This is a genomic window from Pseudomonas sp. MF06569, from assembly GCF_059862735.1.
In genome coordinates, this window is record NZ_JCBCUZ010000004.1 from 1 (window position 1) to 115,343 (window position 115,343).

A 115,343-nucleotide genomic window follows, 5' to 3' on the forward strand; every position below is an offset into this window, starting at 1 on the left:
GTGTGGGAGCGGGCTTGCTCGCGATGGCATCACCGCGATTACCCTGACACTCCGGGTCGCCTGCATCGCGAGCAAGCCCGCTCCCACAGGGTGTAGTGGAACCCCGTGGGAGCGGTTGCTGTCAGCGTCGTTGTTGCAGTAGCAAGTTGTTGAATCCGCCGCCCGCCAATTGCTTTTGGGCCACGGTCAATTGATCGCGGTTGCTGAACGGACCGACCAGCACCCGGTACCAGGTTTCGTCTTTTACCGTACCGGCCTCAACCGTAGCGGTCTGGCCCAGCAGGATGATTTGCGCCCGTACCTTTTCAGCATCGGCCTGTTTGCGGAACGAGCCCGCTTGCAGGAAGAACTTGGTGACCGGCGCCGCTTTTACGACAGGCGGCGCAGGAGGCGGTGTAATACCGCTCAGGGCTGCCTGGGCGCGGGCGGTGTCGATTTTTGCAGCTTCAGCCGGCGTGACCGGTGCCAGCGGCGCGGTTTGCGGCGTTGGCAGGGTCTTCTCGGGTACGGCTTCTGGCGGCACGATCACTTCAGACTCGGGCAGCAGGGTGTAGAAGTCGTACTTGGGTTTGGCCGGCTGGGTCGGGTTAGGCGCAGTCTTGTTGGCTTCCGCCGCTTTCGTGGCTTTGACCTGCTCTTGCTTGACCCGTTTGACGTCGTCGCCCTGGCCGGGCTCAAGCTTCATCAAAAACACGATAAATGCGCCAACGGTCAGGCCGATGGCCATCCATAGCCAGCCCGGAATCGGCTTTTTAGCCGGTGCCTGGTACCGACTGGCGCCGCGCTTGGGTGCAGGTTTTTTCTTGGCGGCCAACTTACATGCGCTCCAGAGTTTCCAGACCCAGCAGTTCCAGGCCTTGCTTTAGGGTACGGCCCGCCAGAGCAGCCAGGCGCAAGCGGCTTTGTTTTTGCGCTTCGTTTTCTGCGCTCAGGATCGGGCAGTTCTCGTAGAAGCTGGAGAAAAGCCCGGCTACTTCGTACAGGTAGGTGCAGAGGGTGTGCGGGGTGCCTTTTTCAGCAACGTTGTTCAACACTTCACCGAACTGTGCCAGCTTGGCTGCCAGTTCATGCTCTTGCGCAGCTTCAAGCACGATCTGACCCTGAACCTCTTCGAAGCCCTTGCCCAGCTTACGGAATACGCCCGCGACACGGGTGTAGGCATACAGCAGGTAAGGTGCGGTATTGCCTTCAAAGTTCAACATCAGGTCGAAGTTGAAGCTGTAGTCACTGGTGCGGTGCTTGGACAGGTCCGCGTATTTCACGGCGCCAATCCCGACAACTTTGGCGATGGCGCGCAGTTCGTCTTCCGCCAGCTCCGGGTTTTTCTCTTTGACCAGCGTGTAGGCGCGCTCTTTGGCTTCGTTGAGCAGGTCGATCAGTTTGACCGTACCGCCATCACGGGTCTTGAATGGACGGCCATCAGCGCCGTTCATGGTGCCGAAGCCCATGTGCTCCATTTCCATCGGATGGGTGATGAAACCGGCCTTGCGGGCTACGGCAAACACTTGCTGGAAGTGCAGGGCCTGACGCTGGTCGACGAAGTACAGGGCGCGATCAGCTTTCAATACGCCGCTGCGATAGCGGATGGCTGCCAGGTCGGTAGTCGCGTACAGATAGCCACCGTCTGCTTTGACGATGATGACCGGCAGGGGCTCGCCGTCGGCATTTTTGAACTCGTCGAGGAATACGCACTGGGCGCCATTGCTCTCGACCAGCATGCCTTTGGCCTTGAGGTCGTTAACTACGTTGATCAGGTCGTCGTTGTAGGCGCTTTCGCCCATCACGTCGGCCATGGTCAATTTTACGTTCAACTGCTCGTAGATTTTCTGGCAGTGCGACAGCGAGATGTCCTTGAACTTGGTCCACAGCGCCAGGCAGTCCGGATCGCCGGCTTGGAGTTTGACCACCAGGCTACGGGCGCGATCGGCAAATTCCGGCGACTCGTCAAAACGTTTCTTGGCGGCGCGGTAGAAGTTCTCCAGGTCACTCAGCTCGTCGCTGGTGATCGGGTTTTCTTCCAGGTAGGCCATCAGCATGCCGAACTGGGTGCCCCAGTCGCCTACGTGGTTTTGACGAATCACGTCGTCGCCCAGGAACTCCAGCACGCGGGCCACGCCGTCGCCAATGATGGTGGAGCGCAAGTGGCCCACGTGCATCTCTTTGGCCAGGTTGGGCGCCGACATATCGACCACGGTGCGCATGGCTGGAGTGGCTTTGCGCACGCCGATTTTTGGATCGGCCAGGGCTGCGTCCAGGCGCGAGGCCAGGGCCTGGGTGTTCTGGAAGAAGTTCAGGAAGCCGGGGCCTGCAATTTCGGTCTTGCTGATTTGCTCATCGGCCGGCAGTGCGGCGATGATTTTTTCAGCCAGATCACGGGGCTTCATGCCCGCAGGCTTGGCCAGCATCATGGCGATATTGCTGGCGAAGTCGCCGTGGGTTTTGTCACGGGCGTTTTCCACCTGAATCGCTGGCGTCAGGCCTTCAGGCAACACACCTTCTGTGACGAGTTGAGCTAGGGCTTGTTGAATCAGCTGGCGAATGGTGTCTTTCATGGTCTTCTCTTTCGACCGCAAGCGCGGTAGCGCTTCAGTGCGCAGGTGGAAAAACTGGGCATTATCCGTTGCCGGGTCGGCCTTGCCAACCATAGCAGGCGGGTTATGGATCTGCGGTGTTCGGTTATTACCGCAAAACGGTGGGAGCGGGTGTCATGAGGTCACTCAATAAAGGTCTACCGGATCCACATCCAGAGACCAGCGAACCTGGCGACCGCTGGGCATTTGTTCAAGGGCCAGCAGCCATTGGCTCAGCAATCGATGCAGCGGCCCCCTGGCGTTGGCTTGCAGTAACAACTGGGCGCGGTAGCGCCCCGCGCGGCGTTCCATCGGTGCGGGCACCGGACCGAGCAGTTCGATGCCGCCCAGGTTCAATTCGGCCAGCAGGCGTTCAGCCTCGGTGCAGGCCTCATCCAGAAAACCTTCCGCCTGTCCGGGTTTGTGGGCTTCGGCACGCAGCAGCGCCAAATGCGCGAAAGGTGGCAGCCCCGCAGCCCGACGCTCGCTCAAAGCCTGTTCGGCAAAGGCAAAATAGCCCTGCTCAGTGAGCTGGATCAACAACGGATGGTCGGCCAGATGGGTCTGGATGATTACCTTGCCCGGCTCTTCGGCGCGGCCCGCACGGCCTGCGACTTGAACGATGAGTTGGGCCATGCGCTCGCTGGCGCGAAAATCACCGGAGAACAGGCCGCCATCGGCATCCAGAATCGAGACCAGCGTCACCCGTGGGAAGTGATGGCCTTTTGCGAGCATTTGCGTGCCGATCAAAATGCACGGTTGACCCTTTTGAATGGTGGCAAACAACTGGTTCATCGCGTCTTTGCGCGAGGTGCTGTCGCGATCGACCCGCAGCACGGGGTAGTCGGGGAACAAAATCCCCAGCCGCTCTTCAGCGCGCTCAGTCCCTGCGCCTACCGGGCGTAAATCAACCTTGCCGCATTGCGGGCAATTGCGTGGAACGCGCTCGACGTAGCCGCAGTGGTGGCAGCGCAGTTCGCCGGAGCGCTGATGAACGGTCATGCGCGCATCGCAGCGTTGGCACTCCGACATCCAGCCGCAGTCATGGCATAACAGTGTGGGGGCAAAGCCGCGGCGGTTCAGAAACACCAGGACTTGTTGGCCGGCAGCGAGAGTCTGACCGATGGCTTGTTGCATCGGGCCGGATATCCCGCTGTCCAGCGGGCGGCTTTTCACATCAAGACGCAGGAAGCGCGGTTGTTTGGCCCCGCCAGCGCGCTCATTCAACCGCAGCAGGCCATAACGACCGGTGTAGGCGTTGTGCAGGCTTTCAAGAGAAGGTGTCGCGGAGCCCAGCACGATGGTAATGTTTTCCTGCCGAGCTCGAACCAGCGCCAGGTCTCGGGCGTGATAGCGCAAACCTTCCTGCTGTTTATAAGAGCCGTCATGCTCTTCGTCGATGATGATCAGCCCGGGGTTTTTCATCGGGGTGAACAGCGCAGAACGAGTGCCAATAATAATGTCGGCCTCGCCATCCCGTGCCGCCAGCCAGCTTTCAAGGCGCTCACGGTCGTTGACCGCCGAATGCACTAGGGCGATGCGCGCATTGAAGCGTTGCTCGAAACGGGCCAGGGTTTGCGGACCAAGGTTGATTTCGGGGATCAACACCAGTGCCTGCTTGCCCGCCTGCAGAGTCTCGCGGATCAACTGCAAATACACTTCGGTCTTGCCGCTGCCGGTCACTCCGGCCAGCAAGAAGGCATGGAAGTGGTCAAAACCTGCGCGAATCGCTTCGTAGGCCGCCCGTTGCTCGCTGTTGAGCGGTAGCTCGGGCTGGGCCAGCCAATGTTCGTGACGCTCGCTGGGTGCGTGCCGGCGCACTTCAACGGTCACCAGTTCTTTGGCCAGCAGCAGGTCGAGGCTGTCTTTGCTCAGCATCAGCTTGCTCAATAGTTGATGCGCCACACCGTGGGGGTGTTGGGCAAGCGTGGCCAGTGCTTCACGCTGGCGCGGTGCGCGGGCGATGCGCGGATCGTCCATTCGGGCGCCGGGGGCTATCTGCCAGAAACGCTCCTGGCGAGTCTCGGCCAGTTCACCCTGGCGCAGCAAAACCGGCAGCGCCCAGCTCAGGGTGTCGCCCAGGCTGTGCTGGTAATACTGGGACGTCCACAGGCACAGCTTAAATAAGGAAGCCGGCAGCGGCGGCACGGCGTCGAGCAGAGCAATCGCCGGTTTGAGCTTGTCGGCCGGGACTTCGCTGTGATCGACCACTTCGACCAGGATGCCGATCATCTCGCGTCGCCCAAACGGCACCCGCAGGCGCATGCCCGGCTGGAGTTGACTGCGCAGCACGCCAGCAGGCGCCCGGTAATCAAACAGTCGGCGCAGGGGGGAAGGCAGGGCAAGGCGCAAAATGGCGTCGGGCACGCGGGGCTCTCAAGTGATGAACGGCAAAGATGGCCCGGAGCCTAGCAGACAAAGCCCTGCGGGACTAAAAGGCCAGGTGCTGAAAGATGAATGATTTTTGATGGAGCATGCTTGGCCGCTTGCGTCAATGCAAAGGTCTGGTATTATCGGCGCCCTAATTTTACGTGCGGTATTCAACAATGGTGTTGAGTGGCGGCACGCTAGCCCGAGGAATACCCCATGAAAGCCGATATCCATCCAGCGTACGAAACAATCCTGGTAACTTGCAGCTGCGGCAACAAGTTCGAAACTCGTTCGAACCTGTGCAAGCCACTGGGCACTGACGTATGCAACGAGTGCCACCCGTTCTACACCGGTAAGCAGAAGACTCTGGACATTGGCGGTCGTGTTGATCGCTTCAAGACTCGTTTTGGTGCTTTCGGCGCTAAAGCAGCAGCTCCAGCAGCAGAAGCAGAAAAAGCAGCCGAGTAAGGCTGATGACCTTGAGCAGCCTTTCGGGTCTGGTCAGGTTATTGAAAAAGGCGTCCCTTGCGGGCGCCTTTTTTATGCCTGCGATTTGGTTTTCCGGCGCTTGGGCTGCGCCGCTTTGCCCGGCCCCTGGCGCTGTTTCCTACGCGTTGGTAGAGCGCGTGTCCGACGGCGACACCCTGCGTCTGAAGGATGGTCGCAGCGTGCGCATGATCGGCATCAATGCTCCGGAAACAGGTAAAAAAGGCCAGTCCGCCGAGCCTTTTGCTGACGCAGCCCACAAACGCCTGCAAGCGCTGGTTGCGCGCAGCGATGGCCGGGTCGGGCTGTTGGCGGGTACGCAGGCCCAGGACCGTTATGGTCGTACCCTGGCCCATGTGTTTGGTGCTGATGGCAGCAATCTTGAAGCCCAGCTGCTGGCAGATGGCCTTGGATATCAGGTGGCGATAGCGCCCAATGTCGCACTGCTCGATTGTCAGCAAGCGGCTGAGCGCAGTGCCCGGGCAGCAGGCTTGGGGCTTTGGCGGCAATCGCCGGTGCTGGCGCCGCAGCAAATCAGCCGTTCAGGCTTTGCTCTGGTGGGCGGCAAGGTCGACAAGGTGCAGCGCAATCGTGGGGGGCTTTGGATCGATATGCAGGGTGGTTTGGTGCTGCATATTGCACCCAATCAGTTGGCCAATTTCGATCAGAAAACCCTTGCTGGCCTGCAAGGTACACAGGTCGAGGCCAGAGGCTGGGTGCTGGATCGTTCGCGTCGAGGCGGGTTAAAGGAAGGGCAGGCGCGCTGGATGTTGTCTTTGACTCATCCGGGGATGCTGAAAGTGGCAGTGCATTAAAAATTGTAGACAATTTTTAATATAGATTGTGAACACTCTAGCCCTTATGGGGCGCGGCTCTTGGGCCAAAGTCGTAAGGCAAAGCCCTTGACACTGCTGACTGGTCAGTCTTGTCGGGACTTTGCGACACGCGTATGCTCGGCGATTCGTCTGTCCAACAGCAAAAAAGCGGAATGCCCACATGTCTGATTTGAAAACCGCCGCTCTCGAATACCATGCCCAGCCCCGTCCAGGGAAACTGAGTGTCGAGCTCACCAAACCTACCGCTACAGCCCGCGATCTAGCGCTGGCTTACAGCCCGGGTGTAGCCGAACCAGTACGCGAAATCGCCCGCGACCCTGAACTTGCCTACAAATACACTGGCAAAGGCAACCTGGTAGCCGTGATTTCCGATGGCACCGCTATTCTGGGCTTGGGTAACCTCGGCCCATTGGCCTCCAAGCCTGTTATGGAAGGCAAAGGCGTGTTGTTCAAGCGCTTTGCCGGTATCGATGTATTCGATATCGAAGTTGACTCCGAGAGCCCACAGGCTTTCATCGACACCGTAAAACGCATCTCCATCACCTTCGGCGGCATCAACCTCGAAGACATCAAGGCACCTGAGTGCTTTGAGATCGAACGTGCTCTGATCGAGCAGTGCGATATTCCTGTATTCCACGATGACCAGCACGGCACCGCTATCGTGACCGCGGCCGGCATGATCAACGCCCTGGAAATCGCTGGCAAGACCCTGTCTGACGCCAAGATCGTTTGCCTGGGCGCCGGTGCAGCAGCCATCTCCTGCATGAAGTTGCTGGTGAGCATGGGTGCAACCATCGAAAACATCTACATGATCGACCGCACCGGTGTGATCCACTCCGGCCGTGACGATCTGAACCAGTACAAGGCGGTATTCGCCCACGCAACCGAGAAGCGCACCCTGGCTGACGCCATGAACGGCGCAGACGTGTTCGTTGGCCTGTCGGGTCCGAACCTGCTGAGCGCTGAAGACTTGCTGCGCATGGCACCTAACCCGATCGTGTTCGCGTGCTCGAACCCTGATCCGGAAATCTCGCCGGAACTGGCTCATGCCACCCGTGACGACGTGATCATGGCCACCGGTCGTTCGGACTACCCGAACCAGGTCAACAACGTACTGGGTTTCCCGTTCATCTTCCGTGGTGCTCTGGACGTTCGCGCCAAGCGCATCAACGAAGAAATGAAAATCGCAGCGGCCAATGCGCTTCGTGAACTGGCCAAACTGCCAGTGCCACAAGAAGTGTGTGACGCCTACGGCGGCATCAAGCTGGAATTCGGTCGTGAGTACATCATCCCGAAACCAATGGACGTGCGCCTGATCACCCTGATCTCCGACGCAGTTGCCAAAGCGGCTATCGAGACCGGTGTTGCAACCCTGCCATACCCGAAGAACTACCCGCTCAAAAGCGTTGATGACGTCTTCAACGGCTAAACCCGTGTAGCGTGTCAACTCAAGCCCCGGCGCTGCAAAGCGTCGGGGCTTTTTAGTTTTTGCAGGGTGGGATTATTTAACCAACTCGTAGGAATACGGGATTATTCCACATAAAAAATAGGATCTTTCTTACATAAAGTCCCGCGATCATCCGTTAGCGTCACTCCTTTATTTTAAGGGTGCTTTTTTCTGAAGTTTGCCCTCTGTGCCTATAGGAATCACGGATGTTCACGCCCTCACGTCAGAAGCGTAATAGCAGGACCAGTTTTCAATTGATTGACGAGCGAGGCGCAGGCGAGCCCTATGCAGGGTTGGCCTATGAACTCGTAGACAGGGAAGGAAAGAAGCACAGCGGCCATCTGGATGCCACTGGAGGCGGTGAGGTTGGCAATCATCTTGTAGAGCCGGTTGCCATCACGTTCAGGCAGCTATACAGCGGTCGCAACGATGTGTATTCGCGGCTAATCGATCGCAAGCATTACCCCCTCAAGATTACCGAGCTTCAGGTCAGGGCCGAGCACACCCGATACCTCAATAAAAACGGCGCCCGCACGCAGCATAAGCCGCTACCTATGGATGCCTGTACCGATTACTTCCAGGTTGAAGTCCGACACCTTGTCGAGCATGTTTCGCACTTGCCGCCTATGGTCGATTGTCACCATCCCCTTGAACGCGGCCCACTTGGGGTATCCCTGGCTGTCGGTCGTCATGCCTTGCTGGAAGTTCGGCCCTTGCGAGCCTTGTGCCCGTTGCTGTCTACCGATTCGCAGTTTTGCGCGTTGAACCTTTACCAGTTGGCATTGATGGCCACGCTGAGCAATTGTCCTTTCGAACACGCCACGGGCAAGTCGCGAGTGACCACGCCCTGTGCGGAGTTGAGCATGGGGGACTGGCAGGTCAGCCCGGAGCAGGCCAAGTCCTATTACCCGCTGTATGAAGAGGTGGCGTACTCCAGGCGACTGGAAATTGTACCTTTTGACCCTGTGCTGTATCCGGTCAATAACCCTCTTGGCGGGGCGGATCAGCAGACCCCGGCCACTGTGCATTTTCGCGGTGATATTCGTTTTGGATCAAAAGGTACAAGCGCACAAACCTTTGTGACCCATAACGACAAAGTCATTTTGATAGCTGTTCGAGGCACCTGCTCCTGGTCCGACCTCTTGCAGGATGCCGATGCCCCTCAAGTGCCGTTTGAAGAAGGCGAGGGCAAGGTGCATGGCGGTTTTTACGAAGCTGCACGGCAGGCGTTTGAGCTTGTTGATGCTTATCTGGATAAATTCCATGCGGGGCAAAAAGTACTGGTCTGTGGTCACAGCCAGGGAGGGGCAATTGGTTTGATCCTTGCGCAAATGCTGCGTTTGCGCCGGGCTTGCGACGTGCAGCTCTACACCTATGGAGCTCCTCGTGCAGCAGATGGGGCCTTCGTCAATGCAGCCAGTGGGCTGGTGCATCAGCGCATGGTCAACCATCACGACCCGATCCCCAGTGTCCCTGGAAGCTGGATGAACAGCCCGTTATCGGATTATCGCGCAGGTTCGGTGCTCAGCTTTACGAATGTGCCTGCAGGTTTTGGGGTGTTTGTGGCAGGCCTGAGCCAATTGCTTGGGGAGCCTTATCAGCATCACGGAACCTTGCGTCACTTCATGCCGGTGGAGTTTGGTCAGGGGCAGGTGTCGCATGTGATGTGTGGGCCGTTGAGCGATACCGTCACCCAGCATGCTGTGAGCCACGCCGTGCTTGAGCAAAAAAGTGGCGTGCCAGAAGCCGATGGACTGCTCAAGCAACGGGTCGACGTTGGCCAGCAGTTCATGGTCGACAGTTACATTCCGAGCAGTTGGGCGGTTCTGCGTCGAAGCCAGCAAGCGCTGAATGCACATTGCTCGCTGGTGACGGAGCGTGAAGTACTGTTTGTGGATCAGGCACTCGAACACGTCGCCCAACAACTGCGGGCTCACTACCGTGAGGTAATGACGCGGGCCGACGGTGTATTTGAGCAGCAGGTACGAGTCATGAATCTGTTGATGCGCGAGATGGGCAACGTCCAGAAAACCCGCGAGGGGCTATACCAGTTGAGGTTCGGGGTGCCCAGCAGCAGAGATGTATATGGAGGGTTCGCGCAGCACTGCGATGTCCTGGCCGAAAGCCTGGCGCGCTGGGAGGCACACGCCGAAAGTACCCGTATCGATCAGCTGGCCATGGCGCCAGTAGCTGAGATGCTCGACGGGACTGGTCCCTTGAAGTACATGCTCGCTTGAGCAAGCTACAAGCTACAAGCTACAAGTGAACAACCGCTCTTCACCTGGAACTTGTAGCCAAGCGCTCGCCGCTCTCTTGGTCAGAAGAGATCTATTGGAGCCCCATCATCTGCCGGCAGCGGGCTGCCAGGCGCTACGCTGTTGCCCAGTTCGCTGTTGGTCGGCGGCGTATCTTCGCTCTTGAACAGCTCAAAGTAGGCGCCTGGCGTTCCAGGGGAAGCGATACGGCCACTTAACGGGTCAATCCGCAAGCTGAGGATGCCTTCGGGTTCAGGCAACGTATGAGCCGGCTTGCCCTTGAGCGCGCCACCCATGTAGGTCATCCAGATCGGCAGGGCTACGGTGCCACCATATTCCCGGCGGCCGAGGCTTTCAGGTTGGTCAAAGCCGGTCCATACGGTGGTCACGTAATCGGCGTTGTAGCCTGAGAACCATGCATCCTTGGACTCGTTGGTCGTACCGGTTTTACCCGCCAGGTCGGTGCGTCCCAGCGCCAGGGCACGGCGACCAGTACCGAGCTTGATCACGTCCTGCAGCATGCTGGTGAGGATGTAAGTGGTGCGGCCGTCAACAATGCGTTCGGCCACCGCTTGCGTCTCGACGGTAGGCAGCCCGGGTGCTGCATTGATGGTGTCGATGGTCAGCGCTGCAGCTTCTGGCGGCACATCCTTGCCTGCGGCTTTGGGCACGCTTGGCGGGTTGGCCACGAACAGGGTCTCGGCGTTGCGGCTTTCGATCTTGTCGATCAGATACGGCGTGATTTTGTAACCACCGTTGGCGAACGTGCTCCAGCCGGTAGCGATCTCTATAGGCGTCAGGGTTGCAGTACCCAAGGCCAGCGACAGGTTGCGCGGCAGGTCCTGCTTGTTGAAGCCAAACTTGCTGATGTAGTCGACGGTGCGGTCGACACCCAGGCTTTGCAGCAAGCGGATCGAGACCAGGTTGCGAGATTTGTACAGGGCCTCTCGCACGCGAATCGGGCCAAGGAAAGTGTTGGTGTCGTTCTTTGGACGCCAGACCTTGTCCAGGTACTCGTCTACAAACACGATCGGTGCATCGTTCACCAGAGTGGCGGCGGTGTAGCCGTTATCCAGCGCGGCGCTGTAAATGAAAGGCTTGAAGCTTGAACCTGGCTGGCGTTTGGCTTGCATCGCACGGTTGTAGTTGCTCTGCTCGAAGGCAAAGCCACCCACCAATGAGCGGATAGCGCCGTTGTTCGGGTCCAGGGATACCAGCGCACCTTGTACGGTGGGCACCTGGCTGAACTTGTAGCTGCCATCGGTCTGCGGCTGCACGCGAATCAGGTCGCCGACCTGAGCGACATCCGAAGGCTGCTTGGGCATTGGGCCCATGCTGTTGGTATTGAGGAACTTGCGTGCCCATTTCATGGTGTTCCAGGAAACGTGAACTTCGCCGGTGCGGGTCAATACTTGCAGGCCGTCCTTGTCGACCTGGGTCACGATTGCAGGCTCCAGGCCGCTGATTGCCCGTTGCTTGGCCAGCTCTTGAGTCCAGACGGCCAGGGTCTTGCCCGGCAGGCGCGACTCGGGGCCTCGATAGCCGTGGCGCTGGTCATAGGCAATCAGACCTTCGTGAACTGCAGTGTTGGCGAGCTCCTGAAGGTCGCTTGGCACCGTTGTTGTGACGCGGAAACCTTCGGTGTAAGCCTCGCTACCATAGCGTCCGACCATTTCGGCCCGGGCCATTTCAGCGATGTAAGGCGCGCTCACTTCCGGGGTTGGCACGTGGTAGCTGGCGTTTACGGGCTCTGCGACAGCAGCTTCGTAGCTGGCCTGATCAATCTTGCCCAGCTTGTACATGCGGCCCAGGATCCAGTCGCGGCGCTCTTTGCTGCGTACCGAATTGGCCAGTGGATTAAAGCGCGAAGGGGCCTTGGGCAGGCCGGCAATCATGGCCATCTGCGCCAGGCTCAGGTCGCGGATCGACTTGCCGTAGTAAACCTGCGCAGCGGCTTCGATGCCGTAAGCGCGGTTGCCCAGGTAAATCTTGTTCACATACAGCTCAAGGATTTCGTCCTTGGTCAGTTCGCGTTCGATTTCCAGTGCCAGCAGGATCTCGTTGGTTTTGCGCGAAAAGCTGCGCTCGCTGGACAGGAAATAGTTCTTCGCCACCTGCATGGTGATGGTGCTGCCACCTGATTGTATGTGTCCGCTTTTTACCAGTTGGGTAGCGGCACGCATCAGGCTACTGGGATCAACCCCGTAATGATTGGCGAAGTTGTCATCTTCTGCAGAGAGCAGGGCATTGATGAAATTGGGGGGAATGTCGGCGAACTTGATTGGAGAGCGGCGCATTTCGCCAAACTCTGCGATCAACTTTCCGTCGCTGGTGTAGACCCGCAAAGGAATCTGCAACTGGATGCTTCTCAACGACTCTACGGACGGCAAGCCAGGACTAAGATAGAGAAACGCGCCGCTCAACACGAGCAACAGCCCGCAGAACACAGCAACGAAAGACCACCCGAAAAACTTCAGCAGACGAATCAAGGCTTTTGGATTTCCAGATTAAGAAATGGGTTTGCACGTCAGGGTAGTGCGCAGCTGCGCCGGGTCGACGATACGGAAAAAAACGCCCGGCATTATAAGCATTTTTCGCTCATGGGCGTCATGAGCCGCATGTCAGAACAGGTTTTGAACGGATCTCATTTTTTACCCTCCGTAAGTTACGGATTGCATTAGGGAAAACAAAAGTGCCCGGATTTCTTCCCAGAACACGCCAACGCTGTCTCGGCGTTGATATCAGCCAGCAAGCAATCAAGATCGTCGAACTGAGCCGCTCCAAGGGCCGGCTCAAGCTCCAGGGTTATGCCATAGAACCGTTGCCAGCCGGGCTTACGGAACTTCAGACAGGCGCCGAGTCCAAAAGTGTCGTTCAAGTGCTCCTCAGGGCGCTGGAAAAAGCTGCCGTTGTGACCCGTGATGCGATTGTCGGGATGCCTGATGGGCAAGTCATCTGCAAAACCCTGGAGATCGAGGCGGGTTTGAATGAAGTCGAGCTTGAACTTCATGTACGACTGGAAGCGGAGCAATACATTCCTTATGCGCTGGATGACGTGGCGCTTGATTTCGAGGTTCAAGACGTTTCATCGACCCATCCCGGACGGGTCCGCGTGCAGATGGCGGCGTGTCGCCAAGAGGTTCTTGAGTGGCATCGTTCGGTCTTGACCGGCGCCGGCCTGAGCCCCCGGGTGGTTGCTGTCCAGGCCCATGCCCTGGCGTGCGGGGTTGAGGCAATGACAGCGGGCATGGCGCTGCAAGGTGCAGTGGCAGTGCTCGACCTTGCAACCCATGCAGCGCTGTTGAGCGTTGTGTACCAGGGGCAGGTTGTTTACTACCGCGAGTTGCTCCCTGAGCACGGAGACACAGAGGCGCACGGGTTCGAAAACAGGGTGTCCGGGCATCTGGAGCGCGGGCTGGAGCTGTTTTTTCAGTCCGGCGTTGAAGGCACGATCGACATGATCATATTGGCCGGCGAGGCGGCAACGACTCCGGGGCTGAGTCAGTGGGTTGAATCCCGGCTCGGTAGGCCGACACGCGCCGCCAACCCCTTTTTGACCATGAACCTTGAGCCTAAGCTCGCACCTGAGGCCTTGCTCTGCGATGCTCCTGTGTTGTTGACTGCCTGCGGTCTGGCCTTGAGGGGGTTTGATTAATGGCGAGAATCAATTTGTTGCCCTGGCGCGCTTTGTTGCGTGAAAAGCGGCGCAAGCGGTTTTTGATGGTGCTGGCAGTCCTGTCGGTGGGAACAGTGGCCGGGTTGTTTGCTGCTGATCAGTTTATCGACAATCTGGTAGAGCAGCAGTTGGAGCGCAATGACTTGATCCGCAGTGCCACGTTCCAGCTGGACGGCCGTGCGGAGCAAATCGATCAGTTGAAAGTACGCCGCGAGCAATTGCTTGAGCGTATGCAAACAATCGGGGCGCTGCAGAGCAGCCGATCGAGCAGCGGGATTATTCTGGAGCAATTGGCGCGCAGCTTGCCCGAAGGCGTCCATTTCACTGACGTGAAAATGACCGAGGGCACAATTGTCATTACGGGAGTTGCCCAGTCCAACAATCTCGTCGCGCAATTGATGCGCAATCTGGATGCTTCACACTGGCTGGAAACGCCCGAGCTCAATGACGTCAGGGCCGATCCTGCCCATGTCGGCGGGCCAGAGCGTCAGTTTCAACTGACGGTGCGCGAGGCCCGGCATACACCCGCTGCGGGGGCGTTGTGATGGCTGCGCAGTGGCTACACAGCCTGCGCAGTTTTGACCTTCGGGAGCTGGACCTCGGGCATCCGGGAGTCTGGTCGCCAAAACGCCAAAACCTCGTGGCGCTGGCATGGTTGGGCATGATCCTGGCGCTGGGGTATCCGTTGCTGTTGCAGCCCTCGTTTGGCCGGTTGCAACTGCAGCATGAAGCTCAAGCCAGACTTAAGACCGAATTTGAATCCAGGGTTGCCCAGGTTGCGAACCTGGATGCCTACTTGAAGCAAATGCAAGGGCTGGAAGCCGCCTTTGGCGTGTTGCTCGAACAACTCCCTGCCCAGGCGCAAGTGCCCGGTTTGCTGGATGAGATTTCACGACTGAGCCACCTCAACGGCCTGGTGGTCGAGCATATTCAGTGGTTACCCGAAGTCCTTCAGCCGTTCTATGCCGAACTGCCCCTGCAGATGACTCTCGCCGGGGGATACCACGAGTTGGGGCTCTTCGTCAGCGCCATGGCGAGCCTGCCACGCATAGTCACCCTTCATGATTTCGCACTTGCGCCGCTCAACGGCTCAGGTAACGGCCAGTTACGCATGACGCTGCTGGCCAGGGCCTACCGCACCCACGATCAAGGACTGATCCCATGAGTGTCTGTTTTCGATTGTTTGGCGCTGGATTGCTGGCGACCCTGGCGGGGTGCGATGGCCCGCAGGGTACCGTTGAGCTGCAAACGTATTTGCAGACCGCTCAGGTGCACCCGGGTGAGGCCATTGAGCCGCTTCCCGAAATCAATGCAGCGCACGTGTTCACCTATGACGCGTTGACGCTGCGCAATCCTTTTCAGGCCGTGCCCGGGGGCGGAGCTGGCAATTGGCAGGTCAGCCTCGTCGGTGACGAGCTTGACGGTGACCGGGTACGGCAGTTTCTGGAAGGCTTCGATCTTGAGCAATTCGAAATGGTCGGGACGCTGTCCAATGATCTGGAAACCAACGCATTGCTACGGCTCAACGGTGTCATTCATCGTTTGAAAGTCGGTGATTACCTGGGGCGTCACAATGGCCAGATTGCCTCGGTGGACGTGGCCCAGGTTGAAGTGTTTGAAGTGATTTCCGATGGTCGGGGCGGCTGGTTGGAAAGGTCCCTGACGATTCCTTTAAAGCAACACTCTTAACGGATAAACACCATGAAAAGGATTTTACCGGTCTGCGTACTGGCGCTATGGAGTGCGCTGAATTCGCAGTCAACGCTGGCGGCTGCCCAGGCCACAGTCACCCCCCCTTCGTATGTCGGCGACACAATGTCCCTGAACTTTCAGGAGGTCGAAGTGCGCGCAGTGCTTCAGCTACTGGCAGATTTCACGGGGTTCAATGTGGTGGTCAGCGACGCCGTACAGGGCAGCATTACCCTGAACCTGCAGGACGTACCGTGGGATCAGGCGCTGGACCTGGTGCTTAAAAGCAAGGACCTGGGCAAGCGCCTTGAGGGTAATGTGCTGTTGATCGCGCCCTCTGAAGACATCGCGGCTCGCGAGCGTCATGAGCTTGAGGCCCGCAATCAACTGGCCCGCCTTGCGCCTTTGCGTAGAGAGCTGGTGCAGGTCAATTACGCCAAGGCTGCAGATATTGCCAAATTGTTCCAGTCAGTGACCGGTGCTCAGCCCGACGTTGACGGGCAGGGCACCATCGCCGTGGATGAGCGCACCAATAACATCATTGCCTTTGAGTCTGGTGAGCGGCTGGAGGAGTTGCGCCGCCTCGTGGCTCAGCTGGATGTGCCGGTACGTCAGGTGATGATCGAAGCCCGAATTGTTGAGGCGGGTGTGGACTATGAGAAAAGCCTGGGGGTTCGCTGGGGTGGCACCCTGCGCAACGAAGGCCACTGGAGTGCGGGCGGTATTACCCGCGCGCCTGCATCAGGGGCAGTGCCCGGCGGTCTGAGTGCGCCCTTTGTGGACCTGGGTGTTTCGGGTAATACCTCAGGGCTGGGCATCGCCTTTATCACCAACAATGTGTTGTTGGACCTGGAGCTGGCAGCCATGGAAAAAACCGGCAACGGTGAAATCATCTCTCAGCCCAAAGTAGTTACCTCCGACAAGGAAACCGCCAAAATCCTCAAGGGCACCGAAATTCCCTATCAAGAGTCCAGCTCAAGCGGTGCCACATCGGTATCGTTCAAGGAGGCCTCGTTGTCCCTGGAGGTGACACCGCAAATAACCTCTGACAACAGCGTCATCATGGAGGTCGTCGTAACCAAGGACGAGCCCGATTACATGAACCGGGTCCATGATGTGCCGCCAATCAAGAAGAATGAGGTCCGGGCCAAGGTGCTGGTCAGGGACGGTGAAACCATCGTGATTGGGGGAGTGTTCTCAAATACTCAGAGCAAAGTAGTAGATAAAGTGCCATTTTTAGGAGATCTGCCGTATGTTGGCCGACTTTTCCGTAGAGACGTTGTCCTGGAAAAAAAATCCGAACTGCTGGTGTTCCTGACTCCGCGTATCATGAACAACCAGGCGATTGCTGTGAGTCATTGATTCTGTGAGAAATTTGATTCTTGTTGGGCCAATGGGGGCTGGAAAAAGCACCATCGGACGTTTGCTGGCCAAAGAGTTGCACCTGCCGTTCAAAGATTCCGATAAGGAAATTGAAGTGCGCACGGGTGCCAATATCCCGTGGATCTTCGACAAAGAAGGTGAGCCCGGCTTTCGCGACCGTGAAACGGCCATGATTGTCGAACTGTGTCATGAAAATGGCATCGTGCTGGCGACCGGTGGTGGTGCAGTCATGCGTGCGGAAAACCGCCAGGCGTTGCGCAATGGCGGACGAGTGGTTTACTTGCATGCTTCCATCGAGCAGCAGGTTGCGCGTACCTCACGTGACCGCAATCGGCCTTTGCTACGCAACGCAAACCCGGAAAAAATCCTGCGCGACTTGCTGGCCATTCGCGATCCTCTCTATAGGGAAATCGCTGATCTGGTGGTCGAAACCGATGAGCGGCCGCCTCGCATGGTGGTTCTGGATATTCTCGAGCGACTGGCGCAGCTTGCTCCTCGGTAAGACCGCTGTGCTGGACCATTAAAGTGCGGTACGAAATGCGCTATCCTCGGCGCCAGCAAAGGCTATCGGGTCGTGTCAGAAAAGAGGCGACCATCACTTGATAATTGCGAAGCAGGTCGCCGGTGACCTGTTTCAACGCGGGGATTCATGCAGACACTGAAGGTTGATCTAGGCGAGCGTAGCTACCCGATTCATATTGGCGAAGGTTTGTTGGATCAGCCGCAGTTGCTGGCCCCCCATATCGCGGGTCGCCAAGTGGCCATTGTGACCAATACAACGGTCGCCCCCCTCTATCTTGAGCGCCTGACGCGCAGCCTCGCGCAGTATTCGGTAGTGCCGATTGTCCTGCCCGATGGCGAATCATTCAAAAACTGGGAAACCCTGCAGCTGATTTTCAGCGGCCTGCTCACGGCTCGCCACGATCGGCGCACCACGGTGATTGCCCTGGGCGGTGGCGTGGTGGGTGACATGGCGGGTTTTGCCGCTGCCTGTTACCAGCGCGGTGTTGATTTCATCCAGGTGCCGACCACCTTGCTGTCCCAGGTCGATTCGTCGGTGGGCGGCAAAACCGGGATCAACCACCCGCTGGGCAAGAACATGATCGGTGCTTTTTATCAGCCCAATCTGGTGCTGATCGACACCCAGACCCTCAACACTCTCCCGGCCCGCGAATTGTCTGCAGGGCTGGCAGAAGTCATCAAGTACGGCCTGATTTGCGATGAGCCGTTCCTCACCTGGCTTGAGGACAACATGGACGCGTTGCGTGCGCTGGATCAGGTCGCCCTGACCGCTGCGATCCAGCGTTCGTGCGCCGCCAAGGCTGAAGTGGTGGGTGCCGATGAACGCGAAACGGGGGTACGTGCCACCCTCAACCTCGGTCACACCTTTGGCCATGCCATAGAAACTCATATGGGCTACGGCGTATGGTTACATGGTGAAGCGGTAGCCGCTGGCACCGTAATGGCTCTGGAAATGTCCGCCCGCCTGGGCTGGATCAGCCATGCAGAGCGTGATCGCGGCATTCGAATTTTTCAGCGCGCCGGTTTGCCAGTAGTGCCGCCCGGCGAAATGACGCCAGCCGACTTCATGCAGCACATGGCGGTTGACAAGAAAGTGATCGACGGCCGCATGCGGCTGGTGCTGTTGCGTCGTCTGGGCGAAGCCACAGTGACTGACGATTATCCACAAGAGGTTCTCCAAGCCACGCTGGGTGCGGATTACCGCGCGCTGGCTCAGCTTAAAGGTTAATAAGATCCCGATGACTAGTTTGCATGCCGACGAGGCGTTCCTCGGTCACTTCCAGCTCAACCACGACCCTTTTGCGCCACGGGTGCCGGGCTTCAAGTTTTTCCCTGCCCAGCGCAAGCCGGTGCTGGGGCAGTTGCATCACCTTGCCCGCTACAGCCAGTTGTTGCTGGTGGTTACCGGGCCTGAGGGCAGCGGTAAAACCTTGCTGCGCCAGGCGCTGGTCGCGAGCACCAACAAACAGTCTGTGCAGAGTGTGGTGGTTTCTGCGCGGGGTGCTGGCGATGCGGCTGGCATTCTGCACCAGGTGGCACAGACCCTGAATGTTGCACGCCCCGATGTCGGCTCCATTCTGGCGCAAGTCGTGCAATTGGCACTGACCGGACAAGAAGTCTACTTGTTGGTCGATGACGCCGAGCAGCTGGACGAGTCGGCACTGGAAGCATTGCTGGCGCTGGCTGCGGGAGCGCCGGAAGGCCGTCCGCATGTGTTCCTGTTCGGTGAGCCGTCAATGATTGCCGGGCTGGAGCAGTTGAGCCCGGATGAAGAACGTTTTCATGTCATCGAATTGCAGCCGTATACCCTCGATGAAACCCGTGAGTATCTGGCTCAGCGCCTCGAAGGTGCTGGGGCGGGAATCGAACTCTTTAGCGCTCAGCAGATCTCAGATATACACGAGAGCTCCGAAGGCTGGCCTGGCACTATCAACCAGGTCGCCCGCGATGCAATGATCGAAGCCATGATTGCCAGCCGCTCAGCGGTCAAGCGTCCAAGTATGGGGTTCAAGATGCCGAAGAAACACGTATTGGCCATTGGTGCAGTAGTGGTAGTGGCTGTCGCTGCTGCTGTATTGATTCCTGGCCGTGGCAAGGCGCCAGTCGCGCCGGGTGCCGAACAAACACAACTGGGGCAGGCCGCTCCAAATGGCGGCGCCAAGCCGTCTGTTGATTTCGCTGGCTCTTCGCAGCCGATGCCATTGCCGCTGGTGGGGCAATCCCAACCGGTGATGCGTGGTCCGTTGGCCGAAGCGGCCGGTGATATGCCTGAGGGCGACGATGGCGGTGTGCCTGCGGTCGACGGCGGTGTAGCTTCGCCGCCAACCGTCACCACCACAGCGCCACCGGTTGGCGTGCCGTCGGGCCCTGCGCCAGTGGCGACTCCGGCGCCAACCGTGGCGACGGCCAAGCCAGCGCCTGCCCCTGTCGCCAAGCCTGCTCCGGCCCCAGCCCCGGCAGCCAAGCCGGTGGTCAAGCCAGTCGAGAAGCCGGTCGTTGTTGCCAAGGCCGCACCGGGCGGCAGCTGGTACTCCAGCCAGCCAGCCAACAACTATGTGGTGCAGATCGTCGGCACCAGCTCTGAAGCGTCTGCGCAAAATGTCGCTAAAGAACTGGGCGGCGATGCTCGCTATTTCAAAAAGTCCTTGAACGGCAAGCCGCTGTACGTCGTCACCTACGGCAATTTCCCAAGCCATGCCGCAGCCACCGCGGCAATCAAGAACTTGCCAGCGAAGACACAGGCTGGTAAACCTTGGCCTCGCACTGTCGCCAGCGTCCAAAAAGAGCTGGCTACAGCTCGCTGATGATCCGGCGACCTTACCCAGGTCGCCGTTCTAGCACATCAAATTCCTGCTTGTGCATACGGGCTTATCAAGCCGTGTGCCTTGTGGTGTCTGCGCCGCGCAGCAGTCGACATCAAAAATGTTTTGACTAGCACGAGCAATCGCTTTAAACCTTTCATAAATGCGACACGAACTTACGGTTAATCGCCGTTAAATTTGTGGGCCTATGTGACGGTGTGTAGAATGACCACCCTTTTGCCCCTGCCAAGCTGGCGTACGTTCAGCGCGGGGAGCAAGTGGTTGAATTAAAAGAAATTTGCCCCTTTTTGGGGCAGCCTGGTGAGAAAGTGTCTATGAAAGCAGGTCTGTACCACCCCGATGAATTCAAGGATAACTGTGGTTTCGGCCTGATTGCCCATATGCAGGGCGAGCCTAGTCATACCCTCCTGCAAACCGCCATTGAAGCCCTGACCTGCATGACCCACCGCGGTGGGATCAACGCAGATGGCAAGACCGGTGACGGTTGTGGCCTGCTGATTCAAAAGCCTGACCTGTTCTTGCGTGCAACCGCCAAAGAACAGTTCGGCGCAGATTTGCCCAAGCAATACGCCGTCGGCATGGTGTTTTTCAACCAGGACCCGATCAAGGCTGAAGCGGCCCGCAACAACATGAACCGCGAAATCCTCGCGGCGGGCCTGCAATTGGTGGGCTGGCGCAAGGTGCCGATCGATACCAGCGTTCTGGGCCGTCTGGCATTGGAACGTTTGCCGCAGATCGAGCAAGTGTTCATCGCTGGCGAAAACCTGAGCGATCAGGACATGGCGATCAAACTGTTCAGCGCCCGTCGCCGTTCATCGGTGAGCAACGCCGCTGACACCGATCACTACATCTGCAGCTTTTCCCACAAGACCATCATTTATAAAGGCCTGATGATGCCGGCGGACCTCACCGCCTTCTATCCAGACCTGAGCGATGAACGCCTGCAAACCGCCATCTGCGTGTTCCACCAGCGTTTCTCCACCAACACCCTGCCGAAATGGCCGCTGGCCCAGCCATTCCGCTTTCTCGCCCACAACGGCGAGATCAACACCATCACTGGCAACCGCAACTGGGCGCAGGCCCGTCGCACCAAGTTCGCCAACGACCTGATCGGCGACCTCGACGAGCTCGGCCCGCTGGTTAACCGCGTGGGTTCTGACTCCTCGAGCATGGACAACATGCTGGAGCTGATGGTCACCGGCGGTATCGATCTGTTCCGTGGCGTGCGCATGCTGATTCCACCGGCGTGGCAGAACGTTGAAACCATGGACCCCGACCTGCGGGCGTTCTATGAGTACAACTCCATGCACATGGAACCGTGGGACGGTCCGGCTGGCGTAGTGATGACCGACGGTCGTTATGCTGTCTGCCTGCTCGACCGCAACGGTCTGCGCCCTGCGCGCTGGGTGACCACCACCAACGGCTATATCACCATCGCTTCTGAAATCGGCGTGTGGGACTACAAGCCAGAAGACGTGATCGCCAAAGGCCGTGTCGGTCCGGGCCAGATCCTGGCCGTGGACACCGAAACCGGTCAGGTGCTGGACACCGATTCCATCGACAACCGCTTGAAGTCGCGCCACCCGTACAAACAGTGGCTGCGCAAGAATGCCCTGCGCATTCAGGCGACCATGGAAGACAACGACCACGGTTCGGCGTTCTACGACGTTGATCAGCTCAAGCAATACATGAAGATGTACCAGGTGACGTTCGAAGAGCGCGACCAGGTGCTGCGTCCGTTGGGCGAGCAAGGCTACGAAGCCGTAGGCTCGATGGGTGACGACACGCCAATGGCCGTGCTGTCCCAGCGTGTTCGCACGCCGTACGACTACTTCCGCCAGCAGTTCGCGCAGGTGACTAACCCGCCGATCGACCCGCTGCGTGAAGCCATCGTCATGTCGCTGGAAATCTGCCTCGGTGCCGAGCGCAACATTTTCCAGGAATCCCCGGAGCACGCTTCCCGTGTGATCCTCAGTTCGCCCGTGATCTCGCCTGCCAAATGGCGTTCGCTGATGAACCTCGACCTGCCGGGCTTTGAGCGTCAGATCATCGACCTCAACTACGACGAGAGCGTGGGTCTTGAAGCGGCCGTGCGCAATATCGCCGATCAGGCAGAAGAAGCCGCGCGCGCCGGTCGTACTCAGATCGTTCTGAGTGACCGTCATATCGCACCGGGCAAGTTGCCGGTTCACGCCTCGTTGGCTGTGGGCGCCGTGCATCACCGCTTGACCGAAAAAGGCCTGCGCTGCGACAGCAATATCCTGGTTGAAACCGCTACTGCCCGTGACCCGCATCACTTTGCGGTGCTGATCGGCTTCGGTGCCTCGGCGGTCTATCCGTTCCTGGCTTACGAAGTGCTGGGTGACTTGATCCGTACCGGTGAAGTGCTGGGCGACCTCTATGAGGTGTTCAAGAACTACCGCAAGGGCATCACCAAAGGCTTGCTTAAAATCCTGTCGAAGATGGGTATCTCGACCATTGCTTCGTACCGCGGTGCGCAGTTGTTCGAAGCCATCGGCCTGTCCGAAGAAATCTGCGATCTGAGCTTCCGTGGCGTGCCAAGCCGCATCAAGGGCGCACGCTTCGTCGACCTTGAAGCCGAGCAAAAGCTGCTGGCAGCCGAGGCCTGGAGTGCGCGCAAGCCGATCCAGCAAGGCGGTCTGCTCAAGTACGTGCACGGTGGCGAATACCACGCCTACAACCCGGACGTGGTCGCTACCCTGCAAGCCGCTGTGCAGCAGGGTGACTACAGCAAGTTCAAGGAATACACCGCGCTGGTCGACAAGCGTCCGGTGTCGATGATCCGCGACCTGTTCCAGGTCAAGACCCTCGACACGCCGCTGGCCATCGACGACATCGAACCGCTGAACTCGATTCTCAAGCGTTTCGACTCGGCCGGTATCTCCCTGGGCGCCCTGTCACCAGAGGCCCACGAAGCCCTGGCTGAAGCCATGAACCGTTTGGGCGCACGCTCCAACTCCGGTGAAGGCGGCGAAGACCCGGCTCGTTACGGCACCATCAAAAGCTCCAAAATCAAGCAAGTGGCCACTGGCCGTTTCGGTGTGACCCCGGAATACCTGGTCAACGCCGAAGTGCTGCAAATCAAGGTTGCCCAAGGCGCCAAACCGGGCGAGGGCGGGCAACTGCCGGGCGGCAAGGTCAACGGCCTGATCGCCAAACTGCGCTACGCCGTACCGGGCGTCACCCTGATTTCGCCACCGCCGCACCACGACATCTATTCCATCGAAGATTTGTCGCAGTTGATCTTTGACTTGAAACAAGTCAATCCGAAAGCGCTGGTATCGGTGAAGCTGGTAGCAGAAGCAGGCGTAGGCACCATCGCCGCAGGCGTGGCCAAGGCCTATGCCGACCTGATCACCATCTCCGGCTATGACGGCGGCACCGGTGCATCACCGCTGACCTCCATCAAGTACGCGGGCGCTCCGTGGGAGCTGGGCCTGGCTGAAACCCACCAGACCCTGCGCGGCAACGACCTGCGCGGCAAAGTGCGGGTACAAACCGACGGCGGCCTGAAAACCGGTCTGGACGTGATCAAGGCTGCGATCCTGGGCGCTGAGAGTTTTGGCTTCGGTACTGCACCGATGATCGCACTGGGCTGCAAATACCTGCGTATTTGCCACCTCAACAACTGCGCCACCGGCGTTGCGACCCAAAACGAATCGCTGCGTAAAAATCACTACATCGGCACCGTCGACATGGTGGTCAACTTCTTCACCTACGTGGCCGAAGAAACCCGCGAGTGGCTGGCCAAGCTGGGTGTGCGCACCCTCGAAGAGCTGATCGGCCGTACCGACCTGCTGGAAATCCTGCAGGGCGAGACCGCCAAGCAGCACAACCTGGACCTCACGCCACTGTTGGGCAGCGATCACATTCCGGCGGACAAACCCCAGTTCTGCCAGGTCGACCGCAACCCTCCGTTCGACAAAGGCCTGCTGGCCGAGAAGATGGTCGAACTGGCCACTTCAGCGATCAACGACATGAGCGGTGCCGAGTTCGACCTCGACATCTGCAACTGCGACCGTTCGATCGGTGCCCGTATCTCGGGTGAAATTGCCCGTGCCCACGGCAACCAGGGCATGGCCAAAGCGCCGATCACCTTCCGCTTCAAAGGCACTGCAGGTCAGAGCTTTGGTGTGTGGAATGCCGGTGGTTTGCACATGTACCTGCAAGGCGATGCCAACGACTACGTGGGCAAAGGCATGACCGGCGGCAAGCTGGTGATAGTGCCGCCTGCAGGCAGCATCTACAAAACTCAGGACAGCGCCATTGTCGGCAACACCTGCCTGTATGGCGCAACCGGCGGCAAGCTGTTTGCTGCGGGTACGGCGGGCGAGCGTTTTGCAGTGCGCAACTCCGGTGCTCACACCGTGGTTGAAGGCACGGGCGATCACTGCTGCGAATACATGACCGGCGGTTTCGTCTGCGTACTGGGCAAAACCGGTTACAACTTCGGCTCGGGCATGACCGGCGGTTTCGCCTACGTGCTGGATCAGGACAACACCTTCGTCGACAAGGTTAACCACGAGCTGGTGGAAATCCAGCGGATCAGTGGTGAAGCGATGGAGGCCTACCGCAATCACCTGCAACACGTGCTGGACGAATACGTTGAGGAAACCAACAGCGAGTGGGGTCGCAACCTCTCGGAAAACCTCGATGATTACCTGCGTCGTTTCTGGATGGTCAAGCCCAAGGCTGCCAGCTTGAAATCGTTGCTTTCCAGCATCCGTGCCAACCCGCAGTGATATGCGCCTGAAAAGTTTGATGAGGTTTTAACCATGGCTGAACGTCTGAGTAACGACTTCCAGTTCATCGATGTCGGGCGCAAAGATCCGAAGAAGAAACTGTTACGTCAACGCAAAAAAGAGTTCGTGGAAATCTACGAACCCTTCAAACCCCAGCAGTCGGCCGAGCAGGCCCACCGCTGCCTGGGTTGCGGCAACCCTTACTGTGAATGGAAATGCCCTGTGCATAACTTCATTCCCAACTGGCTGAAGCTGGTGGCCGAGGGCAACATCCTCGCCGCCGCCGAACTGTCGCACCAGACCAACACCCTGCCCGAAGTCTGTGGCCGGGTGTGCCCGCAAGACCGCCTGTGCGAGGGTGCCTGCACCCTCAACGACGGTTTTGGCGCGGTGACCATCGGTTCGGTGGAGAAGTACATCACCGACACCGCGTTCGCCATGGGCTGGCGCCCGGACATGTCCAAGGTCGTCCCGACCGGCAAACGTGTGGCCATTATCGGCGCGGGTCCTGCGGGCCTGGGCTGTGCCGACGTGCTGGTACGTGGTGGTGTGACCCCGGTGGTCTTCGACAAGAATCCGGAAATCGGCGGCCTGCTGACCTTCGGTATCCCTGAGTTCAAGCTGGAAAAAACCGTACTGAGCCACCGTCGCGAAGTGTTCACCGGCATGGGTATCGAGTTCCGCCTCAATACCGAAATCGGCAAGGACATCAGCATGGAACAGCTGCTGGCCGAGTACGACGCCGTCTTCATGGGCATGGGCACCTACACCTACATGAAAGGTGGTTTTGCCGGTGAAGACCTGCCAGGCGTGCACGATGCACTCGACTTCCTGATCGCCAACGTCAACCGCAACCTGGGCTTTGAAAAGTCGCCGGAAGATTTCGTCGACATGAAAGGCAAAAAGATTGTGGTACTGGGTGGCGGCGACACGGCCATGGACTGCAACCGTACTTCGATTCGCCAGGGCGCCAAATCGGTGACCTGTGCGTATCGTCGTGACGAAGCCAACATGCCCGGCTCCCGTAAAGAAGTGAAGAACGCCAAGGAAGAAGGCGTGAAGTTCCTTTACAACCGTCAGCCGATTGCCATTGTTGGTGAAGGCAAGGTTGAAGGCGTGAAGGTGGTCGAGACCCGTCTCGGCGAGCCGGATGCCCGTGGCCGACGCAGCCCTGAGCCGATCCCGGGTTCTGAAGAGATCATCCCGGCAGACGCCGTGATCATCGCCTTTGGTTTCCGCCCAAGCCCGGCGTCATGGTTCGAGCAGTTCGACATCCAGACCGACAGCCAGGGCCGCGTGATTGCGCCCGAGCAGTCGAAATTCAAGCACCAGACCAGCCACCCGAAGATTTTTGCCGGTGGCGACATGGTGCGCGGCTCGGACCTGGTCGTGACCGCTATCTTCGAAGGCCGTACTGCGGCTGAAGGGATCATGGATTACCTGGGCGTGTAACCCGATCCCCTGTGGGAGCGGGCTTGCCCGCGATGGGATCAACTCGGTCTGCTGATCAATCGAGTTGTCTGTATCGCGAGCAAGCTCGCTCCCACAGTTGTTTCGCGGTGTTGCCAAATAAGACGTTAAACCGCGACAAATCGCCCCGATAGATAAAAGGCACGGCACTTGCCGTGCCTTTTGCGTCCGTCTCTGAGAAAATGCCCCCACTTTTTTTCCGGATGCTGACATGACTGTTCTCAAGAATGACCGTTTCCTTCGCGCTTTGCTCAAGCAACCCGTAGACGTAACGCCTGTCTGGATGATGCGTCAGGCCGGTCGCTACCTGCCGGAGTACCGTGCCAGCCGCGCCAAGGCCGGCGACTTCATGAGCCTGTGCAAGAACGCCGAATTCGCGTGTGAAGTCACCATGCAGCCTCTGGACCGTTTCCCGCAGCTGGATGCGGCCATCCTGTTCTCCGACATCCTGACCATCCCCGATGCGATGGGCCAGGGCCTGTACTTCGAGACCGGCGAAGGTCCCCGCTTCAAAAAAGTCGTCAGCACTCTGGCCGACATCGAAGCGTTGCCGATTCCCGACCCGCAAAAAGACCTCGGCTACGTGATGAACGCCGTCAGCACCATCCGCAAGGAACTGAATGGTCGCGTGCCCCTGATCGGCTTCTCCGGCAGCCCGTGGACTTTGGCCACCTACATGGTTGAAGGCGGCTCCTCCAAGGACTTCCGTAAAACCAAGGCCATGCTCTACGACACCCCGCAAGCCATGCACTTGCTGCTCGACAAGCTGGCGCAGTCGGTCACTTCTTACCTCAACGGGCAGATCCTGGCCGGTGCGCAAGCGGTGCAGATCTTCGATACCTGGGGCGGCAACCTGTCGTCTGCGGCGTACCAGGAGTTCTCCCTGGCCTATATGCGCAAAATCGTCAGCGGCCTGATCCGCGAGCACGAAGGCCGCAAAGTGCCGGTCATCCTGTTCACCAAGAACGGCGGTCTGTGGCTGGAAAGCATTGCCGATGCTGGCGCCGATGCGCTGGGTCTGGACTGGACCTGCGACCTGGGCGAAGCCCGCAAGCGAGTGGGCAACAAGGTTGCGCTGCAAGGCAACATGGACCCGACCGTGCTGTACGCAAACCCGGAAGCAATCCGCACCGAGGTCAAACGCATCCTGGCCAGCTACGGCAAGGGTTCGGGCCATGTATTCAACCTGGGTCACGGCATCACCCCGGAAGTGAAGCCGGAGCACGCCGGTGCTTTCATCAGCGCAGTGCACGAGTTCTCGGGGCAGTATCACGAGTAAGCTCGATTTTTAAAAAACCCTGGCGAATGCCGGGGTTTTTTTTGGCTGATATTTACATCAGTTATGGGTTGTGACTATGACAATGGCTATTGAATAACTAATTCATATTCCTACATCCTTGCAGGAAGTTTCCTACATACATATCTATACGCCTCCGTAAAATCCGAGCGCTATTGCTTTATTTGTTTTAGTAAAAAATATTACTTGGGGCGGCATGTTCACCATGCGAATGTCGCTTTTGGTGGGGGTTAAATATGTCTATATGTTTCTTTATTGAAGCCATGACTTAAGGGTCATCGTTTTCTGTGATGTTGCGTGCGTTGTTCGAATATGCAGTGCCAAAAATAGCAGTCGTAACGGCTGCCTAATAAAAACTAAGGAACTCTTATATGAAATTTGCACTATCTAAGTCTGGGGCTTTGATGGGGTGTGCATCTTCGCTGACTCTACTGGCTTCTCTGTTCGCGTCGCAACAGGCGGTTGCACATGGTTATATGAACGAGCCACCGTCACGCGCGTATGCCTGTCGCTTGGCCCTGAATACCAACTGTGGTCCAGCTGAATATGAGCCGCAAACAGTGGGTGAAGCCCCTAAAGGCTTCCCTGCCTTTGGACCTGCCGATGGCAAGATCCCGAGCGGTGGCAATGCCATGTTCTCGGCTCTGGATGCCCAGTCTGCAACCCGCTGGCATCTGAGCGAAATCAAGGACCGCAACATTGAATTCAGCTGGTTCTACACCGCTGCCCATAAAAGTACCAAGTGGGAATACTTCATCACCAAAACCGATTGGAACCCTAATCGGCCCCTCACCCGCGATGACTTTGATACGACCCCGTTTTGCAGCGTTGAAGGCGGCGGTGGCGTACCCATCGATGGCGCAGCGGGCGGCAATGGCCCGGCAGCCAAAAAACACGCCTGTGTGATTCCGGCAGACCGCACGGGTCAGCACGTGATTTTGGGAGCATGGACAGTAGACGACACTGCGGCAGCTTTCTACGACGTGGTGGATGTCAATATCACCGCTGAAGGGGCAGCGCCTGATGGCTGGACCAAAGTCGGGGCGTTGACGCCGACTCATTCATTGCTGCCAGGCGACACCGTCAAGGCTCGAGCCTTTACCGGCAGTGCGGAAAGTGCCGAATACAGCTTCTCGATCGGCATCGACTCCGTAACAGAAGGCTTGCCAGAAAACTGGTCCTACAAGTTGGCGCAAACCGTGAACGCGAGCAACAAGTCGGTACGTGCCGGTATTCGCAACGAAGAAGGCGTCATTGAGCCAATCAAAGGTGCCAATACTTTCTACGCCAAGGCCCAAAGCGGTGTCACCAACTACCAGTTGCTGACCCAGATGGTTCCAGATCCGGCCGCCTACATGCACGTGCATGACGTTGCCGCCGAGTACGTATTGGACAAAGGCAAAGCCGCTATTGGCTTGACCCTGATGACCAACAAAAACCTTACGGTTGAAGCGACGGTCTACAACGAAGCCAACAAACAAGTGGGCTACACCAAGCAAAACGTGAACGCGACCACTGCACCGTTGATCGTAGACGTCAGCAGCGCCCCGGGTGCTCACGCTTTGAAGCTGATTGCCAGCAGTGCAGATGGTCGTGAAAACTTCCAGGAGTTGAAAACATTGACCCTGACCGGCGAAGGTGGCGGTCAGCAGTACGATGCCATCTACCCTGAAGGTTTCAAGGCTTACAAGGCAGGTACCACTGTGTTGCAGCCAAAAAACGGCCAGGTGTACGAGTGCAAGCCGTGGCCTGCTTCGGGTTACTGCGCACAGTACTCGCCTACAGCCACTCAGTTTGAACCGGGTACCGGCTCGCACTGGAACATGGCATGGACTGAGAAGTAAGCAGTCCTGAACAACACCGGGCTGTTAATCATGAACAGCCCGGTTTGCTGGAAAGATCAGGGAATAAGCTTCGATGAAGACTATTAACTACTCGACATTGCAGAAAGTGCTCCATGGGGTCTCTGCAGTGTTGATTATTTGGTTGATGATGTCGGGTTTTTATATAGGGCTTGTCGCTGAGGCTGTCAGTTATAAGCAAGTTATTAGCGACATGAATGTTTCGTTAGGGCTGCTGCTGATACCCGTTTTTATACTCAGACTTTGTGTGTCATTTGGTCGAGGTTGTCCGGCTACAGTGGACGTTAATAATCTTGCGCCATGGCTGGCTTTTTTTATCCATACCCTGCTGTATCTGACGGTTTTAACGGTTCTGATTTCAGGTGTTTTGATGATGGACGTACCGATCAGTTTTTTTAATAGTGTGAGTTTCCCAGCGCCCATGGAAAACAGCCAATTGCATGAATTATTTGCCCTTATTCATACACAAGCCTGCGCAGTATTGGTCTTGTTGGTGAGTGTGCATGTGGCAGCGGTGATCAAGCACCACTGTGCAGGCCGACCCATCATCAAGCGCATGTTTTCGTGACGCACAATTAACTGCAGGGCCTGGCGGGACTGCAAAGGCACCCAGGTGAGGCGGTCTTGAACAGTTTTAAGCGCGTGATTATCCGTTATGGGGCATCAGCAATGAGCGGGGGGCTGCTGGTATTGCCTTTGGTCTATGGCAGTTATCTGGCATGGCAAGAACTGCAGTATCGCGCCGCCTTGGGCCCGGCCCGCGAGTTTGCTCCTGTCAGTGCGCCGGTTGTGCCTGCGGCCCAGCCTTTTAAAGCCCAAGCCATTGCCACGGTGATGGGCCTGAACACCCAGGCTGCCTGGGTGCCGAGCGCGGAAGCCTTGCAGTTGCGGGCCAGTTTTGTATCGACTCAAGGCCCGTCTCAAGCGCTGTTGGCCGGCGCACAAAGCAGCCGCTTCTACTCGGTGGGTGATCTTTTACCCGGTGGCAGCGTTTTGCGTCGTGTCGAGGTTGGCCATGTCGTGCTGTGGCGAAATGGTCGTGAAGAGCGCCTCACGCTCAAGCCCGCCAGTCGGCATGTGTTACCTGCATCAGCTACCGGCAGCCCCGATCCGCTAGCCACTTCAGTCCATCTGCGGCCCCTTGTTGGCCAACCATAGAGAAATGCCATGACCCCATTCAATACGTTAAGCATCGGCCAATTTTTGGCGTGCGGGGTCATGTCCTGCGCACTGCTGTTTCACACTTCGGCCACTGCCGCCGGGCAGTACTGGAAGTTGGCAATGAAGGATGCCGAGCTGCGTGATGTGGTGCAGGAAATGTCTGCGGTACTGGGCACGACCGTGGTGCTTGATCCTCGGGTGCAGGGGCGGATCACGGTGATCTCCGAGCAGGAACTGGATCGTGAAGGCGTGCGCCGGTTGTTCTACGCAGTGCTGGATGCGCAGGGGTTCTCCGTCATCGATCAAGGTGATCGTTTATTGATCATTCCAGTAGCCGAGGCCAAGGCCCAGGCAGGTAATACGGATACCCGATCTGCCCCGGCCCAGGCATTTGTGACCCGTGTGATCGAACTCAATGCCAGCGTTGCCGCCGACCTGGCAGGCCTGTTGCGGCCTCTGGTGTCGAACAATGGCTACGTGGGGCCTTCGGCCTCGACCAATGCGCTGGTCATCACCGACACCGTAGCCAATACCCGGCGTATTGCCGATATCGTGCGTCAGCTGGATGCCGGTACCCGTTATGGCCATTCCGTGGTCGAGCTTAAACATGGGCTGGCCAGTGACATCGCCAAGGTCATGGAGCAGTCACTGGATAAAAAAGCCACGGGCGCGAGCAGCCAGGTGATTGCAGACATGTCGGCCAATCGTCTGGTGATTTTGGGCGGTGAAGCCATGCGCAAGCGTTTAAGCGCGCTGGCCCGTTCGCTGGACACACCGGCCAACGCCCAGCAAGAAAACTCGCGTGTCATTCGTCTGCGTCACAGTGATGCCAAGCTGTTGGCCGAGGTGCTGCTGGCCGTGGGTCAAGGCATGAAGCAAGAGACCGCGCTGGCCGGTGCCAGCCAAAAAGCGTCGTCTCGTGAGGTGATGGTGGCGGCCGATCAAAGCCAGAACGCCTTGGTGCTGATGGCTGATCCCGCGCAGGTCAGGACCCTTGAAAGCATCGTGCGCCAACTCGATCAGCCTCGCTCACAGGTGTTGATCCACGCCGCCATTGTTGAAATTTCCGGGGATATTGTTGAAACCCTTGGCGTGCAATGGGGAGTGAACACCGGTGGTGCCACGGGCGGGATCAGCTTTCCCGGCACCAACATTCAGATCGGTGCCTTGTCCGCGAGCAATGCAAAACTGCCTGAAGGAGGCGTGTTGCAAGTGGGCGGCGATCGTTTCAATGCGCTGATCTCGGCCCTGGCCAGCGATACCAACAACAATGTGCTGTCCACGCCCAGCCTGCTGACGCTGGATAACCAGGAAGCCGAAATTCTGGTGGGGCAAAACGTACCGTTCAAAACCGGCTCCTACACGGGCTCCGGCGAGAACTCCAACAACCCCTTTACCACCGTGACCCGCCAGGACATCGGCATCAGCCTCAAGATCAAACCCCACATCAACGATGGCAGTTCGCTGCGCCTGGAAGTCGCCCAGGAAAACTCCGAGATTGCGCCTTCGTTGCAAGGCATCGACTCGACCGATTTGATCACCAACAAGCGCGCTTTAAAAAGCACCATCCTGGCTGAAGACGGCGAAATCATCGTGATTGGCGGGTTGATCAAAGACAGTGTGCGCACCCAAGTGAGTGGCGTGCCATTGCTGCGCAGCATTCCGTATCTGGGTGCGTTGTTTCGCTGGAACAAGGATCCCCACACCAAAACCAACCTGATGGTGTTTTTGCGCCCGACCATTGTGCGCAGCAAACAGGACCTGCGTGAGATCAGCGAAGCCCGCTACAACACCTTGCGCAACCTGAGCCAGCCCGCTGGCAAAGACAAAAACGCTCGGTTGTTGCCCAGCAAAGCGAATCAAATGTTCGACGCCAGGCTGCAAGATCCATCGGCGGTGGATCTGCGTCAGCCCAAAGCCCAGCGCCCATGACTCTGATACCCGCACGTTTGCCATTCAGCTTCGCCCGACGTTTCGGGGTGCTGCTGGACGCCTCTTCAATGCCGCCGATCCTGTTGGTTCGAGCAGACACCCCCTTGAGCGCACTGGCCGAAGTGCGGCGCTGGGCAGGCCATGAAGTGACCGTGTAGGTGATCGCGGATGCGCAATTCGGCGAGCGCCTGGCCAACAGCTACAGCGCCGGCCACAGTGCCGCCGAGCAGGTGGCCCAGGGGCTGGACGACGACCTTGACCTCATGAGCCTGGCCGAACAAGTGCCCCAGACCGCCGACCTGCTGGAGCAAGAAAATGATGCCCCGATCATTCGGCTGATCAACGCCTTGTTGCGCGAAGCCATGCGCGAGAAAGCCTCGGACGTACACCTTGAAACCTTCGAGCATTACCTGTCGGTGCGCATGCGTATCGACGGTCAACTGCGCGAAGTCCTCAGGCCCAAGCGCGAACTGGCCAACTTGCTGGTGTCACGGATCAAGGTCATGGCCCGGCTGGATATTGCTGAAAAGCGCGTGCCCCAGGATGGCCGCATCAGCCTGCGCCTGGCCGGGCATGAAGTGGATGTGCGGGTTTCGACCTTGCCCTCGGCCCACGGCGAGCGCGTGGTGATGCGTTTACTCGACAAGCAGGCCGGGCGCCTGGATCTCAAATGCCTGGGCATGCCCGCCGCCACCCTGAACCGGTTTGAGCAGATCCTGGCGCGTCCCCACGGGATCTTTTTGGTGACCGGCCCCACGGGCTCGGGCAAAACCACCAGCCTGTATGCCGCACTCAGCCATCTCAACCACCCCAACCGCAATATTCTGACGGTCGAAGACCCGGTGGAATATCACCTGCCGGGCATCGGCCAAACACCGGTCAACACCAAGGCCGACATGACGTTCGCCCGAGGCTTGCGGGCGATTTTGCGCCAGGACCCGGATGTGGTCATGGTGGGTGAAATCCGCGACCGCGAAACCGCAGAAATCGCCGTGCAAGCCTCCTTGACCGGGCACCTTGTGCTGTCGACCCTGCACACCAACAGCGCCATTGGCGCAGTGACCCGGCTGGTGGACATGGGGGTCGACGCCTACTTGCTGGCTTCGTCCCTGGTCGGGGTATTGGCCCAGCGCCTGCTGCGCACCCTGTGTCCCGACTGCAAAGTCCCGTACCCCGCCGATCCTCCAACCTGCACCCGGCTGGGACTTGACACCCAAGCCGCCCCGACCCTGTATCGCGCCCAGGGTTGCAGCCACTGTCAGCAAGGCTACCGTGGGCGCACCGGCATCTACGAACTGGTCAGCATCACTCCGGCCCTGGCTGATTTGATCCATCAGGGTGCCAGCGAACCGGACTTGGCACGGGAGGCGCGCCAACGTTCCCCCAGCCTGTTTCAAGACGGTCAGCGATTGGTGCTTGAAGGCCTGACCAGCCTCGATGAACTGCTGCGCGTCACCCAGGCGGACTGAGCATGCCAGCCTTTGACTATCAGGCGCAGGACGCCAATGGACGCACCTGCCGAGGCCAGCAAGAGGCCGACAGCGCTCGCCATGCACGCCAGATACTGCGTGAGCGGGGCTTGCGCATCACCCGTTTGAGCGGGGCTAAAAAAAGCCGCCCTGGCGGTCGGCATGGGCAGGCGGGTACGCGGCTTGGGGTCACTGACCTGGCCTTGCTCACACGCCAATTGGCGACCCTGATTCATGCCGGTTTGCCACTGGAAGAAGCCTTGTCCGCAGTGACCGCGCAAAGTGATAAAACGGCGGTGAGCAACGTCTTGGCCGCCGTGCGCAACCGTGTCACGGAAGGTCATGCATTGGCCACGGCGCTGTCGGCATTCCCGCGTGCATTCCCGGAGCTGTTTCGGGCAACGGTCGCCGCCGGTGAGCGCAGCGGCCATCTGGGCCATGTGCTGGAGCAACTGGCCGACTACACCGAAGCCCGCCAGGCCTCGCGCCAGAAAATTCAGCTGGCATTGGTCTATCCAATGATCCTGATGTTCGCCTCGGTGGCCATCGTCGGCTTTTTGCTCGGCTATGTGGTGCCCGACGTGGTCAAAATATTTATCAACAGCGGCCAGCCTCTGCCCCCGTTGACCCAGGCCATGATCGCCATGAGCAACGGTTTGCGCCGCTACGGCTGGCTCCTGCTGATGCTCCTGATGGCGGGGACAGGCGCTGCCCGCTGGGCCTTGCGTCAACCCCGGCTGAAGCTGCGCTGGCATGTACTGCAACTCAACCTGCCGCTGGTGGGCCCGGTGCTGCGTGCGATGGAAGCCGCACGCTTTGCCAGCACCCTGGCGATTTTGGGCAAGAGCGCCGTGCCGTTGGTAGATGCCCTGGAAATCTCGGCCACGGTGATTGCCAACCTGGCCATTCGCCAACGCATGCTGGATGTCGCCCGTTCCGTACGTGAAGGCGGCACCCTGGCCCGAGGGCTGGAGCGCAGTGGCGATATCCCCCCGATGATGCTGCACCTGATCGCCAGCGGCGAACGCGCCGGTGAGCTGGACAGCATGCTGGCGCGCGCCGCCGAGCAACAGGAAAAAAACCTCGCGGCGCGCATCGCGCTGGTGGTGAGCTTGTTTGAACCGATCATGTTGGTGCTGATGGGCGGCGTGGTTTTACTGATCGTCATGGCCATCCTGTTGCCCATTCTTAGTCTTAATCAACTGGTGAATTGACTGATGACACTCCCTGCCAAATCCTCTGCTAAATCCTCTCAACGCGGCTTCACCCTGATTGAAATTATGGTGGTCGTGGTGATTATCGGCGTACTCGGCGCCATCGTGGTTCCGCAATTCATGAGCCGTCCGGACCAGGCCAAAGTGACCGCTGCGCGCACCGATATTCAGGCGATCGCCACCGCCCTGGAAATGTACCGTCTTGATACCTTCAACTACCCCTCCACCCAGCAGGGTCTGGAAGCCCTGACCAAACAGCCCTCTGGCAGCCCGGTGGTGAAAAACTGGAACCCCCAGGGGTATCTGAAAAGCATGCCGCTGGACCCTTGGGGCACGCCTTATCAATACCTGAATCCGGGCACTCACTCGGCGGGTTATGACCTGTTTTCCTTTGGCTCCGACGGGGTGCCTGGCGGTGAAGGGTATGCCGCCGATATCGGCAACTGGAGCAACTGAGGCATGCGTCGAGCGGCGGCCGGTTTCACCCTGATCGAGCTGATGGTGGTCATGGTGTTGATCGGCGTGCTCGTTTCGATGGTGCATATCAGCCTTGGCGACAACAACGCCCGCAATGCGCGTCAGGAGGCAGACGTGTTACTTGGCCTGATCCACGGCTTGCGCGAAAAGGCCGTGCTTGAGGGGCAGGAATATGGTCTGCGGCTGGAGCCCGGGGCCTACCAACTGATGCGCTTTGAAGGTGAGCAGTGGCAGGCAGTCGAACCACGGGTGTTGTTGCCTGTGGGGCTGGTACTGGCGCTGACGCTGGATGGTCAGGATCAGCCACTGACAGCGGGTTCGGTCACGCCGCAGTTGTTGTGGTTGAGCAGCGATGAAAACACGGCATTTGAACTGCACCTCGACAGCCCGCCGCAGCGCTGGCGCAGCATCGTTAGCGATGGCCTGGCTGATGCCGTGATTGACGTACCCGAGTCCCGATATGAAAGCTGAAAAAGGCTTCACCTTGCTGGAAATCATGATTGCACTCGCCGTGTTCGCCACGCTGGCGGCGGCGCTCATGTCTGCCAGCCAGTATGTGCTGGGGCAAAGTGCGCGGGTTGAGGCCCGGCTGTTGGGCGCCTGGTTGGCCGACAACCACCTCAGCGAATTGCAGCTGCAAACCCCGCCACCGGCGCCGGGGCAAAAAGCCCTTCACCTGAGCTATGCACAACGCGACTGGCGCGTGAGCCAACGCATCGTGTCCGAGCCTGGCACGGGTTTGCTGCGGGTTGAGCTCAGCGTCAGCCCGGCGGGCAGCGAACAGACTGTGCAATCGGTGACCCACTGGATCGGCGCCACACATGACTAAGCCACAGGCGGGTTTTACGTTGCTCGAACTGGTGATCGCCATCGCGATTTTTGCGTTGCTGGGCATAGGCTGCTGGCGCTTGTTTGACGCCATCGTGCGCGCCGAGCGCAGCAGCAGTGCTCACGAACAATCCCTCCGCAGCTTGCAGCGAGCCGTTGCGATGATCGAGCGCGATGTGTTGCAGGTCCAGACCTCGGCCAGGCAGCCGGGCTTCAGGGTATTGCCCAATGAACTCACCCTGCGCCGAGGCAATTGGCGCAACCCGCTGGGCCAGCCGCGCAGCGAGCTTCAAGACATCAGCTATCAACTCGAAAACGGTGTGCTCTGGCGCTACAGCCAAGGTGTGGATTTACCCGTGCTGCAAAAACAAAAACTGCTTGGCGATGTGCGTGACATGAGCTGGCGCTTATACGACGAACACACCGGTTGGCGCAGCGATTGGCCCACCGGCAAGGCGGCCCCCAAGACAGCGCCCAAAGCCCTGGAAGTCCAGTTTTCGGTCGGGCGCTTTGAGCGAGTTCGCCGCGTGCTGTTACTGCCGGAGGGGGAGTAATGCGCAAAGCCCAGCAAGGTATCGCGTTACTCACCGTTTTGCTGGTCATGAGCCTGGCGCTGTTGATCACCGCGGGCATGCTGCGCAGCCATCGACTGGCCTTGCACAGCAGCGCTCAACAACTTCACCAACTGCAATTGCGCCAGTTGAGCATTGCCGGAGAAACCTGGGGGCGTCAGCGCTTGCGCGATGTGCTGGTCGATCCAAAAGCAGTCGTGGCTGCGGGGCAAGGCTGGGCCACGGGGACTCCGGCACTGGACAGCGAAAATGCCCGGATTGAGGTACACATCGAAGATTTGGCCGGGCGCTTTGACATGACTGCCTTGCTCGGCAAAGCGCCCGTCGATGAAGTGATCGCGCAACGCTGGTTGCGCCTGCAAACCCTGCGTGAAGTCACCCCCGTACCCGCCAGTACTCTCCAGGGGCTGAGCCTGAGCGATATCAGCCAATTGCGTCAGGTACCCGGTGTCGACGCCCGGTGGTTGACGCGCATGCAGCCCTGGCTCGCGTTGTTGGGCAAAGGCGGGCTGCTGAACATCAACACCGCGCCTGCCACGCTGCTGGCGACCCTTGAGGGCGTGACGCCAGACATGGCGCGCAGGCTGGTGGCCGAGCGCCCGCTGCAAGGCTACGCCAGCGTGCAGGACTTTACCTTTGTACCCGCGCTGATCGGGCTTGGGGTCCAAAGCCAGGGCCTGGGGATTGGCAGCCGCTGGTTTCGGATCACCACCGAGGTGCGACTGGGGCAAAGCCGTTTGCGCCTTGAAAGCGATGTAGCGCGAAATCTTGAAACCGGGAAGTGGCACCTCCTGCAGCGGCGCTTTTTAGCGCCCCAACACAGCGAATCCTCTTGATGAACAGTTGGCTTTATCTCACGGTCGAAGGCTTTGCCCACAGTGCTGATCCAGACTTCGAGCACGCCCGCGTAATCGTCTGGCGCGACGGCGCCCCCCTTGAAAACACCTCACTGAGCGCGGCTGCGGCCGGACTGAAAGACCATGAGGTGAGATTGATCCTGCCGATGGAGATGTGCACCTGGCTATTGACGGAGCCTTGGCCCGGCAGGCGTCGGCCCAGCGTGCAAGCACTGGCCTTCGCCGTGGAAGATCAACTGGCGGGGGACCTTGATGAGCTGCACATCGCCGTCGGCCCGGCGGATGCCCAGCAGCGCTATCCATTGCTGATTACCCATAAACAACGCTTTCAGGGGTTATTGGCACACCTGCATGAGCGTGGGTTGAACATTGTCAGCGTGCAGGCGGACGCCGACGTGTTACCCCACGATCAGGCCTGCATGGCCTGGTGGGATGGGCGCTGGATTATTGGGGGGGCGTTGGAGGCCAGGCTGGCGTTGACAGAGCAGGCGCTGGCGGCTGTAAAAAGCGCTTTGCCCACACAACTGACTGAGCGGGACTTCGATTGCAATGCTCCCCCCAAAGGCGCTATCGACCTGTTGCAAGGCGAGCTTCGTCCCCTGATCAAGGGTTTGCCGTGGCGGCGAGTCGGTGCCGGGTTTTTGATCATATTTGCCCTGGCCTTGGGCTTCACCCATTGGCGCAGCAGTTTTCTGGAAGGTGAAGCGGCGCGCTTGCAGGCCCTGAGTGAGCAGCGCTTCAAGACCCTCTACCCCGAGCAAACCCGTATTGTTGACCTGTCCGCGCAACTCAGGGCACTGCAACAACAAGCGGCTGCCCCGCACAGTGGTCATATGGCGCGGCTGGTGCAACTGACTGAACAGGTGATAGGTGCCAGCAGTGTTGAAGTGCAACAGATGGAATGGCGCACGGATGTCGGCTGGGTACTCACTATCACCGCCGCCAGCTTCGCCGAGCTTGAATACCTGCGTACGCGGGGTGTGCAGAACGCACTGCCCGTCATCCTGGGCACTGCCAGCCAGCAGGGCAGCCGGGTGCAGGCATTACTCACCCTGAAGGACGTTATATGAAAGCGCATCTGCGTGAGCGCTGGCAGCACTTGTCGCGTCGAGATCGTCAACTGTGTGGCGGGCTGGCGGTGTTTTTGCTGGTTGTATTCTGTGCCTATGGGCTTTGGTTGCCGGCCCAGCAGAGGTTGGTGGCGGCTCAAGGGCTGTACCTTAAGAACGTGGCACTCGCGGATGAAGTCCAGCGGGCCAGGCCAGCGTCAGCCGCGCAGGATTCTGGTCAGCCATTAGCCGCGCGCTTGAGCGAAAGTGCTGCGAGTTCGGGGTTGAATGTCGAGCAGTTCGAGCTGGACGCCGGTGTTGTACGCATCACCCTGAGCGGGGATGCGGTTGCGGTGCTGGGCTGGCTCAACCGCATCGAGCAACAGGGCGCCCGCTTCGAAAGTCTGAGCCTGGAGAAGCGCGACAGCAGCCTCCAGGCCCGGCTGCAGATCAACAACTGACGCTACAGGAGGCGGGTATTGCCCGGCAGCACCGGCAATCGGGCCAGATGCAGCGACACCAGCAGCGCAATCAGCAACATGCCGACGATAAACGCGCCAATACCGTTCCAGCCTGCGAGATGCCAGAACACGCCACCCAGGGTCCCGGCGACGCTCGACCCGGCGTAGTAGCTGAACAGGTACAGCGACGATGCCTGCCCCTTGGCTTTGATGGCCCGGCGGCCGATCCAGCTGCTGGCCACCGAATGCGCACCGAAAAAGCCGAACGTGAACATCAGCATGCCGATAATCACAAACGCGATGGGTTCGAGCAGGGTCAGTGCGATCCCGGCCAGCATCAGCACAATCACGGCCCAGAGCACACGGCGGCGGCCCAGCTTGTCGGCCAGCGCGCCAATTTGCGCCGAGCTGTAGATGCCCGACAGATAGACAATGGACAGCAAACCCACCAGCGCCTGATTCATGTTGTAAGGGTCAGCCAGCAGGCGATAGCCGATGTAGTTGAACAACGTCACAAAGCTGCCCATCAGCAAGAAGGCTTCGAGAAACAGCCACGGCAGGCCCGCATCGCGAAAATGCATGGTGAACCCGTCCAGCAGGCTGCGCGGGTTCATGGCACGGGGGCGGAAGTTGCGCGACTCGGGCAGGATCTTCACAAAGATCATCGCGGCGGCCAGGGCCAGGCCGCCGATGACCAGCATCGCGGTGTGCCAGCTCACAAAGTCGATCAACACGCCACTGATCAACCGCCCGCTCATCCCGCCAATGGCGTTACCGCCAATGTACAAACCCATGGCCAAACCGATGTGCTGCGGGTGAATTTCTTCACTCAAGTAAGTCATCGCCACGGCTGCCAGACCGCTGAGCGACAAACCCACCAGCGCCCGGGTGATCAGCACGCCTTCCCAGGTCGGCATCATGGCGCTGAGCAATGTAAAGGCTGCTGCAGAAAACAGTGCAAATACCATCACCGGTTTGCGCCCAAAGGCGTCGGAAATAGGCCCGGTAATCAGCAGACCAATGGCCAGCATCGCCGTGGCGACCGACAGGATCAGACTGCTTTGTGCCGCATTGATCCCGTACTCATGGGACAGCACCGGCATCATCGGTTGCACGCAATACAGCAGCGCAAAAGTCGCAAAGCCCCCCGAGAACAGCGCCAGCACCGTGCGCATAAACATCGGCGTGCCTTTCTCGATAAACACATCATTGAGTTGGGAGACAACATCATCCAGCGCGGACGGCGGGATTTCGTGGGCGAGCGGTGCAGCAGCAGTTTTCACGGGGACCTCAAATTGCGGTAAAGCCGAGCGGCAATGACGAAAGAATATAGGCAGCTAACGATTCTTTCCAATATATTGTTCGACCTGTTTGATAGGTTTAACGACTCAATGGAGCTTGTATGGAATTGCGCCATTTGCGCTACTTCATCGCCGTCGCCGAAGAGCTGCACTTCGGCCGGGCGGCGCAGTTGCTGGGTATCTCGCAACCGCCCCTGAGCCAGCAAATACAGGCGCTGGAGCAGGAACTGGGGGCGCGTTTGTTTGATCGCACCAACCGTCGGGTTGAGCTCAGTGAAGCCGGGCGATTGTTTCTGGAAGAGGCGCGACTGGTGCTGGCCCAGGTCGACAAGGCGGCCGACGTGGCCCGTCGCGCGCAGCTGGGTGAACTGGGCGAATTGAAGATCGGCTTTACCTCCTCGGCACCGTTCAATTCCAGCATTCCCCAGGCCATTTTTGCGTTCCGCCAGGCATTCCCGGCGGTGCACCTGAACCTCAAGGAAATGAGCAGCCGTGAGGTGGCCGAGGGGTTGGTGGATGAGACCATTGAAGTCGGCATCATGCGTCCGCTGGCGTTGCCAGAGTCGTTAAGTGCCGTGGAGTTGTTTCGTGAGCCGCTGGTGGCGGTGATCCGCGCCGATCACCCCTTGGCTGAAGGCAGTGACCATGGCTTGCAGTTGGCGGCGTTGGCGGATGAGCCTTTTGTGTTCTTCCCGCGCAGTTATGGCAGCGGTTTGTATGCGCAGTTATTGAGCCTGGCGCGCCAGGCGGGTTTCAGCCCGCACTTTTCACAGGAAGCGGGTGAAGCCATGACCATCATCGGGCTGGTGTCGGCGGGGCTGGGGGTGTCGGTGTTGCCGGCGTCGTTCCAGCATATGCGCATCAAGGGCGTGGTCTATCGGCCGCTGCTTGATCCGGATGCCAACACGGCGGTGTGGCTGGTGCAGCGCAAGGGCAGCAACTCACCGATGGCGAATGCGTTCGCGGATTTACTGACCCGTAAAACGGTGGCCAGGGTTTAGGGCTTGCCCTCGATTCAGGCACTGCGGCTTTTCAGGCAAACCGTATCGATCCAATCGCGAGCAAGCCCGCTCCCACAGAGAACTGTGTTCAGGCCCGGGCTTGTCCGCGAGCAAATCCATATTCAGGTCGTGCCTAGCGGGCCATCAACTTATCCACAGACGCTTTGACCTGATGAATCAGATGCACCACTGCCAGCGCCACATCGCGGTTGAGGCCTTGCAGGTTATCGGCCGACGCATAGGCCGTGGCGATAGCACAGCGCAGCAGTTCATCGGTGTGTTCGAGGGTTTGTTCGTGATCGTGTGTGTGAGTCATGGTGAGGTCTTCCGTATCGATTGGGAGCTTTCACCATTTGCTTGCACACAAAGAGGGTGGCAGCTGTGCGCGGGTGTGCAAGACCGAGGATACGGAACTCGGCAGACTCGAAAGTCTCCCACGCACAGCCGCCATAAACCGGGCTGGCGTTGCATTGCCGTATCAATCGGACTTGCACGTCCGGTCACCCATGAGGAGTGACGAACCGCAGGCTAGCCATCGAAAGAGACAGGCGCAAGGCCCAGGAATTGTCTAGGAATAGTCCTGCGAAGGAAAGGGATCGCTCTCGCGCAGGGTCATCAATAGAGCATTTATTGTGCGCTGGCGATGACAAGCCAGTTTGTTTGTAAACAAGGCGCCGAAAGGCGCCTTTGTCATTTCTGAGGCTTACAACGGTTTTACCAGCGCCGCTTCAGACAGCTGTTTGGCCGTGCGTTCATTCTGGTTGTCCTTGAGGTCGCGCACGATATCGCGGTCCAGCAGGCGCACCCAGCGGATGTAGTTCTTGTGGATCTTGCCGTCCTTGTAGTCCAGGCCGCTGCTGTCGCGGTACTGGATACGGTAATGGTCGGCGCTGTACGGAATGTCGATTTCAGCGTGGTATTGCTCGCGCACGGTGATCTGCGCCTGCACCTGCTGGGGGGTGATTTTTTGCACCGTCCAGCCACGCCCGACCAGGGCTTTGACGATGGCTTGCTGCATTTGCGCACGGTCGCTGTGGATCGAGGCATGCAAGGTGCGGTCCGGGTTCTGAATGGGTTTGCTGGTGCAGGACACGGTGCCCAGCAGGGCAAGGGCTATCAGGGTAATACGCAGCAAGTAAGGCATTCCATTGGCTCCAGAGGTGTTAAACCCAGCGACGGAAGATCAACGAGGTGTTGACCCCGCCAAAGGCAAAGTTGTTGTTCATCACGTAATCGTTGTGCATGACGCGCAATTCGTCGCGCAGGTAGTCCAGTTCGCCGCAACGGGGATCGACTTCATCCAGGTTGAGCGTGGGCAGGTAGCGGTCGCTGTTCATCATTTCGATGCTGAACCACGATTCCAGCGCGCCACAGGCGCCCAGGGTGTGGCCCAGATAGCTTTTCTGGGAGCTGATGGGCATGTGTGTGCCGAACAGCTCGCGGGTGGCCAGGGTCTCGGCAATATCGCCTTGCTCGGTGGCGGTGCCGTGGCCGTTTACGTAGCCGATGGCCTGCGCGCCAATGCCCGCATCTTCCAGTGCCAGCTCCATCGCCCGGCGCATGGTGCTGACTTCCGGGCGGGTGGTGTGCTGGCCGTCGGCGTTGCTGCCAAATCCGACGATTTCAGCATGGATATGCGCGCCACGGGCCAGTGCGTGTTCCAGCTCTTCAAGCACCAGCATGCCGCCGCCTTCGCCGATGACCAGGCCGTCACGGCCCTTGTCATAGGGACGCGGGCTGGTGTGCGGCGCGTCGTTTTTCAGGCTGGTGGCGTAGAGGGCGTCAAACACCATGGCTTCGGTGGGGCACAGTTCTTCTGCACCGCCCGCGAGCATCAGGGGCAAACGGCCGAACTTGATGGCCTCGTAGGCGTAACCGATGCCCTGGCTGCCGCTGGTACACGCGCTGGAAGTGGGGATCAGGCGCCCGGTCAGGCCAAAGAAGATGCTGATATTGGCCGCCGTGGTGTGCGGCATCATGCGCACGTAGCTGTTGGCATTGAGGCCGTCCGCCACGGAGTTGAGCAGCATATTGCCGAATGCCTTGATCTCATCGGTGCTGCCGGTGGACGAGCCGCAGGCCACGCCCATTCGCCCGTCACGAATGATCGGGTTGCCCAGCAAGCCGGCATCCTGCAAGGCCATCTCCGCTGCGCCAACGGCCAGGCGCGAGACGCGGCCCATGCTGCGCAATTGTTTGCGGGTCCAGTGCGCAGGCACCGCAAAGTCATCAATCGGCCCGGCCAGCCGCGTGTTGAGTTCGGTGAAGCGGTCCCACTCGTCCATGCGCCGAATGCCACTGCGCCCGGCCACGCAGTTGGCTTCGATGCTGGCCCAGTCACTGCCCAGGGAGGTGATACCGGCCATGCCGGTGACGACAACGCGCTTCATCAGCACAAGCCTCCATTGACGGCCAGCACCTGACGGGTGATGTAACCCGCTTCGGCCGACATCAAAAAGTTAACCGCCCCGGCGACTTCTTCCGGGGTGCCCATGCGTTGGGCGGGGATCATTTTCATCAGGTCTTCTACCGGTACGTTTTCGTCGAGCATGGCGGTGTCGATCAACCCCGGCGCAACGCAGTTGACGGTGATTTTGCGTTTGCCCAGTTCGATGGCCAGGGCCTTGGCGGCGCCGATCAAGCCCGCCTTGGAGGCGCTGTAGTTGACCTGGCCGCGATTGCCGATCAGGCCCGATACCGAAGTGATGCAGACGATGCGCCCGGCAGCACGGCGACGGATCATGGGCATCATGACCGGGTGCAGCACGTTGTAGAAACCGTCGAGGTTGGTGCGCATCACGACGTCCCAATCGTCTTCGCTCAGGGCCGGGAACGCACCGTCGCGGGTCAGCCCGGCGTTGAGCACGACGCCGTAATAGGCACCGTGGGTTTCAACATCGGCTTCGAGCAAGGCTTTGCATTGTGCGCGATCCGACACGTCGAATTGCAGCACCCGTGCGCTGCGGCCCAATGCCTGGACTTCAGCCATGACGGCGTCGGCTTCACTGCGGCCACTGCGGCAATGCAGCACCAGGTCAAAACCGGCTTGCGCCAGACGCAGGGCAATGGCGCGGCCGATGCCACGGCTGGAGCCTGTGACCAAAATAGACTCAGTCATGGCGGGTCTCCTGGGATGCTTGAGCAAGGTAGTTTTCAGCCTGGGGCGGACGGAACACGTTCAGGCGGGCGCTGGCACGGATGCCGGGGCCGGTGAGGTGACACTCGAACACGCCCATGCCGTTGTCGTCTTCCAGCGAGCGCAGCGCGTGGATGTGCAGTTGGGCACCGAGGGGAAAGTGTTCGACGTTGCATTCAAATTTGCGGGTGCCGAGCAAAAAGCCCAGCGCCACGGGACGGCCTTGCAGGCGGGCGTGGCAACCGGCGTAGGCAGCGACGCTTTGCGCCATCAGCTCAACGCCCACCCACGCGGGGAGGCTGCCGTCTTCGCGGTTGAACAAACCGCCTGCGTTCACGGTAAGACAGGTTTGAATCTGCTCTTCATCAAACGCCAGCACCTGATCGATGAGGATCATGTCGCCAGCGTGGGGCAGCAGTTCGGCGAGCGGCCAATCAATCATGGGGCGTCTCCGATAATAAGGCTGACGTTATTGCCGCCGAAGGCAAACGAGTTGCTCATCAGGCAGCGTTGTGGCGCCGGGGCCAGGGTCTGGCCGGGCGTTACCCAGTTCAGCGCAGGCAGCCCCGGGTCGGGTTGACCGTCCCAGACGTGCGGGGGCAGGGCATCGCCGTGGGTCAGGCTCAGCCAGCAAAAGGCGGCCTCCAGTGCCCCTGCCGCACCCAGGGTGTGGCCGGTCATGGGTTTGGTCGAAGAGCACGGCACGCCTTGGGGGAAGACCTGTGTCACGGCGTGGCTTTCCATCGCGTCGTTGTGCAGGGTGGCGGTGCCATGCAGGTTCAGATAGCCGATGTGCGCGGGCTGCAAACCCGCACGACCCAGAGCCTTGTGCATGGCTTGAGCTGCGCCGCGCCCGGAGGGTTCAGGGGCGGAAATATGGTGCGCATCACTGCTGGCGCCCGCGCCGAGCAGGGCGATGGAGTGAGTGCCCGCGGGTTGCTTGCTCATCACAAACAGCACCGCCGCTTCCCCGATATTGATGCCGTGGCGGTTCACCGAAAAGGGGTTGCAGCGTTCATCCGACACGGCTTCCAGCGATGAAAAGCCGTTGAGCGTGAGTTTGCACAGCGTGTCGACACCGCCGCACAGCACCACGTCGCACAGGTTCATGTCCAGCAGTCGCTGGGCACTCATCAGGGCGCGGGCGCTGGAGGTGCAGGCGGTAGAAATCACATAGGTCGGCCCGTTGATGTTCAGCCAGTCGGCCAGAAACGTGGCCGGTGCGCTCAGCTCTTGCTGCTGATAGTCGTAATCGCCGGGGAACTGTTGATGTTGCAAGTAGTGGGCAATGCCACGGCTGGCTTCATCGATGCCCGAGGTGCTGGTGCCCAGCACAACGGCAATGCGCTCGCGGCCGAACGTCTGGATCGCCTGTTCGATGTCGTCTTTGATCTGCAACGCAGCGTCGAGCAGCAACTGATTGTTGCGACTGCATTGCGGGCTGAGTTCAGCCGCAATTGCAGGCAGCTCGCCGCTGACCGCGCCGAGGGTGATTGAGCGCTCTGGCACCCAGCCGCTTTGACGCTGCATGCCCGAGCAGTCACCGGCAAACAGCTTGCGCGCGACTTCATCGGCGCCGCGACCCAGCGAACAGACCACGCCCAGGGCATTGAGGTAAGCAGTCATGGGGCGGCCTCCAGCGGGCTGATCCGGTAGTGCAGATCGCCCTTCATATCGATACGAAAGACCCGGGGTTGCAGGTACTGCACTTGCCAGCGCTGTTCCATGAAGCGCCGATCAGGTTCAGCGGTTGCCTGTGGATAATTAACCGACAATTCAGCCGCAGGCGTCAGTGCAAACAATAACGCCGCGAACAGCTCGCGGGCTTCGGGATTGGGCGGCAACAGACCATCGGCGTGCCAGGTGCCGTCCTGCAACAATTGACGTGCCAGAGGAATGCCCAGCGGGTCCATCAATGACCAGCGCAGCCCGGCATTTTCCTGCTGAATCACCAGTAACCAGTCCTGACGCTCATCGGCGTGTTCACGCTGGATATGCAACTGCATGGGCAAGGCCAGGGTTGGGGTGTGCCTGGGCAGCGGCAAGCTGGTGCAGCTACTGAGCAGCATGCACATCAACAACCACACAAACATTATCCGTGTGGGAGCGGGCGTGCTCGCGAAGCAGGCAACTCGGTTCAACGGATTCACCGCAGCGATCCTGTCGCGAGTAAATCCGCTCCCACAGGGGATTGGGGCTTGCGCGCCACCACGTTGACCAGGGTTTCCTCCCGTTGGCCCACCGGTTTTGGCTTGAGCACGCCCAAGCGCTCCAGCAGACCGAAATCCTTGGAGCGGCTCCACCACAGGTAGGGGTATGAGACATTTTGCGGACCGAATTCAAAACCCTGATCACGGATCATGTCCAGGTATTGCTCCGCGCTTTTCTGCACATGCATGGGGTGGCGGAACAACCAGCGGATCACCCAGGTGTCGATGTAGGCTTCGGTGGACTCGGCAAACAGCAAGTACCCCCCCGGTTTGAGCACCCGGTAAAACTCGGCCAGTGCCCGGTCCTGCTGCACCAGATGGTGGAAGGTCTGGTGGCAGAACAGGATGTCGACACTGGCATCCGGCACGTCAAGTTCAGCGCAGTCGCTGCCGATCAGTTCGATGTCGATGCCCTGACGCCGGGCTTCTTCTGCGCTCAATTGCAGGCTCAGCGGGTCGGCATCCAGGCCAACCAGACGCGTGGGGGTGAAGGTTTTATGCAGATACTGGAACGATTTTCCCTGGCCGCAACCGGCATCCAGAATCACCGGCGCGCTTGGCAGTTCTTCACTGAACAGGCTGCGCAGGTCATTGATGGCCACCCGCAGCACATGGTGCTGCCAGGTGTGGCTGCGCAAAAACCAGAAGCCCAGACGGGTTTCTTCAACGTAGGTATCGCTCAGAGGTTTCATGGCGACTCCGTAGCGCAAATGTCCGACAGCATGCGCAAACGGCGCTTGGGTTCGCTGACAAACGGGTTGTTTTCATCCCAGGCATAGCCCGCCAGGATCGAGCTGATCATGCGGCGGATCTGTGGCGAGCTGTCAGGGTGGAAGATCACGTCCTGGAAAGTGCCGGCGTACCAGCCTTCGACGTAGCAGCGGAAGGTGTCGACCCCGCGCTTGAGCGGTTCGGCAAACTCGGCTTGCCAGTCCACGGCCTCGCCTTGCAACTGACGGTGCAGTACGCCAGCGGCCATGCTGGCCGAGCGCATGGCAATGGTCACGCCCGAAGAGAACACCGGATCGAGGAACTCGGCGGCATTGCCCAGTAGCGCAAAACCCGGGCCGTGCAGGGTTTTGACGTTGGCCGAGTAGCCGCGGATGGTGCGCGCCGCAGTGTCCCACACAGCATTGGCCAGCACGCGTTGCAGGCTAGGGGTCTCGTCGATGAAGCTGCGCAGGCACTCGTCGAGGTTTTCGCTGCGCCCGGCAAAATGTTCAGCCGCCGTGACCACGCCCACCGAGCAGCGGCCATTGCTGAACGGAATGCTCCAGAACCAGATGTCGCGCTGGGTCGGATGAGTGGTCACGAGGATTTTGTTTCGATCAAAGCCGTCGCAATCAATGCGGTCTTCAACGTGGGTAAATACGGCCTGGCGCACCGGGAAATTCGACGGCGCTTCAAGATCGAGCAAGCGCGGGAGCACGCGGCCATAGCCGCTGGCGTCGAGGATAAAGTCGGTTTCGACCTGATAGCGGCTGCCGTCTTCGCGCTCAATGTCCAGCAACGGTCTGGCCCGTTCCACATCGGTGGCGATCACGGTCTGGCCGTAGCGGATTTCAACACCTTGCAAGGCGGCCTGATCGGCCAGCAACTTGTCGAAATCGGCGCGTTGTACCTGAAAGGTGGTGGGTTTGCCGTTGCTGAACGTGTCACCAAAATCGAAGGCGCTGTAGTGCTCGCCCCAGGCGAAGGCGGCGCCGTTTTTGAGCTGGAAACCGGCCGCTTGTACCGCTTCCAGCATGCCCGCTTCTTCGATGAAGTCGATGCAGTGCGACAGCAGACTTTCACCAATGGAAAAGCGCGGGAAGTGTTGGCGCTCGATGATCAACACATCGTGGCCCTTGCGTTTGAGCAAGGCTGAAGCGATGGCGCCGGACGGCCCTGCGCCAATCACGACAACCTGACGACGTTCCATTTCTATTCCTGACACAGGCGCTCCTTGCCGGGTACTACGGCAGACTTCAAAGGGGGTTTACTCATGCCCGCCAACGCCGGTAACAGCGTAGCGATCAGGCTCATCAACATCAGCGCAAAGTACAGCGCGGGGCTGATGAGTTGTTGTTGCAGCAGCAGGTTGAGGAAGACGATTTCGCTCAATCCGCGAATGTTCAGTAACAGGCTTTCACGCCATTTGCTGGCCCCGGCAAACGACGGCGTGGCCCAGCTCACCCCGAGCCAGTTACCCAGCAGCTTACTGACCATCGGCAGCAGCAATAGTGCGGTCAGTTGCAGCAGGCTGATGTCGCTCAGGGCGCTGTGAACATTGATTTGCACAATGCCGAACGTGAGGATCAGCGGGATCGCCAACGTGGTCTGCAAGCGTTCCAGCCATACAGCGTTTAACGGCATGACCAGCTTCACCTTGAGCCACGCCATGCAGATCAAATAGCCGACGCCGAAAATAAGGGCATTGAGGCGGTAATGTTCGGCCACCACCAGCAAGGCAAAAAAGCTCAGGCTGTAACACAACGGCTGACGGATGCGCAGGGCGCGCAACAGCAGCGGCAGCAGGGCACCGGCCAGGGGCAGCAGCAAACTGATCAGGTCCAGGCTGCCCTGGGCCAGGCCAAACAGGGTCCAGCATGTGAGGTCGATCAGGATCGCGCTTTGCACCAGGCGCCGAGTGGCGGCGGGCGGGTAATCGATGTGGCGCAAGTACAGGTACAACACCGGGATCGCGGTGATGGCAAACACCAGGCCCACCGCCAGTGAACTCAACCAGGGTTGTTCAGGCAGCAGCCAGACGGCGCAGGCCAGCCCGCAGGCGAAGGGCACGGCAAAGCTGGGCAGGGCAATCTTTAAACTCTGGCGATCAAGGCGCAGATCAATCACGTCGCTCAAAATGGTGCCCAGCAACAGGGCAAAACTCAGGCTGTACAGGCTTTTGAGCCAGACCGGTGCGACCAGTTGGGCGCCGCCAAGCTGCCAGTGCGGCTCGATCCAGAACAGCATCAACAGCGGCAGGACGATGGACGCCAGCAATAACTGGCTGACAATCGGGATCACGCCAAAATGACGGCCCACGCGGGTGGCCAAGGCAAACAGGGCCAGGGCCAGCAGCCAGAACAGGGCTGGCATCATTGGCTGTGCTCCTGTCTGCCCGCCCAGGGCGCCAGGATAAAACTGAACGCCAGCCCCAGGCTGACCGACAAGCCGAAGTTGCTGACGGCAGGTGTGCTCGACACGGCCAGCAGGCCGAACGACAGCCATGTGGTCAATGCCGCCAGCAAGGTGCCGAGCAGGCTGACGGCGGCGCCGCCGATTTGCTCGCGCATCAGAATCGCGTAATCGACGCTGATCGCCGTCACCAGCAGCAGGCCGAAGAGGCTGAACAGCGTCAACGGCTGACCCAGCCAGCCCAGGCTTGCCAGGCTGCACAGCGCGGCCAGCAGCGGCAGTGCGACGATGCGCAGTGCACCGCCAAAACCGAACGGAGCAATCAGCAGCAATACGATCAAGGCACAGGACAGCAGCTTCAATTCGGCGGCGCTGATTTGCGTTGCGGCGAATACGTTATTCAAGTCGCCCAGGCGGTCGACCAGTTGTACGCCCGGCAGGTCTTGCGCTTGCACCCGCAGCAAACTGGCACTGCTCAACCCTTGCAGGCTGACCATGGCTGCAACGCCTTCGGCGTTCTTGCCTAGCCAGAGTGCGCGCCAGGGTTCGGCAAGCGGGCCGCTCAACGCGTCATCGATATGTTGCTCGGGCAAGGCCTGCAATTGCGCAACCTCGGCCTGCAGAGCGGTTTCAGGTACGCCCAGCTCCAGCAGCGGCTGCCAATGTTGCGCCAGCTGAGACAGCGCACTGCGCAATTGCTGTTGCTCGTCGGGCAGGCTGACCAATTGGTTCAGCGCCAGGTAGCCCTGCAACTTGCCCATGTGCACCAACTGATCGAGACGCTCTCCAAGGGCGGTTTGGCGCTCAAGCAATTGCTGCTCGTTGTCGGCCCGCACCAGGAAAAACTGGCTGGTGGGCTGGTAGCCGGTAATCCGGGCAATGGCCTGTGCCTCGGCCATCAATTGCGGCGGGGCGCCGACCCATTGGCGAATGTCGTTCTTGGTGGTCAGTTGCCACAAACCGGCCGCGCAAAACCCCAGCAGTAAAACCAGCAAGGCTGGCGTGGGGATGCGTTTGAGCAAGGCTTCGCGCATGTCGAGCAGCGATTGCGCAATACGCAGGGGCCATTGCGCTGGGCGCAGTTCCACGCCTTTGAGCAGCGCGGGCAGCAGGCATACGGCGCTCAAGTAAGCACCGACCAGGCCTGCGGCGGAGAAGATGGCGATTTGGGTCAGCGCCGGGAACGGGGTGAAGGCCAGTGCCAGATAACCAATGCAACTGGTCGCCAGGCTCAGGCTTAAACCGGGCAATGTCAGGCGCAAGGCGGGCCAGCTGCGCCAGGGTTTCAGGCTCCAGCTTTTGGACAGGTAATGCAGCGGGTAATCCACCGCCACCCCGATCAGGCTGGAGCCCAGTACCAGCGTCATCACGTGCATGCTGCCAAAGAACGCGACGCAGGCCACGGCGCCAAACAGCATGCCGACCAGCACGGGCACAAACGCCAGCAGCACCCGCCAGCGCCGGAACGCGAGCAGTAACAACAGCAGAATTCCGACGGTGGCTCCACCGCCGACCCAGGTGATTTCGCGGGTGGCTTGCTGTTGCCCGCTGGCCGCGTAGAGCAGGCCACTGGCAGCGAGCAGTTGCACATCGTGGGGTGCGACCTGCTGACGGCTGTGCTCAAGCAGCTCGGCAACCCGCAGCGGCAGTTTCATGTCAAACGCATTGCCTTGGGTACGGGCGCGCAGCAGCACCCAGTGTTTGCCGTCGGCCTCGGCGACCAGCGCTGCGCTGCCTATATCGAGTTGCACTGCACCGCGCTGCGGCTGGCTGTTCTGGATACGCCCGGTGAGGCCCAGCCAGTCGTCCTGGCTCGGCACCAGGCTGAACCCGGTGAAGGGATCGAACAGGGCTTGTACCCGTTGCTGGATAAAGGCGTCGGGGTGTTCGATCAGTTGCGTGCGGTCGGCTGCAGACAGCATTGCCAATCGGCCGCGCAGCAGTTGATCACGCAGCGCCGGGAGGTCGGCCTGCAGGCTCCATTGCACCTTTTCAAACAGGCCGCTGGCTTGCCACTGCTGGCCCAATTGCTCAGCCGAGGCGATGGCTTGCTGGCGATCGCTACTGCCCACCAGCACCAGCATTTCGCGGTTCAGGGGTTCCTGCATGCGTTGTTCTGCGCTCAGCTCCAGCGCATCCGGTGAATCCCCTGGCACCAGTTCCATCAGGTTGGCCGACAGCGGTGCGCCGTGGCGCCATTGCCAGCCGGCGAGTGCAAGCACCGCCACCAGCAGGATCATGAAGCCACGGGGCAACCAGCGTTCACTGCGCAAAATCGTGCTGCTCCGTGTCACTCAAGGGTTGGTTGCTGACGCTGTTGAGCAGGGTCAGCAGCGTGCTGTCGCCTTGGGTTTCTTGCAGTTCGATGCGTTGCACCAGTTCGCCGCCGCCGATGTTGATCTGCTTGAACACTTGCTTTAGTAGCAGTGAGCGTGGGGTCAGGGTCAGCGTCCAGTGGGCGGGTTCGCCTTGCAGTTGCAGGTCGAAGTCCCGTTGCAGGCCACTGCTGTCGCCTTGCAGCACGGCGAGGAACAAGCGGTTTTGCTCGGCGCCGGCGCTTTTGCCGGGCAGCATTTGCCAGCGCGTGCCGTCGCGCCGGGCGATGCCTTGGGACGTGATGCGGTAATCCTGTTGCAGCGGGGTTTTCAATTGCCAAAGCAGGCCGTGATCCTTGGCCAGCACAAAGGTACCGGTGCTGGTCAGCGGCTTGGGCAGGGCGCGCAGGTGTTTTTCCTGGATGAAATCACCGTGGATCACCTGGGGTTTGGCCAGTTGTTCGCTGAGTTGTTGCAGGTCGAAGGCGTGGGCCAGAGGAGTGAATCCGAGCAACAGCACGCACACCAATGTGGGAGCGGGCTTGCTCGCGATGCAGGCGCTGCGCAGCGTCTGCCACACCGCGGTGATGCAATCGCGAGCAAGCCCGCTCCCACAGATGATCGCGCTCATGGCAGCATCCTCGCAACCGCGTCGGTGAAGCACTTGGGCGACACCAGTTGCATCTCCTTGCTGGCGATCTCGACCGCCACTTGCACCGTAACGGCCCGGGTCAGCCGCTCGCCTGTGGCCAGGTCGGTAATCAGGTAATTGACCTTCAGGCGGTTCTCCCACTCCACCAGGTTGGCGCGCACGTTGATGCGCTGCCCAAACGTGGCCCCGCGGACATAGCGCAATTGCATGTCGATCACCGGCCACGCATAGCCCGCATCGAGCATGTGCGTGTAGTTGTGGCCGATATGGTCGAGTAACGCACAGCGCGCCACTTCGAGGTATTTGACGTAGTGGCCGTGCCACACCACGTGCAGGGTGTCGATGTCGAAAAACGGCACCAACACTTCGGTATCAACGTGCAAAACGCCTTTGCTACGCATGCAGCCTCCAGTGTTGTTGGGCAATACGGCTCAGGCACAAGCGCAGTTCGGCTTCCAGGGCGCGGTCTTCGACCACCGGCGGGAAGTCCTTCGCCAACTCGGCGTGCATGTGCGCCAGTGCGGGTGGCAGCGGGCGGGCGTCTTCGGCGCGGCTGCGCAACCACACGCCCTGATTAGCCGCCAGCAAAGTGGCAGCAGCGACCTGTTCGGTCAGTTCAAGCACGCGGATCGCATCGCGGGCAGCGATGGTGCCCATGCTCACTTTGTCCTGGTTGTGGCACTCGGTGGAGCGCGAGAACACGCTGGCCGGCATGGTGTTTTTCAAGGCTTCGGCGGTCCAGGCGCTGGTGCCGATCTGCACCGCTTTAAAACCGTGGTTGAGCATCGCCCGCTCGGCGGTTGCGCCCGACAGGTTGCTCGGCAGGCCGTGGTTGTAACGCACGTCCACCAGCAGCGCGAGCTGGCGGTCCAGCAGGTCGGCGACGTTGGCGACCAGGGTCTTGAGGCTGTCCATCGCAAAGGCGATATGACCGCCGTAGAAGTGCCCGCCGTGCAGCACGCGCTCTTCTTCAGCGTCGATGATCGGGTTGTCGTTGGCGCTGTTGAGTTCAATTTCGATAAACCCGCGCAGCCAGTTCAGGCTGTCAGCCAGCACCCCCAGCACGTGGGGCGCGCAGCGCAGCGAGTAGCGGTCTTGCAGGCGATGCAAGGGCGCGGTCGGGGCGTCGATGGCCAGGTCCTGGCGAATCCAGGCCGCCACCTGCATTTGCCCCGGATGGGGTTTGGCGGCGAACAGGCGCTCGTCGAAGTGCTCGGGGTTGCCTTGCAGCGCCACCACGTTGAGGGCGGTGATGCGCGTGGCCAGTTTGAGCAGGTAGTCGGCGCGGGCATAGGCCAGGCACGCGAGGCCAGTCATCACGGCGGTGCCGTTCATCAGCGCCAGCGCTTCCTTGGGCCGCAGTACCAGCGGTGTCCAGCCCAGTTCCTGATGCACGTCGGCTGCGAGGCGGCGCTCACCCTTGAACAATACTTCGCGTTCGCCCGACAACGTGGCCGCCACATAGGACAACGGCGTCAGATCGCCGCTGGCGCCCACCGAGCCCTCTTCGGGAATCAGCGGCAGGATGTCGTGGGCAATAAAAGCCTGCAAACGTTCCAGCAACTCGATGCGCACTCCGGACACGCCGTGGCACAGCGACTGCAGGCGTGCGGCGAGCACGGCGCGGGTGGCCTGGGCGTCGAGCAGTTTGCCCAGCCCGCAGCCGTGAAAGGTGTAGAGGTGGCGCGGCAGCGCTTCAACATGCTCCAGCGGCACCGCCACCACGCACGAATCACCGTAGCCGGTGGTCACGCCGTAGATGACGCCTTCCTTGTCCAGTAGCGAGTCGAGAAAGCGTGCGCCTTTGGCGATGCGCTCGCGATAGTCGGCGTCGTCTTGCAGACGGGTCGGCGCCTGACGATTGGCCAGGGCCAGCACGTCTTCAATGCGCAACGGGGTTTGGCCGAAGGTTACTGGCTCATGCGGATGCGTCGTCATCGGTCTTCCAGAAAGGGTAAAAATTGAACCATTGTTGGGGCGCTTCGAGGCAGTAGTGCCCCAGGCGTTCGGCGTAGCGCGTGGCCCACTGGGCGATCACCTGCTCGCGTTCGCTGCGCCGCCAGAGTACGGCGTCAGTGAAGGGTTCGAGGATGACCCGGTAGCGTCCTTCGTTCTTGAGGCAAAACATCAGGTTGACCGGGCATTTGAGCAGCCCGGCCAACAGCCACGGGCCTTGGGGGAATGCGGCCGGGTGGCCGAGAAAGTCGACCTCGACATTGCGCCCGCCATGCAGCGGCACCCGGTCACCGGCAATCGCCAGCCATTCGCCGTCTTCCAGGCGCTGATTGAGTTGCAGCATCACTGCCGGGTTGAGCTCACTGACCTGAATCAGCCGTAAATGGCTGGCCCCGGCTTCGCCCAGCAGGCGGTTGAAGTGTTCGGCGTGTTTGGTGTGCACCAGCACGTTCATGGTCACCTGTTCGCCCAGCTCGGCCAGTGCGCGACACACTTCGAGGTTGCCCAGGTGTGCGCCCACCAGCATCTGGCCGCGTTCGCCGCGTAACTGATTGCGCAGCAGGGCGGGGTCGATGATGTCGATGTCTTCGATCTTGAGGCGCCCGTTCCACACGTCGAGCTTGTCGAGCAGGGCATCGGCAAAGGCCATGAACTGCCCGAACACCCGTCTGCGGGTGGGGCGCAAATCGCTTTTCCCGCTCCAGTCGGCCAACCGCTGCTGGTACTGCCAGATGCTGCGCCGGGCACGGCCACCGAAGACAAAGAAGTACAGCACAATGGCGTAGAGCACCGGGCTGAGCAGGCGTCGGCCCAGCAGTTTGACGCCGAACGCAGTGAGCTTCATCAGCCGGAAACTGCCGCGCTCCTTGTGGTCAGCCCAATGCTGTTGAGGTTCGCTCATGCTTTGAAACGCCCCCAGAGGATGCTCGGCAAACGGATCAACATGCCGAAAAACAGTTTGGTGTGCATACCGGAAATCAGCGCGTTGTCATGGAACAGGCGAAAGTGCGAGAGGCCGTCCTGGGGGTAATGGACCTTGGTCGGCAGCCAGCGCATGGGCTGGTTGCGCCACGCCAGGCGCACCAGGATCTCGGGATCGAAGTCCATGCGTTTGCCCAGTTTGACCGAATTGATCAGCGCCAGCGTCGGCGTCAGCGGGTAGACCCGAAAACCGCACATGGAGTCGGGAATCTGCAGCGACAGGCTGTTGATCCACACCCACACGTGGGTCAGGTAGCGCGCATACAGTCGGCCCTTGGGCACGCTGTCGTCGTATTGCGGATAACCGCAGATCAGCGCCTGGGGGTTTTGCTGCGACACCTGCATAAAGGTCGCGACGTCGCGCAGGTCGTGCTGGCCGTCGGCGTCTACTTGCAGGGCGTGGGTGAAGCCCAGCCTGGCGGCTTCCCGCAGCCCCGCCATGACCGCGCCACCCTTGCCCTGATTGATGGCCAGGCGGATGAGGAAAGTGTTCTCGCCCTGGGCAAGCTGTTCGAGAACGGCACTGCACGCGGGGCTGCTGGCGTCGTCAACCAGCACGCAGGGCAAGCCGGCGGCGAGCAGGGCGTCGACCACGGCCGGTACGGCGGTTTCGTGGTTGTACACCGGAATCACGGCGCAGGGGTTATGCATGGGCGGCTATCTCCAGGCCAATGCGGACTCTTTGTAGCAGCTGCCGAAGGCTGCGTCCGGTGGCGTAGCCGCCGTAAAGTCTGGCGCCTTGGCTTGTCAGGAAAATCGTGCAAGCCGGTTTACGATTGCTTCGCAACCGGACGCAGCCTTCGGCAGCTGCTACGGGGCGAGTTGCAGCGTCAGATAACTTATTCACAGGCGGGCTCCAGCACGATGCGGCCACTGGAACAGGGCGCCGTCGCGTTGCGGTAGGCGAAGTGCAGCTTGCTGCGCTCACGGTCGAAACGCAGGGTCAGTTCGATGGCGTCGCCGGGGCGTACCAGTTGCTGGAACTTGAGCACTTCCATCCCGGCAAAACGCGGCGGCAGGTCGAGCAGTTGCTGACCCAGTGCCATTGCCCAATCCACTTGCACCACGCCCGGCAGTACCGGGGTTTTGGGGAAGTGACCACTGAAGTAGGCCAGGTCTGGCGGGATCGACAGGTTGAGGGTCCACTGGCCGTCATGTTCGGCTTGGCTCAGCACCTCGGGCATTTTAGGCCGGGGTGCCAGCAATAACGTATCGACCTGGGCCTGGGGCAGCTTGCCCTGGCTGTTGAGTGGCATCTGGCGCAACACGCGCCAGCGACGGGGCAAGGCCAAGGCTTCGCAGTGCTGGCTCAAGTGCTGGCGCAGGGTTTGGGTCAGGGCGCGGCGACCGTGTTCACGCAAGGCAAACAGACCGCTGGGGCTGAGTACCAGCAAGGCGCCCAGGGACGCACGGTTTTCGTTGACCACGCCCAGGCGGGCTTCAGCCACCCAGTCGTGGTTGACCAGCGCGTGCTCGAGCATGGGCAGGGAGATGCGTTTTTCTTCCAGTTTGACGATGCGATCCAGGCGCCCGAGCAACTCGAAACGACCATCAGCCTCGATGCGAGCCGCGTCGGCAGTCTGTTCGATATGACCTGCGGGCAAGTACGCCGAGGCGATTATCAGGGCGCCATCTTCGCTCTGGCTCAGTTGCACATCGGCAAATGGCTGCCACAGGTTTGGGCCCTGACGCCACGCGATCCCACCGGTTTCCGAGCTGCCAAGGATTTCGGTCGGCCACTGGCCCAGACGCTCGAACAACCCTTGCGCCGCCTCTGCAGGCAAGGCGCCGCCCGACGAGAAAACCCGGCGTACCGGGCTCAGGGCGGGCCAGTCCAGGTTGTCGGCCATGCGCTTGAGCAGGGCAGGGCTGGCGACCCATGCGAATGATGAATGCTCGCGGCTGGCGCGCTGCATGTCTTCAGGGAACGCCAGTTGTTTGCGGACAAAGGTGCGGCCTGCGCACAGGGGCCACAACACGCGAAACAGCAGACCGTAAATATGCTGTGCAGCCACGCTGGCAATGATGCACGCATCACCCAGATCGGCGCCCCACAGCTGTTCCAGCGCCTGGACTTCGTTGGCCATCTGGCGCAGGTTTTTGTCGATGCGCTTGGGTTCGCCGCTTGAGCCCGAAGTGCACAGGCTGAGCTGGCACTTGTCCAGATCCAGTTCTGCTGCAGGCAATGCATCGGCATACAAGGCTTGCAGTTGGTCGCTTTGAGTTATCCACAGGTCAACCCGGTCATCCCAGCGCTGACGGGTTTGGGCTTGCAGGTCGGCAGGCAGCAGCACGCTGACGCCGGCGCGCCACGCACCGAGTAAAGCCACTGCCAGTTCACCAGCGTCCTCAAGGTGCACGGCAATGTGCTGCACGCCTCGCTGTTGCAGGCCGCCCGCCAGGCGCAAGGCCTGTTCACAGAGGGTGTCGTGGTTCAGCGCAGGGTCAACCGTAACGCGGCGCTCTGCGTGTCCCTTGAGCAATAGCTGCTCAAGTTTTATCCAATTCATGCCCGGCCTCTTACCTTTTGTCGTATCAGCCATTCAATGGCAAACAGCAGCCCCATCAGCCCGTAGGCGATAAGGCCGTTGTACAACGTCCACCAACTCAGCGGCGCCCACAGCGTCAAACTGGCTGCGACTAACCCGTTGAGCATGAAAAACAGGCACCAGACCTTGGTCACCTGCCGTGTGTAAACAATTGCGATGTCGGGTAATACCGGCTCGCGCAACCGGGCCAGGCGCTCGATCATCGGTGGCCCGAACTTCAGGCTCAGACCGAACAGGCAGAGCATGAACGTACTGATCAGGACCGGGTACCAGCGCAACAGTGCCGGGCTGTTGAACAGCGCCAGCAGGCCGCAGAACACCAGTGCAACGACCGCCATCCACAGGCTGCCGGGGCGCCGTTCTCCGGTCAGGGCACGGGCCAGCCACAGGCCGCCAAGCAGTAACGCAAACTGCCATGGGGCGAAATGGGCCATGCCGAAATACACCGCAAAGGGGTACAGCAGGCCCGCCAGCAACAGCCCAAGGCCAATCAGTCGACTCATGCGTCAGCGTGAACCAGGCGATAAACTGCCTCGACCACGTCATTGACGGTTCGCACCGATTTGAATTCTTCAGCGGCGATTCTTTTACCGGTTTTGCGCTTGATGTGGTCGATCAGGTCAACGGCGTCGATGCTGTCGATTTCCAGGTCCTGATACAGGTTGGCGTCCAGGGTGACGCGCTCGGGCTCCAGTTCGAAGAGTTCGACCAGGGCGTCGCGCAGGGTATTGAAAATGTCGTCACGGGTTTGCATGGTTCGGTCTCAGGCTGCCTGTTTGGCCGTGACAAAAGCCGCAAGGCTGGCCACGTTGGAAAAGTGATTGCGAGTGTCTTTGGCATCGGCGTCTATTTTGATGCCGTAGGTTTTTTGAATCGCCAGGCCCAGCTCAAGTGCGTCGACCGAATCCAGCCCCAGGCCATCGCCAAACAGGGTTTGTTCGTCACCAATGTCGCTGACGCTGATGTCTTCGAGGCCCAGGGCATCGATGATCAGCTGTTTAATGTCGCGTTTCAGATCGCTCATCTGTGGCGAGCTCCTTAATAAAGTAGTCATGCACGAAGTCATTGAGCAGGCGCGAGGCTTTAGGCGGCGGGCCAAGCGCGGTAAAGGTGTCTGGATCTATATCGGCACCGACACGAATACTGAAGTGCACGCGCCGATAGGGGATGCGGTACCAAGGTTCAGCCTTGGTCAGCGTGGTGGGGCTGACCTTGATCACCACCGGGGTGAGGATTTTCGCACCCCGCAGTGCTATCGCGGCGGCGCCGCGATGAAAGGCAGGTGCCGTGCCCGGCTGCGTGCGGGTGCCCTCCGGGAAAATGATCAGGGTCTGGCCTTCCTGCAGTGCTCGCGCGGCGTTATCGAGCATGTCGACGCTGCCATCGTTGCTGATGTACTGCGTGGCGCGCACGGGGCTGCGGGTAAACGGGTTTTGCCAAAGGCTCTCTTTGACCACGCAATTGGCGTTTCTTACCAGGCCGATCAAAAAAACCACGTCGATAAGCGACGGGTGGTTGGCAATGATCATCTGCCCGGGTCGCCCGAGCCGTGCGGCACCTTGTACGTCATAGGTCAGCACGCCCATGCGGGCCATCGTGCGGATAAACAGCCAGAACAGCCGGCTGACGGTTGCACGGGCACGTTCGCGGTGACGAACGGCGTTTCCGGGCAGGCAACCGAGCACCGGGAAAATCATGACCCGCAGGCACAGGCATCCGAGACCGAACAGTGTAAAGCTGATCGCCGTGGCGATCAGGCGCCAGACATAAGCATCGCGGTGCTCGCTCACAGGCTGTATTGCCAGTTCCATACGCGGTCTTTCCAGGCGTGCTGGAATGACGCCTGTCCATCGAACAGGTGGCGCAACAGGTTCAGGCTATGGGGCCACGGGGCTTTTTCGATGCCGGTGGTCGTGCTTGCGAGGGAGACCTGCCATTGCGTCCCGGGGGTCAGCAGCAGGCCGACGGCGTAAGGAAAGGGCACATCATCAATCCATTGGGCGTAGGCGTGCGGCGGTTGCTCTTCGGTGATGATCAGCAGTACGGCGGGCGCGCCTTCATTCAACAGCGCGCAGGCCTCGATCAGGCCATGCTCCAGGCCATCTCCGGCAGCGGCAATGGCCGTCATCTCGCTGGTTTCGCCCCGCATGATCGACCACAGGCCAATGACCGCGTTGTGCACCGAGAGGCTGAATTGTGTCGGGGACAGGGGCTGGCTGGCAGCGAGGTCGCTGAGGATGTCGAATGTGCGCGGGGTTTCGCCGTGGCGTGAGGCGAAGACCAGTGGCAGTGCCTCGTGGCCTTGTGCCAGTGGCCAGCCGACGCTGAATGCCATCCGTGCCAGGCGGCTGAGGCGACGGCGTTGCATGGCGGGTAGAAACGAGACATCAGGTGCTGCGTTGCTGGCGGCGAGTACGCTGGGTTGCTGGCTCCAGGCTTGCCAATCGGCCACGCTGTCGAGGCCCGGAGCCCAGGCGCGCCACGCGGCGATATTGAAATTGATCACTGGAGTTTCATCCCGCCCTTGCAGGCTTCCTTGATGCGAAAGTGGGCATCAGTCGATGCCACACCTGATACAGAATGGCGACATTATCCCGGTGCAGTTGGCTTGTAGCAAATATTGCTTACATTTCAAGTATGGTTTTTGCGTGATCTGAAAAATATAAGACTAATGCTTCCCATATGGCGGATATGTTCGACGACTATTGCGGTTAAATCTCTAATAGATGTAAGGCATTTCTCTGCGAGGTAGCTAAGCCGCACAAAGGCAATCTACACTCGGGGACACATTGGTACACGGAGGTTTTGAAATGCGTCGCGTGGTGTTCAACCAAAAAGGCGGTGTGGGTAAATCCAGCATCGCGTGCAATCTGGCTGCGGTCAGTGCCAGCGAGGGCTACAGGACGTTGCTGGTGGATCTGGACGCCCAGGCCAACTCCACTCAATACCTGACCGGACTCACGGGCGACGATATCCCGATGGGGATTGCCGACTTCTTCAAGCACAGTTTGTCAGCCGGGATCGGTTCGAAAAAAAATCGTGTCGATATTTACGAAACACCCTTTGAAAATTTGCACGTTGTCACCGCCACGGGCGAACTGGCTGATTTGCAGCCAAAGCTTGAAGCCAAGCACAAGATCAACAAGCTGCGAAAACTGCTTGAAGAATTGTCCGAAGACTATGACCGCATCTATGTCGACACACCTCCCGCATTGAACTTTTACGCCGTTTCGGCGTTGATCGCGTGTGATCGGGTGCTGATTCCATTTGATTGCGACAGTTTTTCGCGTCAGGCGCTTTACGGGCTGCTGGCTGAAATCGAAGAACTGAAAGAAGACCACAACGAAGACCTGCTGGTCGAAGGCATTGTGGTCAATCAGTTCCAGGCCCGGGCCAGCCTGCCCCAGCAAATGCTCGATGAGCTGATCGCTGAAGGGCTACCGGTGCTGCCGATGTACCTGAGCAGCTCCGTGCGGATGCGCGAGTCGCATCAGGCCTGTCAGCCTTTGATCCACTTCGACCCGCGGCACAAACTCACTCAACAGTTTGTAGAGTTGCACGATTATCTGGATCAGAACGCTTAGGCACTGATGCCCTGGCTGCGCAGCCAGGCGGTCAGTTGCTGCAACGGCAGCGCACCGCTCTGGCGAGCGACTTCGCGGCCATTTTTAAACAGGATGAGGCTAGGGATGGAGCGTATCCCCAATTGTCCGGCCAGTTGTTGATTGGATTCACTGTCAAGTTTGGCCAGTCGGCATTTGCCGATCAGTTGGCTGGCGGCTTGTTCAAATACCGGGGCAAAGGCTTTGCACGGTCCGCACCATTCGGCCCACACATCCACCAGCAGCGGCAGGTCGCCCTTGATCTGGCTGGGGTAGTCGGTTTGTTTAAGATCGAAGGGCTTGGCGAGCAGTACCGCATTCTTGCAGCGCCCGCATTTGGGGTGCTCGCCGATGCGCTCTGCGGGAATACGGTTAAGGCCGTTGCAGTGTGGGCAGGGAATCAGCAGCGGTTCGGTCATCGGTCGTTCTCTACAAGGGGGCTCATGAGCGTGCAGTTCAGCAGATGATTGCTCAACCCGCCACTGGCGTCAGCGGCCAGATCCAGGGAATCACCAGCATTGCCACTATCAGCATCAGTACATTCAGCGGGATGCCGATGCGCAAAAAGTCGCTGAATTTGTACCCGCCTGCGTTATACACAAAGGTGTTGGTCTGGTAGCCAATCGGCGTTGCGAAGCTGGCGCTTGCAGCGAACATCACGGCCACCACGAAAGGTCTGGGGTCCACACCCATCTGTTGCGCTACACCAATTGCGATCGGCGTCAGCAATACCGCCACGGCATTGTTGGAGAGGATCTCGGTGAGCAGGCTGGTCAGTAAATAGACAAACCCCAGCATCAACAGCGGTCCGGCATTGGGGATGGCGGCCATGGTCTGGTTGACCACCAAATTGATCAGGCCGACTTTTTCCATCGCAATGCTGATGGCCAGCATGCCGAAAATCAGGCTCAGGATTTTCCAGTCCACCGCCTTGTAAGCGTCCTGCACATCCAGGCAGCGTGTGGCGACTACCGTCACTGCGGCGATGAGTGCCAGCCCTTCGATGGGCATGACTTCCAGCGCCGCAAGAATCATCACCGCCAGCGTCGAAATAATCGCAATCGGTGCTTTGTCGCGGCGATAAGCGCGCTCCAGGACGGTATTGAGGCTGATCAAGTCGCCATTTTCGGCGAAACGACGGATCTGGCTGGGCGTGCCCTCAACTAGGATCACATCGCCAAATTGCAGGTGCAGATCGTCGAGGTTGCCTTGAATGTTTTCGTCCTGGCGATGCACCGCGAGCACTGCAATGCCGTAACGCGCCGTCAAGTCGAGGTCGCGCATGGGGCGGTGGCTGTAGCGCGAGTTACGGCCCACGATGGCTTCGGCCAGGATCACGTCGTGGTTGCTGATGGTTTCGAACGCATCACCACGGTTGAAGGCCAGCACGCCGCTTTCGCGCAGCTCGACCACGTTCTGTACCTGCCCGTGCAGCACCAGGCGATCGCCGCTGCGCAACTGGGTGGTGGGCTCTGGCGTGGAAAGCTCTTGCTCGTCACGGAAAATCTTCAGGACTTGCAGGCCGCTGCCACCATTGAGATTGGCTTCAGTCAGGGTTTTGCCGATCACGGGCGAATGGTGGGGCACCAGCAGTTCGCTCATGAAGGTGCGAGTCAGGTCCGGGCGCAATTGCTTGGACAGGCTGTCGCGATCAGGTAGCAGGCGGTTGCTGAAAATCATCAGGTACACAAAACCCACGGCGGCAAACATCAGCCCGGCCTGAGTGATTTCGAACATGCCGAAGGGTGCGAGCCCGGCTTTGCGTGCAACCCCGTCCACCAGAATATTGGTCGAGGTGCCGATCATCGTCAGCATCCCGCCCAGTACCGTGGCGTAAGACAGCGGGATCAGCAGCTTGGACGGCGAACTGTGGGAGCGCTTGGCGAGGGCAATCGCCACCGGCGTCAAAATGGCCACCACAGGGGTGTTGTTCAGGAACGCCGAAATGACCAGCGCGGTAATCATCAGTCCGCCGAGCACCCGCAGCGGTTTGTCGCCTACCAGGTTGCCCAGCCAGTTGCCCAGGGCATCAATGCAGCCGGTACGCTCCAGGGCGGCCGAGAGCACAAACATGCAGGCAATCGTGGCAGGAGCCGAGTTGCTGAGCACACTCAACACTTCGTGGGGCGTCAGAATCTGCGTGACCAGCAGGGCGGCAACACCAATGGCGGCTACGACATCGGCGCTCCACTTCTCGCGCACAAACGACACCAACAACCACACCAGCAGAGCGGCAACAAACAGCAGGGGGAGCGAGTCCCAGGACATGGGTCTTCCTTAATGCAACGAATCTCGTATGAGGTATCGGGCAGGCCAGAGCCGCCGCGCGGGCGTCACCATAATCAGGGCGGGTTAGTTCGTCTAAGACTGTTTAGGCAGGTTGATATGCGATTTTGTTATGGCAGGACGAGGCGACGTATTTGCTCATACAGTCCTGAGCCGGCTGCGCAGCCCTTATCCAGGCTTTGAAGCGAGACAGCGACAGCACCATTGGTCAGGGGCAGGTTATCGCATATTGCGATTGAGTGATCCCTGACTTAACCTCCATAGCAAGATGCGATAGGGACGTTGCATGCGAGTGATAACAGCCAAGCGTATTTGGGAAGCGAAAGAACAATGAACGCATTGATCGCACAGGCGGCAGAGCACTGGAAGTTCGTGGCGCCTTTATTGCGCAAACCGAAAACCGAAGCAGATTACGATGAGTTGGTCGCAGCCCTCGACGGGTTGACCGACTTGATTGGCGACGATGAGAGTCACCCCTTGATGAGCCTGGTGGACATCATCGGTGACTGGGTTGAAGCCTACGACCTCGAGCATCGGCCGATGCCCAAGGTCAGTGGCGTCGATGTGTTGCGCTCGGTGATGCAGGAGCACGGGCTGACTCAAAGCGACTTGCCGGGCGTGGGTACCCAATCGGTGGTGTCCGAAATTCTCAGCGGCAAGCGCCAGCTCAACGTTCGGCAGATACGCTGGCTGGCGGACTACTTCAACGTGCCTGTGGATATGTTTATCTGAGGCTTTGCATTACGACGAGCAACTGATTTCCAGGTGCTTGCCCCATTCAGGCGGGCGCTCGGCATAGGTTTCCATGCCCGGTTGCTCGGTGAAAGGTCGGGTCAGTACGTTGTGCAGGCGCTGCACTTCGCTGTAATCCCCGGCTTGGGCGGCATCGATGGCTTTTTGCGCCAGATAGTTGCGCAGGATGTACAGCGGGTTGACCCGGTGCATGCGCTCACGGCGTGCGCTTTCATCACTCACGCCTTCACGGGCGACCCGTGCAACGTACTGCGCTGCCCATTCATCAAAACCCTTGAGGTCGACAAACTCGTCACGCAGGCGGGACACGGCCTGCTCTGCTGGCAAGTCACCCAGGCGGCGGAAGAACAGGGTGTAGTCGATGCTGCTGCCTTGCATCCGTTGCAACAGGGTTTCGATCAATTGTTGATCACCGTCTTCGGCGGTGGTCAGGCCCAGTCGGCGGCGCATCAGGTCGGTGTAGTGCGCTTGATACAGCGGCAAGTACAGCCCCAGGGTTTCGCGCAGGGCTTCAACGCTGATGAACGGCGTTAGGGCCTGGGCCAGTGCGCTGAGGTTCCACTGGCCGATAGGCACCTGATTGCTGAAGGAGTAACGCCCTTCGTGGTCTGAGTGGTTGCAGACGAAATTGGCGTCGAAGTCGTCGAGGAAGGCGAACGGTCCAAAGTCGAAGGTGATGCCCAGAATCGACATGTTGTCGGTGTTCATCACGCCGTGACAAAAACCGTAGGCCTGCCACTTGGCAATCAGCTCGGCGTTACGCTCGACGATCTCGCGGAACATCGCCAGATAGGGCTCGGGTTGCTCCAGGCACTCGGCAAAGTGCAGGGCCAGTACATGCTCGCCCAACTGCTTTTGCTGCTCGGGGCGCTTGGTGTAGTAGAAGTATTCGAAATGCCCGAAGCGCACATGGCTGGGCGCCAGGCGCAGGACCATGGCCGCGCGCTCCTGGGTTTCACGCCACACCGGGGTGTCGGAGCCGATCACGCACAGGGCGCGGCTGCTGGGAATGCCCAGCGCGTGCAGCGCCTCGCTGGCGAGAAACTCGCGGATCGATGAGCGCAGCACGGCGCGACCATCGCCCATGCGCGAGTAGGGCGTCATGCCGGCACCCTTGAGGTGCAAGTCCCAATGCTCGCCCGCCTCGTTATAGACCTCGCCCAGCAGCAGCCCGCGGCCGTCACCCAGTTGCGGGTTATACGAGCCGAACTGATGACCGGAGTAGACCATGGCGCGGGGTTCGGCGTCGGCCCACAGGGTGTGACCGCCAAACAGCTGGGCGAACACCGGGTCCTGGGCCACGGCCGGGTCGAGGTCAAGCAGCGCCATGGCGGCATCGCTGGCAACCACCACGCGCGGTGCGTCGATGGGCTCGGGCAGCACGTGAGTTGAAAACGCGTCACCCAGTCGAGCGAAACGGTTATCAAAAGTCAGTTCGTCGAGGGCTTTCAATGACCGTCTCCAGTAAGCATGTTCAAGGGTGGGAGCGGGCTTGCTCGCGATGGTATCAACGGGCTTGGCCAGTTAAACCGATTCGCCTGCATCGCAGGCAAATCAGCTCCCACAGAGGTTGCATCAGCCTTGAGTCAGTCGAGCTTGCCCAACTGCGGCTTTTGCGGGGGTGGTGTCGGCTCGGGCGGAACTTCCGGCCCTACGGGCACCAACTTGTATTCCTGACCCTGCAAGTTCTTGAGGTACACCTCCATCTGTTGGAACGAGATGTTGATGTGGTGATTCTTGAACTCGCGGTTGATAAAGCGGTTTACCTCGTCGATCACCGGGTTACGGTCGCCCAGGTCACGGACGTGCATGCGCAGTTCGTGGTCCAGGGTGCTGGCGCCGAAGTTGAGGAAGTACACGTGCGGCTCAGGGTCTTTGAGTACACGGGGGTTCTCTTGTGCAGCCTTGAGCAGCAGGCTTTTTACCAGGTCCAGATCCGAACCGTAGTCCACACCCAGTTTGAGGGTGACGCGGGTGATGGTGTCGGTCAGGGACCAGTTGATCAGTTGCCCGGTGATAAAGGTCTTGTTCGGGACGATGATGTCTTTGCGGTCGAAGTCGGTGATGGTGGTCGCACGGATGCGGATCTTGCTCACAGTGCCCGACAGGTTGCCGATGGTGATGGTGTCGCCAATCCGCACCGGGCGCTCGAACAGAATCATGATCCCGGAGATGAAGTTGGCGAAAATCTCCTGCATGCCAAAGCCCAGGCCCACCGACAGCGCGGCGACCAGCCATTGCAACTTGTCCCAGCTCACACCCAGGGTCGACAGGGTGGACACGAAGCCTACGCCGATGATCACGTAAGTCAGCAAGGTGGTGGTGGCGTAGGCGCTGCCCTGGCCCAGATCGAGGCGAGACAGCACCAGCACTTCCAGCAGCCCGGGCAGGTTGCGCGCCAGGGCAATACTGATGCCGATGATGACCAGTGCACCGATCACGTCGCCAATGCTGATGGGCACCATGCTCATGTTGGCGCCGGTGCCGCTGGTGTACTCGTACAGGGTGATGTTGTCGAGGTAGGAGAAGACCGAGATCAGGTCGGCCCAGACCCAGTACAAAATGCCGATAAAGCCCGCCAGCAGGGCCAGGCGAATCAGGCGCAGCGATTGTTGGTTGACCTGTTCGATGTCCAGGGTCGGTTCTTCAATGATGATGTCGTTGCCTTCGCCGGCTTCCTTGGCCGCCTGGCGTTTGGCCAGTGCGCGTTGGTAGGCCAGGCGCCGTGCCGCCACCGCCAGGCCGCGCACGAAGGCCGCTTCGACCACCAGCCAGAGCATCAGCAGGTAGAGGGTGTTGATCAGTCGGTCGCTGAGTTTGAGCGCGGTGTAGTAGTAGCCAAAACAGACGGCAACGAACAATGCCAGCGGCAACAGCGCAAAGGCAAAACCGAGCAATTTGCGCAGGCGATAGGCTTTTGTCGCTGTCTCGAAGTCGTTGAGCAGCAGGCGGCACAGCAACCAGGCCATGGCGGCATAACAACTCAACACCACAAGGATGCCCAGTACGTCATCGGCCAGTGCAGCGGGTTGTTGCTCGGCAAAGGCGACCACGGCCACCAGGGCCAGGACGACAAAGCCCAGCTTGCGAATCCAGTTTTGCAGGAACGCGACCAGCGGTTTTTCCCAGCGGAAATGCAATTCGGCCACGCCACCTGGCGCCAGAATCCGGTAAGCGGTGTAGAACACCAGCCAGGCTTCGGCCATCTGGATCAGGGCCGCGCCCGTATTGGCGTTCATGCCACGGGCATCGGTTTGCAGGGCATAGCCGCACAGCGCCAGAGCCAGCGAAATAGGCATCGCCAGCAGGATATTGATCAGAATGGCCAGTGGCGTATGCCATTGGCTGTCGCGCTTGAAGTGACCAATGTCCTGATGGATTTTGTTCAATTTGCTGTAGAGGTAACTGCGCTTCCACAGCAAGGCCGCCACCACCAGCAAGAACGGCAGGAACAACAGCGGTCTCTGCACCAGGCCTTCTGCCAGCTCACTGACGCTGGAGCCCCACGGCAGGGTGGTGACTTGCTGTTCCAGCTGGCGCGGGGCAGTTTCCAGCCACTCCAGATCCAGGGGCTTGTTGCTGGGAATCCAGAACATTTGCTCGTCCAGCGTGGCACGCAGGCTCTGGGCGGTGCTGAGCAGTTGCTTCTGGTTCAGTTGCAGCGTGATCGATTCGTTGAGCAGGGAGCTCAACTCGCGATTCAGGCGGTCCAGCAAGTCACTGCGGGTGTTGACCAGTTCGAGCAGGGTCTTGCGCAGTTGAGGCGTGACTTGATCGGCAGGCTGGGTCGACAGCAGGTTGTCGACGTAGGACGTCGGGTTGCTGATCAGCTCCCGTTGCTGGTTGATTTCAAACTGATACAGACGAATATCGGCGATTTCGTCTGCCAGGTTCTTGTCCATTTTCTGCAGGCGCGGCAGGGCCTGTTTCTGCTTATAGAGAATCTTGGACAGCAGCAAACTGCCCTTGAGCACGTTGATCTGCTCGTCCAGCGCCTGATCGCTCTGGGTGACGTTGTCCAGTTGCTGCTTGGTTTCGAGGTTCTGCTGGGTGACTTCATTGAGACGGTCGGTGCTGCGTAGCAGGTAGTCGGAAAGCTTGAGGTTGATCGCGCTTTCGGTCGCCAGCAGGCTGCTGCTGCCGGACTTTTGCGCCTCGATGGATTGTTCGGTCACGGTCTGCTGTGACTGCGCCAGACGCTTCTGGTTGATCAGGGTTTGCAGCTCCTGGATTTCCTGATCCTGACGCGTGGTTTTTTCCAGCAGCAAGTCATGCTGGCTGCCGCTCAGGTCTTGCAGCAGGCTGTTACCGGCCAGCTCCTGGCGGCGCAGGGCGATCAGTGCGGTGAGCGAGGCCACTTCGGCGTTGAGCTGGTTGCGCTGATCCGGGGTGAGCAATTTGCCATTGTCACGCCCGGTTTTCAGGATGTTGTTGATCTGCTGAATACGCGTCTGGCTGGTGCTGATTTCGGCCTGAGCCCTTTCCGGGCGGGTTTGTGCGGCAATGCTCTGGCTGTTGGCAATGGCCAGGGCTTTTTGCAGCTCGCCCTGCTGGGTCGTGCGTTCAGCCAGCATTTGCTCCAGCTGCGGCACGGCCAAATCACTGTAGCGCTGGGCCACCGGCAGGGCTTTGCTGGCCTTGAGGCGGGCCAGTTCACGCTGGTTTTCGCTGGTCTGGCGCGGCGCATTGCTGAGCTGTTGTTTGACGTCGTTCAGGCGCTGTTCGTAATTGGCTTTGTTGTCCAGCAGGGTGAGGGTTTGCTGGAGCACTGCCTGCAGGGCTTTCTGGTCTGCATCTGGCAGCTTGCGATCGGCAATTTTGTCCAGGCTTTGCTGCACCGATTCGGAGGTAGGCGGTTCGGCCGCGTGTAGCGTGCCGACACAAAGGCTCAGACCGAGCAGGACTGTTGCGATGAACGTGCGCAGAGTTGGCATAGATACCGGTCAGACAAAGGTCAGAAAGTTGGAGTTTAGAGGAACAGCCCGGGCCCCGGTGCACTTCCTTCGGGGAATCTGACGCCCACTTTGGCTATCTTGTTCCCCTCCATCACGGCGACTGTCCAGATGGTGTTGTTCCACTCCACCTGATCGCCGACCACCGGCGCGCCGCCGACCTTGTGCGCAATAAAGCTGCTGAGCGGAATGTTGGGGTCGATGCCGTCCAGCTTCAGGCCATACAACGCCGACACAGCGCCCAGCTGGGCGTCGCCTTCGAGCACAAAGTCGCCAAAAAAGCGCAGATCCAGGCCACGGCTCGGAGGCTGGCTGAACAGTTTGCCCAGGGCAGGCAAGTTGTGTTCGTGACCGATGACGCACAGCAAATCGCCAATTTCGAGGGTGGTGCTACCCGACGGGTGGAGCAGTTTCTGATCGCGAAACAGGGCCGCGATCCGGGTGCCCTCGGGCATTTTCAGTTCACGCAGGGCCGCACCGATGCACCAGTTTTGTGCGTCGAGGCGGTAAACAAACAGTTCCCACTCGCTGGTCACGTGAACTTCGAGGGCTGAGCGCGAGACCGGTGCCAAGTCCGGGGGTACGGTCACTTTGAGCAGCTTGGCGACCCAGGGCAGGCTGGTGCCTTGCACCAGAAGGGACACCAGCACGATAAAGAACGCCAGGTTGAAATACAGCTGCGCATTGGGCAGCCCGGCCATCAGCGGGAACACCGCCAGAATGATCGGTACCGCACCGCGCAGGCCCACCCAGGCAATAAAGGCCTTCTCGCGCCCGTGGAACGCTTTGAAGGGCAGCAGGCCCACCATGACCGACAGTGGGCGTGCGAACAGGATCATCCACAGGGCCAGTGCCAGGGCCGGAATCGCGATCGGCAGCAAGTCGTGTGGCGTGACCAGCAGGCCCAGCACCAGGAACATCCCGATCTGGGCCAGCCATGCCATGCCGTCGAGCATGTGCAAGATGCCGTGACGGCTGCGGATCGGGCTGTTGCCGATCACCAGGCCGCACAGGTATACCGCGAGGAACCCGCTGCCGTGCAGGGCGTTGGTGAGGGCAAAGACCACCAGGCCGCCTGCGATGACCAGAATCGGGTACAAGCCGTTGGCCAGGTTGATGCGGTTGACCATTTGCAGCATCAGCCAGCCGCCAGCCAGCCCGACAGCACCGCCGATACCGAACTCACTCAGCAGGTTGAGCAGCAGGCTCCAGTGCAGGCCGGTCTCGCCGCTGGCGAGCATGTCGATCAGGGTGACGGTGAGAAACACCGCCATCGGGTCGTTGCTACCGGATTCGATCTCAAGGCTGGCCGAGACCCGTTCGTTCAGGCCCTTGCCGCCCAGCAGCGAGAATACGGCTGCGGCATCGGTCGAACCGACAATAGCGCCCACCAGCAGGCCCTGGATCAAATTGAGGTTGAACAGCCAGGCGGCCATCATGCCGGTCAGCCCGGTGGTGATCATTACCCCCACGGTCGCCAGCGACAACGCAGGCCATAACGCCACGCGGAAACTGGAGACCCGCGTACGCAGGCCGCCGTCGAGCAAAATCACCGCGAGGGCGAGGTTGCCCACCAGATAGGCGGTGGGGTAGTTGTCAAAAATAATGCCGCCGCCATCGACACCCGCTGTCATGCCCACCGCAAGGATGATGACCAGAATCGGGATGCCCAGACGCGAGGACAGAGAACTTACCAGAATGCTTGCACCTACCAGCAACGCGCCGATCAAGAACAGGCTGTTGATGGTCGTCGCATTCAAAGGCAGTACTCCAGAAAGCTCAAAAGACAGGGCGCAAACGGCTCATGCAGTCTGCGTGCCAGCGATTCTAACCTGCGTTATTGGCGGGCTGTCAAAAAGGTTTTGAATGAAGGGTGTCTGGCCTGTATTTGGGGGGCGGGACTGATCTTCAGGCATAAAAAAACCGGGCAACCCCTTCGGGTGCCCGGTTTTTTATTACCCGATCAAACCATCAGCCGATGGTCATCAAGCTCGCGTTACCGCCAGCAGCAGCGGTGTTGACGCTCAGTGCGCGCTCGATCACCAGGCGTTCCAGGGCGATGTTGGTTTCGCCTTGGGACAGACCTTGCACGCCAACGATGGCGCCTGCGCGCTGGGCCACTTGCTTGCACACGTCACGCAACTGATCACAGTCACCGTGGTGCAGGACGGCGTCGAAGATCACGTCGTCCTTGGTCCAGTCAGCCACCAGGGTGATGCGTGCCTGCACCTCTTTTGGCAGACGGGCGTACAAGGCCTTGGCCAGTTCGCTTTGCGGCAGTACCGCGTTGCTGCCCACGGCCAGTACGGCAGCCAGTTGGGTCAGCAGGTCGCTTTCCACTTCAGCCAGGCACAACACGTGTTCGCGCGGCAGAATGGCGTAGCTGTTGCGTTCGCCGGTCGGGCCGTTGAGCAGGCGAGTGATGCCGCTTTGCGAGTGCGCAGCGTACTCGGTGCACAGTTCGGCCAGCGCCGGTTGCTGGTTGCCGGTTGCCCAGGTGTGCAGGGCGCTGAGCGGTTTGCTCAGGGCTTCGCGAGCCTGGGTATCCGGCGCGCTGATGGCATCGACCTTGGCGAACGATTGCTCGATCGCATTGCCCGGGCGGGTCGACAGCAGGCGGTACAGGTACAGCGGGCCACCGGCTTTCGGGCCTGTGCCCGACAAGCCTTCGCCGCCGAACGGTTGCACGCCGACCACGGCACCCACGATGTTGCGGTTGACGTAGACGTTACCGGCGTTGACGTTGTTGACCACTTTGGCAATGGTTTCGTCGATGCGGGTGTGTACGCCCAGCGTCAGGCCGTAACCCGAAGCGTTGATCTGTGCGATCAATTGGTCGATGTCTTTGCGCTTGTAGCGCACCACGTGCAGCACGGGCCCGAAGATTTCACGTTCCAGCTCGTCGAAGCTTTCCAGTTCAATCAGGGTCGGCATGACGAAGGTGCCGCGCTTGCATTCTTCGATGTCGGCAATGGCCATCTGGTAAACAGTGCGGCCTTTGTCGCGCATGCCCTGGATGTGTTGCTCGATCCCGGCCTTGGCTTCGGCGTCGATCACCGGGCCAATGTCTACGTTCAGGCGTTCAGGATTACCCATGCGCGATTCGGCCATGGCGCCTTTGAGCATTTCGATGACGCGGTCTGCCGAGTCTTCCTGCAGGCACAGTACACGCAGGGCCGAGCAACGCTGACCGGCGCTGTCGAAGGCCGAAGACACAACGTCGATAACCACTTGTTCGGTCAGCGCCGAGGAGTCGACGATCATGGCGTTCTGGCCGCCGGTTTCGGCGATCAGCGGGATAGGACGGCCTTGAGCATCCAGGCGGCCTGCCACGTTGCGTTGCAGCAATCGTGCAACTTCGGTGGAGCCGGTGAACATCACGCCTTTGACCCGATCGTCGCCGACCAGGCGTGCGCCAACCGTTTCACCACGGCCCGGCAGCAACTGCAGCACGCCTTGCGGGATGCCTGCTTCGAGCATGATGCGCACTGCCTGGGCGGCCACCAGCGGGGTTTGTTCCGCAGGTTTGGCCAGTACCGGGTTGCCGGCAGCCAGTGCCGCAGCCACCTGGCCGCTGAAGATGGCCAGCGGGAAGTTCCACGGGCTGATGCAGACCACCGGGCCCAGGGGGCGATGGGCATCGTTGGTGAAATCGTTGCGAGCCTGTACCGCGTAGTAACGCAGGAAGTCGACGGCTTCGCGCACTTCGGCGATGGCGTTGGCAAAGGTCTTGCCAGCTTCACGGGCCAGCAGGCCCATCAGTGGCTGGATCTCGCCTTCCATCAGGTCGGCGGCGCGTTCCAGGATCGCAGCGCGTTCGGCGGGCGGGGTGGCCTGCCAGATCGGTGCGGCGCTCAGGGCGCACTGGATAGCGTTGTCGGCGTCTTCAACGGTGGCTTCTTGCACATAGCCCACCACGTCACGCAGGTCGGCCGGGTTGAGTACCGCCGCAGGCGTTTCGCTGCTGGAATCGCAACCGAGCATCGGCGCGGCTTTCCAGTCGTTGTGGGCTGTGGCCAGCAAGGCGCAGGACAGCGACGCCAAGCGGTGTTCGTTGGACATGTCGATGCCGCTGGAGTTGGCGCGTTCGCTACCGTACAGGTCACGCGGCAGCGGGATGCGCGGGTGCGGCAGGCCGAAGCCGCCTTCGGCCGTGGCCATCTGCTCAATCTGGCTCACCGGGTCGGCCACCAACTGGTGGATCGCGATGGTGTGGTCGGCGATGCGGTTAACGAACGAGGTGTTCGCACCGTTTTCCAGCAAGCGTCGAACAAGGTAAGCCAGCAGTGTTTCGTGGGTGCCGACTGGAGCGTACACACGGCACGGACGGTTCAGCTTGCCTTCGGAGACTTTACCTACAACCTGTTCGTAGAGCGGTTCGCCCATGCCGTGCAGGCATTGGAACTCGTACTGGCCCGGGTAGTAGTTCTGACCCGCGATGTGGTAAATCGCCGACAACGTTTGGGCGTTGTGAGTGGCGAACTGCGGGTAGATGGCTTCGGGTACGGCCAGCAGTTTTTTCGCGCAAGCGAGGTAGGACACGTCGGTGTACACCTTGCGGGTGTAGACCGGATAGCCTTCCAGGCCTTCGACCTGGGCGCGCTTGATTTCGCTGTCCCAGTACGCGCCTTTCACCAGACGGATCATCAGGCGATGACGGCTGCGGCGAGCCAGGTCGATCACGTAGTCGATCACGTAAGGGCAGCGTTTCTGGTAAGCCTGAATCACGAAGCCGATGCCGTTCCAGCCCGCCAGTTGCGGCTCGAAACACAGGCGCTCCAGCAGGTCGAGGGAGATTTCGAGGCGGTCAGCTTCTTCGGCGTCAATATTGAGGCCGATGTCGTACTTCTTGGCCAGCAAGGTCAGCGACAGCAGGCGCGGGTACAGCTCGTCCATGACGCGCTCGTACTGGGCGCGGCTGTAGCGCGGGTGCAAGGCCGACAGCTTGATCGAAATGCCCGGGCCTTCGTAAATGCCACGGCCGTGGGACGCTTTGCCGATCGAGTGGATGGCTTGCTCGTAGGACGCGAGGTACTTCTGGGCGTCATGTTCGGTCAGTGCAGCTTCGCCGAGCATGTCGTAGGAATAACGAAAGCCCTTGGCTTCAAAGCGCGTGGCGTTGGCCAGGGCTTCGGCGATGGTTTCGCCGGTCACAAACTGCTCGCCCATCAGGCGCATGGCCATGTCGACGCCCTTGCGGATCATCGGCTCGCCGCTTTTGCCGATGATGCGGCTCAGGGAGGAGGTCAGGCCTGCTTCGTTGTGGGTCGATACCAGCTTGCCGGTCAGCAACAGGCCCCAGGTCGCGGCGTTGACGAACAGCGAAGGGCTGTTGCCCAGGTGCGGGTGCCAGTTGCCGGTGCTGATCTTGTCGCGGATCAGGGCGTCACGGGTGCCTTTGTCCGGGATACGCAGCAGCGCTTCGGCCAGGCACATCAGCGCCACGCCTTCCTGGGACGACAGGGAGAACTCTTGCAGCAAGCCTTGCACGATACCGGCGCGGCCACCGGCGCTCTTCTGATTGCGCAGTTTTTCGGCAATCGAGGCGGCCAGGGTCTGGGTGGCTTCGGCCATCGGGGCTGGCAGGCGCGCTTGCTCCAGCAGCATCGGGACCACTTCGGGTTCCGGGCGGCGATAAGCGGAGGTGATCGCGGCACGCAGTACGGACTGGGGCAGGATGCTTTCTGCAAATTCCAGGAAGCACTGATGCGCGTGATCGGCGTGCACGTCGTCGGCGTCATCGCTGGCGCTGCCAGGGATACCGCTCAACTCGGTCAGGGTTGCACCACCCTCGAGTTTTTCCAGGTAATTGAAGATTGCCTGCTTGATCAGCCAGTGAGGCGTGCGATCAATCGAGGTCGCGGCAGCCTTGAGGCGCTCGCGGGTAGGGTCGTCAAGTTTGACCCCAAGGGTGGTGGTAGCCATATTTTTATCCTCATGGGTGCCACATTTGCGTGGCAGCAGCTGGCGGCAAGATTAGCGCTGCGCTGAAAGAGGTGCAACCTAGTGCAACCCGTTTTTTTGCGGATTGTTCTACGCTTCGTCAGGAATTTTTGAACAGGGTGCTGCGGTCGCACTGACGTGGTGCTTTTTAATTGGTTTTGCGCGGTTTTAGCTCCGAAAAGGAGCAAAAACACCGAATTGAGGCGAAATGGCGACAAGGTGCAACTTGTGCGGTAGAAACTGGTTGCACCTTATTTGGTTTGTTGCATAGCATTCGCGCCCAAGGTGCAACCTGCTAAAAGACGGGTTCATCGGCTGATGGGTTTCCTGGGGAAACATCAGTCATAAATGCGCGGCAAGGTTGATCGTCTCAAACAGGACGTTTGTGAGCGTACGGCCAGACCGCCGCTAAACATAAAAACAATGCCAGGGCTTTATCAATGAGTGTTAGTAACCCAACCCTGATCACGTTCGTGATCTATATCGCGGCAATGGTGCTGATTGGCCTCATGGCCTATCGCTCCACCAACAACCTTTCTGACTATATTCTCGGTGGCCGCAGCCTGGGCAGCGTTGTCACTGCATTGTCTGCTGGCGCCTCCGACATGAGCGGCTGGTTGTTGATGGGTTTGCCGGGCGCGATCTACATGTCCGGTCTGTCGGAAAGCTGGATCGCCATCGGCCTGGTGGCCGGTGCTTACCTGAACTGGTTGTTTGTTGCCGGTCGCCTGCGGGTGCAGACCGAGCACAACGGTGATGCGCTGACCCTGCCGGATTACTTCTCCAGCCGTTTTGAAGACCACAGCGGCTTGCTGCGGATTATTTCGGCCATCGTGATTCTGGTGTTCTTCACCATCTACTGCGCTTCCGGCATCGTGGCCGGTGCCCGTCTGTTCGAAAGCACGTTCGGCATGTCTTATGAATCAGCCTTGTGGGCCGGCGCTGCGGCGACCATTGCCTACACCTTTATCGGCGGCTTCCTGGCCGTGAGCTGGACTGACACCGTTCAAGCCACCCTGATGATTTTTGCGCTGATCCTGACGCCCATCATCGTACTGCTGGCCACTGGCGGCGTAGACACGACGTTCCTGGCCATCGAGGCCAACGACCCAAGCAACTTCGACATGCTCAAGGGCACGTCCTTTATCGGCATCATCTCGCTGATGGGCTGGGGCCTGGGTTACTTTGGCCAGCCCCACATCCTGGCGCGTTTCATGGCCGCTGATTCGGTCAAGTCGATTGCCAACGCACGTCGCATCTCCATGACCTGGATGATCCTGTGCCTCGCCGGTACGGTGGCTGTAGGTTTCTTCGGTATCGCTTACTTCTCGGCTCACCCGGAAGTGGCAGGTCCTGTGAACGAAAACCCTGAGCGCGTGTTCATCGAACTGGCCAAGTTGCTGTTCAACCCGTGGATTGCCGGTGTACTGCTGTCGGCCATCCTGGCTGCGGTAATGAGCACCCTGAGCTGCCAGTTGCTGGTGTGCTCCAGCGCACTGACCGAAGACTTCTACAAATCCTTCCTGCGCAAAAACGCCTCCCAGCTTGAGCTGGTATGGGTGGGCCGGATCATGGTGTTGGTGGTTGCCTTGATCGCTATCGCGATGGCTTCCAACCCGGAAAACCGTGTATTGGGCCTGGTGAGCTACGCGTGGGCAGGCTTTGGTGCTGCGTTCGGTCCAGTGGTACTGATCTCGGTACTCTGGAAAGGCATGACCCGTAATGGCGCATTGGCCGGTATTTTGGTGGGTGCGTTTACCGTGATCGTGTGGAAGCATTTCGCACTGTTCGGCCTGTACGAAATCATCCCGGGCTTCATCCTGGCCAGCCTGGCCATCGTGCTGGTGAGCCTTGCGGGCAAAGGCCCAAGCAAGGGCATGGTTGAGCGCTTCAATGCTGCCGAGAAGGATTTCCAGCAGAACCACTGATCGGGTAAGCGCATGCGCTGACTTGAAGGTGTACTGAAACGGCCCGTCTCCAGGTGAGACGGGCCGTTTTTTTTGCCTGGGCCTTGCTCACCGTATCTCGGAAAAACGGCCTGCCACCTGACGTCAGGTTGTGTACAAGGTAAACTTCGCCCCCTGCGCAGGAGCAACCATGAACTATCGTCACGCCTTCCACGCCGGCAACCATGCCGACGTCTTCAAACATATCGTCTTGACCCGCCTCATCGCCCTGATGTCGCGCAAAGAGCAGCCTTTTGCCTACCTCGATACCCACGCCGGTATTGGTCTGTACGACCTCAAGGGCGATCAGGCCAGCCGTACGGGTGAGTATCTGGAAGGCATCGCACGGTTGTGGGGCCAGAAAGACCTGCCTGCAGTGACTGATGACTACATGCAAGTGCTGCACAAGATGAACCCCGATGGCGAGTTGCGCTATTACCCGGGTTCGCCGGAGTGGGCGCGTCGCCTGACCCGTTCCCAGGATCGCGTGCTGTTGAACGAAAAACACCCCGAAGACGGTGTGTTGCTCAAAGACAACATGAAAGGCGATCGCCGTGTAGCCGTGCATTTGGGCGAAGGCTGGCATGTGCCGCGGGCGCTGCTGCCAGTGGCCGAGAAGCGTGGGCTGATGTTGATCGACCCGCCGTTCGAGAAGCTGGACGAGATGAAACGCTGCGCGGAATCGTTGAAAGATGCGATCAGCCGTATGCGTCAGACCGTGGTGGCTATCTGGTATCCGATCAAGGACAAGCGCCAGTTGCGTCGTTTTTATCAGGACCTGGCGGGTTCAGGCGCACCGAAACTGCTGCAGGTCGAATTGTTCGTGCATCCACTGGACACGCCCAACAGCCTCAATGGCTCGGGTTTGGCAATTGCCAATCCGCCTTGGGGTCTGGAAGAAGAGCTGCGTGAACTGCTGCCGTGGCTGGCCAAGAAACTGGGGCAAACCCAGGGTGGCTGGCAGATGGAATGGTTGATCGCGGAAAATAGCTGAAAACCAATGTGGGAGCGGGCTTGCTCGCGATCGAGGCGATGCGGTGTAACAGAAACACCGAGTCGCATCGCGAGCAAGCCCGCTCCCACCGGTTTTTGTGCTACATCAAATCGGGCAGGTCACGCCGGTGCCGCCAATGCCGCAATAGCCTTGCGGGTTTTTCGCCAGGTATTGCTGATGGTATGCCTCGGCGAAGTAGACCGTAGGCGCCTGCTCTATTTCAGTGGTGATGGTGCCCAGGCCAGCCTTGTCCAGTTCAGCCTGGAACACTTTTTTGCTCTCCAGTGCCTGCTCAAGTTGTTCAGGGGTGGTGCAGTAGATCACCGAGCGGTACTGGGTGCCGATGTCGTTGCCCTGGCGCATGCCCTGGGTCGGGTTATGCAGTTCCCAGAACATGGCCAGCAATTGCTTGTAGCTGACGATTTCTGGTTCGTAGACCACCAGCACCACTTCAGTGTGGCCGGTCAGGCCCGAGCAGACTTCTTCGTAAGTCGGGTTTGGTGTGTAGCCGCCCGCATAGCCCACAACGGTGCTGACCACGCCTTCACGTTCCCAGAACTTGCGTTCTGCACCCCAAAAACAGCCCAGGCCAAAAATCGCAAAGTCCACATTCTTCGAAAACGGGCCCAGTAGCGGCTCGCCGGTGACGTAGTGGGTTTCCGGCAGCTGTACGTGGGTGTCGCGGCCCGGCAGGGCTTGTTCTTTAGTAGGGAGCACGTTTTTATTCACCAGGATTTCCGAGCGCAAGACCATGGTTCAAGTCCTCTCAGTCAGAGTGTAGGAAGTCAGGCCGCTAGTGTGCCCGAGTGTTGCCGCGCTGTCAGGCCACGGGGCCACGGGGGTAACGCTTGAGCTTTTCTATCAGTTCGCTGCCGGGGATCGGGCGATCGAACAGATAGCCCTGACCCACATCACAACGATGGCGGCGCAGGAATGCCAACTGTGCAGCGGTTTCAATGCCCTCGGCAACCACTTTGAGCTTGAGGTTGTGGGCCATGGCGATCACGGCGGAGGTGATCTCCATGTCGTTCTGGTTGTCGGGGATGTCTTTGATGAAGCTGCGGTCGATCTTGATGATGTCGATCGGAAATTTCTTCAAGTAGCTGAGCGAAGAGTAGCCGGTGCCGAAATCGTCCATTGCCAGGGTCAGGCCGAGCTTCTTCAGCTGATCGAGTTGCAGGCGGGTGTCGTCAGTGGCCTCCAGCAGCAAGCCTTCGGTCAGTTCCAGCTCCAGCAGTGCGGCCGGGAGCTGTTCTTCCTTGAGGATGCTGGCAATCGAGGCCACCAGGTCCGGGTCGGAAAACTGCTTGGGTGAGACGTTGATCGCCACTTGCAGATTACCCAGCCCGGCCAGGCTCAGTTGCTTGCTCATTCGACAGGACTGGCGGGCGACCCATTTGCCGATGGGAATGATCAGCCCTGTTTCTTCGGCCACGCTGATGAACTGGTCCGGGCGGATCATTCCGTTCTTGGGGTGGTTCCAGCGCAGCAGGGCTTCCATGCCCAGCAATCGCCCGGTGCGAAGGCACAGCTTGGGCTGATAAAACACTTCGAGTTCATTTTGCGTGAGGGCACGGCGCAGGTTGTTTTCGACAAACAGCTTGTAGCTTGCTTCGGCATTCAGGGCTTCAGTGAACACTTGCACCTGATGCTTGCCGCAGGCTTTGGCCTTGTGCAGCGCCAGGCCTGCGTTGCGCATCAGGGTTTGCGGGTCACGGCCGTGCAAGGGGGCACAGGACACGCCGACCGAGCCGGTAACGCTGATCAACTGGTTGTCGACGAACATCGGTTTGTCGAGGGTCATCAGCAGTTGGCTGGCAATCTGCTGGCCGGTCACCAGGTCTGTGTCGTCCAGCAGCACCGCGAATTCATTACTGGCAAAGCGCGCCAGACCGTCGCTGGGGCTCAGGCTGTTGCGCAGGCGGCGGGCCAGGCTGATCAGCAGCTTGTCACCGGTCTGGTGGCCGAGGCTGTCGTTAATGCGTTTGAAGTTGTCGATGTCCACCAGCAACAGGCAAACCTGTGTGCTGCTGTTGCGGGCGAAACGCTCGTCGAGGCTGCGGATAAAAGCCGGGCGATTGCCCAGATTGGTCAGGTTGTCGGTGTAAGCGAGGCGCTCGATACGCTGCTGCGCCAGCTTGGCGTCGGTGATGTCTTCATAAATACCGATGTAGTGGGTCAGTTCCCGGTTGTCGTCATAGACCTTGGAGATCGACATCTGGCCCCAGTAGGGTTCCAGGTTTTTACGACGACTTTTGAACTCACCTTGCCAGCTGTTGCCATTGCTCAGGCTTGAATGGGCATCGAAGAGTAACTCGCTGAGGTTTTCCAGCGCAGGCAGCTCGGACAGCTTGTGGCCCTGGACTTCCTCGGTGCTGTACTGGGTGATGGCGGTAAAGCTGGGGTTTGCGTATTCCACCACGCCGTCGCAGTTGACCAGCAAAAAGGCGTTGGCGCTTTGCTCGACCGCACGCTGGAACAGGCGCAGGGCGTTGGTGGCGGCCCGTCGATTGTGGTTGTTGATGACCTGGGCAAACTGGTCGGCCAGTTCGCCGGCAAAGGCGATTTCATCCGCCTGCCAGATGCGGGTTTTGCCGATTTGTTCCAGGCACAGGACGCCGACGACCTGCCCATCGATGCGTATGCCCGCATCGAGCATGGCACTGGCTTCGCATCGCCCCAGGCTTTCCACCAGCTTGCGGGTACGCGGGTCGCGGCTGGCATTCTGGGCGTCGATCGAGCGGCTGGTGTGCAAGGCTTCGAGGTAGTCGGGGAAGAGGCTGGCGTCGAAGATATCTTGCGCGATGTGGGTCTGGGTCGCGTGCTGGAAAGCTGAAACCGGCACCAACTGGCTGCCTTCGAGGTTCCACAGGCTGGCCCCGTCGATTTGATAAATGTCGCAGGCACTGCGTGTGATCAGTTCGGCGGCTTCTTGCAGCGAGTTGTGCTGGCTGTACCGGTGACGAGCCAGGCGCAGGATTAAATCCTGCTGGGCGCGGACGCGCTCCAGGTGCTGGAGCTGATCGTGTTGGGCGCGCTGATTGAGTGCCAGTGCGATTTGCAGGCGACTGTTTTGGGTCTCAAGCTCGGCCACAGGCGCCGGCAACGGGCTGGCAGCGCTGTCTTCAACCGCCAGCAGGTAGCCGCGCAAGAAGTGACGGTTGTGCTGCTTGTACGCTTCGCCCAGCTCCATCAGGTTCAGTGGGCCGAGAGCGGTGTGCAAGGTGTAATGCACCACGTAGTGGTGGCTGGTTCTGAGCTGGTACTCAATGGCATCGTGCAGCCGATAGCGGGCCTGGGGCTCCATCAAGCTGGCATAGGGCGAGCCAACCAGCGCGCACAGCTCTGCCGCGGGTACACCAAATTGGCGTTCGCAGTGAGGGTCGAGGTAGAGCATGGCCCAGCTGGCTTCGTTCAGCCGTTCGAAACGCAGCATGCCAAGTCTGGAAGGCACGGGGAGCTGGGTTACGACCTCGGCTGCCATCCGCGGGGCAGCATCGGGTTGGCTTTTCATTGGGGCACTCGCTTCACAAATGCGGATTGCGCACGGGCTGTCACCCTGTTTCTGTGGTTTGCGGCAAGGTTGCATCATGCTCACGGCGCTGACAAGTGAACATAAAGGCTAAGTGCTATAGGGGCTTATCGGCCGGCCAACAGATTTCTGCAGGCCGACCCACAAGGTTTAGCACTTATGTCAGCGTAATGGTCGTTGACTCGATGATTTGGCCATTTTTATTGTGAAAATCGACCTTGAGCTTCTGGCCTTCAATGGTCAGGCAGGCGAAGTTGTCCTCGCTCACCACTCGGCTGGTGAGCGTGAGCGAGTAAGTGCCTGTACCGATCGTCGTCAGGGGGCCGTTGACGATCAGGTCACTGGCTTTGGCATACGGCAGCAGCTTGGTATTGCACAAGGGTGAAGACACGATGCTGTGTACGACAAACCCCGGGCTTTTGCTGTGGCGCAGTTGGCAAGTAAGAGAGCCATGAATGTCACCGGAGACGAACACCACGTTTTTGATGGCGTTGGAGCGAATGGTTTCAAGTATCCGGTTGCGCTGTGCCGCGAATGCCTTCCAGCCGTCATCGCCGCGCTGTTGATCGGGCATGAACATGACGCTGCTGACGATGAACTTCACCTTGGCGGTGCTGTTGATCAGCCATTTCATCAGTGCGTATTCCTGTTGGGTGCCAATCATGCTTTTGGCATTGCCGGACAGGGTGCGTTCAGTGCGGCAGTCCATGACAAACCAGTCGATATCGCCGTCGCCAAATGAGTACCAGTAGTGCTTCAGATCGCGGTTGATGCGTCCATCGGGCCGCAGTTCGTGTGCGGGACCGTGGCTGCATTGATAGATCTCATAAGCCGTCATGGCGTTGTTGTAGAGCTTTCGATCAGTGTTGTTCTGGTTGGCTGGCCAGTTATCCTCGATTTCGTGGTCGTCGAGCATCATGTAGGTCGGCGTGCCCGACATCAGGTTGCGGATATGGGGTTGTGAAAACGCCGCCTGGTATTTTTTGCTGATGGCAGCGAATTCTCGGTCTGGCAACAGGACATTCAGGTCGTCGACATACACCTGGTCGCCGGTCATCACGACGGCATCGAGGGGCCGCTGCTGGTTTAGCGAGCCAATGGCGCTGAAGATTCTGTCCCCCAGTTCGGGGGCCGAAGGTATGCCTGCCGTCAGCCTGAGGTAGCGGCACGAGCCTGTGACATAGCGACGTATACGATTGGGTTGGTTGGACGTGGTCTTGAAGGTGTAAAGGTGTAGCGGCCACTTGAGCGGGATCTGCTTGACGGTTTCGGGTGTGTGGTCCTGGCGCTCGGTGGAGAACCAGCCCGCCTGGTATTCGTAGCGGGTGTCGGCGCTCAGCCCGCTCAGGACCAGAGTGTCGGACATGTCGAACTCAGTGCTCAGCCTTGAATACACGCCTGCTGACCACTGGCTTTGACCGACCTTTCGATGCCGGATGCCGGCGAATACAGCGTTTTTTTTATCGGATGCGCCGCGTACAAAAATACGGGCGTGTTGTGCAGTGGTAAATCCCAGAATCGGGCCTACGGTAGGTCTGTTCACATCGAAATCCTTTCTGATGTAAGGCGCTATTTGTCGCGCGGTTAAAGTCCTTTGGTTAACCGTAGGAGTCGCAGGGGGAAGCTACCCACTCCTGGATTCTGCGTGGGTTGTAGTGCGGCGCTGGTGCGAGTGGTGGGAGATTGTGTGCATGGGAATGGCTAAATCGCAGGCAAAAAAAGCCCCGCCAAATGGCGGGGTTGAGGTACGAGCGTGGCGCTCGGAAAACAGTGCGCTACCCCGGCCTTCGGTGAGGAAGGCCGGGGCGGGGCTTACAGCAGGATCGTGCGGATGTCGCCCAGCAACTGGCTCAGACGCTGGGTGAAGCGTGCAGCAGCAGCGCCGTTGATCACACGGTGATCGTAGGACAGCGACAGTGGCAGCATCAGCTTCGGCTGGAAGGCTTTGCCGTCCCAGACAGGCTGGATGGTTGCCTTGGAAACGCCGAGGATCGCCACTTCCGGTGCGTTGACGATCGGCGTGAAGCCGGTGCCGCCAATGTGACCGAGGCTGGAAATGGTGAAGCACGCGCCTTGCATGTCGTCTGCGGTGAGCTTCTTGTCGCGGGCCTTGGCAGCCAGCGCAGCCGCTTCAGCAGCCAGTTGCAGCAGGCTCTTCTGATCAACGTTCTTGATCACAGGGACCAGCAGGCCATCCGGGGTGTCAACGGCGAAGCCGATGTTGACGTACTTCTTGCGGATGATCGCTTTGCCGCTTGGCGCCAGCGAGCTGTTGAAGTCCGGCATTTCCTTGAGCAGGTGAGCGCAGGACTTGAGCAGCAGAGGCAGTACGGTCAGTTTCACACCGGCTTTTTCTGCGACGGCTTTTTGCGCGACGCGGAAGGCTTCCAGCTCGGTGATGTCAGCCTGGTCGAACTGAGTCACGTGCGGGATGTTCAGCCAGCTGCGGTGCAGACTCGACGCGCCGATTTGCATCAGGCGAGTCATGGCCACTTCTTCAACTTCGCCGAAGCGGCTGAAGTCCACAACCGGGATTGGCGGAATACCGGCACCGCCGGTAGCGCCTGCAGCCGGAGCTTCCTTGGCCTTCTGCATCATGGTTTTGACGTAAGCCTGCACGTCTTCCTTGATCACACGGCCGTGTGGGCCGGTTGGGCTGACCGCGCTCAGCTCGACGCCGAATTCGCGGGCCAGTTGACGCACGGCCGGGCCGGCGTGAACTTTGGCACCCTTTGGCGCAGGCGCGGCGGCCGGGGCAGGTGCTGCCTCGGCTTTGGCGGCCGGTGCCGGGGCAGCAGCAGGCGCTTCAGCTTTTGCCGCAGCAGGAGCAGCAGCCTGGGCTGGAGCGGCTGGCGCAGCAGCGCCGGCAACCTTGAGCTTGAGGATGAAATCGCCAGTGCCGACTTCGTCATCCAGCTTGACCGAAATGCTCTCAACCACACCGGCGGCTGGCGATGGAATTTCCATGCTGGCCTTGTCGGATTCGAGGGTGATCAACGATTGATCAGCCTCAACGGTATCGCCGGCCTTGACCAGGACTTCGATGATTTTGGCCTTGCCCGACGAGCCGATATCCGGGACATGGATGTCCTGGATGGTGGCAGCGGCAGGTGCAGCCGGGGCCGCAGGGGCAGCAGCAGGGGCAGCAGCAGGTTGCTCGGCTGCGGCCGGAGCCGCTGCAGGGGCTGCAGCTTCAGGCGCCGCAGCGGCGCCCTCGACTTCCAGTTCCAGCAATTCGTCGCCTTCTTTCAAGCGGTCGCCCAGCTTGATCTTCAGGCTTTTGACGATACCGGCTTTAGGAGCAGGGATTTCCATGCTCGCCTTGTCCGATTCCAGCGTCAGGATGCTCTGATCGGCTTCGATACGGTCGCCGACTTTTACAAACAGCTCGATGACTTCACCGTCGCCGCTGCCGATGTCAGGTACTCGAATGAGTTCGCTCACAAATATTCTCCTCAGCAGTCCAGTGGGTTGCGTTTTTCCGGGTTGATGCCGAACTTGACGATGGCTTCTGCAACCACCTTAGGTTCGATATCGCCACGGTCAGCCAGTGCTTCCAGGGCTGCCAACACCACGAAGTGACGGTCTACTTCAAAGAAGTGACGCAGTTTTTTGCGGCTGTCGCTGCGGCCGAAACCGTCAGTGCCCAGCACTTTGAATTCCTTGACCGGTACCCACTGGCGAATCTGTTCAGCGAACAGCTTCATGTAGTCGGTAGAGGCAATGACCGGACCTTTACGGCCAGTCAGGCACTCTTCAACGTAGCTCAGCTTAGGCTTCTGGCCCGGGTGCAGACGGTTGCTGCGTTCAACGGCCAGGCCGTCGCGACGCAGTTCGTTGAAGCTGGTAACGCTCCATACGTCAGCACCGATGTTGAACTGTTCACGCAGGATGATCGCTGCTTCACGGACTTCACGCAGGATGGTGCCGGAGCCCATCAGCTGAACGTGGTGCGCCGCTTCCTTGGTGTCTTCCTCGAGCAGGTACATGCCCTTGACGATGCCTTCCTCGACACCGGCCGGCATGGCTGGCTGCTGGTAAGACTCGTTCATCACGGTGATGTAGTAGAAAACGTCCTGTTGCTCTTCGGTCATCTTCTTCATGCCGTCCTGAATGATCACCGCCAGCTCATAGCCGTAGGTTGGATCAAAGGTGCGGCAGTTCGGGATGGTACCGGCCAGGATGTGGCTGTGACCGTCTTCGTGCTGCAGGCCTTCGCCGTTGAGCGTGGTGCGCCCGGCGGTGCCGCCGATCAGGAAGCCACGGGTGCGGCTGTCGCCAGCGGCCCAGGCCAGGTCGCCAATACGCTGGAAGCCGAACATCGAGTAGAAGATGTAGAACGGCAGCATTGGCTGGTTGTGGTTGGAGTACGAAGTACCGGCGGCGATGAAGGAGCTCATGGCGCCTGCTTCGTTGATGCCTTCTTCGAGGATCTGACCTTTTTTGTCTTCGCGGTAGAACATCACCTGGTCTTTATCGACTGGCTCGTAGAGCTGGCCGACGGACGAGTAGATGCCCAACTGGCGGAACATGCCTTCCATACCGAAGGTACGGGCTTCGTCCGGGATGATCGGAACGATGCGCTGACCGATTTCCTTGTCCTTGACCAGCTGCGCCAGGATGCGCACGAAAGCCATGGTGGTGGAAATTTCACGGTCGCCGGAGCCGTCAAGGATGGCCTTGAGGGTGTCCAGTGGCGGGGTCGGAATGCTGGTGCTCAGAGCACGACGCTGAGGAACGAAACCGCCCAGTGCAGTGCGGCGCTCGCTCAGGTAGCGGGCTTCAGCGCTGCCTGCTTCAGGTTTGAAGAATGGCAGGTTTTCGATTTCGTCGTCTTTGACCGGGATGTCGAAACGGTCGCGGAACAACTTCAGGCTTTCAACATCAACTTTCTTGGTGTTGTGCGCCGTGTTTTTCGCTTCGCCAGCGCCGGTGCCATAACCCTTGATGGTCTTGGCCAGGATGACGGTTGGCTGGTTCTTGTGGTTGACCGCTTCGTGGTACGCCGCGTAGACCTTGTACGGGTCGTGGCCACCACGGTTGAGTTTCCAGATCTCGTCGTCGGACAGATCAGCAACCATCGCCTTGAGTTCAGGCGTGTTGAAGAAGTGTTCACGTACGAACGCGCCGTCTTTGGCTTTGTAGTTCTGGTACTCGCCGTCGATGACTTCGTCCATGCGACGTTGCAGGATACCGTCGACGTCCTTGGCCAGCAGTGGGTCCCAGAAACGGCCCCAGATGACTTTGGTCACGTTCCACTGAGCACCGCGGAATACGCCTTCGAGTTCCTGGATGATCTTGCCGTTGCCGCGAACCGGGCCATCAAGGCGCTGCAGGTTGCAGTTGATAACGAAGATCAGGTTGTCCAGGTTTTCACGGCCGGCCAGGGAGATCGCGCCCAGGGATTCTGGTTCGTCGCACTCGCCGTCGCCCAGGAAACACCAGACTTTTTGCTTGCCTGCCGGGATGTAGCCGCGGGCTTCCAGGTACTTCATGAAGCGAGCCTGGTAGATCGCCTGGATCGGGCCAAGGCCCATCGATACAGTCGGGAACTGCCAGAAATCTGGCATCAGCCAAGGGTGCGGGTAGGACGACAGGCCCTGACCGTCTACTTCCTGGCGGAAGTTGTTCATTTGTTCTTCGGTGATCCGGCCTTCCATGAACGCACGGGCGTAAACGCCTGGCGAGGTGTGACCCTGGAAGTAGATCAGGTCGCCGCCGTGTTCGTCGGTCGGGGCCTGGAAGAAGTAGTTGAAGCCGATGTCATACAGGGTTGCGCTGGAAGCGAAGCTGGAGATATGACCGCCCAGGTCAGAATCTTTCAAGTTCGTGCGCATCACCATGGCCATGGCGTTCCAGCGAACCAGCGAGCGAATGCGGCGTTCCATGAACAGGTCGCCAGGCATGCGTGCTTCGTGGGTTACAGGAATCGTGTTGCGGTAAGGCGTGGTGATGGCATACGGCAGCTGCGAACCGGTGCGGGTAGCGAGCTCACCCATACGGGTCATCAGGTAGTGAGCGCGGTCTTCGCCTTCTTTGTCGAGAACCGATTCCAGGGCGTCCAGCCATTCCTGGGTTTCGACGGGATCGAGGTCTTGCATGGCTTGCTCCAGGGCGGATAGGCTTCCAGAATCGGTTGCCTGAGTTTGCGACTGGCCTTGTGGGCAGACGACATAAATTCTTGGATGGCCGGAGGTTGATTCCAGCGGCGTGTAGTTTTACTACAAATCGTCGGCCATTTCAGCCTTTCGAGTGTGTGACTCAGTAGTAAAACTACAGGATTGGTCCTGATAGCCATCAGTTTGGTTGTGCGAAAAATCGATATTGTTGGTGTGTTTCTCGTCATTCAGCCTTATGTGCGCAGGCTGGATGCTAAACAATATGCGCTTACAGCTATTTATAACCTTTGTTCGACAGTCGGATTAAACCGCTGTTTCTTCCTGTCACCGTACTCGGCAACACCATCGCCGATCAAGGATAGACCATGAGCCTCCCGTCGCTAGCACCCATTCCAGGTCTTTTACAGCCATTGGCCAGTCGCGCCGAGCAATCCTGGCGCACGGCGGTCGCCGGGCTTGAGGGCGAACAGGGGCTCGATGACTGGTCGGCGCAGCGCTGGTTGGCATTTAACCGGGTCAGTGCCGCGAGTGACTTCTTTATAGAACAGTCATTACGTGACCCTTTGATGTTGCTTGAGCTTGCGGGCTCAGGCGAACTGGACCGCAGCTTTGCCCCCGGCGAGTTGTGTGCCCAGATCAGCGTTGCGGCGCAGGCTGCAGCCACCGATGACGAACTGGGCCGTGCACTGCGCCGCCAGCGTACCCGTCAACAGATCCGGATTATCTGGCGTGACATCAACCGCCAGGCCGACTTGATTGAAACCTGCCGCGACCTGTCGGACATGGCCGATGCCAGTATCGATCAGGCTTATCGCTGGTTGTACCAACGTCATTGCCAGCAGTTCGGCACGCCCACCGGGCATCGCAGTGGCGAGCCGCAGCAGATGGTGATTCTGGGCATGGGCAAGCTGGGTGCCGTAGAGCTGAACCTGTCTTCGGACATTGACCTGATTTTCGCCTACCCCGAAGGCGGCGAAACGGTGGGCGCCAAGCGCCCGCTGGACAATCAGGAGTTCTTTATCCGTCTGGGGCAGCGCCTGATCAAGGCCCTGGACCCGATGACTGTCGACGGTTTTGTGTTTCGCGTCGATATGCGTTTGCGCCCGTACGGCTCGTCCGGCTCATTGGTGCTGAGCTTCAATGCGCTGGAGCAGTACTACCAGGATCAAGGCCGCGACTGGGAACGCTACGCCATGATCAAGGCCCGGGTCGTGGCCGGTGATCAGGCGATGGGTGCGCAGCTGCTCAGTTTGCTGCGCCCGTTCGTGTACCGACGCTACCTCGATTTTTCGGCGATTGAAGCGCTGCGCACCATGAAACAGCTGATCCAGCAGGAGGTGCGGCGCAAAGGCATGGCCGACAACATCAAGCTGGGGGCGGGCGGGATTCGTGAAGTCGAGTTTATCGCCCAGGCATTCCAGCTGATCCACGGCGGCCGTGACCTCAGCCTGCAGCAACGCCCGCTGCTTAAAGTGCTGACGACCCTGGAAGGCCAGGGGTATTTGCCGGGCGAAGTGGTTAACGAGCTGCGCGAAGGCTATGAATTTTTGCGCTATACCGAGCACGCGATCCAGGCCATAGCAGACCGCCAGACCCAAATGCTGCCCGACACCGAGCAGGATCAGGCGCGCATTGCATTTATTATGGGGTTTGACACTTGGGCGGCATTCCACGAGCAATTAATGGCGTGGCGCGGTCGCATCGACTGGCATTTCCGTCAGGTCATCGCTGACCCTGATGAGGAAGAGGTCATCGATGAAGGTGAACTGATCGTCGGCGGAGAGTGGTTGCCGTTGTGGGAGGAGGTCCAGGACGACGCCGCTGCCTGTGTCCAGCTGGAAGAGGCCGGGTTTGTTGATGCCCCCAAAGCCTTGAAGCAACTGGCGGCCCTGCGTTCCAGTCCGCAATTGCGCGCCATGCAGCGTTTGGGACGCGAGCGCCTGGATGCGTTTATCCCGCGTTTGCTGGCCCAGGCCGTAGAGCACGCCAACCCCGATCTGGTACTGGAGAGGGTGTTGCCGCTGGTCGAGGCGGTGGCCCGACGTTCGGCTTATCTAGTGCTGTTGACCGAAAACCCCGACGCATTGCGGCGTTTATTGACGCTGTGCGCGGCGAGCCCGTGGATCGCCGAGCAAATCACCCGCTTCCCGTTGTTGCTCGATGAGTTGCTCAACGAGCGTCGACTGTTCAAGCCGCCCCTGGCGCCAGAGCTGGCGGCCGAGTTGCGTGAGCGCCTGACACGTATCCCCGAGGACGATCTTGAGCAGCAGATGGAGGCCTTGCGTAACTTCAAGCTGGCCCACCGCCTGCGGGTTGCGGCCTCGGAAATCGCGGGCAGCCTGCCTTTAATGAAAGTCAGCGATTACCTGACCTGGCTAGCCGAGGCGATTCTGGAGCAAGTGCTGGCGCTGGCCTGGCGCCAGACGGTGGCCAAGTACGGAACGCCCCAGCGCACGGACGGCAGCTTGTGCGACCCCGGCTTTATTATTGTTGGCTACGGCAAGGTGGGTGGAATCGAGCTGGGACACGGCTCGGATCTGGACCTGGTGTTTATCCACGACGGTGACCCGAATGCCGAAACCGATGGCGCCAAGCCGATTGATGGCGCGCAGTTTTTCACCCGGTTGGGTCAGCGCATCATTCACTTGCTGACGGCCCAGACCAACTCCGGGCAGCTGTATGACGTCGATATGCGCCTGCGTCCCTCAGGCGCATCGGGATTGCTGGTCAGTTCCCTTGGCGCCTTTGAGCGCTACCAGGAAAGCGAGGCCTGGACCTGGGAGCACCAGGCGCTGGTGCGGGCGCGGGTGCTGGTGGGCTGCAAGCAAGTGGGCAGTGCGTTCGAAAAAGTACGTGCCAGCGTGCTGGGGCGTGAGCGCGACCTGCCTGTCCTGCGCCAGGAGGTCAGCGAGATGCGGGCCAAAATGCGTGGCAATCTTGGTACCCGGATAACGGCTGCCGGAACGGCTGAAAACGCCTTCGAGGCCACGGTGCCGTTCGACCTCAAGCAAGATGCCGGAGGTATCGTCGATATTGAATTTATGGTGCAATACGCGGCCCTGGCGTGGTCCAGGGAACATCCGGCGTTACTGCGCTACACCGATAACATCCGCATTCTGGAAGGGCTGGAGCAGGTCGGGCTGATGCCCGCCACTGATGCCAACCTGTTGCGCGAGGCTTACAAGGCCTTTCGCACCGTCGCCCACCGTCAAGCCTTGCAAAAGGAGGCCGGCGTGGTCACGGGGGATCAACTTGTGGTCGAACGTCAACACGTGCGACGCATATGGTCCGAGCTGGGATTGAGCTAGTTCGCTGGCTTAAGTACAGAGTTAAAGCTGTAAGAACGTATCCGGCGGGTCCATAAGGCCCGTCCAATTTGCCTGACGCCTCGTGGCGCGGGTGCTGGATTCTTTGAGGAGCGTAATGATGTCGATGGCTGATCGTGATGGTGTGATCTGGTATGACGGCAAGCTGGTGCCGTGGCGTGATGCTACGACGCACGTGCTGACCCATACATTGCACTACGGCATGGGCGTGTTTGAAGGTGTACGCGCTTACGAAACCCCGCAGGGCGCGGCGATTTTCCGCTTGCAGGCGCACACTGACCGCCTGTTCGATTCGGCCCACATCATGGGCATGAAGATCCCGTTCAGCAAAGACGAAATCAACGAAGCGACCCGCATTGCGGTGCGCGAAAACAACCTCGACAGCGCCTACATCCGCCCGATGGTGTTCTACGGATCCGAAGCCATGGGCCTGCGCGCCACTGGCCTCAAAGTCCACGTGATCATCGCGCCGTGGAGCTGGGGTGCCTACATGGGTGCCGAAGCGCTGGAAGTCGGGATCAAGGTGCGCACCAGCTCCTTTACCCGTCACCACGTGAACATTTCCATGACCCGGGCCAAGGCCAACGGTCACTACATCAACTCGATGCTGGCCCTGCAGGAAGCGATTTCCGGCGGTGCCGACGAAGCGCTGTTGCTGGATCCGGAAGGTTTCGTGGCCGAAGGCTCGGGCGAGAACGTGTTCCTGGTCAAGGATGGCGTGATTTACACCCCGGACGTGACGGCTTGCCTGAACGGCATCACCCGCAGCACGATCCTGACCCTGGCCACCGAGCTGGGTTACAAGTTTGTTGAAAAACGCATTACCCGCGACGAGGTGTATATCGCCGACGAAGCGTTCTTCACTGGCACTGCCGCTGAAGTGACGCCGATTCGCGAAGTCGACGGGCGTCATATCGGTATCGGCCGCCGTGGCCCGATCACCGAAAAACTGCAAAAAGCCTATTTCGACCTGGTGACCGGCAAGACAACGGATCACCCAGAGTGGCGTACACTGGTCAAATAAAGCGATATGGCACTACAGCAGGGAGGCGAATGCCTCCCTTGCTTGTTTATGGAAACTTATGAATATTTTGATCGTTGGGCCCAGCTGGGTCGGTGACATGGTGATGGCGCAGACACTGTTTCAGTGCCTCAAGCAGCGCCACCCGCAGTGCGAAATCGATGTGCTGGCCCCCGAGTGGAGCCGGCCCATCCTTGAGCGCATGCCGCAAGTGCGCAAGGCCTTGAGCTTTCCGCTCGGCCACGGCGCGCTTGAACTGGCCACGCGACGCAAGATCGGCAAGTCCCTCAAGGGCCAATACGATCAGGCAATCTTGCTGCCCAACTCGCTGAAATCAGCCCTCGTGCCGTTCTTTGCGGGCATCCCCAAGCGCACCGGCTGGCGTGGCGAGTTTCGTTATGGCGTGCTCAACGATGTGCGCAAGCTCGACAAAGAACGCTACCCGTTGATGATCGAGCGTTTCATGGCGCTGGCCTATGAGCCGGGTGCCGACCTGCCCAAGCCTTATCCGCGCCCGGCCTTGCAGATCGATCCGCAAAGCCGTGCCGGCGCACTGGCTAAATTTGGCCTGGAACTGGACCGCCCGGTGCTGGCGCTGTGCCCGGGTGCCGAGTTTGGCGAGTCCAAGCGCTGGCCGTCCGAGCACTACGCCAAAGTTGCCGAGCAAAAGATCCGCGAAGGCTGGCAGGTGTGGTTGTTCGGCTCCAAAAACGATCACGCTGTGGGCGAAGACATCCGCTCGCGGTTGATCCCCGGGCTGCGTGAAGAGTCGGTCAACCTGAGCGGCGAGACCTCGCTGGCCGAGGCCATTGATTTGCTGTCGTGCGCCGATGCCGTGGTGTCCAACGACTCCGGGCTGATGCACGTGGCTGCTGCGCTGAACCGCCCGCTGGTGGCGGTCTACGGCTCCACATCGCCGGGTTTTACCCCGCCGTTGGCCGACAAGGTCGAAATCGTGCGCCTGGGGCTCGAGTGCAGCCCGTGTTTTGATCGCACCTGCCGCTTTGGCCACTACAACTGCCTGCGCGAACTGATGCCCCAGCCTGTGGTTGAAGCCTTGCAGCGTTTGCAGGGCTCACCGGTCGAGGTCAACTAGGTGCGCGTTCTGTTGGTCAAAACCTCATCCCTTGGGGATGTGATCCATGCCTTGCCCGCGTTGACCGATGCGGCGCGGGCGATTCCGGGCATCACGTTTGACTGGGTCGTGGAAGAAGGCTTTGCCGAAATTCCGACCTGGCACCCGGCAGTGGGCAAGGTTATTCCGGTAGCGATTCGCCGTTGGCGCAAAAATATCTGGGAAACCATCAAGAGCGGTGAGTGGCGTCGCTTCAAGCAAAGCCTGCGCGCCGAGCAATACGACCTGGTGATCGATGCCCAGGGCCTGGTCAAAAGTGCCTGGCTGACCCGCTATGTAAACGCCCCGGTGGCCGGTCTGGATAAAGACTCTGCCCGTGAACCGCTGGCCAGCCGCTTTTATCAGCGGCGTCTGGCGGTGGCTCGCGGGCAGCACGCGGTCGAGCGTTTGCGCCAGTTGTTTGCCGTGGCGCTGGGCTACGACCTGCCCAAAGGGTTGGGTGATTATGGCCTCGACGTTGAGCGCCTGATTGAATTACCGCGCAAGAAGCCTTACGTATTGTTCTTGCACGGCACCACGTGGGACACCAAGCACTGGCCCGAAGTGTACTGGCGTGACCTGGCCCTGCGCATGGGGCACATGGGTGTCGAAGTGCGCTTGCCCTGGGGCAACCCGGCAGAGAAGGCCCGTGCCGAGCGCATTGCCAGCGGTCTGAGCAACGCAGTGGTGCTGCCCAAGCTGAATCTGGCGGGTGTTGCCAAGGTACTGGCCAGCGCCAGCGCCTGTGTCGCGGTCGATACCGGGCTGGGGCATCTGGCGGCGGCGCTGGATGTGCCGACCATCTCCCTGTTTGGCCCCACCAATCCGGGCCTGACCGGTGCCTATGGCAAGGTGCAAATCCACCTGGCCAGCGATTTTCCGTGCGCACCGTGTCTGCAGAAAAAATGCACCTACACTCCGACTGCACAGGACCAGCAGCGGTTTGATCTGAAAAACGAGTGGCCGTTGTGCTTCACCCGTTTGAACCCTGAGCGTGTCGCGAGTCGATTAAGCACGTTGTTACTGGCTGAGGAACTGCGCTGATGCAACTGGCTTTTGTGCTGTACAAATATTTCCCGTTTGGCGGGCTGCAACGCGATTTCATGCGCATTGCGCTGGAGTGCCAGAAACGCGGCCATCAAATTCGCGTCTACACCATGATCTGGGAGGGTGACATTCCCCCCGGTTTTGAAGTGCTGGTGGCGCCGGTCAAGGCGTTCCACAACCATACCCGCAACGAAAAAATGCTCGCCTGGATGCAGGCCGACCTGGCCAAACGCCCGGTGGACCGCCTCGTCGGCTTCAATAAAATGCCGGGGCTGGACGTGTACTACGCGGCCGACGGCTGTTTTGAAGACAAGGCGCAAAACCTGCGCCATTCGTTCTATCGCTTCTTCAAGCGTTACAAACACTTTGCCGAATACGAGCGGGCGGTGTTCGACAAGAACGCCAAGACTGAAATCCTGATGATTTCCGAAGTCCAGCAGCCGCTGTTTATCAAGCATTACGATACGCCGCTTGAGCGCTTCCACCTGTTGCCGCCGGGCATTGCCCTGGACCGTCGCGCGCCCGCCAATGCGGCCGAGATTCGCGCCGGGTTCCGGCGTGAATTCAACCTGGCAGACGACGACCTGCTGATGGTGCAGATCGGTTCCGGGTTCAAGACCAAAGGCGTCGATCGCAGCCTTAAAGCCCTGGCGGCGTTGCCGGGCGAGCTTAAAAAGCGCACCAGGCTGTTTGTCATTGGCCAGGACGATCCCAAAGTCTTTCAATTACAGAGCGCCACGCTGGGGCTGGGCGATCACGTGCAGTTCCTCAAGGGGCGCAGCGATATCCCGCGCTTCCTGCTGGGCGCTGACCTGTTGATTCACCCGGCCTATAACGAAAACACCGGCACCGTGCTGCTTGAAGCGCTGGTGGCAGGGTTGCCGGTGCTGGTCAGCGCCGTCTGTGGCTACGCCCATTACATCAGCGACGCCGATTGCGGCCGTGTACTGGACGAGCCGTTCGAGCAGGCGCAACTCAATGAATACCTGACACACATGTTGTCCGACGATGCTGCGCGCGCGGCCTGGAGCCAAAACGGCCTGGCCTACGCGCAGACGGCCGACCTCTACAGCATGCCGCAGCACGCTGCGGATGTGATTCTGGCGGAGCAACACTGATGAAACTGATTCTTGCCGAACCGTTCAAGAGCTTGTGGGCAGGACGCGATGCGTTCACCGAAGTCGAGCGCCTGGAGGGCGAGGTTTACCGCGAGCTGGATGGCCGACGTACTTTGCGTACTGAAGTCGAGGGCCGCGGTTATTTTGTGAAAATCCACCGTGGCATTGGCTGGGGTGAGGTGTTCAAAAACCTGCTCACGGCCAAGTTGCCAGTGCTGGGCGCGGGCCAGGAATGGCGGGCTATCAAGCGTCTTCACGAAGTCGGCGTACCCACCATGACCGCCGTCGCGTATGGCGAAAAGGGCAGTAATCCGGCGGGGCAGCACTCGTTCATCATCACCGAAGAGCTGGCACCTACGGTCAGCCTCGAAGACTTCAGCCTCAACTGGATCAAGCAGCCGCCACAGCCAGCCCTCAAGCATGGGCTGATCGCCGAAGTGGCGCGCATGACCGGCATGATGCACCGCGCCGGGGTTAACCATCGCGACTGCTACATCTGCCACTTTTTGTTGCACACCGACAAACCGGTCACGGCCAAGGACTTCCGCCTGTCGGTCATTGACCTGCACCGTGCCCAGGTTCGACCGGTCATCAGCAAGCGCTGGCGCAACAAGGACCTGGCCGCGCTGTACTTTTCGGCGCTGGACATTGGCCTGACCCAACGGGACAAGCTGCGCTTCCTGCGGGGTTACTTCCAGATGCCGCTGCGTCAGATCCTGCGCGAAGAAGCCCGCCTGCTGGCGTGGCTGGAAGGCAAGGCGAGCAAGCTCTATGAACGCAAACTACGTTATGGGGATGCACTGTAATGGCGGGTTGGAATCTTGAACCCGCTTACAGCGCACTCGCTTCTGATTTTGGCAGTCTGGAAGCGGTATTTGCCCTCCAGGGCGAGCACCTGACCCGCGATCCTCTTTCGGAAGTGATCCGTGTGCAGCGCGATGGCGTCAATTATTACGTCAAGCGCTATACCGGTGCGGGCAAGGGCTTGCGTCGCTATCTGGGCCGCCCTCGGGTCAAATCCGAATGGCAGAACCTCAAGCGCTTCGACAAGTGGGGCATTCCCACCGCCGAAGTCGTGGCGTGGGGCCTTGAGCGCAGTGGCTTTGCCTACTCCCGTGGCGCCATGATCACCCGTGAGCTGCCCAATACCCGCGATTTGTCCGAACTGGCAGACCACCATGATCCGTTGCTCAAGGACCGTGCCTGGGTCGACTGCGTCAGCCGCCAGTTGGCGAAATGCACCCGGATCATGCACAACCATCGCTTTACCCATAACGATCTGAAGTGGCGAAACCTGCTGGTCGACGATCAGCCCAAGCTGTTTTTGATCGACTGCCCGAACGGTGACTTCTGGCGCGGTTTCTGGCTCAAGTACCGCATCACCAAAGACCTGGCGTGCCTCGACAAAGTGGCCAAGTACCATTTGTCTTACACCCAGCGTTTGCGTTTTTATTTCCAATACACCGGGCGCACTACGCTCAATGCGGCGGACAAGGAACGTGTTCGCCATATCGTGCGTTTTTTTGAGGGCCGGGAATGACTGATTTTTTAGCGGATGCGGATCGGGCTTTGCTTGAGCGCAACGGGCTGGCCGACTTCGATGCGCTGTGGGCTGTGCAACTGGAAGCCGTGGACGAGCCCAACACCAGCGGTGGTGGCTGGAGCAGCGTGTTTCGCATGGACCTCGAAGACCAGGGCTTTTACCTCAAGCGTCAAAGCAACTACCTGACCCGTACCCTGCACCGGCCATTCGGCGAGCCGAGCTTCGCCCGCGAATTTCGTAATATTCAGCGTTATCAGCAAATGGGTATTCCGGCGCTGGAAGCGGTGTTTTTTGGCGAGCGAAAAGTGCCTGGCGAACATCGCGCGGTGCTCATGACCCGTGCGCTGGATGGCTGGAATGACCTCGATTCGTTGCTTGAACAATGGCCGCAACTGACCCCTGAGCAGCAGCAGGCAATTTTGCGTGAATGCGGCCTGTTGGCGCGTCGCCTGCACGCTGCGCGTCAGGTGCATGGCTGCTTTTATCCCAAGCACATTTTCTTGCAGGCTGACGGCTTGGGTTATCGCGCCCAATTGATCGATCTGGAGAAGACCCGGCCCTTGTTGCTGGGCCAGCGTGACCGGGTCAAGGACATTGAGCCGTTGCTGCGTCGAGCCCATGCCTGGAGCGATGCCGAGGTGCGGGTATTGCTCGCTGCCTATCTGGATCAGCCTGTCGACAGTGGTCTGGTGGATGCCTGGCTGGCGCGACTGAACGTGCGTCGCAGCCACAAGGGAGCGCGCTGATGCGTTTGTCCGAACTGCAAAAGGCGGGTCGTGCGCCGGGCTTGCCGCTGAGTATCGAACTGGCCGACGCGGCCGGGCCTGCGCAATTGCAACTGCTGAGCTTGTTGCGGGTATTGCCCGGGCAGCGTTACGTAGGCGCCGGGGTGTGGCGCGGGCGTACGGTGCTGGCCAAATTGATGGTTGGGAGCAAGGCTGCGCGCAACTTCCAGCGAGAGTTGACGGGTGTGCGCCTGCTGGCTGATCAGGGCTTGACCACGCCGAAGTTACTGGCTGATGGTTTGCAGGAAGGCGAGGGCGGCTGGTTGCTGTTCGAGTTTCTGGAAAATGCCCAGAGCCTGGGTGACGCCTGGGGCGCGGTGCAGTCGTTGCCGGTTTTGGCAGATGAGCAAGTGGCCGTACTGGCCCAGGCGCTGGCTGCCATTGGCCAGATGCACCTCAAGGGCCTGTGGCAGGAAGACCTGCACCTGGACAACCTGTTGCGTCAGGGCGCCAAACTGTACTTGATCGATGGCGCGGGTATTTGCGTCGAAGAAGCCGGCCAGCCGCTGTCGCGACAAAAAGTCCTGGAAAACCTCGGCGTGTTCTTCGCTCAGTTGCCTAAAAGCCTTGAGCCATTTATCGAAGAGTTGCTGGTGCATTACCTGCTCAGCAATGGTGAGCACGCCTTGCCGCTCGAAGCGCTGCTCAAGCAGATCGAGAAGGTACGTGCCTGGCGCCTGAATGATTTCTTGAACAAGGTGGGTCGCGACTGCTCCTTGTTCAGCGTTGAGCGCACCGCCTTTGTCCTGCGTGCGATTCGCCGTGAAGAAGAGCCTGCGATGCTGCCGGTTCTGGCTCACGCCGATGCCTTGCTGGATCAGGGCCACTTGTATAAAACCGGTGGCGCGGCCAGTGTCGGCAAGGTTGAAGTGGCGGGCCGCACCCTGGTGGTCAAACGCTACAACATCAAGGGTTTTGCCCACTGGCTTAAACGCTTCTGGCGCCCGAGCCGTGCCTGGCACTCATGGCGCGAGGGCAATCGACTGGCGTTACTGGGCATTGCCACGCCCAAGCCGCTGGCACTGCTGGAGACCCGTTTTCTGTGGTTGCGGGGCAAGGCGTATCTGGTGACAGCGTTTTTGCTGGGGCCGGACATCATCGAGCGTTTTGCGCCCTATGTTGAGCGGGGGGATGCGCCGGAAGCCGAACTTCAGGCGCTGGATCAGCTATTTGCCGACTTGATCCGCGAGCGCATCAGTCACGGTGATCTCAAGGGGCATAACGTGTTCTGGGATGATGGCCGTTGGGCATTGATCGATCTGGACTCGATGTGCCAGCACGCCAGCCTGAGGAGTTTCGCCACCGCCTACGCCCGTGACCGGGCGCGCTTCATGCGCAACTGGCCGGTGGACAGTGCGTTGTATCAGCTGATTGACGGGCGCTTGCCCAAAGACCTTGGCTAAGACTCTGTGGGAGCAGGCTTGCTCGCGATGCAAGCGCTGCGGCCTGTCAGGCTGACCGCGTTGATGCCATCGCGAGCAAGCCCGCTCCCACAGGAGCGTGCCCGTGCTGTCAGAAGCTGTACTGGGCTCCGGCTCCGGCATACCACGACCGTCCCGGCGCGGCTTCGTAGAAGCGGCTGTTACCGTCCGCCACGATCACCGAACCCACGTACTGACGGTCCAGCAGGTTGTCCAGGCGCAACGTCTGGTGGAAGGTCCAGTGTTCCACCTTCTGCTCAAACTTGGCCCGCCAGTTGAATACGGTGTAGGCCGGAGCTGCCTTGGCGGTGTTGGTGTCTTCAACATACACCTTGCTGCGGTACATGCCTTCAACGGCGGTGCTGAGCCAATCCACCGGTTTCCAGTTCACTTCGGCAAACAGCGTGGTCTGTGGAACACCGGGCAAGTAGTTGCCTTTGTCGACCGTGCCTTTGGTGCTGGCAAAGTCACTGTCGTAGGTCGCTTGCAGACGGGTATAGGCCAGGGTTGAGGTCCAATGCTCGGCCAGCTGGCTTTCTACGCCCAGTTCAAAGCCTCGGCGCAAGGTTCGGCCGGCGTTTTGGTAGGTGGTCCGTCCGCCTGTATTGCTTGCAACCACCAGTTCATCTTCGGTGGTGATCTGGAACACCGCCGCGTTGATCCGTGTGTTGTTTAGCTGGGCTTTCAGGCCCATCTCGTATTGAGTGCTTTCGGAGGGCTTGAGGCCGAAGTTAAAGCCTCGACCGCTGGGCGAGTACGCCAATTCGGCCTGTGTCGGCGTTTCAAAGCCCTTGCCCGCGCTGACATAGCCGTGCAGTTCTGGAGTGAAGGCGTACATCACGCTCATCGACGGCGTGGCTTTTTCATAGCGTTTGGTGCCGCTGTCGTCGCCGTTGCTCAAAAATTGATCATCGACGTCCATTTCCATGGTGCTGTAGCGCAAGCCGGCCTGCACGGTCCAGTTGTCCAGTTGTCCAGCGCCCAGTTGGCCTGCACATACGGGTCGAGGCTGCGGGCGGTGTCCACTTCGTCGCGCACCAGCGCACCTTTTACCCCCAATTGGTTGCCCAGATAATTGTTATAGCCGTGACGGCTGTCCTGGCTCTGGTCGAAATCCAGGCCACCGATCAGGGTCAGGTCCCCAGGCACGCCATACACCGGTTGCAACCAGCGCAGGCTGCCGCCGTAGAACTTGCGATCGAATTGAACGACGCCGCCGCCCTGTTCGTTACCCGGCGTTCCTTTGGGGATCGCCAGATACTGAATCACACTCCGGGTGCCGGTATAGGCATTGACCTGCAGGGTCGCGTCGCCGATATAGCGCTCGTAGTTCATCCCCAATTGTTGATGGTCGATGCTTTTACGGGTGTTGTAGGTCAGGGCGTTTGGCGTTACCGAGCGCGGGTCGGCCTTGTAGGCGGCCCAGCTTTGGCCCAGCGGGTCTTGCGTGCCGTTCTGCTCAAGGCTGCTGTAGATCAGCGCCAGCTTGCTGTCTTCATCGGGCTTGAGGTTGAGCTTGGCAAACGTCTGGTCGCGGCGAGCGGCACTGTGGTCGCGGTAGCCGTCGGTGTCCATGCGCGAGGCGTCAAGCACAAAGCCCACGTCATCTGTGGCGCCCTCGGCAGTGAGGTGGTTTTTGTTCATGCCGTCGCTGCCGATCAGGGTTTCGGCGCCAATGCGCGGCGGACCTTCGCCGTCGCGGGAGAACATCTGGATCACGCCACCGGCGTTGCTGCCGTACAGGGTGGCTGCCGGGCCGCGCAGTACTTCAATGCGCTCGGCGGTGTCGAGGTTGAAGGTCGCCGCCTGCCCCTGGCCGTCCGGGGTGCTGGCTGGAATGCCATCGGCAATCAGCTTGATGCCACGTACACCAAACGCCGAGCGGGCGCCAAAGCCACGGGACGAGATCTGCAGATCCTGGGCGTAGTTCTGACGGTTTTGCACCACTAGCCCTGGCACGCGGGACAGTACCTCGGAGGCATTGATGCCTAGCTGGCCATCCTTGATTTGCTCCTGGTTAATGCTGTCGACCGAGTACGGCAGGTCAAAACTCGGGCTGGTGCTGCGCGAGCCGGTGATGACGCTGGGGTCCAGTTCAAGGGGGGCTGCGCTGAGGATGGGTGTCAGGCAGAGGCCAGGCAGTAACAGGGCAACGTGAGCAGGTACGAAATATTTCATGGGCAAATCGGGGTTCCGTGTGACGCGACCCGTCCAGGGCAACGGGATGAGGCTAGCAGAGGGCGCGCAGTTTAGCGGCTGAGGGCGGGATATCCAGTAAAACCGGGCAACGAGGGCGATATCGGATCGCCCTCGTGTGCAGGTGAAGGGTTATTGCATCTGCGTCATGTTCATGTCCCGCAAGTCCTCTATCAGATCTTGCAGGCGGTCGTAACGTTTCTGGTGGACGGGTATCCAGCTGGCTCGCTCGATATAAAACTGGCCGCCAGGGTCTGTTTGCACCGGGGTGTGCACCATTTCGTGGTTGCTCGCTCGATGGATCAGGTGTGCGCCGTCCGGCGTTGCGCTTTCAAACCTGAACATGCCGGGTGCGGTGAGCCGTTGATTGTTCTGGGTCGGGGACAGCGCAGGGATTTGCGGTTTGGTGCCGGCAATATCCATTTGCAGCCAGTAATCGTTCTTCAAGAAGGTGAAGTCGCGGTGTCTGTAATCCGTTGGCACGACTTCCCCCATATTCATGCGCACCCCGCGGCTGGTGCCGGGGAAGACGTCGGATACCCGTACGCCGATCGCGCCCTCAAGCTCTGCCAGGCCTGGCACGCCCTGGTAGGTGTTGGCGTGGGTGTTGCCGGTGAAGGCAATCCATTTGCGAGCACCGGATTTTGCTTGGTCCGCGCGGATTGTCTGTGACGCAAAGTAGCTGAACATTTCATAGCGAATAACGTCGGCAGGTGAGCTGGCGAGGCCACCGGCCCCGGGGTGCAGGCCCCTGTGGTTGTAACTGGCCGCGCAATCAAGGGCGATGACTTCGATGCCATGTCGCCTGGCCTCGCGCACCAGCGTGCTGTACGTGTGGGGGCTTGCGGGATTGATCCCATGACCCGCGTCCTGGGCTTTGAGGAACTCATCCAGAACAATCGGCATTTTTCCGGTTTTAAAGAACTCGTCGAGAAAGGTCTGATGAAAATCAGTTTGCAGGTGCTCCAGGTACAGCACTTTCACATCCAGTTCAGCGAGCTTGCTCATTTGGGTGGTGAGCAGTTTTTTACCTGATTGATTGGAGTGGACTTCGCCTACTACGACGCCATCGGTGTGCTCATAAAGGTGTTTGAACAAGTCCTGCGGGCTTGTATCCGCTGGAACGACGGGGCGAGTGACACGGGGTTTTGCGGGCTTTGTGGCCAAGAAAGCACGTGCGTCGGCCAGTAATCGGAGCCTGAAGTTTGAAAAAAACTGGCTGGTGCGGGTGATGTCCGGATTAGGCGAAATCCAGTTGGCATCCAGTAAGCCCTTGTTGTTCTTGACCAGATCCTGAACTTTGGCTTTGTACTCATAAGGCAAATCGTAGGCGCTGTGGATAACGTCAGGTACGGCTTCAGGCAAGTGAGTGTTGTCACCCAGCAAAGGGCTCCAGCGTTTGGTGTTGTCGGCCAGGCGGTGTTTGATTTCCCAATAACCGTTTGTACGCCGCAGTTTGTGACTGCCGCTGACGCCGCTGCTTGAACCTGCGGGCAGTTGCAAATACCAGTGACGGCCGAGCCAGCCGCTGTACACCTCAAACACCACGCCGTCTTGCTGGATATACCGGTTGTTGCTGACGCGGTAGACGCCCTGGGCGTCAGGGGTGAGGCTGTCGAGATTGACGCTGCTGATACGGGCGCTTTCGATCACGCGCTCAATCCCGGTTTTGAGCAACGGTGTTGTCGGGTCCACATCCCATATACCTGCCGATACCTCGCGCACCGGGAGGCGGCTGCGCGCATCCGGTTTGCGCTCATCAATTACGCGCCAGCGCTCATCCAGGATGTCGTATCGGCAGGGGTAAAGTGTGCCCTGCCGGTCTTTGAGGTAGTGATGAGCTGATCCTGCGCCCGTTGTGCTGAACTCATAGATTCCAGAACCGTATTCGTCACCTCTGCGCAGGGTGAGCCCTGTTGCTGCGTGACGGCTTGCCGCGCCGGGACTCAGCGTTGGTGCGGGCTGTCTGGCACGCTGGCGGATGGATCGGCCAAACACCGCAGAGCCGGCAAAGTCCGACGCGCCGTCGGTCAGGTGGGTGATGGACTCCACGAAGTGCAACAGGGCTTCGTGCCCTTCATCGCGCTGCAAGGCATCGACGCCCTGATAAATCTGGTAGATGAACCGTGCCAGTGCGATGGGTAGCAGCACCTTGGTCGGCAGCACGAAGGACACCACATCAATCACGGTCAAGGCTGCTTCCTTGGCGGTGTTGAGGTTGCTTTCCCAGGTGGAGGTCGATTGATCGTCGGCCTCGTGAATGGCATGCAAGGCTTCAGTGTCGTAGGACGCCTCAAACAGGTGATGGCTGATCGGTTGCAGTTGAACGTTGCTCTGGCTGAGTCCCGCTTCGATCAGTGGCTTGATGTACGGTTTTTGGGCAGTGGTCACGCGGCGCATCACGTAGGTGCGTAAATCAGCACGGGACAGGATTCGACCCAGCTCGTTGCGCGAAGGCACAGTGACAAACCAGTGCTGGTCGGGGGCGCCCGGCAAGTAGCACACGAGGTCGGTCGATCCGGTAGAGGTGAACACCAGCGCGCCCGGCAGTGGCTTGTAACGCAGCATCAACAGGTGGGCTTTGATCTGCGCGCCGTTGACCAGCGGGCGGCTGCTTTCAACGGGGTAATCCAGTGCCGCCTCAACCCATGCCGCCTGCTCGGCACCCAGAGTGCCCGCCATGCTGGCTTCCAGCAGGTCCAGGTTCAGCTGTGCGGCGCGCAGGGCAACGTAATGTTCCTTGCGCCAGCGTGCCTGAGGGGAATTGACCAGCAGATGGTTGAGCCTGGCTTTGTAGGTCTGGCCAATATCGAGCTGGCGTACCAAGGTCTTGAGGTAGCTGCTGGTGAGAGTGGGGTGGGGGGTGCCGTGGGCATCCTTGACCTGAGCTGTCAGGGCAAATGTCACATCCCATATGCCCACATTGGACAGCGCCAACTCACTCAGGCTGCGTCGGGTGGTCCTGTAGGTGATGGTAGGTCCGGTTCGGTCCACGCTGGCGCCAGCGGCGAACCCGGAGCCTGTGATCGGGTTAATCACCGCGCCGGTTTGCAGCGCTTCGGTGGTCGAGATGAAAAGTGCATCGGGGTCTATATCAATGCCGTGATCGGCTTTGATCTGTTGCTTGAGCCGGGTTCTGGCGTAACCCAGCAGGGTGTTGATTTGCCCGATGTCTGCCAGGGGTTCGGTGTCGGGAGCCTCTGAAGCCTCGCGCTCATGGTTAAGGCGCTCGACCGCCAGGCGCCATTTGGTTTTGTTGGCTTCAGAGGCTGTTTTGAGCCACTCGGGCAGCTGAATTTCCAGCAGCCGGGTATAGCGGGCGCGCAACAGGCTGGCGGGCTTGATGGGCAGGCTTGAATTCAGGGATTGATCGACCATCTCGACCAGTTGCTCAAGCGTGGCGCCTGGCTGATCAGTGCGCATGGATGCCCAGGCATGGCGCATGTCGCGCTTCTGTTTTTCGATCAGTTGCTCGCTGTAAAACGTCTTTACTTGCTGCTCAGGCACCGGGCTGTAGTCCACCTGCTCAAAGGCCAGTGCGCCGAAACGTTCTTCTGCCAGCACACAATCGAGTAACGCCTCCCGCTGGCGCCCGTCCTTGAGTCGCGCGCTCAACTCTTGGGTCAGCGCTGCCAGTGAGGTGAAGGCTTCGAGCCCGGTGCTGGGGGTGTAGAGCACCACCGTGCGCAGGGTCTGGTCTTGCACGATGCGCGTGTCCAGAGGGTCGGCAGAAGCCCGCGGCAACTCTCTGGTGGTTATCACCAACACGCCGTGCAACAGCGAGGCGGGCTGAGGGGCCCGGCCATGCAAGGTCAGCGTGTAAAACCCGTAGGCGCCTGGCGTTGATGGCTGTTCAGGCAGGGAGAGCACCTGATTGATGGCGCTCATGGCTTGCGGACTGAGGGTTCTGTCTTCATGGCGCAGGGTTGCTTCAGACAGGATCAGGTTCAGGGCAAAGCGTGACAGCCAGTTTTTCGGGGTGAGGGAGTTGAGGTCCTCATGGGGCGTTTGCCAGTAGTCACGGTGAGCATCCCTCACACACAGTTCAAGGCTGCGCGTGGTGAACTCGAGGTATTTTTCGAGTTGTGGCACGGTGATCTCTGCGACCAGATCTTGCTCGTCCAGGGTGTAGGCATAGTTGTAAACGCGGGCTGTATTTTGCACAAAGGTCGGCACCTGGCCGGTGAGGTGGCACTGCTCGATCAGCATGCTCAGGGTTTCGCTGACGATAACGGGCGACTGGCACGGCTCGGCTGCCCGTTCGTAGTTGACGTAGAGGAAGTCGGTGCAGGCCTCTATGGGCAGTTGTGGGAAAAACATCCTTAGTCGGTGGTCTAGCGAGAGTGCGAGATCCGGGAAAGTGTCAGAAAACTTTGTCCATTCGGCTTCTAAGCCTTTGAAGTGTTCCAGGTGGCTGGGCATGCTGATTTCCTGTTGAGTGAAGCGTGCGGGTCGCACGCGACGGTGTGATCACAGGAAATCCCAACGGCGGGTGGGGGTGGGCTTACATATGTCTGGAGTACCGTGTCTTTTACGAGCAGACCTGGCGCGGCTGGGCGTGGCAAATCGCGCTGGGTCATTTGCGGTGTCTTTACGCTATAATCCCGCTCTTTAGCTGTTTCTCGCCTGGCGAGGGGCACATTATTTGTTCAGGCGCCCGCCGCCTGCCTGCATTCCAAAGAGGCTAATCCAGTGGCATTGACGATTCTTGGCCTGTCCGGCGCCCTCAGCCATGATCCCTCCGCAGCCCTCTATATCGACGGCAAGCTGGTAGCGGCGGCTGAAGAAGAACGCTTCGTGCGTGATAAGCATGCAAAGAACCGCATGCCCTACGAATCCGCAAAATTTTGCCTTGAGCAGGCGGGTATCAAACCTTCCGACGTTGATGTGGTAGCGATCCCGTTCGCTCCGATCAGCTTGTTCGGAAAGGCGCGCTGGCACTACGCCAAGCGTTATTGGTACGCCCCGGACCGCGCCCTTGACGCGATCCTGATGGGCAACCGTCGCTACAAGCGCTATCGCAACAAGATCGTGTTCTGCCTTGAGCAACTGGGTTTTGACCCGAAGAAAATCAAGATCGAACCGGTTGAGCATCACCTGGCCCACGCTTCCAGCGCTTACCACTGCTCGGGTTTCAAAGAAAAAACCGCGATCCTGGGTATCGACGGCAAGGGTGAGTACGCCACGACGTTCTTCGGCTACGGCGAAAACGGCAAGATCACCAAGATCAAGGAATTCTTCGATCCTGACTCCCTGGGCGGCCTGTACGGCGCGATCACCGAGTTCCTCGGTTTCGAGATGCTGGACGGTGAATTCAAGGTCATGGGCATGGCGCCGTACGGCGACGCCAGCAAATACGATTTCTCGCGTCTGGCCTCGTTTGAAAACGGCGAACTGGTGATCAACACCGAATATGCCAACGTGATCGGCCTGCGTCGCTACAAAGAAAAAGGCAAGGGGTTCTACTTCTCGCCAAAACTGATCGAGTGGCTGGGGCCAAAGCGCGAAGGCGATATCGCCGACGAGCCGTACATCCACTACGCGGCCAGCATGCAGGCGCTGTTTGAAAAACTGTCGCTGCAAATGATCGACCACTACCTGGGTGACATCCTCAAGGAGACCGGCAAGATGGCCTTTGCGGGCGGCTGCGCGTTGAACGTGAAGCTGAACCAGAAGATCATTGCCCGTCCTGAAGTCAAGGAGCTGTTCGTGCAGCCTGCGTCCGGCGATGCCGGTACGGCGGTGGGTGCGGCAGCCTACGTGTCCCATGCTCGCGGCGTGCCGGTCGAGAAGATGGAACACGTCTACCTCGGCCCTGCGTACAGCAACGAAGATGTGATCGCGGCCTGTGCCCGTCACCCTGGCAAGCCTGCGTATCGCAAGATCGAAGGCACCCCGGAGAAGATCGCCAAGATCATGGTCGACGGCAACCCGGTGGCCTGGTTCCAGGGCCGCATGGAGTTCGGTCCGCGTGCATTGGGCGGCCGTTCGATCATCGGTTGCCCGAGCAGCGAAGGCGTGGCTGACCGTATCAACGAACAGATCAAGTTCCGCGAGCGCTGGAGGCCTTTCTGCCCGTCGATGCTCGACACCGTTGGCCCGCAGATGATCAAGGTCGATCATCCGGCACCGTTCATGACCTTCACCTTTGAAGTGTCGGACGAGTGGAAAACCCGCGTGCCAGAGGTTGTCCATGAAGATGGCACCTCCCGTGCCCAGGTGCTCAAGCGCGAATACAACCCGCGTTACTACGACATGATGAAGGCGCTCGAAGTGCTGACCGGTAACGGTGTGTCGCTGAACACGTCGCTCAACCGTCGTGGCGAGCCGATGGTCTGCTCGCCGACGGACGCGCTGAACATGTTCTTCGGTTCCGATCTGCAGTACCTGATCATGGAAGATATTTTGGTAGTTAAAGACGGCGCCGAGACTTATGAATCGCTCGACTGAGCGTCATGTGCTGCAGTTCTGCCACGGCTATGACGGGCCGTTTCTGGACTGCGCACGCCAGTACGCCAGCCTGTTTTCCGGCACCGGGTACAAGGTCACCACGGTCTTTCTGACCGGGGCGGCCGACCCTGAAGTAGCTGCAGGCTGTGGCTCTGATGAAGTGCTGTTCATGGAGTTCAGCTCCAGGGCCATCCGTGGCCTGAAGCTGGGCGCCATCGCCAGGCTGCGCAAGATCGCAGCTTCGCGCCCTTTCAGTTTTTGCATTGCTCACCGCTTCAAGCCGATTTATATCGCTTTGTTGGCCACCGGTTTGCCGGTGATCGGTGTGCATCATGCCTTTGGCGACTATGAGCGGCGCAGCCGAAAACTGTTCGCCCACCTGTTTCGCAAGCGCCTGAGCCTGCTCGGTGTTTCGGATGCGGTGCGCGACGACATGCGCCAGTGTCTGCCCAAGTGGCCGACCGGTCGAATCAACACGCTTTATAACCGCATCGATATCGATACCGTTCAAGCCGATCAATTGTCAGGCACTCCGGCGCGTGAAGCACTGGGGCTGTCGGTCGATGGTTTTATTGTCGGCAACGTCGGTCGCCTGCATCCGGACAAGGACCAGGCTACGCTGATTCGCGGTTTTGCCACGGCGTTGCCCAATCTGCCTGCTGACAGTCAGTTGGTGATCATGGGCAAGGGCCGTCTGGAGCAAGATCTCAAAGCGCTGGCCAATGAACTCGGGGTCGGCGAGCAGGTGCTGTTTTTGGGTCAGGTGCCCGATGCACGGCGCTATTTCCGGGCGTTTGATGTGTTTGCGCTGAGCTCCGATCACGAACCGTTCGGCATGGTGCTGCTTGAGGCCATGGCCGCGGGCGTGCCGTTGCTGGCCACCGCGTGTGGCGGTGCTAAAGAAGTGGTCGAGGGTGTGGGCATTCTGTTTCCACTGGGCGATGCCGAACATCTGGCCCAGGGCCTGCAGCACTTGGCGCGACTCGATGACGAGCAGCGCCTGGCCTGTGCCGAGCTGATGCTGGAACGCTTGCATGAGCGCTTCAGCGATGAAGCAGTGCGCGATACCTTCTGGCGCCTGGCGCAAGTCACCGACCTGACTGCGGAGTCCTGATGCTCAATCGATTTCAAGGCTGGCGCGAGCGCGGCTGGAGCGTTGTGGATGCTGACACCTATGCAGGTGCCTGGCAGCGTTTTGGTGGCAGCGTGGCGACCCATCCGCTGGTGGTTGAGCGCCTGGCGCAGTTGGCGGGTATCCCGGTGCGGTATCTGGCCTGGGAGCAAGGCGGCGAACTGCAGGCGGCGATCCCGACCTGGGGGCGCGACCTGGCCTTGTCCAAGGATGTGCTCAAGCGTCACGGCAAAAAAGGCCTGTTCGATCTGGGCAATGCCGAACTGATCCTGCCCGCCGCTGCGGATGCTCAAGCGCCGTTGCGTCACCGTGGGCGTTATCTGTCACAGCTCAATGAAGGCCGCTTCAGCACCCTGAAGCCTCAGGCCGAGCAGTTGGCGATGGCCCGCACGCCCGAAGAATTGTCGAAAAAGTTTCGCTACAACCAGCGCCGCGAATTGCGTTTGCTGGAGGAGGCCGGCGGCGTTGTGCGCCCGGTTTCGGAGTTTTCCAGCGTTGAGCTGGCGAGCATCTATTGCGATTTGTTCCTGCGGCGCTGGGGTTTTGTCGCCACCGGTGCCGAACGCATGGCCGAAGTGATCGAGCTGTTGCGTGAACTGTTGATCGGTTCGGTGATTTTCCTCAATGATGCGCCGATTGCGATTCAGCTGGTGTACCGAGCCGAGTCCCCGGAGTGGATCAGCGTGGAGTACGTCAATGGTGGCGTCGATCCTCAGACCCGCGAATTCAGCCCTGGCAGCGTGTTGAGCTTTATCAATACCCAGTCAGCCTGGGAGCAGGCCCGCAGCGTCGACAAACCTTTGCGCTTTTCGTTTGGCCGGGCTGACCGTGAGTACAAAGAGCGTTGGTGTAACCCGGTGCCCGTGTTCAAGGTCTGAAACATACGAATACAAACCTTGTGGTAGCGGGCTTGCTCGCGATGGTATCACTGCGTTTTTTTGACATGCCGTAGTGCCTGCATCGCGAGCAGGCTCGCTCCCGCGGGAGTTCAATCACAAGAGCCAAGTCATGAGCCAGCCCATGAGTCGCAAACAACAGCTCCTCAAGCGCCACCGGCGCAACAAGCGCATTAGCCTGCTGATAGGCCTGCTGGTGCTGATTGCCAGCGGTGTGCTGTTGGCCTGGTGGCTGGTCCCGGTGTTGGTGGTGCTGGGCTGGGTAGCCCACGAAGCCTGGTTTGCCGATCACTTGTTCTATTCGGCCCAGGACGATTACCGGTACAACTTTGCTGCCGACGCTGAGCAACCGGCGGTACGCCTTGAAGGCGACAAGCTGAGGGTTGATCAGCCGTTGATACTGGATGGCGATGAAACCCTGATTCTGGCGATCACGATCAAAAGTGGCTGGCTGGGGCGGTTTTTTGATCCGTATGTACAACTGTCGGGCAGCGACTCTGCGGACAGGCAAACCTTCGAGCGTGGGGTCAATGGTCTGCGCTATCTGAATATCAGTGGTTGCGGCTCGGCCCTGGTCGATGGCGCACTGCATGTGCGTGGTCGTTTTTGCCGCGTCATGGGTCAGCCGCACCTGTGGGTTTTTCGCCAGCCCGATTACCGCGACCAGCGCGTGATGGTGATCGCTCCCCATGCCGATGACGCCGAGCTTGCTGCTTTCGGGCTGTACAGTCAGGCCAGGGAAGCCTGGATTGTGACCCTGACCGCCGGTGAAATCGAAGCCGGGCATTATCAGCAGATGGGGCTGGAACGCGCCGACGCAGCCCGACTCAAAGGCCGCTTGCGCGCCTGGGACAGCATGGTCGTGCCGCGTTGGGCCGGCGTACCTGAAGACCGTTGCGCGCAGTTGGGGTATTTTTGCCTGCAATTGCCCGCCATGCAGGCGGCCCCCGATCAACCTGTGGCTTCGCGAGAGGCTGACTTGAGCGACATTCGCGTGTTCCGCCAATTCAACCCGTTCCCGCTGCCCGGTGATCTGGACGGCGCCCCGACCTGGCATAACCTGCTGGCTGACTTGCGGGCGTTGATCCTTCGCGCTCGCCCTGAAGTGATCGTGCTGCCGCACCCGGCAATCGACCCTCACCCTGACCATATCTGTGCCCACGCTGCCGTGATTGAAGCCCTTGAAGGTCTTGAATGGCAGCCGTCCACCGTGCTCGGTTACGCCAACCACCTGCATGACAACGATCGTTGGCCGATGGGCAACAGCGGTGATGGCATTGCCTTGCCGCCGGTGTTCGATGCCTCGCTCAGCCTGCGACCGTACAGCCTGGCGCTGACCCTTGAGCAGCAGCGCGACAAGGCGATGGCGCTGGGCATGATGCATGACCTGCAACCCCGGGCCGCGCTCAAGCGCAGGGTGCGGCGGTCGATACAGCAGCTCTTGGCAGGTAGAAAGCCCTCGCCTTATGGCGAAAATGAATTCTTCCGTAAAGCGGTTCGGCGTCACGAACTGTTTTGGATAGTGAAAGAACATGATGCAACCGGGTTTCATCAGGGAGACTTATGAAGCGTTCCAAGGTTTTGCAATTGCAGCCCGATTACAACGTCAAATCCCATGACTTTGCCGATCTCGCCGAGCAGATCGTGCGCGCGCTCCCCCGAGAGCGCTACGAAATCACGGCGGCCTTTTTGCGTGGGCGTCCGGGCCCGGGCGAGCCGGTGAGCAAGGCGGATCACTCGGTGTATTTCGAGTTCAGCGACAAGTCGCTCAAGGGCATGCGCCTGCGCGCCATGTGGGCGTTGTACAAGTTCTGCCGTAAAGAGCAGTTTGATGTGGTGATCTGCAACCGTTTCAAGCCCGTGAACATGATGCTGCAACTCAACCGCTGGCTGAAAATCCCGCTGTGCGTGGGCATTTCCCACGGGTTCGGTGAATACGACCGCTTCTATCGTCGCAGCCAGGCCAAGCGCCTGATCGACAAGGCATGGCGTTTTGTAGGCGTGTCACCTGCGGTCAAACAGTACTTGCTCGACTGCAAGTGCGGTTTCACCGAGCAAAATACTTACGCGATTACCAATGCTATCGACATCGAGCAAGCCGAAGCCTTGCAGCTGCCACGCCAGCAGGCACGTGAACAGCTCGGCCTGGATCAGGATGCACGGATGATTGGCGCTCTGGGACGTTTGGTGCCGATCAAGGGCCATCGTTTCTTGCTGCAAGCCTTCGCCACATTGAAAGACAAATACCCGACAGCGCAGCTGGCAATCATTGGCGCCGGGCGTGAAGAGTCGCGCTTGCGCGAACAGATCGAGCAGTTGGGCCTCACTGGCCGTGCGCACCTGCTGGGTTTCCAGGAGAACGCACTGCAGTACGTGCGCGCCTTCGATATCTGGACCATGCCTTCGCTGGCAGAAGGCCTGGGGTTGGCGCTGCTTGAAGGCATGAGCGGGCATTTGCCTGTGATCGCAACCAATGTGCCGGCCATGTTGCCGCTGATTGAAGGCGCTGGCGGCCTGGCCGTGAAGCCCAGTGATGTGGCGACACTCACCGCCGCGCTGGATGAGTACCTGGCCTTGTCGGATCAGGCGCTGCAGGCCAAGGGTGAACAGGCGTATCGCTACTTGCAGGAGCACCACGACATTGAAGTGTTCCGTCAGCAGTATCTGGATTTGATCGACTCTGGCTTGAGCCAGGCACGCAAGGAGCACCCATGACAGATTCGCAACCCTTGGTAACGGTGATCATCGCCTCCTATAACCACGGGCCCTATATCGAGCAGAGCATTCAGAGTGTTCTGGATCAGACCTATCCCAATATTGAGTTGCTGGTGGTCGATGACGGTTCGCCCGATGACAGCGTCGAGCGCATTGAGCGCTTGCAGGCGGTGCATGGTTTCGACTTTCGGGTACAGCAGAATCAGGGTCTGACCAACACCCTGAATGGCGCGATTGCCCGTGCCAAGGGCAGCCTGATTGTGCCGTTCGGCTCCGATGACATCATGATGCCGGACCGCATTGCGGTGCAGGTCGCGTACATGGATGGCAAGCCCGAAGTGGGTATTTGCGCGGGTAATATCGAGTTGATCGATGCCGACGGCAACTTGTTCCCGGAGAAGCGCCAGCGCCGTGACGTGCCGTTCAGGCGTCTGGATTTCGATGACATGTTCCTTGAGCGCAAGCCTTATCCGCCAGCGCCAACCCTGATGATCCGCCGCGAAGCGCTGGACAAGGTGGGGGGCTTTGATCCGGCCATTCGCCTTGAAGATCTGTACATCGAGCTGAAAATTACCCACGCCGGGTACTTTATCGACGGCCTGAACGTGGTGATGGCGCGCTATCGCAAGCACGCCACCAACTCGTACAAGAACCATCGCTTCATGATCGACAGTATTTTGCGCATCTATGCGCTCTTCAGTGACCATCCGTTGTATGACGAGGTGCGCTACAAGTTTCTCAACTCCATGTTCCTGAAAACGGCCAACCGCAATCGTGCCCTGGCCCGTGAGTTGTTGGCACAGATCCCGTTCAGGCACTGGACGGGTAAAACCTGGCGAGGCTTGGGGCGGTTGTATTTTTCACCGCTGGAAAAAGACTGAGACGGGGAGTGCACCATGGGCTGGATTGAACGTTTTCGGGAGAAGCGCGCCAAGCGGTCGGCCAGTTGTGCAGTGACGATATTGAAGGCTTCTTGACCTGGGCCCGTCAGCGTCAGGACTGATCGCGGCCGTGGTCGGGAGCGCCCGAGGGCGCTCCGCTGATGTGTCAGGTTGCAGCGTTTGCCGTGCCCAGCTGTTTGATTTGCTGGCTCAGGCTGTTGACGGCCACCGGGTCGGCCAGGCTGGCGTAGCCGTCGAGTAGCGCCTGCAGTTGTTCTTCGAACAACCAGCGGCGATCTTCGGGGTAACGCTGCATGTGGCGCAGGTTGCGCTGGCGCAAGGCGATCCTGAGCGGCAAAGGGTAGAGGTGCATGTCGGCGATATCGATCAGGGCGAATTCGCCATCGTCCATCAGCAGCACATTGCCCAGATGTAGCGAGCGGAAGTAAATGCCCTTGTCGTGCAGTACCGCCAGGAACTTGCCGAAACGCTCCACCAGTGCCTGGCGAACCGCGGGCGAACCCATCGATTGCATGACCTGACGCAGGGTTTGGCCCGGCAGCGGCTGATACAGCACAGCCGTACTGCCATCCTTCAGTTGATACAGGTCCAGGATTTTCGGTGCGGCAATCCCCATGTCCTGCAAGCGCTCGCTGTTGACGGCAAAACGTTCGGAGTACGGGTTGAAACTGCCGGATGTATAGCAGCGACGCCCGCGGAACAGCTTGAGGAAGTTACCGTTTTCCAGGCGCAGGACTTTGGGGCCCAGACCATCTTCTTCAATCACCTGCGCATGGGCCTGAAGGGTGTCGAACGCCGCCTGGGAAAGGTTGCGAACAGGTCGGTCGCGCAAAGTCTTGAGGCGCTGGTTGATGCTCA

Annotated in this window: 87 protein-coding genes and 2 pseudogenes (1 of these 89 running past the window's edge); 48 read left to right on the top strand and 41 right to left on the bottom strand. The window is 59.7% G+C overall.

Annotated features, from left to right (window positions below; genetic code table 11):
• Positions 1 to 121: 121 nt before the first annotated feature.
• From AC19YQ_RS05590 to AC19YQ_RS05600, 3 genes are all read right to left on the bottom strand, one after another.
• Positions 122 to 814, bottom strand: a complete 693-nt coding sequence (locus tag AC19YQ_RS05590) for an SPOR domain-containing protein (RefSeq protein ID WP_500594738.1) — start codon at positions 812 to 814, stop codon at positions 122 to 124.
• Position 815: 1 nt separating this feature from the next.
• Positions 816 to 2,552, bottom strand: coding sequence for an arginine--tRNA ligase (argS, locus tag AC19YQ_RS05595; protein WP_326427549.1), 1,737 nt, complete (start codon positions 2,550 to 2,552; stop codon positions 816 to 818).
• 165 nt (positions 2,553 to 2,717) lie between these two features.
• Positions 2,718 to 4,937 carry a primosomal protein N' gene (locus AC19YQ_RS05600; protein WP_500594740.1) on the bottom strand — a complete coding sequence of 740 codons (2,220 nt, stop codon included), beginning with the start codon at positions 4,935 to 4,937 and terminating at the stop codon, positions 2,718 to 2,720.
• A gap of 219 nt (positions 4,938 to 5,156) precedes the next feature.
• Between AC19YQ_RS05600 and rpmE the strand changes: the two genes are divergently transcribed.
• From rpmE to AC19YQ_RS05620, 4 genes are all read left to right on the top strand, one after another.
• The gene (rpmE, locus tag AC19YQ_RS05605) at positions 5,157 to 5,408 is read left to right on the top strand and encodes a 50S ribosomal protein L31 (protein WP_019825265.1); all 252 of its coding nucleotides are present in this window, start codon (positions 5,157 to 5,159) and stop codon (positions 5,406 to 5,408) included.
• 5 nt (positions 5,409 to 5,413) lie between these two features.
• The gene (locus tag AC19YQ_RS05610) at positions 5,414 to 6,241 is read left to right on the top strand and encodes a thermonuclease family protein (RefSeq protein ID WP_500594741.1); all 828 of its coding nucleotides are present in this window, start codon (positions 5,414 to 5,416) and stop codon (positions 6,239 to 6,241) included.
• A 181-nt stretch (positions 6,242 to 6,422) separates the two neighbouring features.
• Positions 6,423 to 7,691: a malic enzyme-like NAD(P)-binding protein gene (locus AC19YQ_RS05615; protein ID WP_019825268.1), complete on the top strand. Its 1,269-nt coding sequence runs from the start codon at positions 6,423 to 6,425 to the stop codon at positions 7,689 to 7,691.
• Positions 7,692 to 7,915: 224 nt separating this feature from the next.
• Positions 7,916 to 9,946 carry a lipase family protein gene (locus tag AC19YQ_RS05620; protein WP_500594742.1) on the top strand — a complete coding sequence of 677 codons (2,031 nt, stop codon included), beginning with the start codon at positions 7,916 to 7,918 and terminating at the stop codon, positions 9,944 to 9,946.
• An 80-nt stretch (positions 9,947 to 10,026) separates the two neighbouring features.
• Here AC19YQ_RS05620 and AC19YQ_RS05625 read toward each other — a convergent pair whose 3' ends face one another.
• Positions 10,027 to 12,450, bottom strand: coding sequence for a penicillin-binding protein 1A (locus AC19YQ_RS05625; RefSeq protein ID WP_500594849.1), 2,424 nt, complete (start codon positions 12,448 to 12,450; stop codon positions 10,027 to 10,029).
• Positions 12,451 to 12,656: 206 nt separating this feature from the next.
• Between AC19YQ_RS05625 and pilM the strand changes: the two genes are divergently transcribed.
• The 24 genes and pseudogenes from pilM (at position 12,657) to AC19YQ_RS05745 (ending at position 39,468) form a co-directional block, all read left to right on the top strand.
• Positions 12,657 to 13,619: a type IV pilus biogenesis protein PilM gene (gene pilM / locus AC19YQ_RS05630; protein WP_500594743.1), complete on the top strand. Its 963-nt coding sequence runs from the start codon at positions 12,657 to 12,659 to the stop codon at positions 13,617 to 13,619.
• The gene (locus tag AC19YQ_RS05635) at positions 13,619 to 14,185 is read left to right on the top strand and encodes a PilN domain-containing protein (RefSeq protein WP_500594744.1); all 567 of its coding nucleotides are present in this window, start codon (positions 13,619 to 13,621) and stop codon (positions 14,183 to 14,185) included. Before pilM ends, AC19YQ_RS05635 begins: the two co-directional genes overlap by 1 nt.
• On the top strand, positions 14,185 to 14,805 hold the full coding sequence (locus AC19YQ_RS05640; protein ID WP_500594745.1) for a type IV pilus inner membrane component PilO: 621 nt from the start codon (positions 14,185 to 14,187) through the stop codon (positions 14,803 to 14,805). Before AC19YQ_RS05635 ends, AC19YQ_RS05640 begins: the two co-directional genes overlap by 1 nt.
• Positions 14,802 to 15,329 (top strand): pilus assembly protein PilP, encoded by a 528-nt coding sequence (locus AC19YQ_RS05645; RefSeq protein WP_500594746.1) that lies wholly within the window; start codon positions 14,802 to 14,804, stop codon positions 15,327 to 15,329. The genes AC19YQ_RS05640 and AC19YQ_RS05645 overlap by 4 nt, the downstream gene beginning before the upstream one ends.
• 12 nt (positions 15,330 to 15,341) lie before the next feature.
• Entirely contained in the window at positions 15,342 to 16,691 is a 1,350-nt protein-coding gene (locus AC19YQ_RS05650; RefSeq protein WP_500594747.1) for a type IV pilus secretin PilQ, read from the top strand.
• Positions 16,692 to 16,695: 4 nt separating this feature from the next.
• On the top strand, positions 16,696 to 17,214 hold the full coding sequence (gene aroK, locus AC19YQ_RS05655; protein ID WP_133076751.1) for a shikimate kinase AroK: 519 nt from the start codon (positions 16,696 to 16,698) through the stop codon (positions 17,212 to 17,214).
• Between the two features lie 147 nt (positions 17,215 to 17,361).
• Positions 17,362 to 18,462, top strand: a complete 1,101-nt coding sequence (aroB, locus tag AC19YQ_RS05660) for a 3-dehydroquinate synthase (RefSeq protein WP_339474916.1) — start codon at positions 17,362 to 17,364, stop codon at positions 18,460 to 18,462.
• Positions 18,463 to 18,472: 10 nt separating this feature from the next.
• On the top strand, positions 18,473 to 20,038 hold the full coding sequence (locus AC19YQ_RS05665; protein WP_219262182.1) for an AAA family ATPase: 1,566 nt from the start codon (positions 18,473 to 18,475) through the stop codon (positions 20,036 to 20,038).
• A gap of 332 nt (positions 20,039 to 20,370) precedes the next feature.
• Positions 20,371 to 24,819 (top strand): glutamate synthase large subunit, encoded by a 4,449-nt coding sequence (gene gltB / locus AC19YQ_RS05670; protein WP_500594748.1) that lies wholly within the window; start codon positions 20,371 to 20,373, stop codon positions 24,817 to 24,819.
• 33 nt (positions 24,820 to 24,852) lie between these two features.
• Positions 24,853 to 26,271, top strand: coding sequence for an FAD-dependent oxidoreductase (locus AC19YQ_RS05675; protein WP_133076747.1), 1,419 nt, complete (start codon positions 24,853 to 24,855; stop codon positions 26,269 to 26,271).
• Between the two features lie 229 nt (positions 26,272 to 26,500).
• The gene (gene hemE / locus AC19YQ_RS05680) at positions 26,501 to 27,568 is read left to right on the top strand and encodes a uroporphyrinogen decarboxylase (protein WP_133076746.1); all 1,068 of its coding nucleotides are present in this window, start codon (positions 26,501 to 26,503) and stop codon (positions 27,566 to 27,568) included.
• 389 nt (positions 27,569 to 27,957) lie between these two features.
• On the top strand, positions 27,958 to 29,430 hold the full coding sequence (gene gbpA, locus AC19YQ_RS05685; RefSeq protein WP_339474909.1) for an N-acetylglucosamine-binding protein GbpA: 1,473 nt from the start codon (positions 27,958 to 27,960) through the stop codon (positions 29,428 to 29,430).
• 73 nt (positions 29,431 to 29,503) lie between these two features.
• The gene (locus tag AC19YQ_RS05690; protein WP_500594749.1) at positions 29,504 to 30,016 is read left to right on the top strand and encodes a cytochrome b; all 513 of its coding nucleotides are present in this window, start codon (positions 29,504 to 29,506) and stop codon (positions 30,014 to 30,016) included.
• Between the two features lie 56 nt (positions 30,017 to 30,072).
• Complete coding sequence (locus AC19YQ_RS05695; RefSeq protein ID WP_500594750.1) at positions 30,073 to 30,606, top strand: type II secretion system protein N; 534 nt, start codon at positions 30,073 to 30,075, stop codon at positions 30,604 to 30,606.
• A gap of 9 nt (positions 30,607 to 30,615) precedes the next feature.
• A complete protein-coding gene (gene gspD / locus AC19YQ_RS05700) occupies positions 30,616 to 32,541 on the top strand; it encodes a type II secretion system secretin GspD (protein ID WP_500594751.1) in 1,926 nt (641 codons plus the stop codon).
• Positions 32,538 to 34,010: pseudogene (gspE, locus tag AC19YQ_RS05705) on the top strand (type II secretion system ATPase GspE). The gene gspD and the pseudogene gspE overlap by 4 nt, the downstream one beginning before the upstream one ends.
• A 2-nt stretch (positions 34,011 to 34,012) precedes the next feature.
• Positions 34,013 to 35,224: a type II secretion system inner membrane protein GspF gene (gspF, locus tag AC19YQ_RS05710; RefSeq protein WP_500594752.1), complete on the top strand. Its 1,212-nt coding sequence runs from the start codon at positions 34,013 to 34,015 to the stop codon at positions 35,222 to 35,224.
• A 3-nt stretch (positions 35,225 to 35,227) separates the two neighbouring features.
• A complete protein-coding gene (gspG, locus tag AC19YQ_RS05715; RefSeq protein ID WP_500594753.1) occupies positions 35,228 to 35,680 on the top strand; it encodes a type II secretion system major pseudopilin GspG in 453 nt (150 codons plus the stop codon).
• Between the two features lie 3 nt (positions 35,681 to 35,683).
• Complete coding sequence (gene gspH / locus AC19YQ_RS05720; RefSeq protein ID WP_500594754.1) at positions 35,684 to 36,172, top strand: type II secretion system minor pseudopilin GspH; 489 nt, start codon at positions 35,684 to 35,686, stop codon at positions 36,170 to 36,172.
• Positions 36,162 to 36,530: a type II secretion system minor pseudopilin GspI gene (gspI, locus tag AC19YQ_RS05725; protein WP_500594755.1), complete on the top strand. Its 369-nt coding sequence runs from the start codon at positions 36,162 to 36,164 to the stop codon at positions 36,528 to 36,530. Before gspH ends, gspI begins: the two co-directional genes overlap by 11 nt.
• Entirely contained in the window at positions 36,523 to 37,083 is a 561-nt protein-coding gene (gene gspJ / locus AC19YQ_RS05730; protein ID WP_326427536.1) for a type II secretion system minor pseudopilin GspJ, read from the top strand. The genes gspI and gspJ overlap by 8 nt, the downstream gene beginning before the upstream one ends.
• Positions 37,083 to 37,937, top strand: a complete 855-nt coding sequence (locus AC19YQ_RS05735; protein WP_500594756.1) for a type II secretion system protein GspK — start codon at positions 37,083 to 37,085, stop codon at positions 37,935 to 37,937. The genes gspJ and AC19YQ_RS05735 overlap by 1 nt, the downstream gene beginning before the upstream one ends.
• The gene (gene gspL, locus AC19YQ_RS05740) at positions 37,937 to 39,028 is read left to right on the top strand and encodes a type II secretion system protein GspL (RefSeq protein ID WP_500594757.1); all 1,092 of its coding nucleotides are present in this window, start codon (positions 37,937 to 37,939) and stop codon (positions 39,026 to 39,028) included. The genes AC19YQ_RS05735 and gspL overlap by 1 nt, the downstream gene beginning before the upstream one ends.
• Entirely contained in the window at positions 39,025 to 39,468 is a 444-nt protein-coding gene (locus AC19YQ_RS05745; protein ID WP_500594758.1) for a type II secretion system protein M, read from the top strand. Before gspL ends, AC19YQ_RS05745 begins: the two co-directional genes overlap by 4 nt.
• 2 nt (positions 39,469 to 39,470) lie before the next feature.
• On the opposite strand, the gene AC19YQ_RS05750 is transcribed toward AC19YQ_RS05745, so the two are convergent.
• Positions 39,471 to 40,718 (bottom strand): MFS transporter, encoded by a 1,248-nt coding sequence (locus AC19YQ_RS05750; protein ID WP_442800279.1) that lies wholly within the window; start codon positions 40,716 to 40,718, stop codon positions 39,471 to 39,473.
• Positions 40,719 to 40,870: 152 nt separating this feature from the next.
• Between AC19YQ_RS05750 and AC19YQ_RS05755 the strand changes: the two genes are divergently transcribed.
• Positions 40,871 to 41,770: a LysR family transcriptional regulator gene (locus AC19YQ_RS05755; RefSeq protein WP_133076733.1), complete on the top strand. Its 900-nt coding sequence runs from the start codon at positions 40,871 to 40,873 to the stop codon at positions 41,768 to 41,770.
• Between the two features lie 133 nt (positions 41,771 to 41,903).
• On the opposite strand, the gene AC19YQ_RS05760 is transcribed toward AC19YQ_RS05755, so the two are convergent.
• The 22 genes from AC19YQ_RS05760 to AC19YQ_RS05865 all read right to left on the bottom strand — a co-directional run bounded on the left by AC19YQ_RS05760 (position 41,904) and on the right by AC19YQ_RS05865 (position 61,198).
• Positions 41,904 to 42,086 carry a DUF6124 family protein gene (locus tag AC19YQ_RS05760; protein ID WP_500594759.1) on the bottom strand — a complete coding sequence of 61 codons (183 nt, stop codon included), beginning with the start codon at positions 42,084 to 42,086 and terminating at the stop codon, positions 41,904 to 41,906.
• 387 nt (positions 42,087 to 42,473) lie between these two features.
• Complete coding sequence (locus tag AC19YQ_RS05765; protein WP_133076730.1) at positions 42,474 to 42,914, bottom strand: hypothetical protein; 441 nt, start codon at positions 42,912 to 42,914, stop codon at positions 42,474 to 42,476.
• 19 nt (positions 42,915 to 42,933) lie between these two features.
• On the bottom strand, positions 42,934 to 44,160 hold the full coding sequence (locus AC19YQ_RS05770) for a beta-ketoacyl-ACP synthase (protein WP_133076729.1): 1,227 nt from the start codon (positions 44,158 to 44,160) through the stop codon (positions 42,934 to 42,936).
• Entirely contained in the window at positions 44,160 to 44,888 is a 729-nt protein-coding gene (fabG, locus tag AC19YQ_RS05775) for a 3-oxoacyl-ACP reductase FabG (protein WP_500594760.1), read from the bottom strand. The genes AC19YQ_RS05770 and fabG overlap by 1 nt, the downstream gene beginning before the upstream one ends.
• The gene (locus AC19YQ_RS05780) at positions 44,881 to 45,348 is read right to left on the bottom strand and encodes a hotdog family protein (RefSeq protein WP_338648912.1); all 468 of its coding nucleotides are present in this window, start codon (positions 45,346 to 45,348) and stop codon (positions 44,881 to 44,883) included. The genes fabG and AC19YQ_RS05780 overlap by 8 nt, the downstream gene beginning before the upstream one ends.
• The gene (locus tag AC19YQ_RS05785) at positions 45,345 to 46,532 is read right to left on the bottom strand and encodes a beta-ketoacyl-[acyl-carrier-protein] synthase family protein (RefSeq protein ID WP_500594761.1); all 1,188 of its coding nucleotides are present in this window, start codon (positions 46,530 to 46,532) and stop codon (positions 45,345 to 45,347) included. The genes AC19YQ_RS05780 and AC19YQ_RS05785 overlap by 4 nt, the downstream gene beginning before the upstream one ends.
• Positions 46,529 to 46,999 carry a DUF3261 domain-containing protein gene (locus tag AC19YQ_RS05790; protein ID WP_338649420.1) on the bottom strand — a complete coding sequence of 157 codons (471 nt, stop codon included), beginning with the start codon at positions 46,997 to 46,999 and terminating at the stop codon, positions 46,529 to 46,531. Before AC19YQ_RS05790 ends, AC19YQ_RS05785 begins: the two co-directional genes overlap by 4 nt.
• 53 nt (positions 47,000 to 47,052) lie before the next feature.
• The gene (locus AC19YQ_RS05795) at positions 47,053 to 47,808 is read right to left on the bottom strand and encodes a class I SAM-dependent methyltransferase (protein WP_133076725.1); all 756 of its coding nucleotides are present in this window, start codon (positions 47,806 to 47,808) and stop codon (positions 47,053 to 47,055) included.
• Complete coding sequence (locus AC19YQ_RS05800; RefSeq protein WP_500594762.1) at positions 47,805 to 49,037, bottom strand: NAD(P)/FAD-dependent oxidoreductase; 1,233 nt, start codon at positions 49,035 to 49,037, stop codon at positions 47,805 to 47,807. The genes AC19YQ_RS05795 and AC19YQ_RS05800 overlap by 4 nt, the downstream gene beginning before the upstream one ends.
• Positions 49,038 to 49,039: 2 nt before the next feature.
• Entirely contained in the window at positions 49,040 to 50,203 is a 1,164-nt protein-coding gene (locus tag AC19YQ_RS05805; protein WP_500594763.1) for a sodium:proton antiporter, read from the bottom strand.
• Positions 50,200 to 52,512 carry an MMPL family transporter gene (locus AC19YQ_RS05810; RefSeq protein WP_500594764.1) on the bottom strand — a complete coding sequence of 771 codons (2,313 nt, stop codon included), beginning with the start codon at positions 52,510 to 52,512 and terminating at the stop codon, positions 50,200 to 50,202. Before AC19YQ_RS05810 ends, AC19YQ_RS05805 begins: the two co-directional genes overlap by 4 nt.
• A complete protein-coding gene (locus AC19YQ_RS05815; RefSeq protein WP_500594765.1) occupies positions 52,502 to 53,185 on the bottom strand; it encodes an outer membrane lipoprotein carrier protein LolA in 684 nt (227 codons plus the stop codon). Before AC19YQ_RS05815 ends, AC19YQ_RS05810 begins: the two co-directional genes overlap by 11 nt.
• On the bottom strand, positions 53,182 to 53,607 hold the full coding sequence (locus AC19YQ_RS05820; RefSeq protein ID WP_133076721.1) for an acyl-CoA thioesterase: 426 nt from the start codon (positions 53,605 to 53,607) through the stop codon (positions 53,182 to 53,184). The genes AC19YQ_RS05815 and AC19YQ_RS05820 overlap by 4 nt, the downstream gene beginning before the upstream one ends.
• Positions 53,600 to 55,144, bottom strand: a complete 1,545-nt coding sequence (locus AC19YQ_RS05825) for an HAL/PAL/TAL family ammonia-lyase (RefSeq protein WP_500594766.1) — start codon at positions 55,142 to 55,144, stop codon at positions 53,600 to 53,602. The genes AC19YQ_RS05820 and AC19YQ_RS05825 overlap by 8 nt, the downstream gene beginning before the upstream one ends.
• Positions 55,125 to 56,063 (bottom strand): lysophospholipid acyltransferase family protein, encoded by a 939-nt coding sequence (locus tag AC19YQ_RS05830; RefSeq protein WP_500594767.1) that lies wholly within the window; start codon positions 56,061 to 56,063, stop codon positions 55,125 to 55,127. Before AC19YQ_RS05830 ends, AC19YQ_RS05825 begins: the two co-directional genes overlap by 20 nt.
• On the bottom strand, positions 56,060 to 56,794 hold the full coding sequence (locus AC19YQ_RS05835) for a glycosyltransferase family 2 protein (protein ID WP_219262171.1): 735 nt from the start codon (positions 56,792 to 56,794) through the stop codon (positions 56,060 to 56,062). The genes AC19YQ_RS05830 and AC19YQ_RS05835 overlap by 4 nt, the downstream gene beginning before the upstream one ends.
• Positions 56,795 to 56,982: 188 nt before the next feature.
• Positions 56,983 to 58,653 carry an ApeI family dehydratase gene (locus tag AC19YQ_RS05840; RefSeq protein WP_500594768.1) on the bottom strand — a complete coding sequence of 557 codons (1,671 nt, stop codon included), beginning with the start codon at positions 58,651 to 58,653 and terminating at the stop codon, positions 56,983 to 56,985.
• Positions 58,650 to 59,195 carry a COG4648 family protein gene (locus tag AC19YQ_RS05845; protein ID WP_339474874.1) on the bottom strand — a complete coding sequence of 182 codons (546 nt, stop codon included), beginning with the start codon at positions 59,193 to 59,195 and terminating at the stop codon, positions 58,650 to 58,652. The genes AC19YQ_RS05840 and AC19YQ_RS05845 overlap by 4 nt, the downstream gene beginning before the upstream one ends.
• Positions 59,192 to 59,446, bottom strand: coding sequence for an acyl carrier protein (locus tag AC19YQ_RS05850; RefSeq protein ID WP_133076715.1), 255 nt, complete (start codon positions 59,444 to 59,446; stop codon positions 59,192 to 59,194). Before AC19YQ_RS05850 ends, AC19YQ_RS05845 begins: the two co-directional genes overlap by 4 nt.
• Positions 59,447 to 59,455: 9 nt before the next feature.
• A complete protein-coding gene (locus AC19YQ_RS05855; protein ID WP_133076714.1) occupies positions 59,456 to 59,716 on the bottom strand; it encodes a phosphopantetheine-binding protein in 261 nt (86 codons plus the stop codon).
• Positions 59,691 to 60,503, bottom strand: a complete 813-nt coding sequence (locus AC19YQ_RS05860; RefSeq protein WP_500594769.1) for a lysophospholipid acyltransferase family protein — start codon at positions 60,501 to 60,503, stop codon at positions 59,691 to 59,693. Before AC19YQ_RS05860 ends, AC19YQ_RS05855 begins: the two co-directional genes overlap by 26 nt.
• Positions 60,479 to 61,198, bottom strand: coding sequence for a beta-ketoacyl synthase chain length factor (locus AC19YQ_RS05865; protein ID WP_500594770.1), 720 nt, complete (start codon positions 61,196 to 61,198; stop codon positions 60,479 to 60,481). The genes AC19YQ_RS05860 and AC19YQ_RS05865 overlap by 25 nt, the downstream gene beginning before the upstream one ends.
• 304 nt (positions 61,199 to 61,502) lie before the next feature.
• On the opposite strand from AC19YQ_RS05865, the gene AC19YQ_RS05870 reads away from it, so the two are divergent.
• Entirely contained in the window at positions 61,503 to 62,276 is a 774-nt protein-coding gene (locus tag AC19YQ_RS05870; protein ID WP_133076711.1) for a ParA family protein, read from the top strand.
• Here the strand turns inward: AC19YQ_RS05870 and trxC are convergent.
• Complete coding sequence (gene trxC, locus AC19YQ_RS05875) at positions 62,273 to 62,713, bottom strand: thioredoxin TrxC (RefSeq protein ID WP_133076710.1); 441 nt, start codon at positions 62,711 to 62,713, stop codon at positions 62,273 to 62,275. The genes AC19YQ_RS05870 and trxC overlap by 4 nt on opposite strands.
• 52 nt (positions 62,714 to 62,765) lie before the next feature.
• Complete coding sequence (locus AC19YQ_RS05880) at positions 62,766 to 64,562, bottom strand: SLC13 family permease (protein WP_500594771.1); 1,797 nt, start codon at positions 64,560 to 64,562, stop codon at positions 62,766 to 62,768.
• A gap of 348 nt (positions 64,563 to 64,910) precedes the next feature.
• Here AC19YQ_RS05880 and AC19YQ_RS05885 point away from each other — a divergent pair, with 348 nt between their 5' ends.
• Positions 64,911 to 65,312: a helix-turn-helix domain-containing protein gene (locus AC19YQ_RS05885; RefSeq protein WP_133076707.1), complete on the top strand. Its 402-nt coding sequence runs from the start codon at positions 64,911 to 64,913 to the stop codon at positions 65,310 to 65,312.
• A 9-nt stretch (positions 65,313 to 65,321) separates the two neighbouring features.
• Here AC19YQ_RS05885 and selO read toward each other — a convergent pair whose 3' ends face one another.
• The 4 genes from selO to putA all read right to left on the bottom strand — a co-directional run bounded on the left by selO (position 65,322) and on the right by putA (position 76,210).
• The gene (gene selO / locus AC19YQ_RS05890) at positions 65,322 to 66,785 is read right to left on the bottom strand and encodes a protein adenylyltransferase SelO (protein ID WP_500594772.1); all 1,464 of its coding nucleotides are present in this window, start codon (positions 66,783 to 66,785) and stop codon (positions 65,322 to 65,324) included.
• Positions 66,786 to 66,919: 134 nt separating this feature from the next.
• Positions 66,920 to 70,267 (bottom strand): mechanosensitive channel MscK, encoded by a 3,348-nt coding sequence (mscK, locus tag AC19YQ_RS05895; protein WP_500594773.1) that lies wholly within the window; start codon positions 70,265 to 70,267, stop codon positions 66,920 to 66,922.
• Positions 70,268 to 70,302: 35 nt separating this feature from the next.
• Positions 70,303 to 72,045, bottom strand: coding sequence for a potassium/proton antiporter (locus AC19YQ_RS05900; protein ID WP_133076704.1), 1,743 nt, complete (start codon positions 72,043 to 72,045; stop codon positions 70,303 to 70,305).
• A 211-nt stretch (positions 72,046 to 72,256) separates the two neighbouring features.
• Positions 72,257 to 76,210 (bottom strand): trifunctional transcriptional regulator/proline dehydrogenase/L-glutamate gamma-semialdehyde dehydrogenase, encoded by a 3,954-nt coding sequence (putA, locus tag AC19YQ_RS05905; RefSeq protein ID WP_500594774.1) that lies wholly within the window; start codon positions 76,208 to 76,210, stop codon positions 72,257 to 72,259.
• A 458-nt stretch (positions 76,211 to 76,668) separates the two neighbouring features.
• Here putA and putP point away from each other — a divergent pair, with 458 nt between their 5' ends.
• Both putP and AC19YQ_RS05915 read left to right on the top strand, forming a co-directional pair.
• Positions 76,669 to 78,156 (top strand): sodium/proline symporter PutP, encoded by a 1,488-nt coding sequence (gene putP, locus AC19YQ_RS05910; protein WP_133076701.1) that lies wholly within the window; start codon positions 76,669 to 76,671, stop codon positions 78,154 to 78,156.
• 169 nt (positions 78,157 to 78,325) lie between these two features.
• Positions 78,326 to 79,168 (top strand): 23S rRNA (adenine(2030)-N(6))-methyltransferase RlmJ, encoded by an 843-nt coding sequence (locus tag AC19YQ_RS05915; RefSeq protein ID WP_339474855.1) that lies wholly within the window; start codon positions 78,326 to 78,328, stop codon positions 79,166 to 79,168.
• Between the two features lie 105 nt (positions 79,169 to 79,273).
• Here the strand turns inward: AC19YQ_RS05915 and msrA are convergent, their stop codons facing one another.
• From msrA to aceE, 5 genes are all read right to left on the bottom strand, one after another.
• The gene (gene msrA, locus AC19YQ_RS05920) at positions 79,274 to 79,921 is read right to left on the bottom strand and encodes a peptide-methionine (S)-S-oxide reductase MsrA (protein ID WP_133076699.1); all 648 of its coding nucleotides are present in this window, start codon (positions 79,919 to 79,921) and stop codon (positions 79,274 to 79,276) included.
• A gap of 67 nt (positions 79,922 to 79,988) precedes the next feature.
• Positions 79,989 to 82,682 carry a putative bifunctional diguanylate cyclase/phosphodiesterase gene (locus AC19YQ_RS05925; protein ID WP_500594775.1) on the bottom strand — a complete coding sequence of 898 codons (2,694 nt, stop codon included), beginning with the start codon at positions 82,680 to 82,682 and terminating at the stop codon, positions 79,989 to 79,991.
• A 175-nt stretch (positions 82,683 to 82,857) separates the two neighbouring features.
• Entirely contained in the window at positions 82,858 to 84,243 is a 1,386-nt protein-coding gene (locus tag AC19YQ_RS05930; RefSeq protein ID WP_500594776.1) for an alkaline phosphatase D family protein, read from the bottom strand.
• Between the two features lie 269 nt (positions 84,244 to 84,512).
• Positions 84,513 to 86,144, bottom strand: coding sequence for a dihydrolipoyllysine-residue acetyltransferase (gene aceF / locus AC19YQ_RS05935; protein ID WP_500594777.1), 1,632 nt, complete (start codon positions 86,142 to 86,144; stop codon positions 84,513 to 84,515).
• Between the two features lie 11 nt (positions 86,145 to 86,155).
• Positions 86,156 to 88,801, bottom strand: coding sequence for a pyruvate dehydrogenase (acetyl-transferring), homodimeric type (gene aceE / locus AC19YQ_RS05940; RefSeq protein ID WP_133076695.1), 2,646 nt, complete (start codon positions 88,799 to 88,801; stop codon positions 86,156 to 86,158).
• Between the two features lie 383 nt (positions 88,802 to 89,184).
• Here aceE and glnE point away from each other — a divergent pair, with 383 nt between their 5' ends.
• From glnE to AC19YQ_RS05985, 9 genes are all read left to right on the top strand, one after another.
• Entirely contained in the window at positions 89,185 to 92,127 is a 2,943-nt protein-coding gene (gene glnE, locus AC19YQ_RS05945) for a bifunctional [glutamate--ammonia ligase]-adenylyl-L-tyrosine phosphorylase/[glutamate--ammonia-ligase] adenylyltransferase (RefSeq protein ID WP_500594778.1), read from the top strand.
• Positions 92,128 to 92,245: 118 nt separating this feature from the next.
• On the top strand, positions 92,246 to 93,169 hold the full coding sequence (locus AC19YQ_RS05950; protein WP_019825360.1) for a branched-chain amino acid transaminase: 924 nt from the start codon (positions 92,246 to 92,248) through the stop codon (positions 93,167 to 93,169).
• Positions 93,170 to 93,227: 58 nt separating this feature from the next.
• Positions 93,228 to 94,262 carry a lipopolysaccharide heptosyltransferase II gene (gene waaF / locus AC19YQ_RS05955; RefSeq protein WP_219262158.1) on the top strand — a complete coding sequence of 345 codons (1,035 nt, stop codon included), beginning with the start codon at positions 93,228 to 93,230 and terminating at the stop codon, positions 94,260 to 94,262.
• Positions 94,263 to 95,324: a lipopolysaccharide heptosyltransferase I gene (waaC, locus tag AC19YQ_RS05960; protein ID WP_219262157.1), complete on the top strand. Its 1,062-nt coding sequence runs from the start codon at positions 94,263 to 94,265 to the stop codon at positions 95,322 to 95,324.
• Positions 95,324 to 96,445 (top strand): glycosyltransferase, encoded by a 1,122-nt coding sequence (locus AC19YQ_RS05965; RefSeq protein WP_133076690.1) that lies wholly within the window; start codon positions 95,324 to 95,326, stop codon positions 96,443 to 96,445. Before waaC ends, AC19YQ_RS05965 begins: the two co-directional genes overlap by 1 nt.
• Entirely contained in the window at positions 96,445 to 97,251 is an 807-nt protein-coding gene (gene rfaP, locus AC19YQ_RS05970) for a lipopolysaccharide core heptose(I) kinase RfaP (protein ID WP_339474846.1), read from the top strand. The genes AC19YQ_RS05965 and rfaP overlap by 1 nt, the downstream gene beginning before the upstream one ends.
• Complete coding sequence (locus tag AC19YQ_RS05975; RefSeq protein WP_019825369.1) at positions 97,251 to 97,985, top strand: lipopolysaccharide kinase InaA family protein; 735 nt, start codon at positions 97,251 to 97,253, stop codon at positions 97,983 to 97,985. Before rfaP ends, AC19YQ_RS05975 begins: the two co-directional genes overlap by 1 nt.
• Positions 97,982 to 98,734 (top strand): lipopolysaccharide kinase InaA family protein, encoded by a 753-nt coding sequence (locus AC19YQ_RS05980; protein ID WP_500594779.1) that lies wholly within the window; start codon positions 97,982 to 97,984, stop codon positions 98,732 to 98,734. Before AC19YQ_RS05975 ends, AC19YQ_RS05980 begins: the two co-directional genes overlap by 4 nt.
• Positions 98,734 to 100,176, top strand: a complete 1,443-nt coding sequence (locus AC19YQ_RS05985) for a lipopolysaccharide kinase InaA family protein (protein WP_500594780.1) — start codon at positions 98,734 to 98,736, stop codon at positions 100,174 to 100,176. The genes AC19YQ_RS05980 and AC19YQ_RS05985 overlap by 1 nt, the downstream gene beginning before the upstream one ends.
• Before the next feature lie 109 nt (positions 100,177 to 100,285).
• On the opposite strand, the pseudogene AC19YQ_RS05990 reads toward AC19YQ_RS05985, so the two are convergent.
• Positions 100,286 to 102,372: pseudogene (locus AC19YQ_RS05990) on the bottom strand (TonB-dependent receptor family protein).
• 150 nt (positions 102,373 to 102,522) lie between these two features.
• The gene (locus AC19YQ_RS05995; protein WP_500594781.1) at positions 102,523 to 106,812 is read right to left on the bottom strand and encodes a ChaN family lipoprotein; all 4,290 of its coding nucleotides are present in this window, start codon (positions 106,810 to 106,812) and stop codon (positions 102,523 to 102,525) included.
• A gap of 270 nt (positions 106,813 to 107,082) precedes the next feature.
• Here AC19YQ_RS05995 and AC19YQ_RS06000 point away from each other — a divergent pair, with 270 nt between their 5' ends.
• From AC19YQ_RS06000 to AC19YQ_RS06025, 6 genes are all read left to right on the top strand, one after another.
• Positions 107,083 to 108,840, top strand: a complete 1,758-nt coding sequence (locus AC19YQ_RS06000) for a carbamoyltransferase family protein (protein ID WP_133076683.1) — start codon at positions 107,083 to 107,085, stop codon at positions 108,838 to 108,840.
• Entirely contained in the window at positions 108,824 to 109,954 is a 1,131-nt protein-coding gene (locus AC19YQ_RS06005; protein WP_339474840.1) for a glycosyltransferase, read from the top strand. Before AC19YQ_RS06000 ends, AC19YQ_RS06005 begins: the two co-directional genes overlap by 17 nt.
• Positions 109,954 to 110,850 carry an antimicrobial resistance protein Mig-14 gene (locus tag AC19YQ_RS06010; RefSeq protein WP_133076681.1) on the top strand — a complete coding sequence of 299 codons (897 nt, stop codon included), beginning with the start codon at positions 109,954 to 109,956 and terminating at the stop codon, positions 110,848 to 110,850. The genes AC19YQ_RS06005 and AC19YQ_RS06010 overlap by 1 nt, the downstream gene beginning before the upstream one ends.
• Positions 110,851 to 110,992: 142 nt before the next feature.
• Positions 110,993 to 112,435, top strand: coding sequence for a PIG-L deacetylase family protein (locus AC19YQ_RS06015; RefSeq protein ID WP_500594782.1), 1,443 nt, complete (start codon positions 110,993 to 110,995; stop codon positions 112,433 to 112,435).
• Complete coding sequence (locus AC19YQ_RS06020) at positions 112,432 to 113,583, top strand: glycosyltransferase (protein ID WP_133076679.1); 1,152 nt, start codon at positions 112,432 to 112,434, stop codon at positions 113,581 to 113,583. Before AC19YQ_RS06015 ends, AC19YQ_RS06020 begins: the two co-directional genes overlap by 4 nt.
• Complete coding sequence (locus tag AC19YQ_RS06025) at positions 113,580 to 114,464, top strand: glycosyltransferase (protein ID WP_219262150.1); 885 nt, start codon at positions 113,580 to 113,582, stop codon at positions 114,462 to 114,464. The genes AC19YQ_RS06020 and AC19YQ_RS06025 overlap by 4 nt, the downstream gene beginning before the upstream one ends.
• Positions 114,465 to 114,630: 166 nt before the next feature.
• Here AC19YQ_RS06025 and AC19YQ_RS06030 read toward each other — a convergent pair whose 3' ends face one another.
• Positions 114,631 to 115,343: the 3' portion of an O-antigen ligase family protein gene (locus tag AC19YQ_RS06030; RefSeq protein WP_500594783.1), read on the bottom strand. It continues 1,156 nt past the right edge of the window; the window shows 713 of its 1,869 coding nt (coding positions 1,157-1,869); the start codon falls outside the window, past its right edge; its stop codon occupies positions 114,631 to 114,633.

Bases quoted from the DNA above. Each gene is read 5' to 3' on its own strand.
- argS (WP_326427549.1), bottom strand. From the start codon at position 2,552: ATGAAAGACACCATTCGCCAGCTGATTCAACAAGCCCTAGCTCAACTC.
- rpmE (WP_019825265.1), top strand. From the start codon at position 5,157: ATGAAAGCCGATATCCATCCAGCGTACGAAACAATCCTGGTAACTTGC.
- AC19YQ_RS05610 (WP_500594741.1), top strand. From the start codon at position 5,414: ATGACCTTGAGCAGCCTTTCGGGTCTGGTCAGGTTATTGAAAAAGGCG.
- AC19YQ_RS05615 (WP_019825268.1), top strand. From the start codon at position 6,423: ATGTCTGATTTGAAAACCGCCGCTCTCGAATACCATGCCCAGCCCCGT.
- AC19YQ_RS05620 (WP_500594742.1), top strand. From the start codon at position 7,916: ATGTTCACGCCCTCACGTCAGAAGCGTAATAGCAGGACCAGTTTTCAA.
- AC19YQ_RS05635 (WP_500594744.1), top strand. From the start codon at position 13,619: ATGGCGAGAATCAATTTGTTGCCCTGGCGCGCTTTGTTGCGTGAAAAG.
- AC19YQ_RS05640 (WP_500594745.1), top strand. From the start codon at position 14,185: ATGGCTGCGCAGTGGCTACACAGCCTGCGCAGTTTTGACCTTCGGGAG.
- AC19YQ_RS05645 (WP_500594746.1), top strand. From the start codon at position 14,802: ATGAGTGTCTGTTTTCGATTGTTTGGCGCTGGATTGCTGGCGACCCTG.
- AC19YQ_RS05650 (WP_500594747.1), top strand. From the start codon at position 15,342: ATGAAAAGGATTTTACCGGTCTGCGTACTGGCGCTATGGAGTGCGCTG.
- aroB (WP_339474916.1), top strand. From the start codon at position 17,362: ATGCAGACACTGAAGGTTGATCTAGGCGAGCGTAGCTACCCGATTCAT.
- AC19YQ_RS05665 (WP_219262182.1), top strand. From the start codon at position 18,473: ATGACTAGTTTGCATGCCGACGAGGCGTTCCTCGGTCACTTCCAGCTC.
- gltB (WP_500594748.1), top strand. From the start codon at position 20,371: ATGAAAGCAGGTCTGTACCACCCCGATGAATTCAAGGATAACTGTGGT.
- AC19YQ_RS05675 (WP_133076747.1), top strand. From the start codon at position 24,853: ATGGCTGAACGTCTGAGTAACGACTTCCAGTTCATCGATGTCGGGCGC.
- hemE (WP_133076746.1), top strand. From the start codon at position 26,501: ATGACTGTTCTCAAGAATGACCGTTTCCTTCGCGCTTTGCTCAAGCAA.
- gbpA (WP_339474909.1), top strand. From the start codon at position 27,958: ATGAAATTTGCACTATCTAAGTCTGGGGCTTTGATGGGGTGTGCATCT.
- AC19YQ_RS05690 (WP_500594749.1), top strand. From the start codon at position 29,504: ATGAAGACTATTAACTACTCGACATTGCAGAAAGTGCTCCATGGGGTC.
- gspD (WP_500594751.1), top strand. From the start codon at position 30,616: ATGACCCCATTCAATACGTTAAGCATCGGCCAATTTTTGGCGTGCGGG.
- gspF (WP_500594752.1), top strand. From the start codon at position 34,013: ATGCCAGCCTTTGACTATCAGGCGCAGGACGCCAATGGACGCACCTGC.
- gspG (WP_500594753.1), top strand. From the start codon at position 35,228: ATGACACTCCCTGCCAAATCCTCTGCTAAATCCTCTCAACGCGGCTTC.
- gspH (WP_500594754.1), top strand. From the start codon at position 35,684: ATGCGTCGAGCGGCGGCCGGTTTCACCCTGATCGAGCTGATGGTGGTC.
- gspI (WP_500594755.1), top strand. From the start codon at position 36,162: ATGAAAGCTGAAAAAGGCTTCACCTTGCTGGAAATCATGATTGCACTC.
- gspJ (WP_326427536.1), top strand. From the start codon at position 36,523: ATGACTAAGCCACAGGCGGGTTTTACGTTGCTCGAACTGGTGATCGCC.
- AC19YQ_RS05735 (WP_500594756.1), top strand. From the start codon at position 37,083: ATGCGCAAAGCCCAGCAAGGTATCGCGTTACTCACCGTTTTGCTGGTC.
- gspL (WP_500594757.1), top strand. From the start codon at position 37,937: ATGAACAGTTGGCTTTATCTCACGGTCGAAGGCTTTGCCCACAGTGCT.
- AC19YQ_RS05745 (WP_500594758.1), top strand. From the start codon at position 39,025: ATGAAAGCGCATCTGCGTGAGCGCTGGCAGCACTTGTCGCGTCGAGAT.
- AC19YQ_RS05755 (WP_133076733.1), top strand. From the start codon at position 40,871: ATGGAATTGCGCCATTTGCGCTACTTCATCGCCGTCGCCGAAGAGCTG.
- AC19YQ_RS05760 (WP_500594759.1), bottom strand. From the start codon at position 42,086: ATGACTCACACACACGATCACGAACAAACCCTCGAACACACCGATGAA.
- AC19YQ_RS05765 (WP_133076730.1), bottom strand. From the start codon at position 42,914: ATGCCTTACTTGCTGCGTATTACCCTGATAGCCCTTGCCCTGCTGGGC.
- AC19YQ_RS05770 (WP_133076729.1), bottom strand. From the start codon at position 44,160: ATGAAGCGCGTTGTCGTCACCGGCATGGCCGGTATCACCTCCCTGGGC.
- fabG (WP_500594760.1), bottom strand. From the start codon at position 44,888: ATGACTGAGTCTATTTTGGTCACAGGCTCCAGCCGTGGCATCGGCCGC.
- AC19YQ_RS05780 (WP_338648912.1), bottom strand. From the start codon at position 45,348: ATGATTGATTGGCCGCTCGCCGAACTGCTGCCCCACGCTGGCGACATG.
- AC19YQ_RS05785 (WP_500594761.1), bottom strand. From the start codon at position 46,532: ATGACTGCTTACCTCAATGCCCTGGGCGTGGTCTGTTCGCTGGGTCGC.
- AC19YQ_RS05790 (WP_338649420.1), bottom strand. From the start codon at position 46,999: ATGTTTGTGTGGTTGTTGATGTGCATGCTGCTCAGTAGCTGCACCAGC.
- AC19YQ_RS05795 (WP_133076725.1), bottom strand. From the start codon at position 47,808: ATGAAACCTCTGAGCGATACCTACGTTGAAGAAACCCGTCTGGGCTTC.
- AC19YQ_RS05800 (WP_500594762.1), bottom strand. From the start codon at position 49,037: ATGGAACGTCGTCAGGTTGTCGTGATTGGCGCAGGGCCGTCCGGCGCC.
- AC19YQ_RS05805 (WP_500594763.1), bottom strand. From the start codon at position 50,203: ATGATGCCAGCCCTGTTCTGGCTGCTGGCCCTGGCCCTGTTTGCCTTG.
- AC19YQ_RS05815 (WP_500594765.1), bottom strand. From the start codon at position 53,185: ATGAGCGCGATCATCTGTGGGAGCGGGCTTGCTCGCGATTGCATCACC.
- AC19YQ_RS05820 (WP_133076721.1), bottom strand. From the start codon at position 53,607: ATGCGTAGCAAAGGCGTTTTGCACGTTGATACCGAAGTGTTGGTGCCG.
- AC19YQ_RS05825 (WP_500594766.1), bottom strand. From the start codon at position 55,144: ATGACGACGCATCCGCATGAGCCAGTAACCTTCGGCCAAACCCCGTTG.
- AC19YQ_RS05830 (WP_500594767.1), bottom strand. From the start codon at position 56,063: ATGAGCGAACCTCAACAGCATTGGGCTGACCACAAGGAGCGCGGCAGT.
- AC19YQ_RS05835 (WP_219262171.1), bottom strand. From the start codon at position 56,794: ATGCATAACCCCTGCGCCGTGATTCCGGTGTACAACCACGAAACCGCC.
- AC19YQ_RS05840 (WP_500594768.1), bottom strand. From the start codon at position 58,653: ATGAATTGGATAAAACTTGAGCAGCTATTGCTCAAGGGACACGCAGAG.
- AC19YQ_RS05845 (WP_339474874.1), bottom strand. From the start codon at position 59,195: ATGAGTCGACTGATTGGCCTTGGGCTGTTGCTGGCGGGCCTGCTGTAC.
- AC19YQ_RS05850 (WP_133076715.1), bottom strand. From the start codon at position 59,446: ATGCAAACCCGTGACGACATTTTCAATACCCTGCGCGACGCCCTGGTC.
- AC19YQ_RS05855 (WP_133076714.1), bottom strand. From the start codon at position 59,716: ATGAGCGATCTGAAACGCGACATTAAACAGCTGATCATCGATGCCCTG.
- AC19YQ_RS05860 (WP_500594769.1), bottom strand. From the start codon at position 60,503: ATGGAACTGGCAATACAGCCTGTGAGCGAGCACCGCGATGCTTATGTC.
- AC19YQ_RS05870 (WP_133076711.1), top strand. From the start codon at position 61,503: ATGCGTCGCGTGGTGTTCAACCAAAAAGGCGGTGTGGGTAAATCCAGC.
- trxC (WP_133076710.1), bottom strand. From the start codon at position 62,713: ATGACCGAACCGCTGCTGATTCCCTGCCCACACTGCAACGGCCTTAAC.
- AC19YQ_RS05880 (WP_500594771.1), bottom strand. From the start codon at position 64,562: ATGTCCTGGGACTCGCTCCCCCTGCTGTTTGTTGCCGCTCTGCTGGTG.
- AC19YQ_RS05885 (WP_133076707.1), top strand. From the start codon at position 64,911: ATGAACGCATTGATCGCACAGGCGGCAGAGCACTGGAAGTTCGTGGCG.
- mscK (WP_500594773.1), bottom strand. From the start codon at position 70,267: ATGCCAACTCTGCGCACGTTCATCGCAACAGTCCTGCTCGGTCTGAGC.
- putA (WP_500594774.1), bottom strand. From the start codon at position 76,210: ATGGCTACCACCACCCTTGGGGTCAAACTTGACGACCCTACCCGCGAG.
- putP (WP_133076701.1), top strand. From the start codon at position 76,669: ATGAGTGTTAGTAACCCAACCCTGATCACGTTCGTGATCTATATCGCG.
- AC19YQ_RS05915 (WP_339474855.1), top strand. From the start codon at position 78,326: ATGAACTATCGTCACGCCTTCCACGCCGGCAACCATGCCGACGTCTTC.
- msrA (WP_133076699.1), bottom strand. From the start codon at position 79,921: ATGGTCTTGCGCTCGGAAATCCTGGTGAATAAAAACGTGCTCCCTACT.
- AC19YQ_RS05925 (WP_500594775.1), bottom strand. From the start codon at position 82,682: ATGAAAAGCCAACCCGATGCTGCCCCGCGGATGGCAGCCGAGGTCGTA.
- aceE (WP_133076695.1), bottom strand. From the start codon at position 88,801: ATGCAAGACCTCGATCCCGTCGAAACCCAGGAATGGCTGGACGCCCTG.
- glnE (WP_500594778.1), top strand. From the start codon at position 89,185: ATGAGCCTCCCGTCGCTAGCACCCATTCCAGGTCTTTTACAGCCATTG.
- AC19YQ_RS05950 (WP_019825360.1), top strand. From the start codon at position 92,246: ATGTCGATGGCTGATCGTGATGGTGTGATCTGGTATGACGGCAAGCTG.
- waaF (WP_219262158.1), top strand. From the start codon at position 93,228: ATGAATATTTTGATCGTTGGGCCCAGCTGGGTCGGTGACATGGTGATG.
- AC19YQ_RS05965 (WP_133076690.1), top strand. From the start codon at position 95,324: ATGCAACTGGCTTTTGTGCTGTACAAATATTTCCCGTTTGGCGGGCTG.
- rfaP (WP_339474846.1), top strand. From the start codon at position 96,445: ATGAAACTGATTCTTGCCGAACCGTTCAAGAGCTTGTGGGCAGGACGC.
- AC19YQ_RS05975 (WP_019825369.1), top strand. From the start codon at position 97,251: ATGGCGGGTTGGAATCTTGAACCCGCTTACAGCGCACTCGCTTCTGAT.
- AC19YQ_RS05980 (WP_500594779.1), top strand. From the start codon at position 97,982: ATGACTGATTTTTTAGCGGATGCGGATCGGGCTTTGCTTGAGCGCAAC.
- AC19YQ_RS05985 (WP_500594780.1), top strand. From the start codon at position 98,734: ATGCGTTTGTCCGAACTGCAAAAGGCGGGTCGTGCGCCGGGCTTGCCG.
- AC19YQ_RS05995 (WP_500594781.1), bottom strand. From the start codon at position 106,812: ATGCCCAGCCACCTGGAACACTTCAAAGGCTTAGAAGCCGAATGGACA.
- AC19YQ_RS06005 (WP_339474840.1), top strand. From the start codon at position 108,824: ATGAATCGCTCGACTGAGCGTCATGTGCTGCAGTTCTGCCACGGCTAT.
- AC19YQ_RS06010 (WP_133076681.1), top strand. From the start codon at position 109,954: ATGCTCAATCGATTTCAAGGCTGGCGCGAGCGCGGCTGGAGCGTTGTG.
- AC19YQ_RS06015 (WP_500594782.1), top strand. From the start codon at position 110,993: ATGAGTCGCAAACAACAGCTCCTCAAGCGCCACCGGCGCAACAAGCGC.
- AC19YQ_RS06020 (WP_133076679.1), top strand. From the start codon at position 112,432: ATGAAGCGTTCCAAGGTTTTGCAATTGCAGCCCGATTACAACGTCAAA.
- AC19YQ_RS06025 (WP_219262150.1), top strand. From the start codon at position 113,580: ATGACAGATTCGCAACCCTTGGTAACGGTGATCATCGCCTCCTATAAC.